Genomic DNA, 111,980 nt, shown 5'->3' with positions numbered 1-111,980 from the left:
AATGGCGGCGTATTCGTACTCGTTGAGGTTGGCCAGCGACGCCCGGCCCGATGGCCTGTCCGAGCCAAAGCCCCGGCCCGGCAGCAGCACAATGCCGGTCTCGTCGGCAATGCGGAATAGCATGTCGCCGGTCGAGGACTGCTGCACGGCCCAGTCGGAAAACGCCTGGCCATAGAGCCGGCAGGTGACGCTCTGCAGGTCGATCAGGGTGTAGTAGTTGACGGAGTTGGGGTTGTGCAGCGGCGGCATGCCCAGCTCGCGGTACAAGGTGGCCTCGCGGCGGCGGATCAGCTGCTTGAGCGCCTGCTTGTAGGCATCGGCTTCATCGATCAGCGCAAACAGCGAGAACAGCACCATCTGCACCTGCTGCGGGGTGGATAGGCCGGCCGTATGGTTCAGCGCCACCACGCGGCTGTCGGCCACCAGGCGGTCGATGAACTTGAGCGAGCGCACATCGGGCAGTAGCGAGCGGTAGCGGTGGTCCAGCTCGACCTTGGCGCTCTCGGGCAGCTGGGCCAGCGCCTTGTCGAAGACGTTTTCCTTGTGCGCGGCAATCACGCCCAGGCGCCAGCCGGTGGCGCCAAAATACTTGGAGAAGGAGTAGACCAGCAAGGTGTTGTGCGGGCATACCGAGAACAGCGACTGGAAGTCATCGGCAAAGGTGCCGTAGACATCGTCGGTCAGTACCATCAGATCGGGCCGGTGGTCGGCAATGATGGCCTTGATGCGCTCCAGGCTGCGCTGGTCCATCTTGACCGACGGCGGGTTGCTGGGGTTGACGCAGAAGAAGATCTTGACGGCCGGGTCGCGCAGCTTGTCCAGCTCGGCGTCAGAGTACTGCCAGCCATTGTCCGGGTCGGCATGGATGGGCACCTCTTCCAGTGCGTACTGGGCCAGCTCGGGGATCTCGATATAGGGCGTGAACACCGGCATGCCGATGGCAACCTTGTCACCGGCCTTGAGCAGGCCGCTGATGCGCAGGCTCTCGAAGATATAGGCCATGGCAGCGGTGCCGCCTTCGACGGCAAACAGGTCGACCGACTCCACCGGCACGGCGCCGCCGGCCATCTCGCGCACGATGTACTGGCGCACAATCTTCTCGCTCACGGTCAGCATGCGCGGGGGCACCGGGTAGTTGCAGCCCAGGATGCCGTCCACCATCTCATGCAGAAAGGCAGCCGGGTCCAGGCCCAATTGGTCGCGCACATAGCTGAGCGCCTTGGCCAGAAAGCGCACGCCTTCCTGGTCGCGGTGCTCGGCGGTGTAACGCTCAAAGCGGCTCTCAATGCCTTCAATCTTGGCCAGGCCGCCAACCCCTACCGTCATGTACGAGTACGACAGCTCCGACTCGGCCGCCGCAAACAGCCCCAGGCGAAAGAACGCGCGGCGCGGCGTGGTCGCCAGAAAGTTCGGGTTGCCGCGACCGGCATTGAGCATTAGCCGATTGGCCTTGCCCGATGCCACCTTGATCAATTCATCCTTGAGCTCGAACGGGCTCAAATGGGCCAGACGCTGGTAGTCCTGAGACATGGTGCAACTCCTTGCAGTCGTTGATAAACGGGATAAACGGGATAAACGGGATAAACGGGATAAACGGGATAAACGGGATAAACGGGATAAACGGAAAGAGGGGAGGCGGTGCAGCGCCGCCTGGAAATCCCTGAAAAAGAGAGCGCAGCAGCGCCCCTCATGCAAACGCGATGACCAGCGGGCCCAGCAATGTCAGAAACACATTGGCCAGCGCATAGGTGATCGCAAACGGCACCGTGGGGATGGCGTTGCCCGCCTTGTCCAGCACCTCGCCAAAGGCGGGGTTGGCGCTGCGCGCGCCCGACAGCGCCCCAGCAAAGATGGCCACGTTCTCATAGCGCAGCACATACTTGCCAAACAGCATCGCAATCAGCAGCGGCACAATGGTCACCACCATGCCCATCAGAAAGAGGCTCAGGCCTTGCTCCATCACCGTGCTCACCGCCTGCTGGCCCGACTGCAGGCCGACCATGGCCACAAAGCCGGCCAGGCCCAGGTCGCGCAGCAGGGCAGAGGCGGCAGTGGGCATATTGCCCAGGGTGTGCTTGCGGCTGCGCCACCAGCCAAACAGCAGACCCGCCAGCAAGGCGCCACCGCCGCTGCCCAGGGTGATGGGGATGGAGCCGATGCGCAGCACCAGCAGCCCAATCAGCAGCCCGACAGTGATGCCCAGGCCGTGGAAGACAAAGTCCGTCTTGTCGCTGGGAATGAGGATGGGGCCCACCGACTGCGCGGCGTTCTGCACATCCTGGGGCGTACCAAACAGGGTCACCACATCGCCGGGCACGATCAGCGTGGCGGGCGTGATCGGCAGCGGTGAGCCCGAGCGCGTCAGCGCCACCGCATAGACGCCATGCTTGAACTCGGGCGTGAGGCTGTCCAGAATGTCCTTGACGCTGCGGTTGAGGTACTGGCTGTTGGTGATGGAGACATCGCGGCGCACCATGACCACGTCCATGTCTTCGGCGCTTTGCAGCTCGTCGCCGATGCTGGCACCCAGCGCCACCACCGCCGCGCGCCGGCCCACCAGCAGCACAATGTCGCCCGCCTCCAGCACCAGCTGCGGGTCCACGCCGACCAGCGCATTCTTGCGGCGGATACGCTCGATGGTGACTGAGCCTTGCGGGGTGCTGGCCTCCAGCTCAGTCACCGTGCGGCCTGACTGCTTGACCTTGAAAATGCGGCCCACCAGATCGGGTGCCGCAGGCGATTCGCCCGCGCCATAGACATGCACGCCCTTGAGCATTTCCTGCTCGGCCTGGATGGCGTCGTCATGGATCTTGCGGCCGGTGAGCCACTGCAGCACATTCACGCACAGCAAGATGGCGCCGAACGAGCCAAAGATATAGGTCACCGCATAGCCAATCGCCACATTGGCCTGCATGCGCTGCACCTCATCGGCGGCCAGGCCCAGCTTCTCGATGGCCGAGCCTGCCGTGCCGATGATGGCCGACTGCGTCATGCCGCCGGCAGCCAGCCCTGCGGCCAGCCCCTTGTCCAGGTGGAAGACCCGCGCCAGCACCACGACGGTGACGAGGCCCGAGATGGCGACCACGGCCGCCATCAGGATCTCCTTGATCGACTGCCGCCCCAGCGAGCGAAAGAACTGGGGCCCACTCTCAAAACCCACGGCATAGATGAACAGCGCAAACAGCACCGCCTTGATGCCCGAGTCGATCTGTACCCCCACCTGGCTGATCAACACAGCCGCCAGCAGCGAGCCCGCCACGCCCCCCAGCTGGAACGAGCCAAACCGCAGCTTGCCGACGCCATAGCCAAGTGCCAGCGATGCAAACAGCGCGATCTCGGGCGCCTGGTGCAAGATACCTCTGAGCCAATCCATAAGAGCCTTTCAGGTCAAAAGAAGGGCTGCTCTACCGGCTATATCCAAAGTCGCCCGGTGTACAGCTTGTTAGGAATTGTTTGCAATGGGGTGCTGCCACGTTAACCGAGTCCACGAAAATCTGTATGTAGGAGAGGGCTGACAAAGTCGTTGAATGCGCTGCGCTTGTCATAGATCAGAAATTGAACTTTTTCAAGGATTTAGCATGGCATACTGCATGCGCTGATCCGGTTTTCGGTGCTTGCTCTGTGCTGGCGCATCAGTGAGTGAACACCCGCATTGGGGCGATCCAGACCCCGTTTAAGCGTCGCAAGCGGGCTGGTCATTGCTGATTTTTACGCGCGTGGAAGCCGGCCGTGCTGATGTGTTCTTGCCACAGTACAGCCCATGTTTATAGATCTGATCGATGAGTGCAAGCAAGATTGGCTTGAATGACGAAAGCCGAATTTTGGTGTGCATGTTGCTGCGCTGGGGCTGCACCGCGCCGGTTCTCCATGCCCCGGATCAGCCAGCCGCTGCACGGTGCCTCCCTCGCCTGTGCCTGCTGGCGAGCTGAAGGGCGCGCTACCGGTTCTAAAAAGCGGTAGCGCGGACCGGCCAGGAGAGGCTTGGCCGGTCTTGGAGGGTGAGGGCCGCTTAGGCCGCCACCGCCGCCTGCTTGCCCGCACCACGGTAGCGCTCCAGCCAGTGGGCGTAAGGCGCAGGCAGCACCCAGTCCGGGCGGGCTGCCTTGAGCTGCTGGGCCAGCGTGTAGGGGTAGTGCGGGTTGGCCAGCATCGAGCGGCCCATCATCACCAGCGCCATCTGGCCTTCGGCTACGACGCGCTCGGCCAGCTCGGGGTCGTCAATGCCCCAGCTCGATGCGACAGGCAGGCCCGCTTCGCGGCTGACGCGCTGGGCAATCGGGGCCAGGAAGGCGGGCTCGCTCCAGGGGATTTGCACGCCGGGGATGACAAAGTTCACGCTGACATTGAGCAGATCCAGGCCGCCTTCGCGCATGCGGCGCACCAGCTCGATCGATTCGGCCAGGGTTTCTTCATCGCGGCCATCGTATTCAATGACACCAAAGCGGGCGGTCAGCGGCAGGTTTTCGGGCCAGACTTCGCGCACGGCGGCCAGCGTTTCCAGCGCAAAGCGGGCGCGGTTGTCAAAGCTGCCGCCATAGGCGTCCTGGCGCTGGTTGGCGTGGGCCGAGAAAAAGCTCTGGGCCAGGTAGCCATGGGCAAAATGCAGCTCCAGCCACTTGAAGCCGGCGGCCAGCGCGCGGCGGGCGGCGGCTACAAAGTCGGCTTTGACGCGTTCGATATCGGCCAGGGTCATCTCCCGGGGCACGCGGCCCAGGTCTCCACCAAAGGCGATGGCCGACGGCGCAATGGTTTGCCAGGCGCGCGGGTCGCTCTCGGGAATATGGTCGTCGCCTTCCCAAGGGCTGTTGGCGCTGGCCTTGCGGCCGGCATGCGCGATCTGGATGCCGGGCACGGCGCCTGCCGCCTCAATGCCGGCGGCAATGCGCGCCAGGCCGGGCACATGGGCGTCATCCCACAGGCCCAGGCACGCAGGGCTGATGCGGCCATCGGCCGACACGCCAGTGGCTTCAACAATCACCAGGCCCGCCCCGCCCCGGGCGATCGAGGGGTAGTGCACCTGGTGCCATTCGTTGCTGAAGCCATCGGTGGCGCTGTACTGGCACATCGGTGGCACGGCAATGCGGTTGCGCAGGGTGACGTCTTTGAGGGTAAAGGGGGTAAACAGGGCTGACATGGCAATGCTTGGGGTGGAAAAATAAGGGATGGAACGGCCGCCGAAGCTGCCGCCCGCAGATCGCTTTCACATCTGCAAGGCGGGGGGGCGCCAGCCCAAACAGGGGCTGCTCCGGCCGTCCATCGCCTGCAATTGAGGTGCTACAGCCATAAATCAAATGCTGGTTTTTTATGGCGGCCATATGCCTGGCTGATATCAGACGTGCCCCTTGCTGCGGCTTTCAAAATGCGCAGCGCCACGCCTGGCATTGAAATTTTCCCCGGCGTCACCAACACCGCCATGGGCCAGCTCACACCCAGCACAAGCCCCTTGAAGACAAAGGACTGGAACGACACGCTGGAGAAAGAAATTTGGCGCAGCGACGCCAAGAAATCCGGCGACTACCGCAACGGCGGTAAAGCCTGGTATGCCGTAGGCTGGGGTAGCTGCCAAGGCGCTCCAGCGCAGCAGCCTGCATGCTGGGACCACTACATCCAGTCGCCGCCCTGGGCAGCGCCATAAGCGCCGCAACCCTGGTGCTAGGCGCTCATGCGGCGATCCAGAGGAGCTGCTGCATGCGGCCCCCAACCGGGGCCGCTATACCTGGGTCGCGGAAAACAGCAGCTCGCGCAGCCAGCGCTGCGCCGGGTTGTGGTGGCTGCGCTCATGCCAGACGGCCAGCTTGCTAAAACCTGGCACCTCCACGGGCGGCTTGCAGACCGACAGCCCCTCCATGCCAGCGACCAGGCGGCTGGGCAGCACGGCGACCAGGTCGCTGGAGCGCAGGATATCGGGCAGCACCACAAAGCATTTGAGCGACAAGGTCACATCGCGGCGCTGGCCCAGCTTCTCCAGCGCTTCGTCCACCACGCCGTGGAAGCCGCCGCCCTCGTACGACACCAGCGCATGGTCCAGCGCGCAGAACTGCTTGACGCTGAGCTTGCGGCCCGCAGCGGGGTGGCCTTCGCGCATCACGCAGACATAGTGCTCCTGGAACAGCTGGCGCGCATGCATGTCCTGGGGGGTGTTGTCACCAGTCAAAAACGCCAGGTCGATATCGCCGCGCTCGAGCTGGCCCTGCACCAGGCGCGGCTCCAGCGGGATCAGCGAGACGCGAATGCTGGGCGCCTGGCGCTTCAAGGCCGCCAAAAAGGGCACGGCAATGGCGCGCAGCGCATAGTCGGTGGCGGCGATGCGGAAGGTGAGCCGGGCGGTGCTGGGGTCAAATACTGGCGGCTGCAGCAGCGCATCGATCTCGCACAGCATCTGCTTGATTGGCAGGGCCAGATCCAGCGCGCGCTGCGTGGGCACCATACCGCGCTGGACGCGCGCAAACAAGGGGTCGGCAAAGCTCTCGCGCAGGCGCTGCAGCATGCCGCTCATCGCCGGCTGGGTCAGCCCCAGCCTGCCGGCGGCGCGCGTCACGCTGCGCTCATCGAGCAGTGCGTCCAGCGCCTTGAGCAGGTTCAGGTCCATCTTCTTGATATCTCGCATGCTTATCGAAGTTTACATATGGCTAAATTTGGCTGATATTGTCGCGACCCAACCATGCCAGTGGGCGCTAAAGGATTTGCCAGATCGGAAGGTGTTTTCATAGGGAGATTACTTTTTTCTGCTGTGGATATTGAGAATGATTCTCTTTACATGGCTTATGATCCAGCCCCATGGAATTGTCTGCCTCCTTCACCCGCGCGTTATGGAGCGGTTTGCGCTGGCCCTGTGCCGACCTGCTGTGGGTGGCCTGGCCAGGACGGGCAGAGCATGCCCCAGTCTGTAGACATGTTGACGAGCTTGGTGACCAGCCCCTCATGAGCGACAGGGACTGATGGGCACCTACCTGGCCTGCCGGACGGTGTGGGCGAGCCGGGGAGTGCTGGACAGCCGCTTACAAACCATTTGGCCCTTTTTTGCATCTCGCGTGTCAAGTAAGAGGAGAAGCTTTGGCGCTTCGCTGGCGCACCAAGCGCAGCTGTTTCTTATCCCACCACCACGATGCCCTTATCCATGTACCCCCTTCCTAACGTACCCAGCGCCCACCCGGGCCTGTCCGTCCTGAGCCGCTTGCTGGCCGCCTTCTTTGGCGGCTATGCATTGGCGAGCGCCTTGGCCGTCTTTTTAGCGGCTGTGCTGCCCGCTGCCCGCGCCGAGGCCGTGCTGGCTGGCATGCAGTGGAGCTTTGCGCTGCATGCGCTGGCGGCAGTGTGGGCGTTCTCGCCGGTCTCGCCGGGCAAGGTCTGGCTGGGGATTGCACTGCCCGCGCTGCTGCTGGCAGCGGGCGCTTTGGTGTTGGGGCGCTGACATGGGCAAGACCGTGATTGACAGGCGGCCGGGCAGCGGCGCAGGGCGGGGCGGGTTTCGCCAGGCGCAGGCCTGGCTGCACACCTGGTGCGGGCTGTGGTTCTCCTGGCTGCTGTATGCGGTGTTTCTGACCGGCACCCTGGCGGTGTTCCAGGAAGCGATTGGCCACTGGATGACGCCCGAGCACCATGCCGAAGAAGCGGCGCATGAGGCCGAGCAGGCGGCTGCCGAGGCCGCCGGCCTGGCCTCCAGCCGGGGCCAGCGCCTGGCCTGGGGCGCGGCCTTTATGGAAAAGCACCACCAAGGCGCCGAGATGTGGGAGATCTGGCCGACTGATGCCAAGGGCGGCGGCGAGCTGAAGGTGTACTGGTTTGACCAGCAGCGCCAATACGCCGATGCCGAGCTGGACACCCGCACGGGCGAGCCTTTGGACGAGCACCACCATGGCGCGATGCGGGCCACGATGGGCGGCGAGCATTTTGTGCATTTCCACTACGAGCTGCATGCCGGCCAGGCCGGGCTGTGGGTGGTGGGTGTGGCCGGCATGGCGATGCTGGTGGCGCTCATCAGTGGCGTGGTCACGCACAAGCGGATTTTTCAGGACTTCTTCACCTTCCGCGGCCGCAAGGGCCAGCGCAGCTGGCTCGATGCGCACAATGCCGTGGCGGTATTGACCCTGCCGTTTCAGCTGATGATTGCCTACACCGGCATTGCAATATCGGCCCTGACCTTTATGCCCGCTGGCATCTGGAGCCAGTACGGTACCGCGCCCGGCGCCGTCCAGACCTTTGCGGCCGAGCTGGGCGAGCCGGGCAAGCCGCCGCGCTCGGGCGAAGCCATGGCGGTGCCCGATCTGGAGAGCTTTGCCGCACGTGGCCAGGCGCTGATCGGCCAGCCCGTGCGCGCCGTGGTGGTCAACCACCCCGGCGATGCGGCGGCGCGCGTGGGCATCTATGGCTGGAACAGCGATGCCAACGCCGACAAGCGCCTGAGCCCCAACACCGGCATGGCCATGTTCTCGGCCGCCAGCGGCGAGCTGCTGCAGCTGCGCATGCCCGGCCAGGCCGAGGGCGGCGGCGCGTCGCTCGCGCAATCGGTGATGGGCGGGCTGCACATGGTCAAGTTTGGTGGCTGGCCGATGAAGTGGCTGTACTTTGTCTGCGGCCTGGCGGGCACCGCGATGATGGCCACCGGCGCCATCCTGTTTGTCGTCAAGCGCCGCAGCAAGCACATGGGCGAGTTTGGCAGCGCAACGGCTGCTGTCTACCGCCTGATCGAGGGGCTGAATGTGGCGGCCGTTGCCGGCCTGGGCGTCGCCTGTATCGGCTACCTCTGGGCCAACCGCTTGCTGCCGCTGGAGCTGCCGCAGCGCGCGCAGTGGGAGCTGGGCGTGTTCTTTGGCCTGTGGTTGGCCGCGCTGCTGCATGGCCTGCTGCGCGCGCCGGCCAAGGCCTGGCTGGAACAGATGGCGCTGCTCGCTGCGCTGTGCCTGCTGCTGCCGGTGCTCAACGCCGTGACCGTGGGTGACCACTGGCCCGCCCAGCTGCTGCGCGGCGACTGGGAAAGCGCCGGCGTGGAACTGGGCGCCTGGGCCTTTGGCCTGGCCGCCGTCTGGGCCTGCCGGGTGCTGTGGCGGCGCCGGGCGCTGGTCGCGGGCAAGGCGGCGTCTTCCGCCGCCAACAACGTACAGGTGGGCGCATGAGCAGTTGGCAAGCATCGGCGTATGCACTGGCGCTGACCTTTGCCGGCATGACGGCCCTGGCCTTTGCGATGGAACGCCACCATGAGCAGCTGACGGGCGAGCGAGAAATACCACGGCGGCGCGGCCAGCTGCTGCGACTGCTGGGCAGCTTGCTGCTGGCGGCCGCCGCGCTGCCCAGTGTGGGCGGCTGGGGCGCCACCGTGGGGGTGGTGGCCTGGCTGGGTTGGCTATCGGCCGGGGCGCTGGTGGCCGTGCTTTGGATTGCGGCTGCGCCGCGCTGGGCAGCGCGTGCAGCGGTTGCGCTGGCGCCGCTGGCCTTGTGGGGTTGGTGGTGGGCCTGAGGGTCTGCTGAGAAATAGGTGGGGGAGCTATGGTGGGGGAAGCAATGGCGGTTATGCAGAAGAAGTGGCTGGGCGTGGCTGAGGGAGACATCTCATGAAGGCCTCGCGTGTGGGAGTGGCAGCGGTTGCTGTGGCGGCGGTGGTGGCAGGCGCGCTGCTGTGGTGGTCGGGCCGCCCGGCCATGGCCTACCAGAGCGAGCCGGTGGCGCGCCAGGATATCGAGGCCACGGTGACGGCGATTGGCACCTTGCAGCCGCGCAGCTATGTGGATGTCGGCGCCCAGGTCTCGGGCCAGATCCTGAAGCTGCGCGTGCAGCCCGGTGCCGAGGTGGCCAAGGGCGATCTGCTGGTGGAGATTGACCCCAGCGTGCAGCGGGCCACCGTGGATGCGGGCCGTGCATCGCTGGCGGGCCTGCGTGCCCAGCTGGCCGAGCAGCAGGCCCAGCACCGGCTGGCGGGCCAGCAGCTGCAGCGCCAGCAGCAGCTGAGCGCGCACGAGGCCACGCGCGAGGAAGACCTGCAGACTGCGCAAGCCAACCTGGCGATGGCCGTGGCACGCATGGACCATTTGAAGGCCCAGATCAGCCAGACCCAGGCATCGCTCAAGGCCGACGAGGCGCGCCTGGGCTACACCCGCATCTATGCGCCGATGGCGGGCACCGTGGTCTCGGTTGAGGCGCGCGAGGGCCAGACGCTGAACGCCACCTACCAAACGCCCAATATCCTGCGCATTGCCGATCTGTCGGCGATGACGGTCTGGACCGAGGTGTCCGAGGCCGATGTGCGCCGCGTCAAGGAAGGCATGCCGGTCTACTTCACCACCTTGGGCGGAGCCGGTCAGACCAGGCCCCGGCGCTGGAAGGGCCAGGTGCGCCAGGTGCTGCCCGCGCCTGCGGCCAACCAGGCCCAGCCCGCCGGCAATGCGCAAACGCCGGCGCCAGCGACCAAGGCCGTGGCCTATACCGTGCTGTTTGATGTGGACAACGATGACGCCGAGCTGATGCCGCAGATGACGGCGCAGGTGGTGTTTGTCAGCGCCAGTGCCAGCCAGGCGCTGGCGGTGGCGCTGACGGCGGTGGAAGAAGACAAGGCCCACGAAGGCGCCCATGTGGCCCGGGTGCTGGGTGCCGATGGCCAGCCCCAGACCCGCAGCGTGAAGCTGGGCATACGCAGCCGCCACCAGGTGGAGGTGCTCGACGGGCTGGCCGAAGGTGAGAAGGTCGTCGTCGGCGAGACCCCGCTCGAGCGTGGCCCCAGGTGGCTGCAATGGTGAGCGACGCGGCTGACCCCCAGCAGCCACTGATCGCACTGCGCGGCATTCGCAAACACTATGGCGACCCCGCCAGCGGCCAGCCGCTGGTGACGGTGCTGCATGGCATCGACCTGGACATTGACGCGGGCGAGTTTGTCGCCATCGTGGGCAGCTCGGGCTCGGGCAAGTCCACGTTGATGAACATCCTGGGCTGCCTGGACCGGCCCAGCGGCGGCAGCTACCACTTCCAGGGCCAGGATGTGGCGCAGTTCGACTCGGACGCGCTGGCCTGGCTGCGGCGCGAGGCCTTTGGCTTTGTCTTCCAGGGCTACCACCTGATTGCCAGCGAAAGCGCCAGTGAGAACGTGGAGATGCCGGCCATTTACTCTGGCCTGCCCAAGGGGGAGCGGGTGCAGCGCGCGCAGGCGCTGCTGCAGCGCCTGGGCCTGGGCGAGCGCCTGGGCAACCGGCCCAACCAGCTCTCGGGCGGGCAGCAGCAGCGCGTGTCGATTGCGCGGGCGCTGATGAATGGCGGCCATATCATCCTGGCCGACGAGCCCACCGGTGCGCTCGATTCGCACAGCGGTGCCGAGGTGATGGCGCTGCTGCGTGAGCTGGCCGCTGCCGGCCACACCATCATCCTGATCACGCACGACCGCGATGTGGCGGCGCAGGCGCAGCGCGTCATCGAGATCAGCGATGGGCGTATCGTGGGTGACAGTGCCAGCCAGGCCGAGGCAGCGCCTGCCGCTGCCGGCGCTGCCGCAAGCGCCGACACAAGCACCACGTCAAGCACAGTTGCCAGCGACAGCACCCGCATGCAGCTGGCGCCGGTGCCCCAGGGCGGCAGTGCCTCGGCCGCGCCGCTGGTCGCCGAGCTGCTGGAGGCCGCGCGTTCGGCCTGGCGCGGCATGCGCATGAACCGCGTGCGCACCAGCCTGACCCTGCTGGGCATTGTGATCGGCGTGGTCTCGGTGATCGTGATGCTGGCCATTGGCGAGGGCGCGCGGCGCAAGGTGGTCGAGCAGATGGGCACCATGGGCACGGCGATTCTCTACATGGGCAGCAAGCCGCCAGCGACCGGCGGGCCGGCCGGCCAGATCACCGAAGAAGACCTGGCCGCTGTGCGCGAGCTGCCCGAGATACGGCGCGTGATGCCGGTGATTGGCGACCCCATCACCGTGCGCTATGGCAATGCCGACAAGCAGGTCTATGTGTTTGCCTCCAGCCAAGAGATGCCGCTGGTGCACCACTGGAAGCCCAAGCTGGGCCGCTACTACACGGACACCGAGGACCGCGATCTGGCGCCGCTGGTAGTGCTGGGCCACAAGGCGCACCAGCATTTCTTCCCCGACACGCCCAATCCGCTGGGGCGGCAGCTGATCATCGGCACCTCGGCCTTTGAGGTGATTGGCGTGATGAGCGAGCGTGGTGCCGATTCGGGTGCGCAGAATTACGACGACATGGTTTTTATCCCCTACCAATCGGGCCGGGCACGCGTCTACCAGGCGCAGACCCAGCCGGACTATGTGGTGGTGGAGGCGATGTCGTCTGACGTGGTCAACGAGGCCGAGGCGGCCATGCACCGCGTGCTATTGGCGCGCCATGGCGGCCGCGAGGACTTTGGCATTGGCAATGCCGCCGCTCGCATCCAGGCCGAGGCGGCCACGCGCCAGAGCATGGCGGTGATGCTGGGGCTGATTGCTGCCGTGTCGCTGGTGGTGGGCGGCATTGGCGTGATGAATGTGATGCTGATGACGGTGCGCGAGCGCACGCGGGAGATCGGTATCCGCATGGCGGTGGGCGCACGCCAGAGCGATATCCTGCGCCAGTTCTTGACCGAGGCCAGCCTAGTGACCTTGTCCGGTGGCACCGTGGGCCTGGTGGTGGGCGCGCTGGTAGGCGCCGTGCTGGTGCTGGCCGGTGTGCCGGTGGTGTTTTCCATCCGGGCCATGGCCGGTGCCTTTGCCTGCGCGGTGGTCACCGGTCTGGTGTTTGGTTATATGCCGGCCAAGACGGCTGCGCGCCTGGACCCGGTACGGGCCCTGGCAGGAGAGTGAGTATGCAGATCTTCCCAATCGCCAGCGCGCTGGCAGCGGCCCTGGTGCTGGCCGGCTGTGTGTCGGCGCCCACGCAGGTGCAGCAGGCGCAGTTGCAAGCCTTGGATGTGCCGGCCCAGTGGCAGCGCAGTGATGCAGCCCAAGGCGATGCCGTCAGCCAGGGCTGGTGGCGCAGCTTTGGCAGCGCGGAGCTCGATGCGCTGGTGGACGATGCGCAGCAGCGCAGCCTGGATGTGGCCGCCGCCATGGCCAGGGTGCAGCAGGCGCAGGCCAGCGCCCGCTATGCAGGGGCTGAGCTGTTGCCTACGGTCAATGCCTCTGCCCTGGCTGGGCACCAGGGCCGGCTGGGGGGCCACGCCGAGACGACGGGCCGCAACCTGTCGGTCGGCCTGGCCGCCAGCTATGAGCTGGACCTCTGGGGCCGATTGCAGTCGCAGCGTGATGCGGCAGGCGCTGCGCTGCGCGCCAGCAGCTTTGACCATGACACGGTGCGCCTGTCGGTCACCGCCGCAGTGGCAGATGCCTGGCTGCTGAACGTGGGCCTGCGTGAGCGCGGTGAGATTGCCCAGCGCAATCTGCAAATCGCCGAGCGCCTGCTGGCGCTGGTTGAATCCAAGGCCAGTTTTGGCGCGGCCACATCGCTGGAGCTGGCGCAGCAGCGCGGCCTGGTGGCGGCGCAGCGCCGGGCGCTGGCGGCGCTGGACCAGCAGCAGGACGATGCCCAGCGCAGCCTGGCCTTGCTGCTAGGCCAGGCGCAAGGCCCTGCTGTCAGCCAAAGCAGTGTGCTGGCCTTGCAGGTGCCCCGCATCGACCAGGGCCAGCCTATCGCGCTGGTCACCCGCCGGCCCGACATTGCCCGTGCCGAGGCCCGTTTGCAGGCGGCCGATGCGGACCTGGAAGCCGCACGCGCCGCCATGCTGCCCCGCCTGACCTTGACGGCCGAGCTGGGTGCGCAAGGCCGGCAGCTGCAGCGTGTGCTGGACAACCCGCTGTACGCGCTGGCCGCAGGCCTGGCTGCCCCCATCTTTGATGCCGGCCGCCTGGCCGCCAACCGCGACCTGGTGATGGCCCAGCGCGAGGAGCTGCTGCTGGCCTACCGCCAGAGCATCGTCCAGGCCTTCAGCGATGTACAGACCGCGTTGAACGCCGTGGCCGGTGTGCAGCAGCAGGCGCTGGCGCAGGAGGAAGAACTGCGCCAGGCCCGCAGAGCGATGGCGCTGGCCGAGGCCCGCTACCGCGCGGGGGCCGAGACCCAGCTGGTGCTGCTCGACACGCAGCGCTCGCTGTACCAGGCGCAGGACCTGGCGGTGCAGCTGCAGCAGGAGCGCCTGCGCGCCAGCGTGGCCTTGTACAAGGCGCTGGGCGGTGGCTGGGGCCAGGTGCAGGGCGAGGCCAGCAAGGGCTAGCGCTTTAACGCGTCTGGCCAGTCAACGCCGCCAAGGTGTTGGCCAGTGCCGTGCGGGCGCGCTGGCCATGGGCGCCGCCCACGCGGCTGTCCAGCAGCTGCACCGCCTGCTGCAGCTGGGCGGCGCTCAGCCCGGCGTTCAGGCTGATGCGCATATGCGATTGCAGCTGTGATTCAGCTCCCGGCAGTGCCGACAGCATGCCGACGGTGGCGAGCTCGCGGCTGTGCCAGTCGAGGTTGTCGCGCTCAAAGATGGCGCCAAACAGGTGCGACTGCAGGTACTCACCCATCGCAGGCGCAAAGTCAAACAAGGGCCCTTGCACGGGCGCGCCCGCCAACTGGGTCTGGTTGGCGCGGCCGGCAGCGCGCAGCGCATCGCCTTGCGCAATGGCGCGGCTGGGTGGGCAGCCGGGTGCATCGACAATGCCGCTTTTTTCGCGCTGCTGCAGCAGCTGCATGAACGCGCTCAGCGCATTGAGGCTGCGCGGAAAGCCGGCATAGGCATAGAGCTGCACCAGCACTTCGCGGATATCGCTGATAGTCAGGCCGGCTTCCAACCCCGCCTGCAGGCTGGAGGTCAGCCGCTCCATGTCGCCTGCGGCCGCAAACGCTGCGATAGGCAAGATAGCCTGCTGCTGGGCGCTCAGCACCTGCGAGGGCGATGGGCTTTGGCCGTTGGCAGCGCAGGCCTGTGCGCTCGCGGCTGCCGGGCGGGTGGCCGTGCTCTGTGCTGATGAGTCACCGGCCATCACCACCAACCCGGTGGCGCACAGCAGCTGCTGCAGGTATTTAGCGGGGGTTGTATTGCGCATCGCTGACAAGCTCCTTCCAGTCGGCGTTCTTGCCGTTCTTGAGATAGGTCACCGCCATATGGCGCATGCCGGTGGTGGTGGCGGCCCCATGCCAGTGGCGCACATCGGCATCGATCCAGACGACATCACCGGCCTGGATGTTTTGCCGGGGCTGGCCGTCCTGCTGTATCCAGCCTTTTCCATCGGTCACCACCAGCAGCTGCCCGACAGGGTGGGTGTGCCAGGCCGTGCGGGCCCCCGGCGCAAAGTCGACCATGCCCACGCTGCCATGCTGCGCGCTGTCGCCCGCGGCCTTGATGTCAACGGCCACATGGCCGCTGAAGTTCTGCGCCGCGCCGATCATCGTGGCTGGTGTGCCGGCGGGGCTGATATGGATGCCCTGGGCTTGGGCGATGCTGCTGCTGATCAGCATGGAGGCGCCTGCTGCGATCAGGTGTTTGCTCATGCGGCCTCCTGTGGCGCACAGTGCAGGCGGATGTCAGGGATTCGGGTGGGCACGTGCGTGCCTGTGTTGCTGTCAGTGTGCATAGTCAACTCCAGGGAAGGGCCGCTGGCGCGGCTGGGTGGTCCATGGCTTGCATGCTAGAGGTGGAACGACTTTTGATTGAGCCCTTTGGGGCGCATGCCGCCATGAGCGGGGCTCATGAATGGGGCCTCTACGAGGGTGAGTTGTGATCAAGCCCAGTCATCTGTTGAGCTGCAAAGCGTTGAGCAGCAGCTAGCAAGCCCTACGCAAGCGGCAACAACATCCATCGTTTGGTGTAAGGTGCAGCGGTTCTACTACTTTGAGCGATTGCATGAACGGACCGCTGATAGATACCGTCATTTTTGACCTCGGCAATGTGCTGATCCAATGGGACCCGAGACACTTGTACCGAAAGATTTTTGGCCTGGACGTTGCAGGTATGGAAGCGTTCTTGGCAGAAGTGTGCAGTCCTGATTGGAACGAACGTCAGGACCAAGGCAGGCCATGGAGTGATGCCATTGCAGAAGCTATTGAAAGGCATCCGTCCCAGGAGGCGAACATTCGCGCCTACTACGATCGATGGGAGGAAATGATGCCTGGTGCGAACAACGATGTGGTGGACATTTTGAGGGAGCTCGGGCAGCGGCATCTGCGCTTGCTGGCACTGACCAACTGGTCTACCGAGACCTTTCCTATCGCGCAAGCGCGGTTTGACTTTCTCAACTGGTTCGAGGGCATCGTTGTCTCGGGTCACGAGCGACTTGTAAAGCCTCAAGGCGAGATTTTTGAGCTCACCATCCAACGATTCGGTTTGAGCCCCAGATCCACCCTCTTCATTGATGACAGCCTGCGTAATGTGGAAGCGGCCAGGCGTGTGGGGCTCAATGCCATCCACTTTGTGGGAATTGATGATCTGCGTGCTCGGCTCAGAGAGGCTGGGCTGGATCTTTCTTAAACGTCTGCCACGCGACGCTTGTTGGTGAGGCTATTGGTTGCACCGCTGCCTGAAACAACGTTCTCGCCAAACCCAAGAAAGCCCGCTGATACCCGCAGCGGGCCTCGCAACGACCACCGCCATCCTGCCCATCAGAAAGCAAAGAATTCCCGCATCTCCTCCAGCAACTGTGCCGGCTGCTCTTCAGCAATGTAGTGGCCGCAGTCGAGCGCTTTGCCAGTGACCTCGGTGGCCGCTTCGCGCCACAGGTCCAACACCGGAAAGCAGCGCCCCACGGCGCCTTCCGCGCCCCAGAGCACGCGCAGCGGGGCCGTCACTTGGTGGCAGTTGGCACGGTCTGCCCGATCGTGCTCCAGATCGATGCCGGCGGATGCGCGGTAGTCCTCGCAGATGGCGGTGGCGGTGCCTGGGATGGTAATGCAGCGCAGGTACTCTTGCAGCGCCTCGGGCGCGAAGGCAGCCAGGCCGGCGTGGCGGCGCCCCATGACATCGCGGATATAGGCGGCGGGGTCGGCGTCAATCAGCCGCTCTGGCAGCGGTGCTGGCTGGATGAGGAAGAACCAGTGCCAGTAGGCCTTGGCGAAGGCTTCTGTGGTTTGCTCGTACATGGCCAGGGTCGGTGCAATATCGAGCAGCATGGCGCGCGTCACCCGGCCCGGGTGGTCCAGCAGCAGCCGGTGGGCCACGCGGGCGCCCCGGTCATGGGCGGCAAGGCGAAACTGCGCAAAGCCCAGGCGGGTCATCATATCGGCCATGTCCTGGGCCATCGTGCGCTTGCTGTACGCCGCATTGTGCGGGCTGGCCCCGGGGCGGGCTGAGTCGCCATAGCCGCGCAGGTCGGCGCAGACGACGGTGAATGTTTCGGCCAGCGCCGGCGCCACGCGGTGCCACATCACATGGCTCTGCGGATGGCCATGCAGCAGCAACAGGGCTGGGCCGGTGCCTGCTACGCGGCAACGAATCACGGTGCCGTTGACGGGCACATCGCGGGTGTCAAAACGCTCGAACATCAGGCTTTTCCTCCAAGGCTGGCCGGTGGCTGTGCGCGTGGCGTAGCGCCCAGTTGCTGGCGGGTGCGTAGGGCCACATCTTGGAGCCAAGGATAGGCCGCCCAGTGGCGTTGCGCAAAATGCGTGATCTCCGCCTGGTACATCAGCGACATGCCGATGAGGTCTCTGCGTTCGAGCTGCATGCGGTGGTGGCGCTCCGACAGGCTAAAACGCGCGTCCACGCTCGGGCTCTTGACCCGGAGGGTCTGCAGGTCGATATGGACCTGTGAGGTCTCCAGGCTGCCTGCATCGGCCATGAGCTGGGCGATGTCTGCCTCAGGCAGCATGACCAGCAGCAGCTGGTTGTTCATCGCATTGGAGTAGAAGATTTCTCCGAAGCTGGGCGCGATGATGGCCTGGATGCCGTACTGCTGCAGCCCCCAGACGGCGTGCTCTCGGCTGGAGCCGCAGCCAAAATTGGCGCCAGCCACCAGCACCTCGACATCGGCGCGCTCGTGCTGGTTCAGCACAAAGCCTGGGCGCCGGTGGCCTGCGGCATCAAAGCGCAGGTCGTACAGCAGGCCCTTGTCCAGCCCGGCCTTGTCGATGCCGTGCAGAAACTGCTTGGGCATGATCTGGTCGGTGTCCAGGTTCTCGATGGCCAAGGCGGCCATCTTGCCGCTCAGGATATGTTGCTCACGCATGGCGGGTCTCCAGGCGGCGAACGTCAGTAATGGTGCCGGTGATGGCAGCGGCGGCTGCCATCGCAGGGCTCATCAGGTGGGTGATGGCACCGCGTCCCTGGCGCCCCTCGAAATTGCGGTTGGTGGTGGAGGCACAGCGCACACCGTCTGCCAGGATGTCCCCGTTCATCGCCAGGCACATGGAGCAGCCCGGCTCCCGCCATTCAAAGCCAGCCTCCAGCAACAGGCTGGCAATGCCTTCTGCTTCTGCCAGCCGCTTGACCGCGCCGGAGCCCGGCACCACCATGGCGCGGACCCCTTGGGCGACCTGGCGCCCACGCACCACCTCGGCCACGGCCCGCAGGTCTTCAATGCGGGCATTGGTGCAGGAGCCGATAAAGACATGCTGGATGGCGATGCCCTCCAGCGGTGTGCCTGCGGCGAGCCCGGTGTAGCGCAGCGCCTGCTCGGTACTGCGGCGCATTGGCCCAGGGGGCTGCATCGCCGGGTCGGGCACCGCGCCACCAATGGGCGCGACCTGGTCCGGGCTGGTGCCCCAGGTCACATGCGGGGGTACATCGCTGGCGTCAAAACGGTGCTCCACATCGAACGCCGCGCCTTCATCGCTGCGCAAGCTGGCCCAGTGCTGCAGGGCGGCCTGCCGGAGGGGGCCGTTCAGGTCTGCGGAGCGCGCAAGCACATAGTCTGCGGCCTTCTGGTCGGGCGCAATCAAGGCGCCACGGGCGCCTGCCTCGACGGCCATGTTGCACACGGTAAAGCGGGCTTCGATCGACATGGCGTCAAATGCCGTGCCGCAGAACTCGATGACATGGCCTCGGGCACCCTGGGCGCCGATATGGCCGATGACCATCAGGATCAGGTCCTTGGCGCTGGTGCCCAGCGGCAGCACGCCATCGACCTGGATGCGCATGTCCTTGGCGAGCCGGTACACCAAGGTCTGCGTGGCCAGCACATGCTCGACCTCCGAGGTGCCGATGCCAAAGCCCAGCGCGCCCAGCGCACCGTAGGTGGTCGTGTGCGAATCGCCGCAAATGACCACCATCCCCGGCCGGACCATGCCGTGCTCAGGCGCCACCACATGCTCGATGCCTTGCAGCGCATCCTGGGTGTCGAACAAGGGGATGCCGTGCTGCTCACAGTTCTTGCGCAGTTTGCTGGCCTGCAGCGCGGGTGCGGCATCGCGGATGACCCGGATGGCGCCCGGCTCGGTCGGAATCACGTGGCTGACGACGGCCATGTTCTGGCCGGGCATCAGCACATTGCGCCCTTGCGCGTCCAGGCCAGCAAAGGCCTGGGGGCTGGTGTACTCGTTCATCAAGTGCAGGTCGCAGAACAGCAAGACGTTGTGCGCGTCGAGCTGGGCGACGGTATGGGTGTCGACCAGCTTGCGGTAAAGAGTGCGGTGCATGGGGGTGATCTATTTCGTTAGTTAACTCTAGTCTCACAGGTGAAGTGGAAATATACAATGCGCGGCAGAGAAAGACTTTCGGTCGTTGGAGTTACGAATGGATGGATTTTCTGACATCGCCTTTTTTGCGCTGCTCAGCAAAGAAGGCAGCATGCGCAGCGCGGCCCAGCAGCTGGGGGTCACAGGTCCCGCCGTCAGCAAGCGCCTTGCAGCGCTCGAAGGCCGGTTGGGAGCCAGGCTGATGCAAAGAACCACCCGCCGCATGAGCCTGACGCCTGAGGGTGAGCGCTATCTCGTCGAAGGTGCGCGTCTGCTCTCCGAGTTGGGGACGCTGGAGCGCGCCATTGGTGGGGCAGCCGCTGTGCCGCAGGGCCTGTTGCGGGTCAACGCCACCTTCGGCTTTGGCCGGCGGCATATTGCGCCGGCGCTAGGGGCCTTTGCACGCCGCTTTCCGCAGGTCGAGGTGCAGCTGCAGCTGAGCGACCGGCCTGCCGACCTCCTGGAGGACCGTTTCGACCTGGTCATCCGCATGGGCGATATGCCGGATTCCCGCTGGACGGCCAGGGTGCTGGCACGCAACCGCCGTGTGCTCTGTGCCTCACCGCGCTACCTGCAAGCAATGGGCGCGCCATTGTCACCGCAGGAGCTGACGCGCCATGCCTGCCTCTTTATCCGCGAGGGCGACGAGGCGTTTGGCACCTGGCATCTGCGCAATGGCGCGCAGACAGAAACCGTGAAGGTGAGGGGGCCGCTGAGCGCCAACGATGGAGAGTCGGCCACGGCCTGGGCGATGGCCGGGCACGGCATCTTGATGCGCTCGGCGTGGGAGGTTGGCCCGCTCGTGCGCGCGGGCCAGCTCCAGCAGGTGTTGCCGCAGTGGCGGCTGCCACCGGCCGATATCTATCTGCAGTTCCAGGGTGGCGCCCATCTGCCGGCCAAGACAAAAGCGCTGGTGGACCATCTGGTCGAGGTGTTTGCGCCCCAGCGCCCGCCGGGGAGGGCGGATGCCAGCTGGTGATGGGCGATGCAAGGCGGGCTGTGGACTCGCGGGGAACTTGCCTGGGATGGAGCAAGCCCTGCGACTTCCACAGCCCTGAACCAAGACTACTGCGCCAGCACCCGGAAGGTCAGCGTGTAGTTGTAGCCATAGGTCGGCGCGGCAGCGCCTTCAGGGGCCGGGGCACGGTGGCGCACCAGGGCCATGTAGATGCCTGGCTTGCTCGGGGTCCAGCTGATGTCGCCTTGCGCGTCGGTGCTGAGCTCATCTACGCTGTTCTGGCCTTGCAGGTCCATCGGTGAGCGGTAGATGCTGACCTTTTGGTCTACCAGCGGCTTGCCATCAAAGTGCACCGCAAAGTTGAATTTCTCTGCGGCGAACACGTCGCTGGGGTGCGTGCTGGGCACGATCTCCAGCCCTTTGCCGTAAGGCTTGATGGGGGTGGGCGCACCGGCGGTGACGTAGGCCTCGGAAACCGAGAGTGACTGGTAGTGCACCTTCATTACGCCACCTTCGGGCATGACGGCCTTGGGGTCGCGCACGACGATGGTTTTGCCATTCACTTCCCAACTGCGAAAGATCGCACCCAGGCGCGGGCCGGTAGAGAGGCGGTAGCTGCCTTTTTCGTCGGGCAGTTGTTGCTCCGCCACTGTGCGGGACTTGAACTGGTGCACCTCGCCAAAGGGCAACGTGGTGCCCGAGGGCGTGGTGATACTGAACGGCGTGGGGCCAAATTGGACCTCGGACAGGAACAGTTTTTCTGCAAAGCCCGCATCCACACTGAGGGTGGACTTGGGCTGCACATCAAACACGCTGGGCATCAGAAAGGGCATGTGGGCCTGGGCGGCGTTCAGGCTGAACGTCGCGGCAAGCGCAGCAAACAGGTGGCGCGCTTGCATGGCTTACTGGCCTGCCATGTCGGCTGCGTTGACCACGCCGTCGCCATTGCGGTCGGCGTTCTTGAAGGTCTTGTTGGCGATATCGATTTCCTCTTCGATGCTCAGCTTGCCATCCTTGTTGGTATCGAGGATGTGGAAGCGCACATGGGCCTGCTTGATGCTGCCTTCGTACTGCTGATCGGGCTTCTTGCCTGCGGCGGCATATTGGGCCTTGAGGCGGCCTTCAAACTCGGCCACGTATTCGTCCTCGCTCAGCCAGCCATCCTTGTTGGTGTCGGCGGCGACGAAGCGCTGTTTGCGCAGGGTGTCGTATTCGTCCCGGGTGACGACGCCGTCGCGGTTGGCGTCATAGCCGCCCATGAAGGCATTGTGGCCGTGGCCGCCCACGGGCGTGACCGGGCCCTTGGCTTCGGTCTTGGCGGCAGCGGCGGGCGCTGCGGTCTTGCTGTTGTTGCCGTTGTTGCTGGCGCAGGCGCTGAGCAGCGCGGCGGCTGCGACTGCGGTCATGGCGGCGGAAAAGCGGTTCATGCTGGGGTCCTTTCGTGGTGGGAGAAAAGCTTAGAAATTGACGTTCAACGACACGGCGTAGGTGCGTCCCGGGTTGGTCAGCAGCTGGATGTCGCGCTGGTCCTTGGCGACGGAGGGCTGCAGGCTGCGGCTGCTGGCGTAATCCCAGTAGCGCTTGTCCGTCAGGTTGTAGATGCCGACATTCAGGCGCGCGTTCTTGTTGATCTGCCAGTAGCCCGACAGGTCGAACAGCGCATAGCCGGGCACGCGGAACTGCGCGATGCTGGAGTCGGCAATGTCGGTGCCGGCGTTGGTATAGCTCTCGCGGTTGGTAGCCTGGGCCTGCTTGCCGGCGACAAAGGTGCCGGTCATGTTGATGCCCCAGGCGCGCATGGGCGCGTCATAGCCCACGCCGATGACGGCCTTGCGTGGCTGGACGGTATCCAGCGGCACATCCTTGTCACCCGCGTAGTTGGATTTGGAGGTGCCATGGGCCAGGCCCAGCGCCCAGGTCGAGTACAGGCCTTTGACGGCGGGTGCCCATTGGCCATGGTCCAGGCGGGCGCTCATCTCCAGGCCATAGATCGTTGCCTCGTCGCGGTTCTCGGCCTGGTAGATGGTGCCGATGTGGGCCGGCACATTGCTGAACTTGTCCGGCGCGCTGGCGCGGGTGTAGCGGGTGTAGCCGATGAAGTCCTTGTAGCGCGTGTAGAAGGTCGATGCATTGAACAGCACGCCGTCGGCGGGCGATCCCTTGACGCCCAGCTCAAAGGCGTTGCTGGTCTCTTGCTTGAGGTTGCTGTTGCCGATCAGCGCGTACTGGGCGGAGCCCGCGTAGTTCTGGTCCATGTTCCAGGAGCCGAACACTTCACCGGCCGTAGGTGCACGGCCACTGCGCTTGTACTGGCCGTAGGCCATGAACTTGGGCGTCAGTTCATAGGTCAGGCCCAGGCTCGGGCTCCAGATGGTGCTGCTGAGGTTGCTGTACAGCTTGGAGGCCGCGTCTTCGGTCAAAGCGCCTTCGGCAAAATCGCCCAGGTGCTTGGGTTCGACCTTGACCCGGTCCACGCGCAGCGCCGGGATCACACCCAGGCGCTTGCCTCCCACGTCAAAACCGATGTCATCCTGGATGAAGGCGCCCAGGCGCAGGGTGTCGGTGTCGGGCTGTGGCTTCATGTAGCCAGGCACGTTCCAGGGGCGCTCCTGGCTCTGCGTCTGCGCATTGAAGCCAAAGCTGATGCGGTGGCGGTCGATGCGCTTGTCGCCGGTGGTCGAGAGGCCCCAGGCCTTGGTCTTGTTTTGCGACAGGTTGCGCGTAACGGCGCCGCTCGCCAAGGTGGTGGTGTCGGTCACGTCTTCGGTATCGGTGTTCTGGAAGAACAGGCGCGTGTCCAGCTGATCGACAAAGGCGCTGGCAGGCGTCCACAGGTGCGACAGCTGCAGCGTATTGCGGCTGGTGTCGCTGTCCTGCATATTGTTTTGCGTGATGGCGCTGTTGTCGCTGCTCCAGCCATAGAACTGGCTCTGGTTGCTGCGTCGGTACAGGTCGGCAGACAGCTCCAGGCGGTTCTCGGCATCGATCTGCAGGCCGCCCTTCATCAGCAGCGCGTTGGAGTGCCAGTCTTCCGGCGATGCCTTGATGCCCAGGGCGCTGTTGTTCTGCGTCTCCTTGCCATCGCGGCGCGAGAAGGCAATCAGGCCATCGAGGCTGCCGGATTTGCCGGCCGCAGTGATGCTCTCGTTCCAGGAATGGTCGGCCGAATCAAAGCCGAGCTTGCCGCCGAAATAGCGGGTGTTGCCATTGCGCAAGAAGTCGCTGGCCGACTTGGTCTTGAAGCTGACGGCGCCGCCAATGCCGCCGGCTGCACGCCGGGCCGTGGTAGTGCCCGACTGGATGCCGACCGAGGAGAACATCTCGGGGTCGATAAAGTCGCGGCCAATGCCAAAGGTGTTGTTGCCGGCGCGGCTCACATAGGGGCGGGTGCTGGCGTCGGGCATTTCAATGCCATCCACATCCATGCCGATGCGGTTGCCTTCGATACCGCGAATGTTGTAGCCCGTGGTGCCCGAGCGGTCAAAGCTGCTGCGGTTGCGGCTGGTACCCGATGCCGTGCCGGGGGCCGACACCAGGGGCTGGTAGCGCGAGATGTCCGCCATGCTGTTGGCTTTTTCCAGCTCCTCGCCGGAGATCACGGTCACCGTACCGGGGGCCTTTTCGGCCTTGGCCTGCACCGTGACTTGCGGCATCGTCGATTCTGCTTGCGCCAGTTGCACCAGTTGCATTGGCTGATCCGGGGCAGCCTGCTGCGCAAGCGCACCGGCAGACACCAGCGCGGCGACAGCGGCGGCCAGGTAACGGAGTTGGAGAGTGGAAGTGGCGCGCGCAGAGATACGCTGCGCCTGGGAAGAGGTGCGAGAAGCCATAGGGTCCAGCCAGTTAAAGCAAGGGGGAAGAAAAGACTGCTGGCTACTGACCTGGGCTGCATGCGGATGATGCAGGCTGAGGGGTCTGCTGCGGAACCCCTATAAGGGGTGGTGCAGGAGGCCCTGGTGGCATGGTGTTGTTATTGCTGGCGCCTGTAAAACGCCATTCTACATAAAAATGATTATCATTTGCGTTGAATTTCTTGCATGTGCTTAGTTCGCAACACTGCGGGCAGATCGGCTACGTTGGCCACCTCGCTGTGGCGCAATGCATCCACCACCACGCGCATCGCGGGCGACATGCCGCGCCGGTGCGGGTAGTAGAGGTGGTAGCCGCTGAAGGGCTGGCACCAGTCGTCCAGCACCCGCAGCAGCTCGCCTTGCGCGATATGGGGCGCGGCCATGTCTTCGGGCACATAGGTCAGGCCGTAACCGGCCAGTGCGGCGCGCAGCATGGCTCGGCTGCCGTTGAACACCCATTGGCCTTGCACGCGCACCTGCACGGCAGCGCCGTCTTTTTCCAGCTCCCAGGCCATCAGCCCACCATGGGTGGGCAGGCGCATCGTGATGCACTGGTGGGCGGCCAGGTCCTGCGGCGTCTGGGGCGCGGGCATGCGCTGCAGATAGTCGGGCGTTGCGACAATCGCCATGCGCCAGTCGGGCCCGATGCGCACCGCAATCATGTCCTTGGCGACCTGGTCACCCAGGCGTATGCCCATGTCAAAACGCTGCGCGACGATATCGCCCAGTCCATAGTCGACATTGATCTCGATGGACACATCCGGGTAGCGCTGCATCACCGGCGCGAGCTTGGGCCAGAGCACGGTGTTGGCCGCATGCTCGGCCGTGGTGATGCGGACATGGCCGCGCGGCGTGTCCCGAAAATCGCTGAGCGCGGCGACGCCCGATTCAATCTCGTCAAAGCCCGGGCCGATGCGGGCCAGCAGGTAGGCGCCCGCCTCGGTGGGCGAGACGCTGCGCGTGGTGCGGCTGAGCAGGCGCACGCCCATGCGGGCCTCCAGGCCCCGGATGGTGTGGCTGAGCGCCGACTGCGATACGCCCAGTTGCGCAGCGGCCTTGGTGAAGCTGCCTTCCCGCGCGACCGCGACAAAGGCCAACAAGTCATTGATGTTTTCGCGGGGCATGGCGGGGTCCTGCTGGGGGCTGGGTGGCGTTGCTGAACGTCATCGTCATTTTCATAGGGTGGGTGGATCGGACTATATGGAATATGATCAACACGCTGATAACGCGAGTCCAGATGAAGCGCGCAGGGCCAGCCCGCATGGCAGGCCTGAAGCTTCGCTGCGGATCGCACCGAAAAATTCAATGAGAGGATATGACACCATGAAAAAGCCTGCTGCACGCCAACTGCCCGCCCTGGTGCTGGCCACCGTCCTGGGTAGCCTGGCCTTGGCCGCGTCTGCCGCGCCCCTGTCGTTTCTCAACCAGACCATCACCGCCAGCGTGCCGGCCAAGGATGTGCCCGCGCTGCGCAAGGCCGTGGGCGATGTGCTGAACAATGCCGCTGACAAGAGCACCACGCAGTGGACCAGCAGCCATGGCCCGCGCCACCGCCAGGTGCAAATGGCGCTGACCCCGCTGCAAACCAGCCAGACCCAGAAGGCCGATACCTGCCGCCTGCTGAATGTGGAAGCCAGCCGCCCCAACGGCAAGCTTAAGGAGGAGTGGCAGTTCTGGTTCTGCAAGCAGCCCAATGGAACCTGGAAGGCCAGCGCCCAGTAAATGCAGGAGCCGGGTCGCAGCTGCCTGGTGCGGTAGGCGCGGCCCGCTGCCTTGTCTGACAGCGCCCATCACACCATGGGAGGGAGAGACCAATGACGAACAAGAAGAACCTGCTGCCTGCGCGCAAGCTGGGCACGGCATTGTTGGCGGGCGTGCTGGGCCTCAGCACCATCAGCAGCGCCATCGCCTGCACGCGGGTGGTCTATCTGGGCGCGCATGACCAGGTGATCACCGCCCGCTCGATGGACTGGAAAAATGACATCACCAGCAACCTCTGGGTCTTGCCGCGCGGCATGGAGCGAACCGGCCAGGCAGGGCCCAACTCGCTGCGCTGGACCTCACGCTACGGCAGCCTGGTGACCTCGGGCTACGACGTCTCCACGACTGACGGCGTCAACGAAGCGGGGCTGAGCGCCAACCTGCTGTGGCTGGCTGAGTCGCAGTACCCGGCGTTCGATGACAAGAGCAAACCGGGCCTGACGATTGCCGCCTGGGCCCAGTATGTGCTCGACAACTTTGCGACCGTGGCCGAGGCTGTCCAGGCGCTGGAGCAGCAGCCCTTCACCATCGTCTCGGACAATGTGCCCGGCGAAGACCGGCTCACCACCTTGCACCTGTCCATGTCGGACGCCAGTGGCGACAGCGCCATTGTCGAGTACATCGGCGGCCGCCAGGTCATCCACCACAGCCGCAGCTACCAGGTGATGACCAACTCGCCCACCTTTGACGAGCAGCTGGCGCTCAACAGCTACTGGAAGCAGATTGGCGGCACCGTCATGCTGCCGGGCACCAACCGGGCGGCCGACCGCTTTGCCCGTGCGTCGTTCTATGTGAACGCCGTGCCGCAGGCCCAGGAGCCCAACAAGGCCCTGGCCAGTGTGTTCAGCGTGATCCGCAATGTCTCCGTGCCCTATGGCATCACGACCCCGGACCAGCCCAATATTTCCTCGACGCGCTGGCGCACGGTGTTCGACCACAAACGCAAGCTCTATTTCTTTGAATCGGCCCTGACGCCCAATACCTTTTGGGTGGACCTGAAGGCGCTGAACTTCAGCCGCGCCACCGGCAAGGTGATGAAGCTCGATCTGGGCCCGAACCAGAACCATGCGTTTGCTGGCGATGCCACGGCATCGTTCCAGCCTTCGGAGCCGTTCAAGTTCTTGGGACTGCAGTAAGGCGGTGCTTGACGAGGTCCGCCATCTGGCGGGCCGCGCAGGCTGTTCAGCTCACACCGCCCAACGATGGGGCTCGCCGATAAAGCGCTTTAACTGCTCGGTGAACACGCGCAGTTTGGCACTGGGCTCCACTGGCGCGCGCAGCAGATGGATGTCGGAATGCAAGCAGGTGCTGTCGCTGGGGCCGGCAGTCAATTTCAGCAGATGCCCCGTGGCAATGTCGTTGCCTACTACCCAATCGGGTAACAGCGCAATGCCCACGCCCGCCAGCGCAGCCAAGCGCATGGCTTCAAAATCATCACAACGAAAAACGGCCTGGTCTGGCAAAACGCCATGTCCGAGAAAGTCAGACCAGCCCAGCAAATCTGCGCCATGCAGTTTATCGATGAGCTGGTAGCTTGGTAAATCGTCCAGAGATTTTGGAGCGCCCACTGCGGAGATGTACAAAGGGCTGGCACACAGCGTACGGATTTGCGTGGCGATCTTGGTGGCGACCAGAGAACTGTCCGGAAGTTTGCCTATCCTTATCACCGCATCCAGGCGCTCAGCCACAGGATCTGCAAGCCGCTCTGTCAAATCCAGCTCCACGCGCAATTGGGGGTGGGTCTTGGCCAGCAAGGCCACCACAGGAATCACGTACCGCTTGCCGAAGGTGGGAAAGCAGGCCACGCGCAAAACACCATGGGCTCCACCACTCAGGGCCGCAATTTCCTGTTGCGCATCTGCCAACTCGTCCAGCACGCGCTTGGCTCTGACAAGCAGCGCAGCACCAGCCTCGGTCAAGGTGATGAGGCGGGTAGAGCGCCTGAAAACAGGCGTTCCAAGACGCGCTTCTAGCGTGTCAATGCTGCGCGTGATCGACGAGGGGGCGACCCCCATGCGCCGAGCTGCTGCGGAGAAGCTGCCTTCACGGGTAACGTGGACAAACACTTCCAAAAACTCGGCGATGCGCTCAGCGCCCATATTTGCATTTCCCGCAAAACCGTTAACGAATTCTGGCCAGTTATCAAGCGGGGTCTGGCCCCGTACCATCGAATCCATTGTAGTTGAGCTGATTTCGCTCGAAGAAGGAGTCGCAAGTTGATGAAAGCCGTTGTTCAGAATGTCTTTGGTGGTCCTGAGACGCTCAAGATCGAGGAATTGCCGATTCCAGAGGTACGGCCCCATGACCTGTTGGTGCGAGTCGGTGCTGCTGGCGTCAACCGGGCCGATGCCTTGCAGCGCATGGGCCGCTATGGCCGGGCCAACTTTGGCGACTCCGAGCTGATGGGGCTGGAGGTCGCAGGCGAGGTGGTTGACCTTGGTGCATCCGTTTCGGGTTATCAAATAGGTGATCGGGTGATGGGGATCGTTGGTGGAGGGGCCTACGCCGAATTCGCCCGCATAGACCACAGGATGGCTATGCCAATTCCGCGCGGAATGGACGATGTGCGAGCAGCAGCGATTCCCGAGGTCTTTGTCACTGCCCATGAAGCGCTATTTCACTTGGGCCGTCTCGAAGCGGATCAGTCCGTCCTGGTGCATGCCGCCGCTGGAGGGGTTGGCTCTGCTGCCGTGCAACTCGCCCACCGCGCTGGTGCTCGCATCTTTGCCAGCACTTCCGCTGAGAAGCTGCAGCGCGTGTTGGCCTGGGGTGCAGATCGGGTCATCGACTACCGCGCCGAGAGCTTCCAGCAAGTGATCGACGCCGATACCGATGGCCAAGGCGTCAACCTGGTTGTGGACTTTATTGGTGCGCCGTATCTGGCCGCCAACATCCATTCGCTGGCCGAAGGCGGGCGAATGATCCAGGTGGGCATTCTCGGGGGCGGCAGCGGAGGGGAGTTGCCATTGGACCGTGTTCTCTACCGGCGTCTCTCCATCATGGGGACGGTGATGAAAAGCCGCTCGCTGGAGGAGAAGTGCGCCATGGTGGAACGCTTTTCAGAACGGTGGCTAGCGCTGTTCGACGACGGAAGGCTGCATCCCGTTGTTGACAGTGTCTATGCACTTGAAGATACAGAAGCGGCCCATCGCCGATTGGAATCCGGTCAGGCAGTCGGAAAAATAATCCTGTCAACGGCAGCGCTGGGAAATGACCGGCTGGCTCAAGAGTAGAAGAGGGGAGCCATCATGCCAAAAACCATTCTGCAAAAGGTTGACGCATGCATGCATCGTTACCAGCTGCTTGCAATGACCTGGTGCTGTGCATTTGCAGTATCTGCCATCTACTACCACCAGCCGCTGCTGCCACAAATGGCGGGTACTTTTGGCGTTTCACTCGGCAACGGAAGCTGGATAGCCACCATCACGCAACTCGGTTATGCGCTGGGCCTGCTGCTGTTTGTCCCTCTGGCGGATCGGATCGAGCCGCGCACCTTGGCCGCAAGAACCATCAGCGTCAATGCGCTTGCACTGCTGGCCTGCGCTTTTGCCCCCAGCTTTACCTGGTTGCTGATCGGCTGCGCCGTGGTCGGCATGACCGCGATCACCGCGCAAATCATCATACCGACGATGGTGAGCGCGTCTGCGCCGGCAGCGCAGGGAAAGGTGATTGGTTCGCTGTTGGGTGGACTCTCAGCAGGGCTGTTGTTGGCCAGAATGCTGAGCGGCTATGGAGGCGCAGAGTTTGGCTGGCATGCCATTTTTGCAGTCGCTGCGGCGCTCAATGGTGTCATGCTTTTCATGGTGTGGCGCACGCTGCCGGTGTTACATCCCCAAGCATCGGTGTCTTACGCAGGACTGTTGAAATCCATGGTCACCATGCTGCGAGAAGAACCCCTTATCCGTCTGGCATCTGCCTCGGGTTTTTTGATGTTTGCCGCATTCAGTGCCCTCTGGGCCTCATTGGCCAGCATGCTTTCTCAGCCGCCTTACCATTTCAATCCTGCAGCCATTGGTGCGTTTGGATTTGTCGGCTTGGTGGGTTTGTTTGCTTCCAAGAAAATTGGCATGCTGGTGGACAGGTTCGGCGCCGAAAGAACCATTATTTATGGCTGCAGCCTTATCGCATTGGCCTATGTCTTTGTGGCCCTCTGCGGCTTGAGTCTGGTCTGGTTGGTGGTTGGCATGGCGTTGATGGATGTGGGAAATCGAGCCGGATTGGTGGCCAATCAATCCAGAATCTTTGCGACACATCCCGAGGCCAGGAACAGGACCAATACGATTTTCATGGTGTCCTATTTTCTAGGTGGTGCCGCCGGCGCTGCACTGGGTGGCTACAGCGCCCATGTAGATGGATGGCATGGCCTGGCATTCGTCGGTATAGCGCTTACCGCCATTGCTGGGGTGATGAACTGGGTCGCTCAAGCCTCGTATGGTCTCAAGGTCTTGAAGGGTTGAGCTTGCGTAGTGCCTATCCCGCCCGGTATTGGCGGCTTGACACGCTGATCGCGTTGCCGTCCGGATCCTTGGTATTGGCAAAGGCGTAGCCATTGGCCTGGTGCACCGGGCCAAAATCCAGCCCCTTTGCGGCGGCCTTGGCCACAAACTGGTCGACATCGGCCACGCTGTACGAGAGCTTGAGCACCGCAGAGCCAAATTTCAGGCTCTTGGTGGCCTGGTGGACCAGGATCTCCGCGCCGCCATGCAGGGGTTGGAGCGCAATCAGGCCATCGACCACATCGCAGTCGGAGGTGTAACCAAAGTGCCTCACATAGAACTGCGCCGTGCGCTGCATGTCTTTGGCGTAGATGAGAAGGGTGGTGAGCGCGATGGTCATGGCGGGCCATTATGGCAGCGCTGACCGCGCCTGCGACGGCGCGCGCACGGAGGCTGGCGACCCCACTGGCCGTTGGCCAGCACCCCACGCTCGTTATTTCACAAAACTGTTGCCGAAACGCCACTTATTCATATTGAGTATGAGACTGATTCGTATTTGAATAGGTATCATGGGGGCCGTTTTGGCCAGCAGCTGTGCCCGCGTTTACCGGGCCAGCGCTGCCAGGCATTCACGGATTTCAGGCGGTGTACAGCCCACGCCATCCACGCAGGAATCCATCTGACGGTGGCAGCGCTCAGTGTGCTGTGCGCTTTGGCAGCCTGCACTCCAAGCTTCGCACGCGCTTTGCAGCGCTGTCTCGTCCCGTCGTCGCTTTTTTATCGGACGAGAGCACTCTTTCATGTCTTCTTTCACTTTCAAGCCACGCCGCACCGTGCTGGCGCATGCGGCGGTCTGCCTGGGCCTGGCCCTGCACATGCAGGCGACGATGGCGCAAACTGCCAGCTTCGATATTCCGGCACAACCGCTCGCTAGCGCGCTGGCCCAATTTGCCCGCCAGGCGAACCTGGGCTTTACCGCCGCACCAGCCGCAGCGCAGGGCCGCCAAGCGCCCGCCCTGCATGGTGCGCAGGATGTGTCGCAGGCTTTGCAGGCCTTGCTGCAGGGATCGGGCCTGCAGGGCCGGGTGGAAGGGGGCGTATTGATGGTGCAGGCAGCCGCGCCTGCGCCCGCTACCGCAGCATCGGCTGCCTCTCCATCTGCAGCGGGAGGCGAAGTCACGCTGTCGGAGGTGACGGTGCGCAGCAACCAGCTCGGTGAGATCACCGAGGGCTCGGACTCTTACACGCCTGGCGCTGTGGCGACGGCGACCCGCCTGGTGCTGACGCCGCGTCAGACGCCGCAGTCCGTCAGCGTGGTGACGCGCCAGGTGATGGATGACTTCCAGCTCCACTCGATTGACGATGTCATCAACCACACGCCAGGCGTGAGCATCGTGACCTACGACAGCGAGCGCACCGAGTACTACGCGCGCGGCTTTGCGATCCAGAACTTCCAGTACGACGGCATTCCGATGTCGCGCAACTCGGCCTATTCCGCGGGCAATACGCTGACCGATATGGCGATCTACGACCGGGTGGAAGTGCTCAAGGGTGCCACCGGGCTGCTGACTGGCAGTGGCGATCCGGGCGCCACCATCAACCTGTTGCGCAAGAAGCCGACCAAGGAGTTCAGTGGCCATGCCAGCATCAGCGCCGGCAGCTACCAGAACTACCGGGGGGAGCTGGACGTCAGCGGCGCGCTCAACGACAGCGGCAGCATCCGCGCGCGCGGCGTTGCCACCTACCAGGACAAGCACTCGCAGCTCGATCGCTACGAGCGCAAGACGGGCGTGCTCTACGGCATTGTCGAGGTGGACCTGACGCCCCAAACCCTGCTGACGGTGGGCGCCGACCGCCAGGACAACAAACCCACGGCATCGACCTGGGGCGGTATTCCCTTGCTCGATGCGAGCGGCCATTTCAACGCCATGCCGCGCTCGTTCAACAACGGCGCCGACTGGAGCCACTGGGACCAGTACACCCGCACCGCCTTTGCTACCTTGGAGCACTACTTAGACAATGGCTGGGTCACCAAGCTGCAACTCAACCACCAGATCAACGGCTACAACGCCAACCTGGGCGCCGCAGCCGGTGGCAACCCCGATCCAGTGACCGGTGCCGGCGTGCGCATGTGGAAGGGCCAGTACATAGGCCGCACCACCAGCGATGCGGCCGACCTGTATGCCAGCGGCCCCTTCTCGCTGCTGGGGCGCAGCCATGAGCTGGTGGTGGGCGGCAGCCTGGCCAAGCGCCGTTGGAAAAACGATGGCTACTACAACGACAACAGCGGCTTTGACGGCGTGGTGGACAACTACTACCAGTGGAATGGCAAGGTGCCTGCCCCGGTGTGGAACAGCGCGCCTGACTACAGCGATGACGAGAGCACCTATGAGAACGGCCTCTACACGACCGCCCGCTGGAACCTGCGCGATGACTTGAAGCTCATCACCGGCGGGCGCCTGTCCAACTACAGAAACCGGGTGCAGGAGCAAAAGGAAAAGAATGTCTTTACGCCCTACCTGGGCGCCGTGTATGACCTGAACCAGAACTACTCGGTCTATGCCAGCTACAGCGGCATCTTCAAGCCGCAGTCCTACCAGACCGAGCAGGGCCGCACCTTGGATCCGCTCGAGGGCAAGAACTATGAGCTCGGCGCCAAGGCCTCGTTCTTTGGCGGCCGGCTCAATGCCAGCGCTGCTGTCTTCCAGACCTTGCAGGACAACTATGCCGTGGAGAGTGGCGGCATCACCCCCAGCGGCAACCCCGCATACCGGGCAATCCAAGGCGTCAAGACCCGGGGCTGGGAAGCGGAGGTGTCCGGCCAGATCACGCCCGCCTGGCAGATCCAGGCCGGTTACTCGCACAGCATTGCGCGCAAGGACGGTGAGCGTGTCTCCACCCTCACGCCGTCCAACCAGTTCAACCTCTACACCAGCTACAAGCTCGCTGGCAGCCTGAGCGGTTTGACCCTGGGTGGTGGCGCGCGCTGGCAGGACAAGACCTGGGGCAGCATCAACGTGCCGACCGGTGGCAATGCCGTGCACACCGTGCAGAACTACTGGGTCTGGGATGTCATGGCACGCTACGACTTCAACAAGCAGCTGTCCGCCTCGCTCAACATCAAGAACCTGTTCGACAAGAAGTACTACACCATCTTCAGCTGGTACAGCACCTACACCTGGGGCGAGCCGCGCACGGTCAACGTGAGCCTGAACTACAAGTTCTAAGCGCCGCTGTAGTCAACGCATGCACCACCGGTCTGCAAAGGCTGGTGGTGCATTTTTCTGGGGGCAAGGCGGCCCTTGCTCAATGCTGGCGACGCGCAGAGGTCTGCCGATACATCAATGGCAGCCACGGGATACATATAGACCAGTGAATTGGAAACAAATAAATACATTTACACTGGGCGGTGTATGAGGTCTGCGCCACAGACCGCGACAAACCGGATGAAACGGTCATTGATTCACGTTATTTGACCTTCATCATGTGTTTCCCCAAGATTTGCTAAATAGACTTCGTCTTTTGCTTTATCGGCACGATCAAATGTATTGATGGTGCCTAACATGATTGCCAAGGAAGTGTTATGACTCGTCAGCGGAACGCCCGGAACATCGTTGTTTCCTCGGCCATGTTGCTGGCCACCTCCAGCCTCTTTGCCCAGGGGCTGATCACGGTGTACCAGAACGATTTTGAAACGCCCAACGCAGCGCAGTACGCGGCAGAGATTTGCAAAGATGGCGGTGGCACCCCGGCGGGGAGTAACAACTACGGGACTTTCTCTCAAAATTACAGCGATCCGGCCAACGGCTTTTCGTTCGTTCAAGTCAAAACGGCCGATCGCCTGTGTACCAAGGCGGTCAACAATCCTACCGCCAATGCCAGCCACTCGCCGGCTTGGCAAGGCACCGGCTATGCCGATGATTCGCGGCCTTTGAACCGATTCACGGGTGGTATTGTTCGTCAGTCCGGTGACTATCGGCACCGAGAGGCCGTGGGCCTGGTTTTTCCGACACAAGGCCAGCAGTTCATGGATCTGTCGATGGATTGGTCTGGGCTTGCCGTGCAGCTCGATGGCGCCAACCCCGCCAACCCTGGCGACTTCTACAACAAGCTGTGGATCAACAGACCGAACAAAGACTACAGCGTCAAATTCCGTTTCTACCGGCTTGAAGCTGGTGACAGCTTTGTCTTGGTGGATAACGCGGCTGCGGAGTCTTCGGTGAATATCAATGCGGTGCCTGCCAGCCCTGTGCGCACAGAGGTGTTTTCTTTCTCCAGCGCTTCGCCGGATGGCCTGTCGTTTGACTGGCATGCGATGCACTATGCCTTGGATATGGCGAACATGGGCTTTAACAGTTCAACCCAGCGCCTGGGCGTGGTCTGGGAGCTGGAGACTGACCAGTCTTATGCGGCCTTTGACAATATTCTGGTAACTGCCTCACAGGTTCCAGCCGCCGAGGTGGTCAAGGGCGTTGATGATGAGCACAGCTTGCCCAATATCTCGGATGCCTTTGCGATTCCCGATGTCACCGCCAACGACTATGTGGAAGGCGGCGGCAGCGCCATCAACAAGGCATCGGTTCAGTTGTTGAGCGCGCCGCAGTATGGCGCGCTGAGCATCCCCGATCCCAGCCACCCCGAGCTGATTCTCTACACACCCGACGGCGTGTACTTTGGCGATGTGACTTTCCAGTACAGGGTCTGTGATACGTCGACCCCTACGCCTGCCTGTACGACCGATCCTGTCACCGTGACCTTGCACATTCCTGCCAAGGTCACGCCACCCGAGCCGGCTGCGCCAACGCCTGTACCCGGGCTGGCTGGTTGGGGCATCGGCTTGCTGTCGATGCTGACGCTGGGCCTGGCCGGGTTCTTCAGCAGAAAGCGCCACACTGCCTAGTGGCCAAGCCCTCTTCTGAACTGACCCCAAGAAGTTGGACAGTTGGAAGCTAGGGACTGAAGGCCTGAATCCGGTATTGCACCGGACTCAGGCCTTTTAGTTTTAGCTTGATGCGTTGGTGATTGTAGTAATGGATGTAGTGGTGAAGACCTTCTTGAAGCTGCGCCACACTGCTGAACTTGTTGAGGTGGAAGAACTCGGACTTCAAGGTTCCGAAGAAGCTCTCCATCGCTGCGTTATCCAAGCAATTGCCCCGACGTGACATGCTTTGCACCAGGCCATGATCGGCCAGCAAGCGGCGATAGGCACGACTTTGGTACTGCCAGCCCTGGTCGGAATGCAGCAATGGTTTTTCCTCCCTGCCCAGCTTGCCTAGCGCCTTGCGCAACATGTCACCCACCATCTTCAAGCGCGGTTGCGTATTCATCTGATAGCTCACCACCTCGCCGTTGAATAGATCCATGACAGGCGACAGGTATAGCTTTTTACCCAAGACGTTGAACTCTGTCACGTCCGTCACCCATTTCTGGTTAGGCTGCTCGGCCATGAACTGGCGCTGCAACACATTGGCCACGCCCGCGTGCTGCCCGGCGCGATAGGAGCGATATTTCTTGGGCCGAACCAGGGACTTCATCCCCATTACCTGCATCAGGCGCTGCACGCTCTTGTGGTTCACATGACAGCCATTGCGCTTGAGTTCAAGCGCAATGCGCCGATAGCCATAGCGTCCTTTGTGAAGCTCGTAGACAGATCGGATCTGAGCCTTGAGCTCAGCGTATTTGTCGCCTCTCCTGTGCACTTGAGCCTGGTAATAGAAGGTGCTGCGCGCCAGCTTACCTGCCCGCAGCAAGTCCTTGAGGTCGTGATCTGGCCTTAGCTCAAGCACTATCCGCGCTTTTTCTGCGCAGCTTGTTTTTTCGCCTGAACCAAGGCCTCCAATTTTTTTAGGTACGCCACCTCCGCGCGCAGGTACTTCACCTCTTTGAGCAAATCTGCGTGCGAACGCGTGTCGTCCGCAGACATAACTGCTTGTGCCTGTGCGGGCTTGGCTGTGGGTGGGTTTGGCATCTTCTTGGAGCGTCCTCTTGGCCGGGGTGCAAGTGCTTGCGGCCCACCGTCATGATATTGCAGCTCCCAGGCGCTGATGACACCCGTGCCACCCCGGATATCAAACAAGGTAATCGTCTCTCGTGCAGACAGATCATCTCGCCACATCCGCTGCAACACTGCCAGTTTGAAGTCAGCGCTGTAGCGACTGAACTTCTTGCGCAACCCTGATAGGCCATGCTGCTGGTAGCTCTTTACCCAACGTCGCACTGTCGCTTGGTCGAGACCGTGAGCATGGGCCAGTGCTCTGAACCCATGCTGCCCCTGCACGTAGCCCTGGACAACTTCCAGCTTGTAACTCTCGTCGTACTTCGCCATGAAAAACACCCCAAAGGTTGGATGGATGTCCAACTTTTGGGGTGCAGTTCATTCGGAGGGTTTTTTTCATGCTGACTAACGCACTGATCCCAGTTGAGGCCGCAATGTGAAGTTAAGCCTGGCCTAGCCTGTGCGCCGTTGCCCCAGGTGCTTGCTGAGAAAGTCGATAAAGGCGCGGGTCTTGTGCGGCAGGTGGGGGCTGTTGGGAAAAACAGCGCTGATCGACTGGCGTGGCAGGCTGTAGCCGGGCAGCAGCTGCTGCAATGCGCCGCTGTGCAGGTCCTGCTCGACCAGCCAGGCCGGCAGCACCGCGATGCCCAGCGATGACAGCGCCATCAGGCGGATAGCGGCGGAGGTGTTGGCATGGTGGGCGGCGCTGCCTTTGACCTCGGTCTCCTTGTCCTGGGGGCCGCGCAGGATCCAGTGCGTGGGGCTGTGAAGATTGCTGTTGGCAATCCAGGGGAGCGGGGCCAGATCAGCGGGCTGCCGCACCGGATGCCTTTTGAGCAACGCAGGCGAGGCGACGAGCACGATGTCGTAATCGTCCAGTTTGCGGCTCTTGAAATCCGAATCGGCCAGGCTGCCCAGGCGCACCACCAGGTCGAGCTTTTCTGCAATCAGGTCGCTCAGCGAGGAGTTGGTGTCGTAGCGGATGGAGATGGCCGGGTACTGCTGCACGAACCTGGCCACCAGCGGCAGGATGTAGCGCTCGCCATATTCGCCCGTGGTGCTCAGGCGCAAGGTGCCCGAGATGCGCTTGCGGCCCTGCATGGCCATGTCAAACTTGCTCTCCAGCTGGCCGACCAGCTCCTTGAACTCATCGTAGAAGTTCTGGCCCGCTTCGGTCAGCGCAATGCTGCGTGTGCTGCGCAGCAGCAGCGTGACGGCCAGGGCCTCTTCCAGGGCTTTGACATGCAGGCTGGCCATGGCCTTGCTGATGGACAGGTAATCGGCCGCCTTGGTGTACGAGCCCAGCTCGACAACGGCCAGAAAGGTCTGCACGCGGTGCAGCTGGGTGGAGAGAGCGATGCGGTTCATTGTTCAATCTGGCCAAACAAAGTTTCAAGCATAGCGGTATCGACGGGCCGCGCAGCCCTGCCTACCATCCTGGGCCAAAGGGATCCAAGATGACGTACCGCTACCGCATTGCCACCGTGTTCTTGCTGGGATTTTTTATTGACTGCATCAACATCTTCATGCCCGCCGTGGCCTTGCCACGCATGGCCGCCGCGTTCCAGATCGGCAGCGCGGCCAGCGCCTGGGTCGCGAATGCCTACATCCTCGGGCTGACCCTTGTCATTCCGCTCAGTCCCTGGCTGGCCAGCCGCTGGGGCGCTCGGCGCATGCTGGCAGCATCGATGCTGGTGGTTGCGGGGGCTGTTTGGGCATGCGGCGAGGCCAGCAGTTTTGGCCAGATGGTGGGCTGGCGCTTTGTGCAAGGCATGGCTGGGGGCTTGCTGATCCCTGTGGGCCAGGCGATGACCTTCAACCGTTTCCAAGGCGCCGAGCGGGCCCGCATCTCGACCCTGGTCATGGCAGTGGCCCTGCTGGCGCCCGCGCTGTCTCCCAGCCTGGGCGGCTGGATCGTGGATCAGGCCTCCTGGCGCTGGGTGTTCCACGCCAATATTCCGCTGGCCCTGGCGGCCGCTGCGTTGTCATGGCTGTGGCTGCGCGAGGAGCCCAGGCCAGCGCAGACGCGGCCCGACCTGCTCGGCCTGCTGCTGATCAGCGCCGCGCTGGCCAGTGCCTTGCTCGGCATGTCGCTCTACGGTGCGGGCCAAGCGGGCGTGGTGGCATTGGCTTGTTTGGGGGCTGCGCTGCTGTTGGCCCGCCTTTATGCCAGCCATTCCCGCAAGGTGGCCGATGCCATTGTGGATGTGCGTTTGCTCCAAAGCCCGCGGCTCGCGCTGTCGATCTGGGTGTACTACGCCATCCCGGCATTTTTACCGGCGTGAACCTGCTCAATATCTTTTATCTGCAAGACCTGCTCCATATGGGAGCGGCGCAGACGGGGCGCTTCATGGTGGTGTATGCCGCAGGGGCGCTGGTGGCCATGGTGCTGTGCGGGCGCCTGTACAACCGGGTGGGGGCTGGGCGGCTGTTTGTGCTTTCGATGCTGCTGCACAGCCTGGGCATTGCGGCGCTGGCGGCGGTGGATTCCACACAGGATCTGCTGATCCTCATCCTGGCCTATGCGCTGATGGGCACAGGCGGCGGGATGGGCGCCAACACCGCGCAGACCACGGCGCTGATGGATTTTGACGGCGCCCAAACCCACAAGGCCAGTGTGCTGTGGAACATCAACCGCCAAATGGCCTTCAGCGTGGGCGCGGCGCTGCTGCTGATGCTTTTCAATCTGCTTGCCCAGCGCTGGTCTGCGCCCCAGGCCTATCACCTCACATTTGCGATCGCCGCCTTGCTGGGATTGCTTCCCCTTCTTCCACTACGCAGCTTGCCTGCAGAAAAAACCCACCATGAATAATCCCTACACCCAGGCTGCCGAGCGCAGTGTCTACGACGTGCACGAACTGATCCAAACCATTTTTGCCGGCGCGCCGGGCATGGCGCGGGCTGCCATTGACCAGCTGATGCCCGTATTTGCGGAAGGCTTCAGCATGGTGACCACCGCAGGTGCCGTGGTGCAGCTGCCGCAGGTGGCTGCCATGTTCCAGCAGGCCGCTGCTGGTCGGCCCGGGCTGCGCATTGAGATCAGGGAGGTGGCCACCGTCTGGCAAGCCGCTAGCAGCGTGGCGCTGCGCTACCAGGAGACCCACCATCTGAACGGTACAGCCATGGCGCGCTGGGCCACGGCGATTGTTGATTGCGCCGATGGGGCCGTGCGCTGGCAGTACCTGCATGAGACGGCCTTGGGCCGCTGATGCCAAGCGGGCAGCAGCGGAGTTCTGCGATGACGAGCGCCCGTGTTCACTTCATCCGCTGCAGCCGCATCGGCACCTGATATCGCTCGGCATGGATTGACGTGGTGCTACCAATCCGTGAATCGCCCAGGCTTTGCTAGACACTCTTGTGCTGTTGGTTGGACTGCCCCTGGTTAGGTTGACGAAATCAGCCTATCTTTGGACTGCCCTTGGTCAGGGCCAGTCCCCCTCACCGAAAATCCCGGCTCCGAATCCGCAGGCTGTCATACCAGTCCGAGACATCCCGCAACTGGTGCGCGATCAGGTTGCCGACCTCGCCGCTGCGCTGCCAGCGGCCTTGCACGGCCAGGAACTGGGCGTGCAGCAGGGCATCGCGCTGGGCGCTGCGCAGATGGGGCCAGCAGATGACTTGCAGGTTGCCGGTTTCGTCCTCCAGGGTGATAAAGACGACGCCCTTGGCAGTGGGTGGTTGCTGTCGCAGGGTGACGATGCCGCAGGCGCGCACCCAGCTGCCGTCGCGCGCTTCGCGCAGCTCGGCCTGGGTTTGGAAGCGGTGGCGCTGCAGGCGTTCGCGCAGCAAGGCCATGGGGTGGCGGCGCAGGCTCAGGCCCAGCGCGGCATAGTCCCAGTGGATGTCTTCCTGCTCACTGGCGGCGGGCAGTTGCAGCTCTTCCTCGTCGATGGGGGCTGCGCGCAGCAGGCGGCTGTGGTGCAGCGGTGCGGAGGCGTGCCAGAGCTGGTTGCGGCGGTGGCCTTCAAGGCTGGCCAGGGCATCGGCGGCGGCCAGGTACTTCATCGCCGGGGCGTCCAGCTGGGCGCGGCGGGCCAGGTCCTGGGCGCTGTCGAAGGGGGCGGCGCTGCGGGCCTGCAGCAGGCGCTCGACTTGTGTCTGCTGCAGCTGCTTGACCAGGCGCAGGCCCAGGCGCACGGCGGGGTGGGGGCCGCTGGCCGCTTCGGTAGTGCAATCCATGCCGCTGTGCATCACATCGACGGGCAGCACCTGCACGCCATGGCGCTTGGCATCCTGGATCAGCTGGCTGTTGCTGTAAAAGCCCAGCGGTTGGCTGTTGATCATGGCTACTAAAAACTCAGCCGGGTAGTGGCATTTGATCCAGGCACTGAAGTACACCAGGATCGCAAAGCTGGCGGCATGGCTCTCCGGAAAACCGTATTCCGAAAAGCCCTGGATCTGTTGAAAGATCGACTCGGCAAAGGCCTGCGAGTAGCCATTGCCGGTCATGCCGTTGATGATCTTGTCGTAGTACTTTTGCAGGTTGCCGGTGCGGCGCCAGGCCGCCATCGAGCGGCGCAGCTGGTCGGCCTCGCCGGCGCTGAAGCCGGCCGCATCGATGGCGATCTGCATCACCTGCTCCTGGAAGATGGGCACGCCCAGGGTGCGCTCCAGCGCCGGGCGCAACAGCTCGCTTTCGTACTGGATTTCTTCCAGCCCCTGGCGGCGGCGCAGATAGGGGTGGACCATGCCGCCCTGGATGGGGCCGGGCCGCACCAGCGCGACCTCGATCACCAGGTCGTAGAACTCCCTGGGCCGCAGGCGCGGCAACATGCTCATCTGGGCGCGGCTTTCGATCTGGAAGACGCCGATCGTGTCGGCCGCGCAGATCATGTCGTAGGTGGGTTTGTCGTCGTGCGGGATATCACCCAGCGCAAAGCTGCGGCCCTGGCGTGCGCCCACCAGGCGCAGCATTTTTTGCAGCGCGGTGAGCATGCCCAGCGCCAGCACATCGACCTTGAGCAGGCCGACGGCATCGAGGTCGTCCTTGTCCCACTGGATGACGGTGCGGTTCTCCATGCTGGCGCGCTCGATCGGCACGATGCGCGAGAGCGGGCCCCGGGTGAGCACAAAGCCGCCCACATGCTGGGACAGGTGGCGCGGAAAATCGCGCAGGGTCTCGACCAGCTCCTGCAGCTGGCGCACGGCCAGGTCACCCGCCTGCAGGCCGCACTGGGCCAGCGCTTCGGCCCGCAGCAACTCGTCGTCCCAGCGCGAATGGTCACGTGCCAGCAGATCGATGCTGGGCGGCGCAAAGCCCAGCGCCTTGGCCACATCGCGGATCGCGGATTTGCGCCGGTAGCGGATGACGACGGCAGTGAGGCCTGCGCGGTGCAGGCCGTATTTCTTGTACAGGTACTGGATGACCTCTTCGCGCCGGGCATGCTCAAAGTCGACATCGATATCGGGCGGCTCGTTGCGCTCCTTGCTGATAAAGCGCTCGAACAGCACCCGGGTCTTGTCCGGATCGACCTCGGTGATGCCCAGGCAAAAGCAGACCGCCGAGTTGGCGGCCGAGCCCCGGCCCTGGCAGAGGATGTCCTTGCTGCGGGCAAAGCGCACGATGTCGTAGACGGTCAAAAAGTAGTGCTCGTACTGCAGCTCGGAGATAAGGGCCAGCTCTTTTTCCAAGGTGGCCTGCACCTGCGGCGGCGTGCCTTGCGGCCAGCGGCGGGCCGCCCCTTCGTAGCTGAGCTGGCGCAGATAGGCCGCTGGTGTGAGCTGGGGCGGCACCACCTCGTCGGGGTACTGGTAGCGCAGCTCGGTCAGCGAGAACTGGCAACGCGCGGCAATGTCCAGGGTGGCGCCTAGCAGATCGGGCGGGTACATCTGCGCCAGCCGCAGCCGGCTGCGCAGGTGCTGCTCGGCATTGGGCTGCAGCGCGTAGCCGCAGTCGGTCAGCGGGCGGCGCAGGCGGATGGCGGTCAGCACATCCTGCATGGGCTTGCGCGAGCGCACATGCATGTGCACATTGCCAGCGGCCACCAGCGGTACGCCACTGCTGCTGCCCGCCGCGCGCATCTGCGCCAGCCAGGCCTCGTCGCCCAGGCTGCGATCGAGCTGCACGGCCAGCCAGCAGCGGCCGGCAAAGTGCTGCTGCAGCCAGGCGGCCTGGGCCTGGGTTTGCGCCGGGCTGGCCTGGCGGCTGGGGGCCAGCAGCAGCAGGCAGTCTTGCAGCGCGCGTGGGTGGATGGCCGATTGCGCCAGCGCATAGCTGCCCTTGGGCGATTTGCGCCGCAGTTGGGTGATGAGGGCGCAGAGGTTGCCATAGCCATGCAGGTTGCAGGCCAGTGCCACCAGGGTGAAGGCGGGCGCGGCCGCATCGCTGGGCTGCACCTCAAACTGCGCGCCCACGATCAGCGGCAGCCCGCAGTCACGCGCTGCGACATGGGCGCGCACGATGCCGGCGAGCGAGCATTCATCGGTCAGGGCCAGCGCGCGGTAGCCTTGGGTATGGGCGCGGTCGACCAGCTCATGCGGGTGGCTGGCGCCGCGCAGAAAGCTGAAATTGCTCAGGCACCACAGCTCGGCGTAGTGGGGGATGGAGAGTTTGGGACGCGTGGCCATGGCTCTAGACGGGTGCGGCGCTGCTCAGGCAAAGCGGCCATGCAGAAACCAGGCGCCGCTGTTGGCGGACAAGCGGGTGTGGAAGATCCACAGCAAGCCGGCATGCGGGCTGTGGGCGACCCAGTAATCACGCAGCGCGGTGTGGGCGGTTTGGGTGATGGGGGCGGGTTGGGGCGGATCTTTGCGGTGATCGCTGTGATCGCTGCCGGGGGCCGCCTCATCGATGTGGGTGTCGCCATCCGAGTCGGCCGCCGGCAAAAAACCAGGGCTGCGGTGCCACCAGCCGCCTTCGATGCGCTGCGGGCCCAGCAGCAGCTGCAAGGGGCCGTGGTAGAGCGGCCGGCTCTGGCTGTCCTGCAGCAGTTGCAGGGGGGTGGGCAGCAAGAAGCTGGGCTGCGCAAGGGGCGGCACATGCAGCGGTGCATGCAGCCGTGAATGGGGCTGTGCAGCGGGCGGGGCGGCCTTGGCCTTGCCGGCTGGCTGCGCGGGCAGCCACTGCACCTGCCACTCGGGGCGGTGGTCGGGCCGCAGCAGCGGGCGCTGCACCTGGTCTTCGCCCAGGCGGGCGGTGATGCGTTCGAGCACCTGCTCCAGGCTTTCGCCATCGGCGGTTTTGTCGGGCAGCAGGCTGGCACTGCGCTCTTGCAACGCTTCGGGGGCATCGGCATGCAGGCGCAGCTCGCCGACAGGGGCTTGCAGCTGCACATGGGCCAGGTGCTCTTGCAGCAGGCGGCACAGGTGCTGCAGATCGCGCGTGGTGCTGGCGGTGTGGATGGTCAGCTCACCGCCATCGCCTACATGGCGGGAGCGCATCGCATCATGGCACCAGCACAGCCGAAAGCTGCGTACGCCCGCCCGCTGCGCCGCCAGCCAGCCGCACAGCTGCAGCAGCAGCTGGCGCGCGCCGTGCATCAGCGCATCGGCCTGGTCGATGCGCATGGGCAGCTCCAGCCGGGCATCAAAGCGGGCGGGCAACTGGATCCAGGGGTAGCGGTCGGGCAGCAGGCCATGGGCCTGGTCAAGGGCTTTCAGGATGTCCGTATCCATGCGCCGGGCCAGCGCGCCCCGGGGCAGCGCATGCACGGCGCCCAGGCTCTGGCAGCCCAGCTGGCTCAGCAGCTCGGCATGGCGGGCCACTGCATCGATGGCCTGCAAGGGCAGGGGCGCCAGCATCTGGGGCAGCGGCTGGCCCATGCCGTGGCGGATGCCGCAGCGCGCCAGCGCAATGGCCGCCAGGCTGGTGGGGGCCCAGCTGATGGCCTGCACGCCCAGCTGCCGGCTCTCGCGCAACAGGCGCCGGGCCAGTTGCTGGCGGCCGCCAAACAGGCGTTCGCTGGCCGAGAGCTCCAGCACCAGGGCATCGCCAAACACACTGTCCGAGGGCACGCAGGCCAGGCGCGGCGTGAACTGCTGCGCCCACAGTGCCAGGCCTTGCATCTGGGCCGTGGGCGTGGCGGGCGCGGCTGGGGTGGCCTCAGTGCTGCAGGCTGGACTGGGGCGCGCGCTGGCGGCGGGGTGGGGGAGTTGGGGCAGCAGGGCGGCCCAGATCGCTGTCATGGTCTGGCAAGAGGATGGCTCGGGTCGAGTTGGTGGAAGGAAGGGTGGCTGGCTGCGGCACGGTGCCGGGCCACAGGCGCGCGGGCAGCACGGCTTGCAGGCTGGGCGGCACGGCGGGCAGCTCCAGCGTGCCCTCGTGCACAGGGCCCCGGCGTTTGAGCAGCTCCAGCTGCAGCGACCAGGGCTGGCTGCTGCGCACCAAGAGGCGCAGTGGCGCCGCCGAGGCCTGGTGCCGGCTGCTCTCGGGCCGGAACACAAACACCAGGCCTTCAAACTGCTGGGCGCTGATCTGCAGGCGGCGTATCTGCTCGGGCTGCACCTGGGGCAGCCAGGCCAGCAGGGCGGCTGCGGCATTGGCCCGGAGCAGCTGCTCCAGCGCCCAGAGCTGGTCTTGCGGGCGGCTGCCGTGGATCCAGACCAGCTGCCCAGGCGCCAGGCCGCTTTGCGCCAGCCCGCTGGCATGGGGCGGCAGCGGCGGGCCCAGTGCGATGACAGGTTTGTGCGCTGGGCACTGCTGCAGGGCCATGCCGGTCAGGCGCCATTCCAAGGTGCCAGCCTGGGGCTGCAGCACCTCCGTCAGGCCCTGGCTGGGCCAGCCTTTGCCAGGCAGCTCGGCATCCAGCGCATCCCACCCAGTGGGGATGCCCGCCATCGGCGCGCGCACCAGGTGGTCGCCGCGCCAGAGCTGGGCGGCCACCGTGGGCGGCAGGGACAGGGCATCGAGTTTAGGCATGGCAAATAACTGTATATATGTACAGTATAAGAGCTTGCGCGGCTGCGATGTGTAACAAGCGACGGGCAAGCAGCGGGCGACTGGGCTGGAAAGTGAGTGTCTGCCTTTCAAAACAACCCATTGCAGCTTTGTTTTGAAGCGGGCAGCCAGCCGGGTAAGATCGCGGTACATGCAAATACCAGAACCCCACGACTCTGCCGACCGCCCCGCGCCGCCGTCTTCTGCCGCCTCTGCGCGGCGTATGGCCGTGGTCGATGGTGTGGCGGTAGACGGCCTGGCGCCGGTGCCGCACCTGGAGCGCAAGGCCGGGGCATTGCTGCTGTTTACCTTGCTGCTGATCCTGGGCTCGGCCTTCTACCTGATGTATGCGCGCGGCGTGTTTGAGCCCAAGCAGTCGCTGATCCTGACGGCCGATGACTCCGAAGGCGTCTCCATTGGGCTGGACATGACCTTCTCCGGCTTTGCGATCGGCAAGGTCAGCAAGATCGAGCTGGCGCCCGATGGCACGGTGCGCATCCATGTGGATGTGCCCGAGAAAGATGCACACTGGCTGCGTAGCAGCAGCGTGTTCACCTTGGTCAAGGGCCTGGTGGGCGGCACGACGATCAAGGCCTACTCGGGCATTCTGGACGACCCGCAGCTGGAGGACGGCGCTGTGCGCGCGGTGCTGTCGGGCGATGCGACGGCCGAGCTACCCCAGCTGATGAGCAATGCCCGCCAGCTGCTGGAGAACCTGAACATGATGACCTCCGCTGGCTCGGCCTTGGGCGGCACCCTGGAGCAGCTGCGTGACCTGAGCACCAAGCTCAACGGCCCCAGCGGCGCGCTGGGCGTGGTCATGGGCGGCGACGCCGAGGCGCGCAAGATATCGCAGACCCTGGACCGCACCAACCAGCTGCTGGCGCGGCTGGACGGCCTGGCCAAGAATGCCGACAAGCAGGTGTTTGGGGCCGATGGCGTGATGCCCGAAGTGCGCGCCACGGTGCAGCAGCTCAATGCCGTGCTGGGCGATGTGCGCGGCAGCCTGAAGAAGGTGGATGCGGTGCTGGTGGAGGCCCAGGCCGTGGGCGCCAATGCAAAGGATGCCACCCACCAGCTGGGTGATTTGCGTGCCGATGTGGAAGCCAACTTGCGCAAGGTGGAAGGCATGCTGACCGAGCTGAACCGCAAATGGCCGTTTGCCAAAAAGGATGCCGAGGTGCGACTGCCATGAGCGCCATGATTGCCATCACCACCCGCCTGGCCGCCGCACTGCTGGCTGCCGCTGTGCTGGGCGGCTGCGCCAGCGGCAAGAAGGCGCCCGACTGGGCGATCAACGAACAAGGCGCTGCCGAGCGCGCGACCGATGCCTACCTGTCGGGCAACAGCCGGGTGGCCGATGCCGAATGGCGGCGTGCACGCGATGAGGTAAGCCGCACCGCACGGCCCGATCTGCTGGCCCGGCTGGAGCTGGCGCGCTGCGCTGCGCAGGTGGCTGCCTTGGATGCCGCCCCTTGCACAGGCTTTGAGGCCGTGGCCCAGGATGCCGCCGATGCCGAACAGGCCTATGCGCGCTATCTGCAGGGCCAGCTGGCTGCCGGGGATGTGGCGCTGCTGCCCAAGGCCCAGCAGGCGGTGGCGCCGCTGGCGCCTGCGCAGGCAGCCGCTGCGCTGGCGGCGATAGAGGACCCGCTCTCGCGCCTGGTCGCTGCCGGGGTGTTGGCGGCGCGCGGGCCGGTGCCGATGGCGGTCGTCACCCAGGCGGTGGACACCGCTTCGGCCCAGGGCTGGCGCCGTGCCGTGATGGCCTGGCTGATCAACCAGCAGCGCCTAGCGCGGGAGCTGGGCGATACGGCGCTTGCCGAGCAGGTGCAGCGCCGGCTGGATCTCCTGCAGGCAACGCAGAAATAAGACCGCAGGCGCTCAAGCGCTGCATTCACTCACATTGACTGGCTCGTCGTCGTATCGGGCGCTGGCTCTGGCTGCGTGCCGGGGTAGGGGTGCTCGGGGTTGCCTGGGTAGGGGTGCACCGGCTCGCTTGGGTAGGGATGCTGCGGGTTGCCCGGGTAGGGATGCAAAGGGCTGGGCTCATACGTGCCCGGCTCACCAGGCGCCGGCTGGGGCTGGCCCGGGATAGGGGGCTGGGTATGCGATTGGCTGGGGTCGTAGGGCTGGGGCATGGTCGTTCTCCTGCTGCGGCATAGACAGCGCATGCAAAAGCCCAGTGTTGCAAGCGCTATGGCTGCGCTGTGTAGGCCTGGGGAGCGCGCAAAGGTACGCGCATCGCCGTTACGCCCTGTGTAAAGCGGAACAAGCGGCAGCAAAGCGTTTTTCTGACAGGCAGCGCCTTGCGCCAGGGCTAGGCTGAAAGCATTGACTCAGCCCTCGGAGAACCCCCATGCGCCATCTGCCCCCTGCAAACCTTGCGCTGGCTACACCACAAGCGCAAAAGCCAGTCCCCACCACCCCCAAGAAGCCCCAGCCCGGTGGTGGAGGCCCGCCTGCCGATGGTGATCCATCGCAGTAACCCCCATCCACCCTGAGCCACCCCGCCTCAACGCAGCACCCAAGGAGATTTGTGATGCCCCAAGGAGATAAATCCGCTTATACCGATAAGCAAAAACGCATGGCCCGCCATATCGAGAAAAGCTACGAGAAAAAAGGCGTGTCGGAAGACGAAGCCGCTGCACGCGCCTGGGCCACGGTGAACAAGGCTACCGGCGGCGGCAAGCGCTCCGGATCGGGCCGGGGCAAGGCCACAGGGCCGGGGTCGCAGCTCGCAGCCGCGCGCTCGGCAGCGGCCAGAAAAGCCGCAGCCAGCCGCAGCCCCGAAGCGCGCTCCGCATCGGCCAAAAAGGCGGCGGCTACCCGCAAGCGCAATGCCGCTGCCAAGAAAAACTGAGGATGTAAAACAGGCCAGCCACCGGGTGGTGTACTGGCCTGTTGCGTTGCCCGTTTAGACGGGTTCCGGATCTTTCACCGGTGGTTCATGCCCAGGTTCCTCGATCGGCAAGGTGCTGTCCGGCGGATCAATGGGCTCGGGCTTGGGCAGATCCGGCGGCGGTGGCGCCACCGGCGGTTGAGGGGGCGTAGTAGGGGTTGGCATGGCGGCCTCCTTTCTGCCTTGTTTGTACTGCGCGCTGCGACGGCCGTATGTCGGACAAGCTTGTCAGCGGGTAAGCGCATGTAGGGCGGTCGAGGTTGATGTAGCAGCGGTGTGCCGCTGCGGTATGTCGTTTCATTTTTTTAGAGTTCAAGATCCAAGGAGTTTCAGCATGAGCCCATCCACCAGCAAGTCCAAAAAGAGCGCCAGCAAGAAGCCTGCGGCAGAAAAGCGCTCGGTCGAGGAAGTGGTGGCTGCACAGCAGCGCATCCAGCATGCGCAAAGCCAAAATGACGCCCGGGCCAAGGCGTCCAAAAAAGCCAAGAGCAGCAAGGACGATAAAACCCGTAAAAAGACCGCACCCGGCCCCGGCCACGAGGTACCCACACCGCCGATGCCTGGCAAAAAGCTGGCCAAGCCCGGGCATGAGAAAGCGCTCGATCTGCAACCGCTCTACCTGGCAGACAACTACCGGGGCAGCGGCAAGCTCGAGGGCAAGACGGCGGTCATCACCGGCGGCGACTCGGGCATTGGCCGGGCGGTGGCCGTGCTGTTTGCCCGCGAGGGCGCGAATGTGGCGATCCTCTACCTCAATGAGCACGATGATGCGAAAGAAACCTGCCGCCTGATCGAGGACGAGGGCCAGCAGAGCCTGGCAATCTCCGGCAATGTGCAGGACCCGCAGTTTTGCGACAAGGCCGTCAAGCAGGTGCTGAAAAAATTTGGCGCGCTCAATGTGCTGGTCAACAATGCTGCGTTCCAGCAGCATGCGGCCGACATTGAGGACCTGAACACCGAGCGCCTCGACGAGACCTTTCGCACCAATATCTTTGGCTACTTCCACATGGTCAAGGCCGCCATTCCGTACCTGCAGCGGGGCGATGCGATTGTGAACACCGGCTCCGTTACCGGCCTGCGCGGCAGCAAGCAGCTGCTGGACTACTCTGCGACCAAGGGCGCCATCCATGCGTTTACTAAAGCGCTGGCGCAGAACCTGATGGAGCGGGGCATACGGGTGAATGCGGTGGCCCCGGGCCCGGTGTGGACACCGCTGAACCCGGCCGACAAAAACCCAGAGGACCTGCGCAAGTTTGGCGCTGACACGCAGATGGGCCGGCCCGCCCAGCCCGAGGAGCTGGCGCCCGCCTATGTGTTTTTGGCCTCCCAGGCCTGCTCCAGCTATATCTCCGGCATTGTGTTGCCGGTGACGGGGAGCGTCGGCGAATCCTGAGCGAAGGCTTGCGGATGCAGCGCTTTACATCGATCCCAAGGAACGGGGTTGAAATGATAATGAGAATGCATTATCATTTTTGCTCTGTTGCTGTTTTGGAGAAGCTCTGCCATGCAAGTCCTGTCCTCGCTCAAAGAAGCTAAGAAGCGCCACCGTGATTGCCAGGTGGTCAAGCGCCGTGGCCGCATCTATGTGATCTGCAAGTCCAACCCGCGCTTCAAGGCGCGCCAGGGCGGGGCCAAGAACAAGCACAAGCGCTGACACCACCGGGGTGTCTGCACGTGGCTGGGCAGGCTGGGTGGGTGCTCAGCGGGTGGTGTTGCCGTCCTCGGCCTGGCGGGCCTTGTCGGCCAGAATGTCGAACTCCTTGCGCAGCGCATCCAGCTCGTCTTCGTCCAGCTCTTCCAGTGAAAGCATGCGGTTGCGGGCGGGCTCGATCGCGCGAATGAGCTCATCGAGCTTGATCTGCATGGCCTCAGTATCGCTGTTCTGGGTGGACTGGATCAGGAACACCATCAGGAAGGTAACGATGGTGGTGCCGGTGTTGATCACCAGCTGCCAGGTGTCGTTGAAACCAAAGAACGGGCCGCTGAGGGCCCAGAGCACGATGACCGCCAGGGCACCGACGAAGCAGACGGGGTGGCCGCTGAACTTGGCAACCGAGCGGGCAATTTTGTTGAAAGGGGAATGGTGGGTCTTCACAGGAACTCCTTCGCTCAGGGCTGATGTCCAGCATAGAAGCAAAGGAGGCGGCCAGGTTGCCGCTGCAGATCAAGTGGCTGTAGGAGGGTGGCGGCATTCCTGCTGCAACCATTCGCCAAAGCGCTGGTAGCTTTCCATGTCGCTGCGCCAGGTGGGGGCACAGAGGTAGTAGCCCAGCGGGCTTTCAAAGCGCTGGCCAAAGGGCTCTACCAGCTTGTGCGATGCCAGCGACTCCTGCAGCAGGCAACTGGGCACCAGCGCCACGCCCAAGCCGCCAATAGCGGCCTGGATGATGAGGGTAAAGAGGTTGAAGCCCGGGCCGATGCGTGCGCCTTCATAGGGGCCGGCATAGGCGGTGAACCAGTCGTCCCAGGAGGTGGGCAGCTCGATATGCTGCAGCAGGCTGCACTGCTTGAGGTCGTTGAAGTGCGCAATCGGGTGCTGCTGCAGGTAACTGGGCGAACACACGATGCTGGTCTCGCGCCCGATCAGGTACTGGGCATCGGCAATCGGCCAGTCGCCGTAGCCGTATTGGATGGAGGCATCGAAGCCATCGCCGGTCTCGGCGCTGTCGGTGGTGCTGTAGCGCACAAAGTGGATGGCGATGTGCGGATTGCTGGCGCGAAAGCTCTCCAGCCGGGGAAACAGCCAGTTGGCGGCAAAGGTGGGCGCGACCGACAGGCTGAGCAGGTGGGCGTTCTGCGCGGTGGAGATGACCTGGGTGGTGGCGCGTTCGAGCGACTCCATCGCCGGGCGCACGAGTTTGAGGTAGTTCTCGCCGATATGGGTCAGCGCCAAGCCATGGCTGCGGCGCATGAACAAGGGGTGGCCCAGGTAGGCCTCCAGGCCCGCGATGTGGCGGCTGATGGCGCTTTGCGTGACAAACAGCTCCTTGGCGGCCTTGGAAAACGACAGGTGCTGCGCCGACAGCAAAAAGGCATTCAGCTCTGAAATCGTGGGGCAGCGTCGGCGCATGGGGTATGAGCTCCACTCATGATGGTAGGAAGAATTGGCAGATGCATGACGTCATGTCATTGCCACATATTGTTGCAGCTTGGCTAGAGTTCGGGGCATTAGAGGCAACCATGGCGCTGTGAACGCCACAACCGATTATGCAATCCACCCTGATCCGCAATGCCAAGATTCTGGACACCCGGAATCTCGTATTGACTTCTACTCATACCATTTTGGTGCGCAACGGTCTGATCGAAAAGATCAGTGCCGAAGACTTCGAGGTGGCGGACGCCACCGTCATCGATGCCAAGGGGATGACCTTGATGCCCGGCCTGATCGACTGCCATGTGCACGTGATGGCCTCGGGCTTCAACCTGGGTGCGGTTGCCAATCTGCCCAATGCGCTGGCGCTGCTGCGCGCGCTGCCCATCATGAAGGGCATGATCGACCGGGGCTTTACCTCGGTGCGCGATGCCGGCGGTGCCGACTGGGCGCTGGCCGAAGGGGTGCGTACGCGCCAGGTGGCTGGCCCGCGCTTGTTCTGCGCTGGCAAGGCGCTGTCGCAAACTGGCGGCCATGGCGATTTCCGAGCGCGCAATGACACGCTCGACCCCTGCTCCTGCGCCTACAAGATCGGCAATATCGGCAAGGTGGTCGATGGCGTCGATGCCTGCCGCCTGGCGGTGCGCGAAGAGATTCTGAAGGGCGCCACCCAGATCAAGGTGATGGCCTCGGGCGGCGTGGCCTCGCCCAACGATCCGATCAACAACCTAGGCTTTTCGGTCTCGGAGCTGACCGCCATTGTGGAAGAGGCCCACAATGCGAACACCTATGTGATGGCCCATGCGTATACGCCCCAGGCCATTACCCGTGCCATCGAGTGCGGCGTGCGCACCATCGAGCACGGCAATCTGGTCGATGCACCCACCGCCAAGCTGATGCAGGAAAAGGGTGCCTACATGGTGCCGACCCTGATCACCTACGAAGGCCTGGCCAACGACGGCGCCAAGTACGGTCTGCCCGACGAATCGGTGCAAAAGATTGCCAAGGTGCGCACCAACGGCCTCAAGGCGCTGGAAGTGCTGGATGCCGCCGGCGTGAAGATGGGTTTTGGCAGCGACTTGCTGGGCGAGACGCACTACATGCAATCGGACGAGCTGGTGCTGCGCGCCAAGGTGCTGGGCCACGCCAAGGTGGTGCAACAAGCCACCCTGATCGGCGCCGAGATCCTGAACCACGAAGGCCTGCTGGGCGAAGTGGTGGAGAGTGCCTATGCGGACTTGCTGCTGGTCGACGGCAACCCGCTGGAAGATGTCTCGGTGCTGACCCAGCATGACGCGGCGATCAAGCTGATCATGCGCGACGGCTTCATCCACAAGAACGCCTGCTGATGGGCTTTGAGCGAGAACAACTATATGTATAACGCTTCCGAACGTCTGGAGCGGCTGCCTTTCAGCCGCTTCCATTTCACCTTGCTCATCATTGGCGGCCTGGGCTTGGCCTTTGAGGCGCTGGATGCGGGCATCATCGCCTTCATCCTGCCTTCGCTGCGCGAACAATGGGGTTTGACCGGCATTCAGACAGGCTGGATTGCCAGCAGCACCTATGTCGGCTTCCTGGTGGGCGCGCTGCTGTCGGGCATGCTGGGCGACCGCTTTGGCCGCAAGGTCGTGATGATGTGGGCGCTGGTGCTGTTTTGCGTGGCCACCTTCATCAATGCCTTTGCCACCAACTTCCATGAGTTCTACATCCTGCGCATGATTGCCGGTGTGGGCATGGGCGCGGAGGGGGCGATCGTCGCGCCTTACCTGGCCGAGTTTGTCAGCAGCCGCTACCGGGGCCGCTTCACCGGTGCGCTGGCGGGCTTTTTTTCCTTTGGTTTTGTGATGTCGGCGCTGCTGGGGTATTTCATCGTGCCGATGAGCGACGACGGCTGGCGCTGGATCATGGTCATCGCCTCGGTGCCGGTGGTGTTCCTGCTGTGGATGCGCCGCGCGCTGTTCGAGTCGCCCCGCTGGCTCGAAGAGATGGGCCGCCATGACGAGGCCAGCCGCATCTGTACCGCCATTGAAGAGCAGGTCAAGCGCAGCAGCGGCAAGCCGCTGCCCGAGCCGGTGAAGATGAGCCTGGCTGCCAAGGCTGCCGATTCCGCCGTGCAAGGCGCCTGGGCCAAGCTGGCTACCCTGGTCAAGCCCCAGTACCTGCAAACCACCTTGGTGGTCTGGGTGTTCTGGATCACGGTGATGTTCTGCTACTACGCCTTCCTGGTCTGGATTCCGAGCCTGTTGGTGGCGCGTGGCTTTGCGGTGACCAAGAGCTTCTCCTTCACTATCCTGATCTATCTGGCGCAGATCCCCGGCTACTACTCCGCTGCCTACCTGAACGACAAGATCGGCCGCAAGTACACCATCCTGGCTTACATGCTGGTGTCCTGCCTGGCAGCGCTGGGCCTGGCCTTTGCCGGTGCGGACCAGGAGATCATCCTGCTGAGCATGCTGCTGTCCTTTGGCATGAATGGCGTGATTGCCGGCCAGTACACCTACACCTCGGAAATCTACCCGACCTCGATCCGTGCCACCGGCATGGGAACGGCCTCGGCGCTGGCTCGTATCGGCTCGATCGCCTCGCCCACCATCGTGGGGGCAGCCTACCCGGTGCTGGGCTTTGGTGGCGTGTTTGCGTTGATGACGGGTGTGCTGTTTGTCGGCGGCATGGGCATCTTGCTGTTCGGCAAGAACACGCATGGCGTGTCCCTGGAAGGGATTCAGCAATGAGCACCACCCATGTCCTGGGCCGCCTGGCCCACACCCTGGGCCAGAGCAGCGATGCCGAGCGCCACTGGGCCGCGATTGCCGAGGCCTGCCAGCAGCTGTTTGGCTATGGCCTGCTGACCGGCCTGGTCTACCTGCAGCAGGAAAAGCTGATGCGCCGCATCTACTCGTCCAACGAGGACATCAGCCCGCTGGGCGGCTTCAAGGCCACCGGCAAGGGCCCCTGGTCGGGCCGGGTGCTGGACCAGGGCCTGCCCTATATCGGGCGGGATGAGGGCGACATCCGCACCGTGTTCTCCGAAGCCGAGGACCTGGTTGCCCGAGGCCTGCATGCGGTGCTGAATATTCCCGTCTGGTATGGCGGGGAGGTGCTGGGCTCCATCAATATCCTGGGCCCGCGCGGCGCCTACAACGCCGTGCCCGAGACGCTGATCCACCTGGTGGCCGGTGTCTGCGTGCCGGCGCTGGCCTCGGCCCGCGAGACCGCGCGGGAAGCTGCGCGCGGCATTGACAGCGCCAGTCTGCAAAGCGTCTGAGCGTCTGGCTTGGTGTCACCAAAGCCCGCAAGGCCCCTGGTCCTGCGGGCTTTTTTGCGCCCAAGCAGCCCCTGGCGCCCCAAAGACATGCAGCGGCCTGCGCCCAGGTGCAACACCCTCTACAATCGCCGCCCATGGCTTCTAACAGTTCAGGGCTCTGGTCCTCGCCCGCCGTGCGCATGGGCGTGTCGATCAGCATTGCCACCGGTTTGTACGGCATCTCTTTTGGCGCGCTGGGCGTGGCAGCAGGCCTGACGGTCTGGCAGACCTGCGCCTTGAGCTTGCTGATGTTTACCGGCGGCTCGCAGTTTGCGTTTGTCGGCGTGGTCGCGGGCGGCGGTGCCGGTGCGGCGGCCCTGGGCGCAGCCAGCCTGCTGGGCGTGCGCAATGCGGTCTACGGCGTGCAGATGGCGGCCTTGCTCGGCCCGCGCGGCCTGGCACGCCTGCTGTCGGCGCAGTTGACCATTGATGAATCGGCCGCCACCGCGCTGGGGCAGGCGGACAAGGACGAGCAAAAACGGGGCTTTTGGACCGCAGGGGTGGGCGTCTACCTGCTGTGGAACCTGTTCACCGCTGCGGGCGCCTTGCTGGGCAATGCCCTGGGCGACCCGGGGCGCTGGGGCCTGGACGGCGCAGCGGTGGCCGCCTTTATGGGCCTGCTGTGGCCGCGCCTGACGCACAAGGAGCCCATCGCGCTGGCGGTGGTCGCTGCCAGCATTGCGATGCTGGCGGTGCCCTGGGTGGCGCCGGGCGTGCCTATCTTGATTGCGGCGGTGGTGGGGGGCGCCTGGGGTTACGGCTCGCGCAGCAGCGGCCCGGCCGGGCAGGGCGCGAGCGCGCAGGAGGCCGCACGATGAATGCGATGGCAGACGTGGGCAACCACTGGTGGATCTGGTTGCTGCTGGCCAGCGCCGTGACCTATGGCACCAAGCTGCTGGGCTACGGCGTGCCCGCGCACTGGCTGCGCCACCCGCGCATGGCCCGGGTGGCTGGTGCGCTGACGATTGCGCTGCTGGCGGCGCTGACCGCCATGAACACCCTTGTCAGCGGCCAGCAGCTGGTGCTCGATGCGCGCCTGGCGGCGATGGCCGTGGCCATCATCGCGCTGGCGCTGCGCGCGCCGTTTTTGCTGGTGGTGGTGCTGGGCGCGGCGGCATCGGCTTTGGTGCGGTTTTGGGCCTGAAAACTGAAAACTAGTTATTGGGTATAATTGCAGGGTTTTGCATGGTGCAAGACGCACGTCGCAAGCTTTTCCGGCTGCGGCGCAAGTAACCAGAATGCCAGCGCAAGCCGGTGTTCCTTATAAGGAAAACACATGATCGCCGCATCTATCAAGGCCGAAGTTGTAAAGGCCAACGCACGTTCCGCTACCGATACGGGCAGCCCAGAAGTCCAAGTGGCTCTGCTGACCGCCCGCATCAACGAACTGACCCCTCACTTCAAGACGCACGCCAAGGACCACCACGGTCGTCGCGGCCTGCTGCGCATGGTGAGCCGTCGTCGTAAGCTGTTGGACTACCTCAAGTCCAAGGACGCTGACCGTTACACTGCACTGATCGCTAAGCTGGGCCTGCGTAAGTAAGCCCAGGGTGAGATGGAGACGCCTGAGTTAGTCCGCTAGCTCAGGCGTTTTTTACTTCAACGCCGCGCAAACAGAGCGAAGCTGTGTCATTCCAAGGGGGCTGAACCCCGGGTTCCAGGCCTTCAACCTCCCTGGAATGGCATCGTGTTCTGAATGCCGGCTCCTGCCGAGAACCGACAGGTTTTTGGCTGTTTAACCAGGAGCAATCTATGTCCATATTCAACAAAGTCACCAAGACTTTCCAGTGGGGCCAACACACGGTCACGATGGAAACCGGTGAAATCGCCCGCCAGGCTTCCGGCGCGGTGCTGGTCAACATCGACGACACCGTGGTGCTGGCGACGGTCGTGGGCTCCAAGATCGCCAAGGCCGGTCAGGACTTTTTCCCGCTGACCGTTGACTACATCGAGAAGACCTACGCTGCGGGCAAGATCCCCGGCAGCTTCTTCAAGCGCGAAGCCAAGCCGAGCGAGCTCGAGACGCTGACCAGCCGCCTGATCGACCGCCCGATCCGTCCGCTGTTCCCCGAAGGTTTCTACAACGACGTGCATGTGGTCATCCACACCATCTCGCTGAACCCTGAAGTGGATGCCGACATCGCTGCGATGATCGCTGTCTCCGCTGCACTGTCCATCTCGGGCATTCCTTTCAACGGCCCTATCGGTGCTGCCCGCGTGGGTTACATCAACGGCGAATACGTGCTCAACCCCGGCCAGACCCAGCGCAAGGATTCGCTGATGGATCTGGTGGTGGCGGGCACCGAAGCTGCTGTGCTGATGGTTGAATCCGAAGCCCAACAACTGCCTGAAGAAGTGATGCTGGGTGCTGTGGTCTATGGCCACGAGCAAGGCCAGGTCGCGATCAACGCCATCCACGAGCTGGTGCGCGAAGCGGGCAAGCCCGCATGGGACTGGGCCGCGCCTGCCAAGGACGAAGCACTGATCGCCAAGGTCGGCGAGCTGGGCGATGCCGCCCTGCGCGATGCATACCAACTGCGCAACAAGCAAGCCCGTACGCTGGCCTGCCGCCAGGCATACGCTGCTGTGAAGGCCGGTCTTGCCGAGCAAGGCGTGGCCTTTGACGGCGTCAAGGTCGATGGCATGCTGTTCGACATCGAAGCGCGCATCGTGCGCTCGCAGATTCTGGCCGGTGAGCCCCGTATCGACGGCCGCGACACCCGTACCGTGCGTCCTATCGAGATCCGTTCGTCCGTGCTGCCCCGCACCCACGGCTCGGCCCTGTTCACCCGTGGTGAAACCCAGGCGCTGGTGATCTCCACCCTGGGCACCGAGCGTGATGCACAGCGCATCGACGCGCTGGCTGGCGAGTTTGAAGACCGCTTCCTGTTCCACTACAACATGCCTCCCTTTGCCACCGGCGAAGTGGGCCGCATGGGCTCGACCAAGCGCCGCGAAATCGGCCACGGCCGTCTGGCCAAGCGCGCTCTGGCCGCTTGCCTGCCTTCGAAGGAAGAGTTCCCCTACACCATCCGTGTGGTGTCGGAGATCACCGAATCGAACGGTTCCTCGTCGATGGCTTCGGTCTGCGGCGGCTGCCTGTCGATGATGGATGCCGGCGTGCCGATGAAGGCCCACGTGGCCGGTATCGCCATGGGTCTGATCAAGGAAGACAACAAGTTTGCCGTGCTGACCGACATCCTGGGTGACGAAGATCATCTGGGTGACATGGACTTCAAGGTAGCCGGTACCACCAACGGTATCACCGCGCTGCAGATGGACATCAAGATCCAGGGCATCACCAAGGAAATCATGCAAGTGGCACTGGCGCAAGCCAAGGAAGCGCGCATGCACATCCTGGGCAAGATGCAAGAAGCGATGGGCGAAGCCAAGGCCGAAGTCTCGTCGTTCGCGCCCAAGCTCTACACGATGAAGATCAATCCCGAGAAGATCCGTGACGTGATCGGCAAGGGCGGCGCCACCATCCGTGCGCTGACCGAAGAGACCGGCACCCAGATCAACATCGAGGAAGATGGCACCATCACCATCGCCGCCACCGATGGCGCCAAGGCGGACGAAGCCAAGCGCCGCATCGAAGAGATCACCGCCGAAGTCGAAATCGGCAAGATTTACGAAGGCCCGATCGTCAAGATCCTGGAATTCGGTGCCCTGGTGAACCTGCTGCCCGGCAAGGACGGTCTGTTGCACATCAGCCAGATCGCCCACGAGCGCGTGGAAAAGGTGACCGACTACCTGAGCGAAGGCCAGGTCGTCAAGGTCAAGGTGCTGGAGACGGACGAAAAGGGCCGTGTCAAGCTGTCGATGAAGGCGCTGCTGGACCGTCCAGCCGGCATGGCCGAGCGTGAGCCACGCGAATCGCGTGAACCACGCGGCGATCGTGGTGACCGCGGCGACCGTGGTGATCGCGCTCCCCGCCAGCACCGCGAACCACGCGAGCCGCGCGTGGACGGTGATGCTGACCAGCAGCAGCAACAACAACAGCAATAATTTGCTGTGTGACGCACCCATGCGCCTGGCGCTGGGTGCGTTTTTCTGTTGAAAAGCGTGTGCCGATTGTGATTGGCTGAGGAAACAAGCGTGGACAAGATGCGTGCAGTCGAGATCACCGCCTTTGGTGATCCGCAGGTATTGAAGCTGGGAGAGCGTCCTGTGCCGCAGGCGGGGCAGGGCGAGTTGTGCATTCGCGTAGTCGCCAGTGGTGTAAACCGCCCCGATGTGGTCCAGCGCAAGGGCCATTACGCGCCGCCCCCGGGTGCTTCGGACCTGCCGGGTCTGGAAGTGGCCGGTGTGGTGGTGGCGGGAGACACGGCGGCCATGGCCGAGCAAGGTCTCAAGCTGGGTGACCGCGTGTGCGCGCTGGTGGCCGGTGGTGGCTATGCCGAGTACTGCGTGGCTCCCGTGGCCCAGTGCCTGCCGGTGCCCGAGGGCTTGTCGGATGTCGAGGCCGCTTGCCTGCCCGAGACCTTCTTCACGGTCTGGAGCAATGTGTTTGACCGGGGTGCGTTGCAAGCCGGTGAGACCTTGTTGATCCAGGGCGGCAGCAGCGGCATTGGTGTGACGGCGATCCAGCTGGCCAAGGCCTTTGGTGCCAAGGTGATCGTGACCGCAGGCTCCGATGAAAAATGCCAGGCCTGCCTGGCGCTCGGCGCCGACGAGGCCATCAACTACCGCAGCCAGGATTTTGTCGCCGAGGTGGCGCGCATCACCGCTGGCAAGGGTGTGGATGTGATTTTGGACATGGTGGCGGGCGACTATGTGGCCCGCGAGGTCGAGGCGCTGGCCGAAGATGGCCGCCTGGTCATCATTGCCGTGCAAGGGGGTATCAAGGCCGAGTTCAATGCCGGACTGGTGCTGCGCCGCCGTCTGCAGATCACCGGCTCGACCCTGCGTCCACGCCCGGTGGCCTTCAAGGCAGCAATTGCCCAGGCTTTGCAGGCCAAGGTCTGGCCACTGCTGGCGGCGGGCAAGGTGCGTCCCATCATCCACAGCCAATTCCCGGCCGCACACGCCAGTCAGGCCCATGCGCTGATGGAATCCAACCAACATATCGGCAAGATCGTGCTGACCTGGGATCAATTGTGAAAAAACTGATTGCTGGAAACTGGAAGATGAACGGCAGCCTGGCTGCCAATGAAGCCTTGCTGGCCGAGTTGCTGCAAGGCTTGGGTCAACCGGGCTGCGATGTGGCGGTGGCCGTGCCTGCCGTTTATGTGGGCCAGGTGCAGGCTTTGCTGCAAGGCTCGGCGATTGCGCTGGCCGCGCAGGATGTGTCGGCGCACGATGGCGGTGCCTACACTGGTGAAGTCTCGGCCCCGATGCTGCGTGACTTTGCGGTGCGCTACGCGCTGGTCGGCCACTCCGAGCGCCGCCAGTACCACGGCGAAACCGATGCGCTGGTGGCGACCAAGGCGCAAAAGGCCTTGGCCGCTGGCATCACGCCGATTGTCTGCGTGGGCGAGACGCTCGCTGAGCGCGAAGCTGGCCAGACCGAAGCGGTGGTCAAGCGCCAACTGGCGGCGGTGATCCATGCGGTGGGTGCTTGTGTGACGGAAATCGTCGTGGCCTATGAGCCGGTCTGGGCCATTGGCACGGGCAAGACGGCCAGCCCCGAGCAGGCGCAAGCCGTGCATGCTGTGTTGCGCGCGCAACTCGCAGCGGCCAGCACGCAGGCTGCCAAGGTGCCGGTGCTGTATGGTGGCAGCATGAATGCGGGCAACGCCGAGCAACTGCTCGCCCAGCCCGATATTGATGGTGGGCTGATCGGTGGCGCTTCGCTGAAGGCCCAGGACTTTCTGAAAATTATTGCTGCAGCTGCTTGAGGGCAAGCGGCTGCTGGCGACGACCAAGTTTGATAAAAGGGTAGATGATGGTAACGATTCTGTTGACGATTCAAATGCTGGCAGCACTGGTCATGATTGGCTTGGTGCTGGTGCAGCATGGCAAGGGTGCCGATGCGGGTGCTGCCTTTGGCAGCGGCAGCAGCGCGGGCAGCCTGTTCGGTGCTTCCGGTAGCGCCAACTTCCTCTCGCGCAGCACCGGTGTGCTGGCGGCGGTGTTCTTTGCCGCGACCTTGGCGCTGGCCTACCTGGGCAATGCACGCCCGACCTCGGCCGGTAGCGTGCTCGAAGGCCCTGCTGCGACGATCCCGCAGTCGAGCACTCCGGTGGATGCGACCATTCCTCCTGCGTCGACCCCTGCACCTGCCCCAGCCCCTGCGGCTCCCGCCGCTGGTGCGGATGCCTCGGTGCCTGCCGCTGGCGCTGCTGCGCCCGCTGCTGCACCGGCCGCACCTGCTGAGCCAGCACAGCCTGCAGGCAAATAACTCAACTATTTGAAAAGAATCCCTGAACTCAGGGTTTTTACAGAGTAGAATCTGAGTCTGTCTGGTGAGCAGATTGTTTCAAAAGCAATCGGTGCTTGCCAGGCAAGTCAAATCAGCCGTCGTGGTGAAATTGGTAGACACGCTATCTTGAGGGGGTAGTGGCGAAAGCTGTGCGAGTTCGAGTCTCGCCGACGGCACCAACACAATAAAAGGCCTGCCTGGGTCGCGTCTTGTGCTTACCTGGGTTGGCTCCTGCGGTGAGTAGACATCAAGATGAGCCTCGAACAATACCTCCCGGTCCTTTTGTTTATCCTGGTGGGAGCAGGCGTTGGCCTTGGCCCACTGGTCATAGGCTACATCCTCGGACCCAATCGCCCGAACGCGGCGAAAAACTCCCCTTACGAATGCGGCTTTGAGGCCTTTGAAGACGCGCGCATGAAATTCGATGTGCGCTACTACCTCGTCGCCATTCTTTTCATTCTCTTCGACTTGGAAATTGCGTTCCTCTTCCCATGGGCGGTTTCGCTGCATGAAGTGGGAATGCCTGGTTTTATCGCGGTTCTCGTGTTCTTGGCCATTCTGGTGGTGGGTTTCGCCTATGAATGGAAAAAGGGCGCGCTGACCTGGGAATAACCGGAAATCAAAAAGGTACACGATGATTGAAGGTGTGTTGGAGAAAGGCTTTGTCACCACGAGCTACGACTCGGTGGTGAACTGGGCCAAGACTGGGTCGATCTGGCCCATGACGTTTGGTTTGGCATGCTGCGCCGTCGAGATGATGCACGCGGCCGCTGCGCGTTATGACATTGGCCGCTTTGGCGCCGAAGTCTTCCGCGCCAGCCCGCGCCAGGCTGACTTGATGATTGTGGCTGGCACCCTGTGCAACAAGATGGCTCCGGCCATGCGCAAGGTGTACGACCAGATGGCCGAGCCGCGTTGGGTGATCTCGATGGGATCGTGCGCCAACGGTGGTGGTTACTACCACTACAGCTACTCGGTGGTGCGCGGTTGCGACCGCATTGTGCCGGTGGATGTGTATGTGCCAGGCTGCCCGCCCACGGCAGAAGCGCTGATCTACGGCATCATCCAGCTGCAGCAAAAAATCCGCCGCACCCACACGATCGCGCGCGCCTAGGAGTTGGAATGAGTGTAGAACTGATACAGCCTAGCGTGCTGCAAGAGACCATCGCCCGCGTGCTGGGCGACAAGGCGCGCTCGGTGACCCTGGCGCTGGGTGAAGTGACCGTGGAAGTCTCGGCCTCGAACTACCTGCAAGCCATGCAGCTGCTGCGCGATGCGCCCGAATGCAAGTTCGAGATGCTGATGGACCTGTGCGGCGTGGATTACTCCGCATACAAGGACGTGGGCACCGATGGCCCACGTTTTGCTGTGGTCTCGCACCTGTTGTCGATCAGCTTGAACCAGCGCCTGCGCGTGCGTGTGTTCTGCCAGGACGACGATTTCCCGGTGCTCGACACCCTCAGCCAGCTGTGGGCCTCGGCCAACTGGCTCGAGCGCGAAGCTTTTGACCTGTTCGGCATTGTCTTCGAAGGCCATGACGACCTGCGCCGCATCCTGACCGATTACGGCTTTATCGGTCACCCCTTCCGCAAGGATTTCCCGCTGACGGGCCATGTGGAGATGCGCTACGACGCCGAGCAGGCACGCGTGATCTACGAACCGGTGACGATCGAGCCGCGCGAGATCACGCCCCGCATTATTCGTGAAGACCATTACGGAGGCCTGCACTGAGGCGCTCTGACCTCACGATGAAGAACCATGGCTGAAATCAAAAACTACACACTCAACTTCGGTCCCCAGCATCCTGCAGCACACGGCGTGCTGCGTTTGGTGCTGGAGCTCGATGGTGAAGTGGTGCAACGCGCAGACCCGCATATCGGCCTGCTGCACCGCGCCACCGAGAAACTGGCGGAGAGCAAGACCTTCATCCAGTCGCTGCCCTATATGGACCGCCTGGATTATTGCTCGATGATGAGCAACGAGCACGCCTACTGCCTGGCTATCGAAAAGCTGCTGGGCCTGGAAGTGCCGATCCGCGCGCAATACATCCGCGTGATGTATTCCGAGATCACCCGCATCATGAACCACCTGATGTGGCTGGGCTCCTCGGGCAATGACGGCGGCAGCTCGACCATTCTGATCTACAGCTTCCGCGAACGTGAAGACCTGATGGACATGTACGAAGCCGTCTCCGGCGCGCGCATGCACGCGGCGTACTTCCGTCCGGGTGGCGTGTACCGCGACCTGCCAGAGAGCATGCCGCAGTACAAGGCCAGCAAGGTGCGCAATGCCAAGGCCATCGAGCAGATGAACCGCAACCGCCAGGGTTCGCTCATCGATTTCATCGATGACTTCACCGCGCGCTTCCCCAAGTGCGTGGACGAATACGAAACCCTGCTGACGGACAACCGCATCTGGAAGCAGCGCAATGTGGGCATCGGCGTGGTTGACATCGACCGCGCGATGAACCTGGGCCTGACCGGCCCGATGCTGCGGGGCTCGGGCCTGGCCTGGGACATGCGCAAGTCGCAGCCCTACGAAGTCTATGACCGCATGGATTTCGACATTCCTGTGGGCAAGACCGGCGACTGCTATGACCGCTACCTGGTGCGCATCGCCGAGATGCGCGAGTCCAACCGCATCATCAAGCAGTGCGTGGACTGGCTGCGTGCCAACCCCGGTCCGGTCATCACCGACAACCACAAGGTGGCGCCTCCCGATCGCGAAGCCATGAAGTCCAACATGGAAGAGCTGATCCACCACTTCAAGCTGTTCACCGAAGGCTTCAAAGTGCCCGAGGGTGAGGCTTATGCATCAGTGGAGCACCCCAAGGGCGAGTTTGGCATCTACCTGATCAGCGACGGTGCCAACAAGCCTTACCGCCTGAAGATTCGTCCACCAGGATTTGTGCATCTCTCGGCGCTCGACGAAATGAGCCGTGGCCACATGCTGGCCGATGCCGTGATGGTGTTGAGCACCTTGGACATCGTGTTTGGAGACGTTGACCGATGATTACCGAAGCAACAAAAGCACGCTTTGCCCGCGAAGTTGCCAAGTATCCGGCAGAGCAGAAGCAGTCGGCCGTGATGGCTTGCCTGTCTATCGTGCAGCAGGAGCAGGGCTGGGTGAGCCAGGAGAGCGAGGCGGTGATCGCCGAGTACCTGGAGATGCCCGAGATCGCCGTGCATGAAGTGACCACCTTCTACAACATGTACAACCAGCACCCGGTGGGCAAGTACAAATTGAGCGTGTGCACCAACCTGCCTTGCCAGCTGCGTCGCGGCCGCGAGGCGCTCAAGCACCTGGAAGACAAGCTGGGCATCAAGATGGGGGATACCACCGCCGATGGCGTGTTCACCATCGAGCAATCGGAATGCCTGGGCGCCTGCGCCGATGCACCGGTGCTGCTGGTCAATGACCGCCACATGTGCAGCTTCATGGACAACGAAAAGCTGGACCAGCTGATGACCGGCTTGCGCGCAGCGGAGGACACCAAGTGACGACAGCCGCTCAAATTCTGTCGCAGTTCCAGGCCACCGGCGTGGAAACCTGCTTCCACGACCGCCATATCGAGCCCCAGATCTATGCAGGTCTGGATGGCACGAACTGGTCGATCAAGGACTACGAGGCGCGCGGCGGCTACCAGGCCCTGCGCAAGCTGCTGGGCAAGGACGGTGGCGAGGGCCTGACCCAGGACCAGGTCATTGCCACGATGAAAGAGTCGGGCCTGCGCGGCCGCGGCGGCGCTGGCTTCCCCACCGGTCTGAAGTGGAGCTTCATGCCCCGCAACTTCCCCGGCCAAAAGCACCTGGTGTGCAATTCGGACGAGGGCGAGCCTGGCACCTGCAAGGACCGCGACATCCTGATGTTCAACCCGCACATCGTGATCGAAGGCATGGCCATCGCCGCGTATGCGATGGGCATCTCGCTGGGCTACAACTACATCCACGGCGAAATCTTCCAGGTCTACGAACGCTTTGAAGCGGCGCTGGAAGAGGCGCGTGCGGCAGGCTACCTGGGTGACAACATCCTGGGCAGCAGCTTCAGCTTCGAGCTGCATGCGCACCATGGTTTTGGCGCCTACATCTGCGGCGAAGAAACCGCTTTGCTCGAATCGCTCGAAGGCAAGAAGGGCCAGCCCCGCTTCAAGCCGCCATTCCCGGCCAGCTTTGGTCTGTATGGCAAGCCCACGACGATCAACAACACCGAAACCTTTGCGGCCGTTCCCTGGATCATCCGCAACGGTGGCCAGGCCTACCTGGAATGCGGCAAGCCCAACAACGGCGGCACCAAGATCTTCTCGGTCAGCGGTGACGTGAACAAGCCCGGCAACTACGAAGTGCCAATGGGTACGCCGTTCTCCACCTTGCTCGAGCTCGCCGGCGGTGTGCGCACCGGCCGCAAGCTCAAGGCCGTGATCCCTGGCGGATCGTCGGCCCCTGTGCTGCCAGCGGACATCATGATGGCCTGCACGATGGACTATGACTCCATCTCCAAGGCCGGCTCGATGCTGGGCTCGGGCGCCGTCATCGTGATGGACGACTCGCGCGACATGGTCGAGAGCCTGCTGCGCCTGTCCTACTTCTACCAGCACGAGTCCTGCGGACAGTGCACCCCTTGCCGCGAAGGCACGGGCTGGCTGTGGCGCATGGTCGACCGCATCCAGCACGGCCACGGCCGCGCCGAGGATCTGGACAAGCTGGACTCGGTAGCCGGCAACATCATGGGGCGCACGATTTGCGCATTGGGCGATGCGGCAGCGATGCCGGTGCGCGCAATGATCAAGCATTTCCGCCATGAATTCGAAGCAAAGATCAACGCTGCTGAAAAGCAGACCGCTGCTTCTTCCTGATCGCGAGTGAGCATATGGTTGAAATTGAAATAGACGGTCAGAAGGTCGAGGTCGCGGAAGGCAGCATGGTCATGCACGCGGCCGATGCGGCGGGCAAGTACATCCCTCACTTCTGCTACCACAAGAAACTGTCGATCGCGGCGAACTGCCGTATGTGCCTGGTGGACGTCGAGAAGGCACCCAAGGCGATGCCTGCCTGCGCCACGCCCGTGACGCAAGGCATGATTGTGCGCACCACCTCGGACAAGGCGGTCAAGGCCCAGCAATCGGTGATGGAGTTCCTGCTCATCAACCACCCGCTGGATTGCCCAATCTGCGACCAGGGCGGTGAATGCCAGTTGCAGGACTTGGCTGTGGGCTATGGTGCCAGCAGCTCGCGCTACGAAGAAGAAAAGCGCGTGGTCTTCCACAAGAATGTGGGCCCGCTGATCTCGATGGAAGAGATGAGCCGTTGCATCCACTGCACCCGCTGCGTGCGCTTCGGTCAAGAAGTCGCAGGCATCATGGAGCTGGGCATGGTCAACCGCGGCGAGCACGCCGAGATCACCACCGTGGTGGGCGATACGGTGGACTCGGAGCTGTCGGGCAACATGATCGACATCTGCCCCGTGGGTGCACTCACGAGCAAGCCTTTCCGCTACAGCGCCCGTACCTGGGAGCTGTCGCGCCGCAAGTCGGTCTCGCCCCATGACTCCACCGGTGCCAACTTGATCGTTCAGGTCAAGAACAACAAGGTGATGCGCGTGGTGCCGTTCGAGAACGACGCCGTCAACGAATGCTGGATTGCCGACCGCGACCGCTTCTCCTACGAAGCGCTCAACGGTGAAGAGCGCCTGACCGCGCCGATGATCAAGCAAGGCGGCCAGTGGCTCGAAGTGAGCTGGCAAGCTGCGCTGGAATACGTGGCCAATGGCATCAAGAGCGTGCAACGCGACCATGGCGCGAGCGCCGTGGGTGCGCTGGTCAGCCCGCACAGCACGCTCGAAGAGCTGTTCCTGGCCGGCGAGCTGGTGCGCTCGCTGGGCAGCCAGAACGTCGACTACCGTCTGCGCAACGCCGATTTTGCCAAGGCAGAAGGCGTGCGCTGGCTGGGCCGCTCGATCGCCTCGCTGTCGGACCTGAACACGGCCTTGATCGTGGGCTCGAACGTGCGCAAGGAGCATCCGCTGTTCGCCCAACGTATCCGCCAGGCCGCCCGTAAGGGCGCGGTGGTGACCGCCATCCAGTCCAAGGCTTTTGATCTGGCGATTCCGCTGGCCCACCAGGTGGTCACACCTGCTGCGCAGTGGGCCTACGCGCTGTCCTCCGTGGCAGCGGCCCTCGCCCAGTCCAAGGGTGTGGAAGCGCCGAACAACGCCGGTACCGTGACGCCCGAGTCCATCGAGATTGCCCGCGCGCTGCAAAACGGCGAGCAAAAGGCCATCCTGCTGGGCAATGCTGTCGCGCACCATGCACAAGCGAGCACCTTGCTTTCGATCGCCAACTGGATTGGCGCGCAGACGGGAGCTACCGTCGGCTTCCTGACCGAAGCGGCCAACACCGTGGGCGCGCAATGGGTGGGTGCTGTGCCCCAGGCCCATGGCATGCACGCTGGCGAGATGCTCGCCGGTGGCGTCAAGGCCGCGATCTTGCTCAACTGCGAACCCGCGTTCGACACGGCCGCTGGCAGCCAGGCGCTGCAAGGCTGCGAGATGGTGGTGAGCCTGAGCCCGTTCAAGGCCAACATGGACATCGCCGATGTGCTGCTGCCGATCGCGCCGTTCACCGAGACCTCGGGCTCGTTCGTGAATGCCGAAGGCCTTGTGCAGAGCTTCCACGCCGTGGTCAAGCCGCTGGGCGATACCCGTCCGGGCTGGAAGGTGCTGCGCGTGCTGGGCAATCTGCTCGACGTCGCAGGCATGGCCTTTGATTCGTCGCAGGACGTGCTGGCCGTGGCCACTGGCTCGCAAGGCCAGGTGCCTGCCGAGCTGCTGTCCAACAGCACCAAGACCAACATGGCCGTGTCGGCGCCTGCAGGCCAGGAGCCGGTGGTGGCCAGCATCTACCAACTCGATGGCATCGTGCGTCGCGCGCCGTCGTTGCAAATGACGGCGGATGCCCGCCAATCCTCGGAGGTGGTGGCAGCATGATCGACGCAATCTACAACGGCGGTCTGACCCTGATCGCGGCAGAGTGGTGGGCGACCCTGGTCTGGCCCGTGATCTGGAACCTGATCAAGATCCTGTGCATCGTCTTGCCTTTGATGGGCGCAGTGGCTTACCTGACCCTGTGGGAGCGCAAGCTCCTGGGCTTCATGCAAGTGCGTTACGGCCCCAACCGGGTCGGCCCTTTTGGTCTGCTCCAGCCTCTGGCCGACGGCCTTAAGCTGATGACTAAGGAAATCATCACGCCGACGGCGGCAAGCTCGGGCCTGTACCGCCTGGGCCCGATCATGGCCATCATGCCTGCGCTGGCAGCCTGGGTGGTCATCCCCTTCGGTCCCGATGTGGCGCTGGCCAATGTGAACGTGGGCCTGCTGCTGGTCATGGCGATTACCTCGATCGAAGTCTATGGCGTGATCATCGCCGGCTGGGCATCGAACTCCAAGTACGCTTTCCTGGGCGCGCTGCGCGCATCGGCCCAGATGGTGAGCTATGAAATCGCGATGGGCTTTTGCTTCCTGGTGGTGATCATGGTCACCGGCAGCATGAACCTGACCGAGATCGTGCTGGCCCAGGGCAAGGGCATGATGGCATCGTCGGGTGCCAGCATCCTGTCGTGGAACTGGCTGCCGCTGCTGCCGATGTTCATCGTCTACCTGATCTCGGCCGTGGCCGAAACCAACCGCCACCCCTTTGACGTCGTCGAAGGCGAAGCGGAAATCGTGGCCGGTCACATGGTGGAATATTCGGGCATGGGCTTTGCCGTGTTCTTCCTGGCCGAGTACGCGAGCATGTGGCTGGTGTCCATCCTGGCCGTGATCATGTTCCTGGGCGGCTGGCTGCCACCATTCGATTTCCTGTCCTTCATCCCGGGCTGGATCTGGCTGGCTGCCAAGACGTTCCTGGTGGTGTCGATGTTCATCTGGATTCGCGCTACTTTCCCACGTTTCCGCTATGACCAGATCATGCGTCTGGGCTGGAAGATTTTCATCCCCGTCACCCTGGTGTACCTGGTCTTTGTCGGCGGCTGGTTGCTGTCGCCATGGAACATCTGGAAATAAGCGGAGGAATACAACATGACTACTGCAGTTTCTCCCCGCTCTTTCTCGGTGAAGGATTTCTTCAAGAGCTTCATGCTCTGGGAATTGATGAAGGGCATGGCCCTGACCGGTCGCTACACGTTTGCGCGCAAGATCACGGTCCAGTTCCCCGAAGAGAAGACGCCGCTGTCGCCCCGTTTCCGTGGCCTGCACGCGCTGCGCCGCTACGAAAACGGCGAAGAGCGTTGCATTGCCTGCAAGCTGTGCGAAGCCGTCTGCCCTGCGATGGCGATCACGATCGAGTCCGATGTGCGTGATGACGGCTCGCGCCGCACCACCCGCTACGACATCGATCTGACCAAGTGCATTTTCTGTGGCTTCTGTGAAGAAAGCTGCCCCGTTGACTCCATCGTGGAAACCCAGATTCTGGAATACCACGGAGAAAAGCGCGGCGACCTGTACTTCACCAAGGAAATGCTGCTGGCCGTGGGCGACCGTTACGAACCTGAAATTGCTGCAGCCAAGGCTGCGGACGCAAAGTACCGCTGACGCGGCACTTGGAGACTGATCGAAAAGAGCCCCACATGGATGTCACAACTGGTTTTTTCTATCTGTTCTCGGTAGTGCTGCTGTACGCGGCATTCCGAGTAGTTACTGCCCCAAATCCGGTGCACGCTGTGCTGCACCTGATGTTGGCGTTTTCTCAGGCAGCCGGTATCTGGTTGCTGCTCAAGGCTGAGTTCCTGGCCATCGTGCTGGTGATGGTCTACCTGGGCGCCGTGATGGTGCTGTTCCTCTTCGTGGTGATGATGCTGGATATCCGCATCGACCAGCTGCGCAAGAGTTTCTGGAAGAACTTCCCGCTCGCTGCAGTGATCTTTGCCATCGTCGCGTTCGAGATGGGCGTGGTGCTGATCGGCGGCTTCAGTGCCATCGACGCGCCCAAGGCCATCCCTGCTGTGGTGGATGCGGCCGGCAAGGTCGTGCCCTACAGCAACGTCAAGGCGCTGGGCACCATGCTCTACACCGAGTATCTGTTCCCTGTGCAAGTGGCTGCGGTCATCTTGCTGGTGGCGATGATTGCCGCGATTGCCCTGACCCTGCGCCATCGCAAGGATTCCAAGGCTATCGATGCATCGCTGCAAGTGCGCGTGCGTGCTTCGGATCGCCTGCAATTGGTCAAAGTCCAGGCGAGCAAGCCTGCAGCCCCCGTGGTGCAGCCTGCCGCTGAGGTCGAGGAGAAGAAGGTATGACGCTCACTCTGGGTCATTTTCTGACGTTGGGCGCGATGCTGTTCGCGCTGTCCGTGGTCGGTATCTTCTTGAACCGTCGCAACCTGATTGTGCTGCTGATGGCCATCGAGTTGATGCTGCTGGCCGTGAACACGAACTTTGTCGCCTTCTCCCACTACCTGGGAGACATGCACGGCCAGATTTTCGTGTTCTTCATCCTGACCGTTGCGGCGGCAGAGTCGGCAATTGGTTTGGCAATCTTGGTGTTGCTGTTCCGTAACAAGTCCACCATCGATGCGGAAGATCTCAACTCCCTGAAGGGTTGAGGCACCAATACTTGCAAGGTTAAGAAGAATGAGTCAAACCCTTTCTGCTTCAACACTGTTGGCGGTGCCTCTGGCGCCCCTGGCAGGATCTTTGCTGGCAGGCATTTTCGGTACCGCCCTGGGCGGCAACCGCATCGGCCGCGTTGGCAGCCGCACGCTCACCATCCTGGGTGTGTTCATTGCCTTCGTCATCTCTGCGATGACGTTCCAGAGCGTGGTGTTTGAAGGCGCGACCTTCAACCAGACGCTCTACACCTGGATGACCGTCGGGTCGCTGAAGATGGAGATCGGTTTCATGATCGACTCCATCACCGCGATGATGATGTGCGTGGTGACCTTTGTGTCGCTGATGGTGCACATCTACACGATGGGCTACATGGCGGAAGACGACGGCTACGACCGTTTCTTCTCGTACATCTCGCTGTTCACCTTCTCCATGCTGATGCTGGTGATGAGCAACAACCTGCTGCAGCTGTTCTTCGGCTGGGAAGCGGTGGGCCTGGTGTCGTACCTGCTGATCGGTTTCTACTTCAAGAAGGAAACCGCGATCTTCGCCAACATGAAGGCCTTCGTGGTCAACCGTGTCGGTGACTTCGGCTTCATCCTGGGTATCGGCCTGATTGCTGCCTACACCGGCACCTTGAACTACACCGAAATCTTCGCCAAGACCAATGAGCTGAGCGGCATGACGCTGCCCGGCTCCACCTGGTCGCTGATGACGGTGATCTGCATCTGCCTGTTCATCGGTGCGATGGGCAAATCGGCACAGTTCCCCCTGCACGCCTGGCTGCCCGATTCGATGGAAGGTCCTACCCCCATCTCGGCACTGATCCACGCGGCCACCATGGTGACCGCCGGCATCTTCATGGTCTCGCGCATGTCGCCCCTCTATGAGCTGTCTGACGCAGCCCTGAACTTCATCCTCGTGATTGGCTCGATCACCGCGCTGTTCATGGGTATCCTGGGCATCATCCAGAACGACATCAAGCGCGTGATCGCGTACTCCACGCTGTCGCAGCTCGGTTACATGACCATCGCGCTGGGCGTGTCGGCCTACTCGGTGTCGGTGTTCCACCTGATGACGCACGCGTTCTTCAAGGCACTGCTGTTCCTTGGCGCAGGCTCGGTCATCATGGGCATGCACCACAACCAGGACATCCGCTGGATGGGTGGCGTGCGCAAGTACATGCCCATCACCTGGATCACCTTCCTGCTGGGTAACCTGGCGCTGATCGGTACGCCGTTCTTCTCGGGCTTTTACTCGAAGGACGCGATCATCGAAGCGGTGCACGCCTCCAACCTGCCTGCCGCCGGCTTTGCCAACTTTGCGGTGCTCGCTGGCGTGTTCATCACTGCGTTCTACTCGTTCCGTCTGTACTTCATCGTATTCCACGGTAAAGAGCGCTACGACCAGAACCCCGATGCCCACCATGATGACCACCACGCGCACGACGACCACCACGGCCATGGCCACGATGCCAAGCCGCATGAGTCGCCATGGGTGGTGACCCTGCCGCTGGTGCTGCTGGCGATTCCTTCGGTGGTGATCGGTGCGATTGCGCTGATGCCGATGCTGTTCGGTGACTTCTTCAAGGGCGTCATCTATGTTGATGGCAGCAAGCACGGCGCGATGGCCGAGCTGGCCGAGAAGATCCACGGCTGGATTCCGATGGCGCTGCATGGCTTCACCGCTGCGCCGTTCTGGCTGGCGCTGGCCGGTGTGGTGACCTCCTATGTGTTCTACATGGTCAAGCCCGAGATTCCTGCTGCCATCAAGCGCATGAGCGAGAAGGTCGGTCTGTACCAGGCACTGGAAGGCAAGTACGGTGTGGACTGGGTCTACGAAAACATCTTCGCCCGCGGCTCGCGCGTGCTGGGCAGTGTGTTCTGGAAGGTGGGCGACCAAGGCCTGATCGACGGCCTGATCGTCAACGGTTCCTGGAAGCTGGTGGGCCGCATCTCCGCCCTGGTGCGCTGGCTGCAGACGGGTTATGTGTACCACTACGCATTGGTCATGATTCTGGGTATCTTCCTGGCCATGACGTACTTCGTGCTGCTCAACAAGTAAGGAAGAAGAAAAATGGGATTGTTGAGTCTTGCAATTTGGACGCCCATCGTCTTTGGTACGGTCCTGCTGGCCTTTGGCAAGCAGGAGCAGGCCAAGATGGTGCGCTGGATCGCACTGGTCGGTGCGCTGATAGGCCTTTTGGTCACCTTGCCTCTGTACACCGGCTTCCAGCTGGGTACGTCGGCGATGCAGTTCGTCGAGAAGGCGTCTTGGATTCCACGCTTTGGTATCAACTACTACCTGGGCGTTGATGGCATCTCCTTCTGGTTTGTGCCGCTGACCGCCTTCATCACGGTGATCGTGGTGCTGGCTTCCTGGGAGTCGATCACCGAGCGCGTGAACCAGTACATGGGCGCGTTCCTGATCCTGTCGGGTCTGATGATCGGTGTGTTCTCGGCACTGGACGGTCTGCTGTTCTACGTGTTCTTTGAAGCAACCCTGATCCCGATGTACCTGATCATCGGTATCTGGGGTGGCCCGAACCGCATCTACGCAGCGTTCAAGTTCTTCCTGTACACGCTGATGGGTTCGCTGCTGACCTTGATCGCGCTGCTGTACCTCTACACCAAGGCAGGCAGCTTCGAGATTCTGGCCTGGCACCAGCTGCCGCTGACGATGACCGAGCAGACCTTGATCTTCTTTGCCTTCTTCGCCGCGTTTGCCGTGAAGGTGCCGATGTTCCCGGTGCACACCTGGCTGCCCGACGTTCACGTCGAAGCGCCTACCGGTGGTTCTGCCGTGCTGGCCGCGATCATGCTGAAGCTGGGGGCCTATGGTTTCCTGCGTTTCTCGATGCCCATCGCTCCTGATGCGTCGCACGAATGGGCCTGGCTCATCATCGCGCTGTCGCTGATCGCCGTGATCTATGTGGGTCTGGTGGCAATTGTGCAAAAGGACATGAAAAAGCTCGTGGCTTATTCGTCCGTCGCACACATGGGCTTTGTGACCCTGGGCTTCTTCATCTTCAATGACATCGGTGTCATGGGTGGCCTGATGCAGATGATTGCCCACGGCTTTGTGTCGGGCGCGATGTTCCTGTGTATCGGCGTGCTGTACGACCGCGTGCATTCGCGTGATATCGCTGCCTACGGCGGCGTGGTCAACACCATGCCCAAGTTTGCCGCCTTTGCCCTGCTGTTTGCGATGGCCAACTGCGGCCTGCCAGGCACCGCCGGTTTCATCGGCGAGTGGATGGTGATCCTGGGCGCCACCAAGTTCAACTTCTGGATTGGTGTGCTGTCGGCCACCGCGCTGATTCTGGGCGCTGCGTACACGCTGTGGATGTACAAGCGCGTGTACTTCGGCCCAGTGACCAATGACCATGTGCGCGAGCTCAAGGACATCGGTTGCCGCGAATTCCTAATCCTGGGCATCTTGGCTGCTGCCGTGCTGATCATGGGTGTCTACCCTGCGCCGTTCACCGATGTGATGGGTGCCTCGGTGGCCGACCTGCTCAAGCATGTCGCCGCGTCCAAGCTGTGATGGTCGGACAGAATTGAGAGACTTGAGATGATTGATAACATCAGCTGGCTGGCTATCTATCCCGAAATCGTGCTGTTGGTGATGGCATGTGTCATCACCATCGTGGACCTGGGCGTCAAGAGCGCAGGGCGCACGCTCACCTACATTCTGTCGCTGCTGACCCTGGTGGTCGTGGCGGTGATCACCGGTATCTATGCCAGCAATGGCAATACGTTCTACGCCTTTGGCAACATGGTCGTCTCCGACGCCATGGGCAACTGGCTCAAGTGCGCTGCGGCGATCGCGATGGCCGTCACCCTGGTCTATGGCCGTGGTTACTCGCGTGACCGTGGCATGCTCAACGGCGGTGAGTACTTCATCCTGTCGCTGCTCGCGCTGCTGGGCATGAACGTGATGATCTCGGGCAACAACTTCCTGATCATCTACCTGGGGCTGGAGCTGCTGACCCTGTCGAGCTACGCGCTGGTCTGCCTGCGCCGTGACAACACCGCTGCGGTGGAAGCGGGCATGAAGTACTTCGTGCTGGGCGCGATGGCATCGGGTTTCCTGCTGTACGGTCTGTCGATGATCTACGGCGCCACCGGCTCGCTCGATATCGGTGAAGTGTTCAAGGCGGTGAACTCCGGCCTGATCCGCCACCAGGTGCTGGTCTTCGGTCTGGTGTTTGTGGTCGCTGGCCTGGCCTTCAAGCTGGGTGTGGTGCCTTTCCACATGTGGGTGCCTGACGTCTACCAAGGCGCACCCACGGCCATCACGATGATCGTGGGCGGCGCGCCCAAGCTGGCAGCTTTCGCGATTGTCATCCGCCTGCTGGTGGACGGCCTGCTGCCGCTGGCGATTGACTGGCAACAGATGCTGGCCGTGCTGGCCATCCTCTCGCTGCTGATCGGTAACTTGGCCGCTATTGCCCAGACCAACATCAAGCGCATGCTGGCCTACTCGACCATCTCGCAAATGGGCTTTGTGCTGCTGGGTCTGATGTCCGGCGTGGTCAATGGCAATGTCGAAGCGGCTACCGCTGGCAACGCCTACAGCGCCTCGATGTTCTACGTCGTGAGCTATGTGCTGACCACCCTGGCCACGTTCGGTGTGGTGCTGCTGCTGGCCCGTGAAGGCTTTGAGAGCGAAGAGATCGCCGACTTTGCCGGCCTGAACCAGCGCAGCCCGCTGTACGCTGGCGTGATGGCAATCTGCCTGTTCTCGATGGCCGGTATTCCTCCGCTGGTGGGCTTCTACTCGAAGCTGGCCGTGCTGCAGGCGCTGGTGGCTTCGGGCAGTGGCCTCTATATTGCGCTGGCCGTGTTTGCGGTGATCATGTCGCTGATCGGCGCCTTCTACTACCTGCGCGTGGTCAAGGTCATGTACTTCGACAAGCCCATCACCGCCGCCAAGGTGCATGCACCTTTAGACGTGCGTGCTGTGCTGGTGGTCAATGGCGCGCTGGTGCTGATTCTGGGCATCATGCCCGGCGGTCTGATGAAGCTGTGCTCTGACGCCGTGCTGCGCGCACTCGCCAGCTAAGCGGCTCGGCAACCGAGCCTGACAAAGCCCGCATGTCTATCACTGCATCCATCTGGTTGGTGATCGTGGCGGGCTTTGTTGCGGCCAATCTGCCATTTCTGAACCAACGTATTTTGGCCGCGGGGCCCCTGTGCCATGACGGCGGCAGTGCCGGCAAGGCCCTGTGGATCCGCCTGGTCGAGCTGGTCGTGCTGTACTTCCTCATCGGGGCATTTGCGATGCTGCTCGAAGGCCGCGCCGGCCAGCGCAGCAGCCAGGGCTGGGAGTTCTATGCCGTCACCGGCACCTTGTTCCTGACCTTTGCCTTCCCCGGTTTTGCCTACCAGTACCTGCTGCGCAAGGTGAGCCGAGCGGGGTGAGACTGTGAAGGTCTTCAACCTGCGCTGCCCTTTGGGCCATATCTTTGAGGGCTGGTTCGCCTCGGACGCCGCGTTCGAGCAGCAACAAAGCCAGGGCTGGCTCAGCTGCCCGATGTGCAACTCGCATGAGATCGTCAAAGGCCTGAGCGCCCCGCATCTGGCGCGCAAATCCAATTCCCTGGCCCCAGCGGCTCCAGCTGCGCCGGCTTCCGCCGCCGCAGCCCCTGCACGGCCTGGTAGTGCGCCGGCGTCGTCCTCGCCATCCCGGGCCTCCCCAACCCCGCTCAGCGATGCCCAGCGCCTGCAACAGGCCTGGCTGGAGCTGTCGCGCCAGATCGTAGCCAATACCGACGATGTCGGCAGCGGCTTTGCCGACCTGGCCCGCCAGATGCATGAGGGTGAGGTCGCTGCCCGCCCGATCCGGGGCACCGCCACCCCGGAGGAGCAACGCGCTTTGGTCGACGAGGGCATCGATGTGCTGCCCTTGCTGCTGCCCGAAGCGAGCAAGCACCGCCTGCAATAGGCTGGATCTGTCGCCTTGGCAGCAGCCCGACTGGCTGGCATGCTGCAGCGCCGATGATGCACAGTACGTATGAATGGGCCGGGGCAGGGCCTTTGCATTGTCGCCCGTGCTTGATTTTGATGACAAAAAGACGACCGTTTGTCCCTCAGGTGACTATCAAAAAGTGAGCGCATAAAGCCCACGGGTTAACGCGTACGCAGCCTCACCTACAGGCTTTCCCCAGTGTTGCATCGCAGTATTCTTTCCTAGTATTGGCAGCATCGAAGCGGCGTGCATTTCCAACCCGGAATAGGCGCCGCGCTTTTTTCCAGCGAAGCGGTGCGGTGCCCATGAGTGATGTCATTCTTCAAACCCGAGATCTCACCAAGGAGTTTCGGGGATTCACAGCAGTCAGCAATGTCAACCTGTCGGTGCAGCGGGGCTCGATCCATGCGCTGATCGGCCCCAATGGTGCCGGCAAGACGACATGCTTCAACCTGCTGACCAAGTTCTTGACGCCCACCAAGGGCATCATCCATTTCAACGGCACGGACATCACCAGCGAAGAGCCGGCGCAGATTGCCCGCCGGGGGGTGATCCGCTCGTTCCAGATCTCGGCGGTGTTCCCGCACCTGAGCCTGATGGAGAACGTGCGCATCGCCTTGCAGCGCAAGCTGGGCACGTCCTTCCACTTCTGGAGCAGCGAGCGCACCTTGGACAAGCTCAACGGCCGCGCGGTGGCCTTGCTCGAAGAGGTGGGCCTGGCGCACCTGGCCGACGAGATCACCTTGAACCTGCCTTATGGCCAAAAGCGTGCACTCGAGATTGCCACCACGCTTGCGATGGAGCCCGAGCTGATGCTGCTCGACGAACCCACCCAGGGCATGGGCCATGAGGACGTCGAGCGCGTCACCCAGCTGATCAAAAAGGTCTCGGCCGGGCGCACCATCTTGATGGTCGAGCACAACATGAAGGTCATCTCGACGATTGCAGACCGCATCACGGTGCTGCAGCGCGGCGCCATCCTGGCCGAGGGCGACTACCAGACGGTGTCGCAGAACCCCCAGGTGATGGAAGCGTATATGGGAACCACCGACGGCCAGCTGCAGGGAGCGCACTGACATGAATGAGAAAAACGGAGTGCCTGCACTGGAGATCAGCGATCTGCACGCCTGGTATGGCGAATCGCACGTGCTGCATGGCGTGAACATGCGCGTGATGCCGGGCGAGGTGGTGACCTTGCTGGGCCGCAACGGCGCGGGCCGCACATCGACGATGCGTGCGGTGATGGGGCTGACGGGCTCGCGCAAGGGCTCGATCAAAATCCATGGCGTCGAGACCATCCAGATGCCCACGCACAAGATTGCGCACCTGGGCCTGGGTTACTGCCCGGAAGAGCGCGGCATCTTTGCCAGCCTCTCCTGCGAAGAGAACCTGATGCTGCCGCCGGACCTCAAAACCGGCTCGGCCGGCATGTCGGTCGAAGAGATCTACGAGATGTTCCCCAACCTGGCCGAGCGCCGCCAAAGCCAGGGCACGCGCCTGTCGGGCGGTGAGCAGCAGATGCTGGCCGTGGCCCGCATTCTGCGCACCGGCGCCAAGCTGCTGCTGCTCGATGAGATCTCCGAAGGTCTGGCCCCCGTCATCGTGCAGGCGCTGGCCCGCATGATCGTGAGCCTGCGCGCCAAGGGCTACACCGTGGTGATGGTCGAGCAGAACTTCCGCTTTGCCGCGCCACTGGCCGACCGCCTCTATGTGATGGAACATGGCCAGATCGTCGAGCAGTTCAGCGCCGACGAGCTCGAAGGCAAGATGCCTTTGCTCAACACCTTGCTGGGGGTCTAGCCCACTTTTTTGCAACCCTGGCGCAGCGCAGACTGCCGCCATGTATTGAGAACAGATATTTTTTAGGAGACAAGATGAAAGCAAAGCTCAAAGCCATTGCCCAGGTGGCATGTTTGGTCGCCCTGTCCGCAGGCGCTGCCCAGGCACAAGAAAAGGTGAAGATCGGCTTCATCACCGACATGTCCAGCCTCTACGCCGATGTGGAAGGCAAGAACGGCGCAGTCGCGATCCAGATGGCCATCGATGACTTCGGTGGCAAGGTGCTGGGCCAGCCCATCGAGATGGTCTCGGCCGACCACCAGAACAAGGCAGACATCGCAGCCTCCAAGGCGCGCGAGTGGATCGATACCGCCGGCGTGACCATGCTGTTTGGCGGCACCAACTCCGGCACGGCCCTGGCCGCTGCCAAGGTGGCGCAAGAGAAAAAGCGCGTCTACTTCAACAGCGGCGCGGGCTCCTCGGCACTGACCAATGAGCAGTGCAGCCCCTACACCGTGCACTATGCCTATGACACCGTGGCCTTGGCCAAGGGCACCGGCGGAGCCGTGGTGGACCGTGGCGGCAAGTCCTGGTTCTTCCTGACGGCCGACTACGCGTTTGGCCACTCGCTGGAAGCGGACACCACCGCCGTCATCAAGGCCAAGGGCGGCCAGGTGCTCGGCTCGGTGCGCCACCCGCTCAACGCATCTGACTTCTCGTCCTTCCTGCTGCAGGCGCAAAACTCCAAGGCCCAGATCCTGGGCCTGGCCAATGCCGGCGGCGACACCATCAATGCCATCAAGGCTGCGCGTGAGTTCGGCATCAACAAGACCATGAAGACCGCCGGCTTGCTGGTCTTCCTGTCTGACATCCACAGCATGGGCCTGAAGAACACCGAAGGCCTGCTGCACACCACCAGCTGGTACTGGGACCTGAACGACGAGACGCGCAAGTTCGCCGACAAGTTCTTCGCCAAGACCAAGCGCATGCCTACCGATCTGCATGCGGCGGACTACTCGGCGACGATGAACTACCTGAAGGCTGTCGAAGCCGTCAAGACCACCGATGCCGACAAGGTCATGGCCTACCTCAAGAGCACGCCGCTCAACGACTTCTACGGCAAGGGCGTGATCCGCCCCGATGGCCGCTACGCGCACGACATGTACCTGGTCGAAGCGAAGTCGCCTGCCGAATCCAAGAAGCCCTGGGATTACCTGAAGGTTCTGTCCACCTTGCCTGCGGACCAGGTCTGGACGACCAAGGCCGAATCCAAGTGCGCGCTCTGGAAGTAAGCACCGCTCACACCTAACCTGCGTCGATGCTGCCTGCTGCGGCTGCCCGCCATCGCTGATGGCACGGGTCGCAAAAGCAGCGGCATGACGCCAGGCGTGTTGTGTTCATTCACTGACTCGTGAGCTTTTCATGGAAATTTTTGGTATCTCATTACCGGCCTTGATGAGCCAGCTGCTGCTGGGTCTGGTCAACGGCTCGTTCTATGCCATTCTCAGTCTGGGATTGGCCGTGATCTTTGGCCTGCTCAATGTGATCAATTTCGCCCACGGCGCTTTGTTCATGCTGGGGGCCATGTTCACCTGGATGGCGGCGTCCTACTTCCAGGTCAATTACTGGGTGATGCTGCTGCTCTCGCCGATTCTGGTGGGCATCATCGGGGTGTTGATAGAGCGCTTTTTGCTGCGCCATATCTACAAGCTCGACCACCTCTACGGCCTGCTGCTGACCTTGGGGCTGTCGCTGCTGATCGAGGGCGTGTTCCGCTCGATCTACGGCGTCTCGGGCCTGGGCTACGACACGCCCGAGCTGCTCGAAGGCGCCACCAACGTTGGCGTGATGCTGCTGCCCAACTACCGCATGTGGGTGGTGGTAGCCTCGCTGATCGTCTGCTTTGCCACCTGGTATGTGATCGAGAAAACCCGCCTGGGCGCCTACCTGCGGGCCGGCACCGAGAACCCCCGTCTGGTCGAGGCTTTCGGTGTCAACGTGCCGCTGATGATCATGCTGACCTATGCGTTTGGCGTGGGCCTGGCCGCCTTTGCCGGCGTGCTGGCAGCGCCCGTCTACCAGGTCACGCCGCTGATGGGCCAGAACCTGATCATCACCGTGTTCGCGGTGGTGGTGATCGGTGGCATGGGCTCCATCATGGGCGCCATCGTCACCGGTCTGGCACTGGGCGTGATCGAAGGGCTGACCAAGGTCTTCTACCCAGAAGCCTCGGCCACCGTCGTGTTCGTGATCATGGTCATCGTGCTGCTGGTGCGCCCGGCTGGCCTGTTTGGCAAAGCGAAGTGAGGTGAGGGGATGAATTCCAAGAAGTTTGCCAAACTGGGGTATGGGTTGCTGCTGCTCGGCATGATCGCTGCGCCGTTCATGGGGGCCTACCCTGTGTTCGTGATGAAGCTGATGTGCTTTGCACTTTTCGCCTGTGCGTTCAATCTGCTGCTGGGCTACACCGGTCTGCTGTCCTTTGGCCATGCCGCCTTCTTTGGTGGTGCGGCTTATGTCACCGGCCATGCGATCAAGGTCTGGCACCTGACGCCGGAGCTGGGCATTTTGTTCGGCGTGGTGTTCGGTGCCTTGCTGGGTGTGGTGTTTGGCTGGCTGGCCATTCGCCGCCAGGGGATCTATTTCTCGATGATCACCTTGGCGCTCGCCCAGATGCTGTTCTTTGCCTGCCTGCAAATGCCCTTCACCGGTGGTGAGGACGGCCTGCAAGCGGTGCCGCGCGGCAAGCTGTTTGGCGTGCTGAGCCTGGAGAGCGACTGGACCATGTACTACGTGGCCCTGGCCATCGTGGTGCTGGCCTTCCTGCTGATCATGCGCACGGTGCATTCGCCTTTCGGCCAAGTGCTCAAGGCGCTCAAGGAAAACGAGCCGCGTGCCATCTCGCTGGGCTATGACGTCAACCGCTTCAAGCTGCTGGCCTTTGTCATCTCGGCTGCGCTGGCCGGTCTGGCCGGTTCGCTCAAGACCGTGGTGCTGGGCTTTGCAACCTTGACTGACGTGCACTGGACGGCATCGGGCCAGGTCATCCTGATGACCTTGGTGGGCGGCCTGGGCCTGCTGTCGGGGCCGATCGTCGGCTCGGCCGTAATCGTCGCGCTGGAAAACAAGATCGGCGATATCGGCACCTGGCTGTCGCGCCTGACCGGCGTCGAGTGGTTCAACACCTTGGGTGAGTCGGTGACCATTGTGACCGGCCTGATCTTTGTGATCTGCGTGCTGGCGTTCCGCCGCGGCATCATGGGCGAGTTGATCGCCTTCATGGACCGCAAGAAGAAATAGCGGGGGCTTGCAGACCCGTCCAAGTCAAAGACCCGCATTGCGCGGGTCTTTGTTTTTGGAGAGGGCGGGGAGGGCGGCGTTACTTCCAGAGCTTGCAGCTGGATTCGGCCTTGGTGGTCCAGACCTCGTCGGGGCTGAGCGTCTTGAGCACCTTGAAGTAATCCCAGGCGCCTTTGGATTCGGCCGGGGCCTTGACCTGCATCAGGTACATCTCATGGGCGTAGCGGCCATCGGGGCGGACAACGCCCTTGGCGTAGAAGTCGGACAGGGGTTCGGCCTTCAGCGCGGCCATCACCTTGTCCGAATCGGTGGACTTGATGCGGTCGGCCGTCTTCAGGTAGGTCATCATCGCCGAGTAATCGGCCGCCTGCAGCGAGGTGGGCATCTTCTTGAACTTCTCGAAGAACCGGTCCGAGAACTTGCGGCTTTCCGGGTTCAGGTCCCAATGCCAGCTGTCGGTGAACATCAGGCCTTCGGTCTGCTTGAGCCCCAGGCTGTGGATGTCCGAGCTGAACAGCAGCATGCCGGCGAGCTTCATGGTCTTGGTCACGCCAAACTCGCGCGCAGCCTTGATGGTGTTGATGGTGTCGCCACCGGCATTGGCCATCGCCAGAATCTGGGCCTTGGAGTTCTGCGCCTGCAGCAGGAAGGACGAGAAATCCGAGGCATTGATCGGATGCCGCACGGCGCCCACCACGCGGCCGCCTGCGGCCTTGATCACCTTGGTGGTATCGGCCTCCAGCGCATGGCCAAAGGCGTAGTCGGCCGTCAGAAAGAACCAGTCCTTGTCGCCCAGCGCCACAATGGCGCCGCCGGTGCCCTTGGCCAAGGCCACCGTGTCGTAGGCGTAATGCACCGTGTAGGGGCTGCACTGGTCGTTGGTTAGCGCGGATGTACCCGAGCCGTTGACGATGATGAGGCGCTTTTTCTCCTCGGCCACCTTGGCCATCGCCAGGCCGGTGCTGGAGGTGGTGCCGCCCACCAGCATCTGCATGTCGCGCTGGTCAAACCACTCGCGCGCCTTGGAGGCGGCCAAGTCGGCCTTGTTCTGGTGGTCGGCCACCATCAGCTCCACCGGCTTGCCCAGCAGCTTGCCGCCAAAGTCATCAATCGCCATCTGCAGCGCCAGCGCCCCGCCCTTGCCATCAACGTCCGCATAGACGCTGGACATGTCGGTGATGAAGCCGATCCGCACCTTGTCTTGCGCCAGCGCACCTTGCGCAAACAGGGCCAGCACACAGCCAGCGGCAGCGGCCGCAATTGCGCGTCGCCGGTGTGGCAGCGCAGAACGCAAAGAGGGCATTGCAGGAACATTCATCGGAAGGTCTCCTTGTTCAAATAGACATGCGTGCAGTGCGGCTGCCAGGTGCGGCGCACCCGTGGGCTGCTGCGCCCCGATGGTTGCAGGCTGCTTGGCGCGCGCCTACTGGGGTAAGCACCAGCGCGGCGCAAAAACGCAGCTGTGCGCGCGGCGCGAAGCGGCTATACTGCTCGCAGCTCCGGGGTGTGCGAAAGCGCTGAGATGCGAAAGGCAGTTGCAAGACTGCTGATTAGCGAACCCGACGAACTTGATCCGGTTCATGCCGGCGGAAGAAGAGCGGGACCCTGAAAGCACAGCGGTGGAAGGCAGGCAGCGTTGCATGGCACGCGCCTGTGGCCACCGGCTACGCACACCCCAGGCGCCTCGCGCACTGGGGTTTTGTCTTTTTGGGGACGGCACCTGTCAGCGCGCAACAGGTGCCGCCATGGCCAGCCAACAGCGGCCACGGCGCAACGCACAGCACGGCCGGGCCGGGGTGTAGTCGATGGGCGTGTTGCGGCCAAGCAGCCATGCCTGGCGTGTTGGAACAGAAGAGGGCCGGCACGTCTCGGAGCGTTCGATGAAATCAACCGCTTTGAGGAGACTGCCATGAACGCCCCTGAGTCCCTGTTCATCCCCGCCACCGGTGATGCCCCCGATGCCGCCCGCTTTGGCGAACTGCTGGCCCAATCACGCCAGCCTTTTCCTGCGTCGACCAAGTCTTACCTGGCCGGTGCCATCCACCCGCAGCTACAGGTGCCGGTGCGCGATATTGCGCTGACCAACGGAGAGCAGGTCAGCGTCTACGACACCTCGGGCCCCTACACCGACCCGGCCGTGGCCATCGATGTGCGTCAGGGCCTGCCCGCGCTGCGCGCCGAATGGATCGCCGCGCGCGGCGACAGCCACTACTATGTGGGGCGCCAGCGTGTGGCGCTTGATGACGGCAGCAAGCGCGGCGAAGAAGACCTGCGCGTGGCCCAGCTGCGGGCCGAGGCCGCCGCGCTGCAGCGCCAGCCGCGCCGCGCCAAGAGCGGTGCCAATGTGACCCAGATGCACTATGCGCGCAAAGGCATCATCACCCCCGAGATGGAGTATGTGGCCCTGCGCGAGAACGGCCGCCGCGAATGGATGGCCGAGTACCAGCGCGATGCTGCGCGCGAGGCGCGCCTGGCGGGCAACAGCCTGGGCGCTGCGATCCCCAAGATCATCACGCCCGAATTTGTACGCGACGAGGTGGCGCGGGGCCGGGCCATCATTCCGGCCAATATCAACCACCCCGAGATCGAGCCGATGGCCATTGGCCGCAACTTCAAGGTCAAGATCAATGCCAATATCGGCAACTCGGCCGTGACCTCGAGCATCGAGGAAGAGGTCGAGAAGCTGGTCTGGGCGATCCGCTGGGGCGCGGACAATGTGATGGACCTGTCCACCGGCAAGAACATCCACACCACGCGCGACTGGATCGTGCGCAACTCGCCGGTGCCCATTGGCACGGTGCCGATCTACCAGGCGCTGGAGAAAGTGGGCGGTGTGGCCGAGGACCTGACCTGGGACATCTTCCGCGACACCCTGGTGGAGCAGGCCGAGCAGGGCGTGGACTATTTCACGATCCATGCCGGCGTGCGCCTGGCCTATATCCACCTGACGGCCCAGCGCCGCACCGGCATCGTCTCGCGCGGAGGCTCCATCATGGCCAAGTGGTGCATGGCCCACCACCGCGAGAGCTTCCTCTACGAACATTTCGAAGATATCTGCGACATCATGAAGCAGTACGACGTGAGCTTCTCGCTGGGCGATGGCCTGCGCCCGGGCTGCGCCTCGGACGCGAATGACGAGGCCCAGTTTGCCGAGCTGGCCACCTTGGGTGAGCTGACCCAGCTGGCCTGGAAGCACGATGTGCAGACCATGATCGAAGGCCCGGGCCATGTGCCCATGCACATGATCCAGGCGAACATGACCGAGCAGCTCAAGCACTGCCACGAGGCGCCGTTCTACACCCTGGGCCCGCTGACCATCGACATCGCGCCGGGCTATGACCATATCGCCAGCGCCATCGGTGCGGCGATGATCGGCTGGTTTGGCACCGCCATGCTCTGCTATGTGACGCCCAAGGAGCACCTGGGCCTGCCCGACCGCGATGACGTCAAGCAGGGCATCATTGCCTACAAGATTGCCGCGCACGCAGCCGATGTGGCCAAGGGCCACCCGGGGGCCCGGGCGCGTGACGATGCACTCAGCCAGGCGCGCTTTGACTTCCGCTGGGAGGACCAGTTCAACCTGGGGCTGGATCCGGACACGGCCCGCGCCTTCCATGACGAAACCCTGCCCAAGGACAGTGCCAAGGTGGCGCATTTCTGCTCGATGTGCGGGCCCAAGTTCTGCTCGATGAAGATCACCCAGGAGGTGCGCGAGTTTGCCAAGAACCAGGGCGTGGCCGAAGAGCAGGGCATTGCCGTGGGCATGCAGGCCAAGGCGGCGGAGTTCAACCGGGCGGGGGGCGATTTCTACATCCCGATCGCCAGCGACACGACGGCCAGGTAAGTACGCGGCGGGCGTTGACCCCATGCGGCCACCACCCGGTGGCCGCATTGGCGCCTCGGTGTCAGCAACATTTGCTGCGCTGCACTAAACTGCGGACTGCCATCTGCCAGCCTCTTTCAACGCCAGAAAGCCCTTTGCCATGAACGTCACGCAAGCCATGCAAGAGCGCCGCTCGGTGCGCGCCTTTTTGCCCAAAGCTCCCTCTGCCCAAGCCGTGCATAGCCTGATCGCCGATGCGGCCCAGGCGGCATCGGGCGGCAACCTGCAGCCCTGGCGGGTGGTGGCGCTGGCGGGCCATGCGCTGCATGAACTGACCGATGCCATTGCAGATGCGCAGCCGCTGCCCGAAGGCGGCAACAACTACACCTACCCGCCCAATCTCTGGGAGCCGTATCGCACGCGCCGCTTCAAGAACGGTGAGGACCTGTACAAGACCATCGACATTCCGCGCGAGGACAAGGCCGCGCGCCTGGAGCAGCTGGCCAAAAACGGCCGCTTCTTTGGCGCCCCGGTGGGCCTGCTGGTATTTGCCGACGAGCGCATGGGTTATGCGCAGTGGGTGGACCTGGGCATTTACCTGCAGTCCCTCATGCTGCTGGCCACCGAGCGCGGCCTGGCCACCTGTGCCCAGGGCTACTGGCGCCGCTATGGCGACACAGTGGAGCGGGTGCTCAAGGCGCCAGAGCCTTACCGCGTGGCCTATGGCATTGCGCTGGGCTATGAAGACCTGACGGCGCCGATCAACAGCCTGCGTGCCGACCGCGCACCCTTTGGCGACTGGGCGCAGATGCGCGGGTTTGACTAAAGCGGCTCAACGGCCGAATCAGACCGCGATATAGCGGTCCTTGCGGTGGTTCATCGCGACGATCAGGTTCAGGATCACGGCGCCTGCAATCGACCAGGCGACCGACACGGCCGGAACCAGCCACAGCGCGAACGCCACGATGAGGCAGTCCAGGCCCATCTGCACCTTGCCGGCCGACCAGCCATGGCGCTCCTGCAGGTAGAGCACCAGAATGCCAAAGCCGCCCAGGCTGACCCGGTGGCGGAACAGAATCAAAAAGCCTGTGCCCAGCAGCACACCGCCAAGGATGCCAGCCAGCGGCTGGGACACATAGGAGATGGCCAATAGCGCTGGCAGCAGCTCGGTGAGCCAGGACGTGGCCACTACCGCGATAAAGGTCTTGACCACAAAGGCAGTGCCCATGCGCTTGGCAGCCAGCCAGTAGAACGGCAAATTCAGGCAGAAGAACAGCAGGCCCAGATCGGTGCCGGTGGCGTAGTGCCCCAGCAGCGCAATGCCGGCAATGCCGCCGGTCAGCAGCCCCGCGCTCTTGTACAGCACCAAGGCGGTGGAGATCAGCAAGATGCCGACCGCCATCGCAATGCCATCCTCCAGCCAGGAATGGCCGGATGAGCCGGTCTTGAGCGCCCAGCGGAATTTGTCGGAGGTCAGTTGGCTCACGCGCGCAAAGCCTGCGCTGGCAAAGAGGCGGTATCGGGTCATGGGAAAAGGGCAAGCAAGAGTCCTGCCAGCTTGGGGCGCAGCGCATGCCCCCATTCTGACCAGGCGCAAGCAAAGGGTGAGATAGCCCTCAAATATAGGGTTAACCCTTATCCCTCAAACCCTGCCAAGGATTGGCGCAGCCCGCCTGCAGGCTGCTTTCCCAGTTCAGTCGCTTACTTCCAGATCGGGCACTGGGCCTCTTGCTTGCTGGCAAACAGCGTCTCGCCCGGCAGCGCCTTGATCAGCTTGAACGAATCATGCTTGCCCTTGGACTCCTCAGGCGTCTTGACCTGCAGCAGGTACATGTCGTGCACATAGCGGCCATTGGGCTCGATCTTGCCCTTGCCGAACATGTCGTTGAGCGGCATCGATTTGAGCGTCTGCATCACCTTGTCCGCGTCCAGGCTCTGCGCCTTTTCCACGGCCTTGAAGTAGCTCATCGCCGAGGAGTAGTCGGAGGCCTGCAGCGAGGTGGGCATTTTCTTGGTGCGGGCGTAGTAGCGGTCGGTCCAGGCGCGGGCCTCGGGCGAGCGGTCCCAGTACCAGCTGTCGGTGAACATCAGACCACCGGCGAGCTTGAGGCCCAGGCTCTCGACCTCGTTGGCAAACACCATCAGCGCCACGGGCTTCATCTTGGGGGTGATGCCAAACTCGCGCGCGGCCTTGAGCGCGTTCATGAAGTCTCCACCGGCATTGGCAAAGCCCAGGATCTCGGCCTTGCTGGCCTGCACCTGCACCAGGTAGGACGAAAAATCGTTCGCATGAAAAGGCGCGCGCACCGATTTGACGATCTGGCCGCCCTGGGCCTGCACCACCTGCGTCACATCGGCTTCCAGGGTGTGGCCAAAGGTGTAGTCGGCTACCAAGAGCGCCCAGGTCTTGGCGCCTTGCTCGGACACTGCACGGCCCGTGCCGCGCGCAATGGCCGTGGTGTCGCTGTTGTAGTGCACCCAGTACGGCGAGCACTGGCTGCCCGTCAGGTTGGAGGAGTAGGCGCCATTGATCAGCAGCACGCGTTTTTTCTCATTGGCCACCTGGCCCATCGCCAGCGCCGTCGCCGTATTGGTGCCGGCAATCAGCAGCTGGACATCCTGGGTGTCGACCCATTCGCGCGATTTGGTCGAGGCGATATCAGCCTTGTTCTGGTGGTCGGCCGACAAGAGCTCAATCGGGCGGCCCAGCAGCTTGCCGCCAAAGTCTTCAATGGCCATCTGGATGGCGGTTGCGCCGCCTTTGCCATCGCCGTCCGAATACTGGCTGGACATATCCGTCAGGAAACCCAGGCGCACCGGCGCTGGGGCCTGTGCCTGGGCCGTTCCGGTGATCGCGCAGCAGGCGAGGGCACAGGCGCTGAGCGTGGGCCGAAAGCGCAGGGAGGTTGGGGTGGGCATATGAGACTCCTTTGTTATGGGTTGCTTTGGTTTTGCAACACCCATGCTAAGAGCAGATGCCAGATGGCGACAGGGTGAAAACGGGCGCAGCCCAGCGCGTTTGTCACCCACGTTACCGGCCCGCCCGACCAGGTAGATATTTGAGAGTTAGATAAATACAAATGCATACCAAATAACACATAGATATTTTTGTCCGCAGGGCATGCTGGCTTGAGAGTGGGGTGTCAAATTTTTTTCATCAGGATGTCACCCGCCGTTGCAACACTTCCGCCTTTCTTTTGGGATCCCTATGCGACGCTTACCCCTTGTGGCCGCCATGGCCTCTTTGCTCATCCTCACCACACAAACCACGACAGCGGCAGACCTGGCCTTGCAGACCCCCGCTGGCCAGGCGCTGGAGGCCAAGCTGGCCTCTGCTGACCCGCAAGGCCAGGTCTATGCCTCGCATGTGTTCAACGACCCGGCAGCGACCAAGCTGCCTGATGGCTGGCGCACCGCAAGCTGGAACAAGGGCACGGTGACTATCGATGCCAGCACCGGCCATCTTCTGATCAACGGCAAGGCCGATAGCACCGCGATGACGGCCGTGCTCTTGCCAGTAGCGCTGGAAAATCTATCCAACTACCGCGTGGATGTGGAGTTCAGCTTCGAGCAGCCCAACAATACCGCTCGCTGGGGTAGCGTGATGTACCGCACCTCGCCCGCTGCCAATACCCCAGCCCACGAGCCTTACTACCAGTTCGCGATTCGCCAGGCGGCTACGGCCAATAACGGCACCGAGTTTGCATTCCGCAAGGCCGGCGCCTGGTCGGTGCAGGGCACCAAGCCGTTCACCGAGGCGATCAGCGCCGCGAAGACCTACACCGCCAGCGTGGTGGTCCATGGCAACCGGGTGCGCCAGTACCTCGATGGCGCCTTGCAGCACGACACCATGCTGAGCGCCGACCTGGCCAAGGGCGGCATCGGCATGCAGACGGCCGGCCTCATCATGCGTGTCAAAAGCATCAAGGTGACCGAGCAGATCACGCCGCTGCCTGAGTTCGATATGCCCGTGGCCGTGCAGGACGCCGGCAGCGCAGCGGCAATGGCACCCACCCTGGTACAGGCAGCCCAAGGCGTGCAATCGCTGGCTGGCACCGGCGCCAGCCATGCGCTGTGGACGCTGGACAGCAGCCTCAATCTGCTTGATGCCAGCGGTGCCAACGTCGGCACGCTGGCGGCCTACTTTGCCCAGTCCAACCGCAACACCATTGCGCTGTTGCGCATCCAGGATGCAGCGACCCTGAACGCGCTGGTGACCTTCTCCGACCAGGTGCACAATCTCGCCGACCTGACCTTGCTGTCCAGCGATGTGGCATTGCTCAAGCAGGCCCGTGTGGCGCTGCCCAAACTGCGCACGGCGGTGGATTTCAGCGAGCACAAGCTGACCACGTCCAAGGCCGATCTGTTGACCATCGTGGGCGAGACCAACCGGGCGGGCGCCAAGATCGCGATCCTGCCCGAGGGCCTGACAACCCGCGCGTTTGTCGCCCATCTGCAGCGCCTGCTGATCACGGTGTGGAGCAATGCCGAGGCCGCAACCCCCGAGCAAGCAGCGAAGGTGCTGGTCAGCGGTGTCAACGGCGTCGTCTCTGCCAACAGCGCCGCCTACGCCGATGTGCTGCGCAAGCTGCCCACCAACACCTTGCTGCGCAAGCCGCTGGTCATCGGCCACCGTGGCATGCCTAGCCGCGAGGACGAAAACACGCTGGAAAGCGCCAAGGCGGCAGTGGCTGCCGGTGCCGATGCCGTGGAAAACGACATCTACATCACCACCGACGACCACCTGGTCATCATGCATGACGACACCGTCAATCGCACCACCAATGGCACGGGCAATGTGGAGGACATGAGCCTCGCGCAGGTCAAGGCGCTGGCCACCAAGACCAAGGGCTACCAGGTGCCCACGATGCGTGAGTACTTCCAGGCGTTCAAGGACAAGCCCATCACCCATGTGATCGAGCTCAAGAGCAGCAACCCGCGCATCATTGCCCAGCTCAAGAAGGAAATGGCCGAAGAGGGGGTGGCCGACCAGTCGGTTGCGATCTCCTTCATTGCCGACCAGCTCAAGCGCAGCGGCGAGCAAATGCCCGAGCTGACCGGCGGCTTCCTCAACAGCATTGCCGACAGCGCAGATGTCCCCGCCAGCGTGCGCAATGTGCTTGAGGCCACCCAGGCCAACTCCTCGACCTTCAACCCCAGCTACACCGCCATTCGTCAAAGCACGATGGAAGCGGCCAAGCACCGGGGCGTGACCTTCTGGCCATGGACCGTGAATACGGCCACTGACTTCTACAAGTACTACAGCTGGGGCACCAACGGCATCACCACCGACCACGCCTACCTGGCCAGCAACTTCCCGGTCGAGATCGCTGCCAAGCCGCAAACGGCCGCACTGGCCTTGAACGAGCCGCTGAGCCTGGGTGTGACACTGACCACCCAACTGCGTGCGCAAAGCGATGCTACCGCCACCGAGCTGGTGTACCTGGGTGGTACCGCTACGGCAGTGCCCGATGGCAAAGGAGGCCTCAGCTTCAGCAGCGCAGGCACGGCCATCGTCATGCCCGGCTATCGCTACCAGATGGATGCCACCTACAGCTATGTGATCATGGGCCAGCCGCTGAGCCTGGTGGTGGGCGATGGCAGCGATGGCGTGGTGGGCACACCCAATGCACCTGCTGCCGGTAATGTGAGCTGCAGCAGCGCAGTGCCCGGCCAGACCAGCACCTGCGCCGTGGTGCCCCAACCGGGCTACCAGCTGGTGGGCCTGGCGGCAGACAGCACCTGCCCGGCTGGCCAATGGAATGCCGACCAAACGGCCTACACCACCGGCACGATTGCAGCGCAGTGCCAAGTGCGTTTTGACTTTGCGGCCAAGCCCGCCAGCGCATCCCTGACCCCCATCGGCAAGGACGGCGAGATGCAAGCCACCGTGCAAGGCGGCGGCACGGGCCTGTGGGCTTTTGATGCCGCGCAAGCGGTTGCCGTAAGCCCGGCAGCGGCCGCGCCCAGTGGCCTGAGCTTTCCGTTTGGCGTCGTAAGCCTACAGCTGACCGGCGGCCAGCCAGGCCAGAGCGCCACGGTGGAGATGACCTACCCGCAGGCGCTGCCGGCCAAAGCCAAGTACTACAAGTTTGGCAAGACCGCCGACAACAACCAGGACCACTGGTATGCCTACCCCAACGCCACGATCAGCGGCAACAAGGTCGTCCTGACTCTCACCGACGGCCAGACCGGCGATGACGACCTGCTGGCCAATGGCGTCATCCGCGATCCGGGTGGTGTGGCCGTGCTCGCCGATGACCCAGGCAACCCTGGCACCCCTGGCGCTACCGCCACCCCCGTGCCTACCCTGGGCCATGCAGCGCTGGCGCTGCTGTCAGGTGGCATGGGCTTGCTGGCCTGGCGCCGCAAGCGCAAGGCGCGGCTCTGATAGCGAGTCTTTGATGGGTAGTTGACCGCCAGTGGCGCCTTCGGGTGCCCTGGCGGTTTTTTTTCTATTTCTGGCTGCGGATGGCGCACCATGGGCGCAGTCAGGTGTTTCGAGGACATTAGATTTTGGCTAGCTATATACATGCGCTTGCGCTGATGCTGCCATTCCTTCACAGCGATGTGAAGCGGATGTTTTGGCCTACAGAAGACTAAATTCAGATAATCCTTCCGTTCCTCTTAAAAGGCGGAACTTGGCTATCTCTGCGGGACACTCAGCTGATCAAAACGTCAGTTGTAAGGGGCAGGGTGCACAGCGTCCTCAAGCCCTCAAGCCCTCAAGCCCTCAAGCCCTCAAGCCCTCAAGCCCTCAAGCCCTCAAGCCACCTGCCCCAGCCCCCGTGCATCCGGCATGCGCGATGCCCAGGCAAACACCGCCATCCCCAGCAGCACCGTCACCGCCAGGCCCAGCGCCAGCAACAGGCCGCTGTGAAAGAGCTGCGGCGCCACCAGGCCCGAGATGATGGTGAAGACCATCATCTGGCTAAAGCCCTGCAAGGACGAGGCCAGGCCGCGCATCTGGGGGAAATGGCCCATGGCTTCCAAGGTCAGGATGGGCATCAGCTGCGAGATGCCAAAGGTGTAGAGCGTGATCGGCAGGACGGCCCAGGGGACGCTGGGCTGTTGCGTCAGGCTGTTGTAGAGCAGGTTGCTGGCGCAGGCGATGAGCAGGCAGGCATAGCCGATGCGCTTTTGCACGGCAGCTGGGATGCGGCGGGCAAAGAGGCTGGAGACGGCCGAGCCCAGCATGGTGCCGGCGATCAGCGGGATGAACAGCCAGCCCAGCGCAGTTTCGTCCTTGCCCAGGATGGTCATCACAAACTCGGCAGCGGAGCTGATGTAGATGGAGTTGGCGCCGGCCATCAGCGCCAGGCCAATGAGCATGGTGCGGAATTTGCGGTTGCGCAGCGCCTGCAGGTAGTTGCCGGCGATAACGCGCAGCTTCAAAGGCGTGCGGCGCTCGGGCGGCAGCGTCTCGGGCAGCTGGCGCCAGATCAGCAGTGCCAGCAGCGCGCCAAAGCCCGAGAGGAAATAGAAGCTGTAGCGCCAGCCACCATGGCTTTGCAGCCAGCCGCCCAGCACGGGCGCCAGCGCAGGGGCCAGGCCAAACACCATCATCACCAGCGCCATCATGCGCTGCGCCTCTGCTCCCTGGTGCTGGTCCTGCACCATGGCGCGCACGATGACCATGCCCGAGCCGGCGCACAGGCCCTGCACCAGGCGCATCAGCACCAGCGATTCGATCGAGCCGGCAAAGGCCGCTGCCAGCGAGGTGATGCAATAGCCGATAGCGGAGACCATCAGCACGCGGCGGCGGCCAAAGGTGTCGCTGAGCGTGCCGTAGAACAGCATGGTGCTGGCCATCGCAAAGACGTAGACGCTCAGCGTCTGCTGCACCGCTATCGGCGTGGCGCCAAATTCCTGCCCGATGGCATGGAAAGAGGGCAGGTAGGTATCGATGCCCAGCGGACCAATCATGGTGCACAAGGCAAACAGCAAGGTGAGCGTAACGGGTGACTTTTGCATGGGGCGCTGGGCGCTGCCCTGGGCCGCAATCACAGCAAGCGCTGCCTGGCCGCGTGGGCCAAAGGCTTGGATGGAGGAAGAAGCGGGTGGAGGCTAAGGCGCCGAAATGAAGAACCACCGCCTCTCAGAAGAGGGGAGCGGCAAAGTGGCAAGCAAGCATTTAACCAAAAAATGCCGCTGCCTGTGCCAGCTGGCGGCGCCGCCGCAAAGAGCTGGGACATTGGCCGGCTGCAATGCAAAGAGCGCGAAACTGTGTACACATTTCGCGCTCTGGGCGGGTATCGGCGTTGTAGAGCGTTTAGCCCGCGCTGGGGCGCTCGGCGCCCTTGGGGCGAAATGCCTTGCAGACCGCTTCATCGGTCTGCAGATAGGGGCCGCCAATCAGGTCCACGCAGTAGGGCACGGCGGCAAAGATGCCGGGCACCTGCTGCTGGCCATCGGCGTCCTTGAGCCCCTCCAAGGTCTGGGCAATCGCCTTGGGCTGGCCGGGCAGGTTGATGACCAGGCTGCTGCCCCGGATGACGGCCACCTGGCGCGACAAAATCGCGGTGGGCACAAACTGCAGGCTGATCTGGCGCATTTGCTCGCCAAAGCCGGGCATCACCTTGTCGGCCACGGCCAGGGTCGCTTCGGGCGTCACATCGCGCGGCGCGGGGCCGGTGCCGCCGGTGGTCAGCACCAGCGCGCAGCCCGCGTCCACCAGCTCGATGAGGGTCTGGCTGATCAGTGCCTCTTCGTCGGCAATCAGGCGGGTCTCGTACTGCAGCGGGTTGCGCAGCGCGCGGCCCAGCCAGTCCTGCAGCGCAGGAAGGCCCTTGTCTTCGTAAACGCCGGTGCTGGCGCGGTCGCTGATGGAGACCAGGCCAATCTTGACGCTGTCGTAGGTGTTGCTCATGGCCTTATCCCTTGCGCTGCCATCAGGCCTGGTCATCGTCGTCATCGCCGTCTTCGGGCGCATCGGCGCTGCTGCGGCTGGCGCTGTGGGCGGCCATCACATGGTCGCGCACCAGCTGGAACAGCTCACGGTAGGCGCGGCCCTTGCGGGGCGCCTGGCCGGTCGATTCCTGCACATTGGCCTCATGGGCGCCGGGCATGTCCTTGCGGGCCTGGCGCACCAGCGAGCGCAGCTGCTGAATGTCGGTATCGGGAGCCTCGTTGATCCACTGGGCGACGGCATCGTCGCTGACGATCATGCGGTCGCGCCACTGCTCGGCCGCATGCAGCAGAGCCTTTTCCAGGCTGGAGCCTTCCTTTTGCTCGGACAGTGCGGCATTGATGGCGGCAACTTCGCTGTCTTCGAGCTTGCGCATCAGCTTGCCGATGTACTGCATCTGGCGGCGCTTGCCCTCGAAATTGGTGATGCGCTTGGCTTCGGCCAACGCGTTGGCCAGAATCTCGGGCAAATCCAGGCGCTTGAAGAGATCGCTGCGCAAGGTCAGCAGCTCTTTGCCCAGGTCTTGCAGCTCATCCATCTCCTTTTTCAGGTCGGATTTGCTCGACTCGGTCGTGCCTTTGAGCTCGGCCTTGAGTTCGATATCGAGCTCGCTGCCTTCGGCCACGAACTTGCCGCGAACGAAATAGCCTTTTTTGGGTTTGCGTGACATGGTTAAATGCTTTTGTTCAAAAGGCCATCGCCCGGCGCAGTGCCTGGGCGATGGCGGTTATCAGTATCATAGCGGGCAGTATGAATAAATCCGTATCCAGCTCTAACAGCCAAGGCGATGCCAAGGCTGAGTCCGGCTTCAGCTACAGCCGCGCATTTTTCAAAGATCTCGTCGAGCAGGCGCTCTCGCATGCCAAAAAACTGGGGGCCAGCGACGCCGGGGCCGACGCCTCCGAAGGCTCCGGTCTGTCGGTGAGTGTGCGCAAAGGCGAGCTGGAGACGGTGGAGCGCAACCGGGACAAATCACTGGGGGTGACGGTCTATCTGGGCAAACGCCGTGGCAACGCCAGCACGTCTGATTTCTCTGCCCAAGCAGTGCAGCGCACCGTGCAGGCGGCCTATGACATTGCACGCTTCACCGCCGAGGACCCTATCGCAGGTCTGCCCGACGCAGCCGACATTGTGCCAGCAGCCGAGCACCGTGCGCTCGAGCTATTCCATCCTTGGGCCATTGACAGCGAAGCGGCGGCCCAATTGGCGCTGCAGTGCGAGGCCGCAGCCTTTGCCACCGACAAGCGCATCACCAACAGCGAAGGCGCCGGTGTCTCGGCCCAGCAAAGTCATTTCTACAGCGCCCACACCAATGGTTTTGCCGGCGGCTATGCCAGCTCGCGCCACAGCCTGTCGGTCGCGCCGATTGCCGGCAAGGGTGCCGACATGCAGCGCGATGCCTGGTACAGCAGCATGCGCCGTGCGGGCGACCTGGCCGATCCGGCCGTCGTGGGCCGCTACGCTGCCGAACGGGCGCTGTCGCGCCTGGGCGCACGCAAGATTGCCACCACCGAATGCCCGGTGCTGTTCGATGCACCGCTGGCTGCCGGCCTCGTGGGCTCGCTGGTGCAGGCCATCAGCGGCGGCGCGCTCTACCGGCGCAGCTCCTTCTTGCTGCATTCGCTGGGCAAGAAGGTGTTCCCCAAGCACATCCAGCTGATCGAAGACCCGTTCATCATCGGCGGCAAGGGCAGCGCGCCTTATGACGACGAAGGCGTGCGCGTGGCCAAGCGCTCGGTGATCGAGGACGGCAAGGTGGCCGGTTATTTCCTGTCCACCTATTCGGCCCGCAAGCTGAGCATGCGCACCACCGGCAATGCCGGCGGTGCCCACAACCTGCATTTCTACTCGACCAAGACGCGCCCTTCGGACGACCTCAATGCCATGCTGCAAAAGCTGGGCACGGGCCTGTTTGTGATCGAGCTGATGGGCCAGGGCGTGAACCCGGTCACCGGCGACTACTCGCGCGGCGCCAGCGGCTTCTGGGTCGAAAACGGCCAGATCGCCTTCCCGGTCGAGGAGATCACGATTGCCGGCAACCTCAAGGACATGTTCAAGGGCATCGAGGCCGTGGGTGCCGACGAGTACAACGCCGGCTCCAAGACCTTGGGCAGCATCTTGGTCAACCGCATGAAGGTGGCAGGGTCCTGATCCCGCGCCTTTCAATAGCTTCCAGCCCGCTCAGAGCCATCCAATCCAGGGGCGGCGGGCGGGTTTTGTTTTTTTGAGTGAGCAGCTGGCCAAGGCTGGCCAGCGCCGTAAGGAGTGGGCTGTGTTTACCGGCATTATTCAGGCAGTGGCGCGCATCAGCGCGATCGACGACCAACCGGGGCTGCGGAGCTTTACCGTGGCCTTTCCCGAGGGCTTTTGTGAAGACCTGGCGATAGGAGCGAGTGTCTCGCACGACGGCGTGTGCCTCACGGTGACCGAGCTGCTGGACGCCAGCCATGCCCGCTTTGATGTGATGCAGCAAAGCCTGAACATCACCACCTTGGGCGCGCTGGAACTGGGCTCGCCGGTGAATGTGGAGCGCGCGGCCAAGGATGGCGCCGAGATTGGCGGCCACCCGCTGTCGGGCCATGTGGACTTTACCGGCACCTTGGTGCAGGTGCGCCAGTTCGACAACAACCATGTGATGCGGGTCGCAGTGCCCGAGGCCTTTCGCCGCTATGTATTCGCCAAGGGCTATATCGCCATCAATGGCGCCAGCCTGACTGTTGCCGAGGTCAACCGCCAGGAAGGCTGGTTCGAGGTCTGGCTCATCCCCGAGACCTTGCGCATGACCGTGTTTGGTGACAAGCGCGCCGGTGACCGCCTGAACATCGAGATCGAGCGCAGTACCCAGGTGGTGGTGGACACCGTGCGCGAGGCAGTGGACGAGAGCCTGGGCCAACTCAAGCCCCTGCTCGAAGCGCTGCTGCGCGAGAAAGGCCTGAGCCTGGAAGACCTGGTCACACCGCCGCAACTGCCCAAGGCTTGATGGCCAAGACGTGGACAGGGGTCCTCTGCATGACCCTCGCCCAATGGGATGGACGTGGATCGGGATGAGACGCAAGGCGTCTTTTGCAGTCGAGCCGTAGCTATTGACAAGGAAGACAACGCAGCGGATCGCCCGAGACCGCGTTCAGGCCACGGCAGGGAGTTGTGTGCAGAGGATCCCTAGCGGGTGGCGACGATAAAGATCCGGGGGAAGGGCAGCAGCACCGTGCCGCTGGGCAGCGCCGGGTAGGCCTGGCGGATGGCGGCCAGGTAGTCGGCCAGGTACTGCGTCTTCTCCTGTGCATCGAGCTGCGCCAAGAACGGCCGCAGCGCCGAGCCTTTGAACCATTCGACCACCGCCTCGTGGTTGGCCAGTGGGTGCATATAGGTGGTGCGCCAGGCATCGACCCGGCTGCACAGCGGCTGCAGCAGCGCGTAGTACCAGTCAAGGTTATGCCGATCAGGGTGACGCACCGCGCCGATGCGCGAAGCCCAGGGGCCTTGCGCGGCTACCTCCCGCGCCAGCACATGGGCGGGCTCTTGCAGATTGTCGGGTGTCTGCACCGCCAGGCTGCCGCCAGCGCGCAGTTGCTGCAGCAATTGCGGGTAGAGGCGATCATGGTCGGGCAGCCACTGCAGGCTGGCGTTGGCCAGAATCACATCCACGGCCGGTGCGGCCTGCCAGTTACCAATATCGGCCAGCGCAAACGGCGTCTGCGGCAGGCGCTCGCGTGCAGCGCGCAGCATGTCTTAGTCATTGTCCAGCCCCGTCACTGCCGCATCGGGGTAGCGCGCCTGCAGCACTTCGGTGGAGTTGCCAGGGCCGCAGCCCAGGTCGATGGCAGTCTGCACCTCGGTGTTCGGAATGGCGGCTACCAGATCGCGCACGGGGCGGGTGCGTTCGGCTTCAAACTGGCTGTACTGCTGGGCGGACCAGGTCATGGGGTTTCTCCTTGTGTGGTGCTGGGCACTGTAGTGCGCTTTACCCATGCTGACAAATACGCTATAAAAACCTTATCCATACTTTTGAGGTATTGCTGAATGGAGCTGAGACATTTGAAGGCCCTGGTCTGCATTGCCGAGTGTGGCAACCTGACCCGCGCTGCCCAGCAACTGGGTATGCAGCAGCCACCGCTGACGCGCCTGTTGCAGCACTTGGAGGCCGAGATGGGTACACCCTTGATGGAGCGGCTGCCCAGAGGCATGCGGCCCACCGCCGCCGGTCTGGCGCTGGTGCAGGAGGCGCGCATGGTGCTGGCCAGGGTGGAGGCCATGGCCGGCCTGGTGCAGGATGCCGCCCAGGGCGGGCGTGGCCATGTGGCCATTGGCTTTACCAGCTCGGCGGCGTTGCACCCCTTGGTGGCACAGGCGCTGCGGGCTTTCAGGGCGCAGTGGCCGCGCGTGAAGGTCACGTTGGAAGAGGCGGGATCGGGCGAGCTGCTGGACGGCCTGCTGGCACAACGCCTGCATGCGGCACTGGTGCGCTCGGCCTGGGAGGCGCAGCCCAGCCTCAGCAGCCGGCATCTGCTGAGCGAACCCATGGTGGTGGCCGGGCCCCTGGGACATGCGCTGATGCAGTCGCGCCGCCCCTTGCCGCTGGCGCAGCTGCGGGGCCAACCGCTGGTGCTGTACAAGCGGCCAGCGGGCCCGGGCCTGCACGATGGCATCGTCGCTGCCTGCGTGGGCGCGGGCTTTCATCCGCAGGTGGTGCAAGAGGCCCCGCGCCTGACTGCCACGTTGAGCCTGGTAGCCGCCGGCCTGGGCCTGAGCATCGTGCCAGCCTCCCTGCAGCACCTGCGCAGCGATGGGCTGGCCTACCGGCGGCTGAGTGCTGCGCCCGGCCTGGTGGCGCCGCTGATCCTGGTCAGCCAGCGCCGTCCCGAGGCGCAGGCCCGCGTGCTGCTGCAGCACCTGGGCGGCATTCTGGACCAGCAGCTGACGCTGCAGCGGCCGCGCAAGGGGGGCGCCTGACATGCAAAAACGCATCATGCCGTCGATGACGGCCCTGCAGTGCTTTGAGGCCGTGGCGCGCCACATGAGCTTTACCCTGGCGGCCCAGGATTTGTTCTTGACCCAGAGCGCCATCAGCAAGCAGATTGCGCAGCTGGAAGCCACCGTCTGCCAGGCGCTGTTCCACCGCTCGGCGCGCGGGCTGTCGCTCACCCCGGCCGGGCGCATGTACCTGGGCGAAGTGCGCAGCATCCTGAACCAGGTCGATGCCTCGGCCCGCTATGTGATGGGCTACGGCGAGGCGGACGAAACCCTGACGATTGCCGTGCAGCCCACCTTTGGCATCACCTGGCTGGTGCCGCGCCTGCGGCTGTTTCTGCAGGCCTACCCGCACATCCAGGTCGTCACCAAGGGCGATGCCCGGCCTTTTGACCTGATGCAGTCGCGCATCGACATCTCGCTGTTCTATGGCGAAGGCAGCCTGCCGGGCGCGGACTGCCACAGCCTGTTCGAGGCCGATGTGGCAGTGGTGTGCGCGCCGGAGATCCTGCCTGCCCAGGGCCTGGCCTCGCTCGCTGAGCTGGAGCAGTTACCCATGGTCCAGTGCTCGTTTCGGCCCGAGATCTGGCGCGACTGGTTTGCCTGCCAGGGCTTTGTGCCGGCCGATGCCTACCGGGGCCCGCGTTTTGACACCTTCTCGATGTGCCTGCAGGCCGCACAAGAGGGCATTGGCATGGCCATCATGCCGCGCATGTTTGCCGAGCAGGCGCTGGCCCAGGGCCGCCTGGTGCAGCCCTGGCCCTTTGTGCAGCCCAGCGATGGCGCCTACTATGTGGCGCACGCCAGCCACTGCGCGGCTTTGCCCAAGATCCGCCATTTTGTCGATTGGGTGCTGGCGCAGGCGCATGCCAGCGCGCCCTCTGCATGAAATTTTGGAATAGCCCGATCATTTAATTTCGTTTGCCCAGCAGCCCGGCCTTGCGAACAATGCGTGGTTCAACAAGAACAACGACGGAGACTGCGCACATGGCCGCGCTGCACCACTACCTCTCGATTGCCGACCTGGAGCGCGCTGCCCGCAAGCGCTTGCCCGCCTGTGTGCGCGGCTATGTCTGCGGCGGCACGGAAGACGGCGTCTCGCTGCAGCAAAGCCTGCAGGCTTTCTCGCGCCTGGGCTTTGTGCCGCGCGGCCTGCGCCATGTGGCCCAGCGCAGCACGGCCACCACCTTGTGGGGCCAGACTTATGCGATGCCGATGGGCTTTGCGCCCACCGGCTTTGCCGCCATCGTGATGAAGGACTGCGACGCGGCGCTGGCCAAGGTGGCGCAGGCGCAGGCGCTGCCCTTCATCATCAGCGGCGCATCAACCGTGCCCTTGGAGCAGCTGCAAAGTGCGCATGACCAGCGCTGCTGGTACCAGGCCTACCTGCCGGGCAATATGGCGCGCATCCTGCCGCTGCTGCAGCGCCTGGAACGTGCCCAAATCCCCGTCCTGGTGGTCACCATCGACACCTGCGTGGGCGCCAACCGCGAGAACTTGCAGCGCCTGCGCTTTACCGTGCCGTTTCGCCCCAGCTGGACCTTGTTGCTCGACGGACTGCGCCACCCGCGCTGGAGCTGCGATGTGTTCCTGCGCACGGTCCTGAGCCAGGGCGTGCCCCGCTTTGCCAACCTGGCCCATGAGGCAGGGCCGGCCATCACCGCCGACCCGCCCCATGGCTTTCGGGGCGAGCGCGACCAGCTCGACTGGGACTGCATAGACCAGATACGCGCAGCCTGGAAGGGCAAGCTGGTGCTCAAGGGTGTCATGCACCCGGAGGACGCCAGGCTCGCCGTGGCCCATGGCGCCGATGCGGTCATCGTCTCGACCCATGGCGGGCGCCAGCTCGATGCCTGCATCTCCCCCTTGCAGGCGCTGCCCGAGATTCGGCAGGCCGTGCCTGCCGGCTACCCGGTGTTCATCGACGGCGGCTTTCGCCGGGGCAGCGATGTGCTCAAGGCCATCGCGCTGGGCGCTGACCTGGTCTTTACCGGCCGGCCGCAGCTGTTTGGTGCGGCCGTGGCCGGCGAGGCGGGCATTGCGCACGCGGTGCAGCTGTTCCGCCAGGAGCTGATGACCAACCTGGCGCTGCTGGGTGTCAACCGCCCGCAGGAGCTGACAGCGGACTATTTGCGCATTCAGGGCGATTTTTCGCTGCCCCCCAGTCAGCGTTAAACGCGCTGCACCCATTTGCCATCAAGGAGACAAAAATGATGAAACCAAGCAAGGCCGTACTGGCCCTGGCCGCTGCATGGGCCGTGATGCCTGCAGCACATGCACAAACTGCTGGCTACCCCAGCAAGCCCGTCAAACTGGTCGTGGGCTATGCGCCCGGCGGCGCCACCGACATTGGCGCGCGGCTGATCGCCGATGCGCTGGGCAAGGACCTGGGCCAGTCCTTTATCGTCGAAAACCGCCCAGGCGCCAACAGCAATATCGGTGCCGAGTACGTGGTGCGCGCGCCAGCCGATGGCTATACCTTGTTTGTGGGATCCATCTCCACGGCGATCAACCAGGGCCTCTACACCAAGCTGGCCTTTGATGCCGGCAAGGACCTGGTACCGGTGGCCCAGCTCAATGTGGTGCCCAATATTCTGGCCGTGAGCGCCAAGCTGCCGGTCAACTCGGTGGCCGAGTACATCGCCTATGGCAAGCAGCACCCGGACAAGCTGACCTGCGCGTCGCCCGGCAGTGGCTCCTCGGCCCATCTGGGCTGCGAGCTGTTCAAGCTCAAGACGGGGACCAGCATCCTGCATGTGCCCTACCGGGGCAGCGGCCCGGCGGTGTCGGACCTGCTGGGCGGGCAGGTGGATTCGATGATGGACAACCTGCCACCGCTGCTCGCGCAGATCCGCGCCGGCAAGCTCAAGGGCCTGGCGGTGACGACTGCAGAGCGCGTGGGTTTCGCCTCGGATATCCCGACCGTCGCCGAGTCCGGCGTGCCCGGCTTTGAGGTCGCCGCCTGGTTTGGCGTGTTTGCGCCCGCCGGTACACCGGCCCAGGTGGTGGAGACCGTCAACAAGGCCATCAACCGCGCGCTGAATGCCAACCCCGATGTGCGGGCCAAGTACCAGAGCAATGGCTTTATGCTGCCGCCGGCGCCCAATTCCCCCGCCAGCTTTCAGCGCTTCTTTAACAGCGAGATCAAGCGCTGGGGCGATGTGGCGCAGGCCACCAAGCTGAAGATCGACTGAGGCCGATACAGCCTTAACGCGCGTTGGCTGCCAACCGCGTGGGCAGCAGCAGCGATACGCCAGCGGCCAGCACCAGCAGCATGGCTGCTGCGCCAAAGGCAATCCAGTGGGTGCCAAACTGCTCGTAGGCCCAGCCGCCCAGCCAGCTGCTGATCATCGCGCCAATCTGGTGGCCCAGGTAGGCGCAGCCGTAGAGCATGCCCACCAGCTTGATGCCGTAGAGGTCGCCCAAAATGGCCGAAGACGCGGCAATCGAGCCGGCCCAGACAATGCCGCCCAGGGCGGCCACGGCATAGAGCTGCCAGTGGTGGATGACGGCGACCAGCCCGACAAAGCCCAGGCCCCGCACCAGGTAGATGACGGCCAGGATGTAGCGGCGCGGCACCATATCCGACAGCTTGCCCAGACCCAAGGTGCTGAAGATGGCGACCAGGCCAATGAGGCCAATGCCGCCGGCGCTGCTCCCGGCATCAAAGCCATGGTCCATCAGCATGGGCACGCCATGCGTGCCCAGCAGGTTCATGCTGAAGCCGCAGGCAAACAGGCCCAGAAAGATCTGCCAGAAAGGCGCGGTGGCCACGGCCTGCGCAAAACCCAAGGTGGGCGCGGCGGGCTGGCCGGCCATCGCGCGCAGGCGCTCCTGGCGGGCAGCTTGTTCGGCCGGGGTCAGGTCGGTGTGCTCGGGCGCGTCATCGCGCACCACCCACAGCGCCATGGCGCTGACGATCAGCGCAAACACCAGCGCAAAGCCCAGCAGGGTGTGCTGCCAGCCCCAGCGCGCAATCGTGAAAGTGAAGACCGGCGTCATCACCGCAATACCGGCCATCGAGCCGGTGGACAGAAAGAACAGCGCCATGCCGCGCTGGCGCGTGAACCAGCTGCTGATCATTGGCGTGACCGCTACCGGGCTGGTGAAGGCCAGGCCCAGCGACAGCGCCACGCCATAGGACCAGAAAAACAGCCAGGCCGTGCGGGCGTTGACCGCCCAGATGCAGGACAGCACCACGATGACGGTGCCCAGCAGCAGCACCCGCCGCGTGCCCTGGCGCGCCACCAGCCAGCCTGCCAGCGGCATGCCCAGGCCATAGCACAGCATGCCAAAGGCAACGATGGATGACAGCAGGCTGCGGCTGAACCCCAGGTCCTGCGACAGCGGCACGATAAAGGGCCCGATCCCCATGCGCATGCCCACGGTGAGCAAGGTGAGCACCGTGGACGCGGCGACGATCACCCAGCCGAAATACAGGCCGGACGGTGGGGTGGGGCCTGGAGGCAGGGAGGTATTGAGCGCTGTCATGTCGCGGGGGCCGCGAGGCGCCCGTCAAGGGGCCTGCGCAACAAGGATGTAGTAGGGCCGATGATAGGCCGGGGCGCAACAGAGGCAAGCGGGGCGCGCGGCTGGATGTCGCGCTGGCGGCAGGCGGGCCAGCGCGCGGGTCAGCGCTGTGCGGCGGGGGCGCCTGCCGTATCGGGCAGCAGCATCAACAAAGTGCGGTTGTAGTCTTCCACCACCATCAGCTGGCCGGCATGGTTCAGTGCCAGGCCCGTGGGGCGGCCCAGGGGCCGGGTCTTGCCGTCGGCCGTCCAGTGGCCCAGCCATTCGATGGGCTTGCCGCCGGGTTTGCCGTCTTTCTGGCGCGCAAAGCCCACGACGCGGTGGCCTTGGGGCCCATGCCAGGCGGCCAGCAACTGGCCTTGGAAGGGGCTGGCCTGCGTGGTGGCCAGCAGGTGCAGCGGGGCGGTATGGGCGGGCCAGCGCATATGCGGCGCCTGGGTGGCGGCGCAGCGCGCGCGTTGCTCGTAGCCGCGCGCCGGGCGCTGAGCGCCTATGCAGTAAGGCCAGCCATAGTCGGCGCCTTCCAGCAGCTCGTTGAGCTCTTCGGGCGGCTCGTTCTTGTCGCGGTAGTCGATGTTGTTTTCGGCCTGCCACAGGCTGCCAGCAGCGGGGCCGTCGGGCAGGGTGGCCAGGGCCACGGAATTGCGCAGGCCCAGCGCAAAGGGTGCGAACTGCTGCACCGGCGCTTGTCCTTGCAGCGCAGGGCTGCGCAGAACCGCACGCCATACGGCGCCCCGAAACTGCATCGCCCCGCGCTCGGGGCAGGGATGGGGCAGGGCGCCTTGCGCGTCCTGGCAGCGGTCTGTGAGCGAGCCGATGTTGACGTAAAGGCTGCCATCAGGCCCGAACGTGATTTCCTTGAGCGGGTGGGCGCCGTCGTCGGGCAGCTGGTCCAGCACCTTTTGCGCCTGGATCGGTTGGCCGGCGGCCGGCACCGGCGTGCGCCAGATGCGGCCGGCCTCGCCGATGTAGATCTGGGCATCGGGCCCGCGTACCAGGGCGAGGGGCCGGTCGAGCTTGTCGGCGAGGACCTGGACCTGGGGGCGCTGTGTGGCGGCGGCCGAGGGCGCAGGCAGGCGCAGCTCCAGCAGCCGGCCCTGGCGCGGCATCCAGCTGCCCATGTCGATGATCTACAGGCGCCCGGGGCTGATCTCCAGCACCCGGCGCGGGGCGCGCAGGCCGTCGCGTTCATCAGCTACTAAGAACGTGTTGACGATCTCCTCGCGCCGCGACAGTGTCTTTGCGGGATGGGATGCTAGGCGCAACACCGCAGCAATAGCTCAGCTATTGCGAGGATTTGCAACAACGCAGACCGCCCGCAAAGCCACTGTCCCTACGGGTTGGAGTGAAATCGGGCGATTTCTGCGCGCTGGCCCTTGCTTGCACCCCGGTGCAAGCTGCGGACCATCGCTTCGAACTCATCCCGATTGCACTCCAACGCGGCTGCGTAGAGATCGTCAACACGTTCTAAGGCTACGCAGGTGCCGGCCGGGCTGCCGATGCTGACTCTGTCATAGCCGCCGCAGCGGCCCTGGGGCGTATAGCCCCGGGCATGCGCCAGCGGCGCCCAGGCCAGCAGGGCGCTGGCCAGCGCAGCGAGCGCCGCCTGGGCTGGCAGGCGTTCAGGCCAGCACTTGTGCAATCGCCTTGCCCACGTCCGGGGTCTTGGCCTGGCCGCCCAGGTCGGGCGTGCGCGGGCCGCTCAGAATGGTCTGGCTGATCGCATCGACGATGGCGTCATGCGCGCTGCGCCAGGCGCCCTGGCCGTTGCCCAGGAAGTCGAGCATCAGCGCCACCGACCAGATCATCGCAATGGGGTTGGCAATGTTCTGGCCGTAGATGTCGGGCGCCGAGCCATGCACCGGCTCGAACAGCGAGGGGAAGTTGCGCTCAGGATTCAGGTTGGCAGAGGGCGCGAGGCCGATGGTGCCGGTGGTGGCCGGGCCCAGGTCGCTCAGGATGTCGCCAAACAGGTTGGTGGCAGCGACCACATCGAAGCGGCCGGGCTGCAGCACAAAGCGGGCGGTCAGGATGTCGATGTGCTGCTTGTCCAGCACCACGTCCGGGTAGTTCTGGGCCATGGCTTCGGCACATTTGTCCCACCAGGGCATGCTGATCGCAATGCCGTTGGACTTGGTGGCCAGCGTCACATGCTTTTTGCTGCGGCTTTGGGCCAGGTCAAAGGCGAACTTGAGCAGGCGGTCAGCGCCCTTGCGGGTGAAGACGGCCTCTTGCAGCACCATCTCGCGGTCGGTGCCTTCGAACATGATGCCGCCCAGCGCGGTGTACTCGCCCTCGGTGTTCTCGCGCACCACGTAGTAGTCGATATCGCCGGGCTTGCGGCCAGCCAGCGGGCAGGGCACGCCGTCAAACAGGCGCACCGGGCGCAGGTTGATGTACTGGTCGAACTCGCGGCGGAATTTGAGCAGCGAGCCCCAGAGCGAGACATGGTCGGGCACGGTCGCTGGCCAGCCGACGGCGCCGAACAGGATCGCGTCAAAGCCTTGCAGCTGCGCTTTCCAGTCGTCGGGCATCATCTGGCCGTGGGCGGCAAAGTAGTCGCAATGCGCCCAGTCAAAGTGCTGCATCTCCAGCGGCAGGTCAAAGCGCTTGGCGGCGGCTTCCAGCACGCGGATGCCTTCGGGCATCACTTCCTTGCCAATGCCGTCGCCCGCCAATACCGCGATACGTAGTTTCTTGCTCATGCTGGTCCTGAAATCCTGGTGAATAGGGATGTTGGCCGCCCGGGCGACTGGCCGCGCTCGCAAAGGCCATCGCTGGGCTCTACAATCGCTCGTCCTTGCACCTGGGTGCCGGGGCTGGGGTGTCTGGATGGGCATCCTAGCGCTGTTGGAGCAGCTGCGCAGCATGGTGCGAGACAGCTTGCACCGCCGGCGCCCCATTTTGCCGCCTGCCGTGTCGCCTTTGCCTTTTCCCCCTGAATCCCTGGCCGTCCTGGCCGCCGCCTGCTGGGCGCTGGCCGCGCTGTTCTCTGCCCCCGTAGCACGCAAGATGGGCGCCTTTGCCTTTACCCGCTGGCGCATGGTGTTCGCCACCGTGATGCTGGGCGGCTGGGCCAGCTTGGCGGGCACCTGGGGAAGCCTGAATTTGGCGCTGGTGGGCGTGCTGGTGCTGTCGGGCTTTATCGGTATCTTCATTGGCGACACGGTGCTGTTTGCCTGCATGAACCGGCTGGGCCCGCGCCGCTCGGGCATTTTGTTTGCCACCCATTCGATGATGTCGGCCGTGTTGGCGGCGCTCTTTTTGGGCGAGCGCATGGGCGCGGTGGCCATGCTGGGCTGCGCGCTGGTGCTGAGTGGCGTGATGTGCGCCATTGCCTTTGGCAAGCGCGCCGGTAGCGCATCGAGCCTGGAGGCCACGCGCGGCCGGCTGGCGGTGGGCGTGGGCCTGGGGCTGATCGCAGCCCTGGGCCAGGCGCTGGGCACCTTGGTGGTCAAGCCGGTGATGGGCCCCGATGTGGACCCGGTGGCCGCATCGGCCGTGCGCATGGCGGCCGGCTTTGGCTTTCATGCGCTGCTGCTGCTCGTGGGTTGGAAGCCGGCGCGCCTGACTGCCGTGATGGCGCCGCGCGACTGGCAATTGCTGGCGGGCAGCGCCTTTTTGTCGATGGCCATGGGCATGACCTTGATCCTCGCCGCCCTCAAGTACGGCAGCGCCGGGCTGGTGGGCATGCTGTCCTCTGTCTCGCCCATCCTGCTGCTGCCGCTGTTGTGGTGGAAGACCAAGGTGCCGCCCACCTTGGGGGCCATGGCCGGCGCGCTGCTGACCGTGGCCGGCGTGGTGCTGATCCTGGCGCGGCTGCACTGACCGAAGCGCCCCGCGCGCCTGCGCTAGAAGGACGTACCCAGACCCAACTTCATGCCCCGGCGGTCCATCGTGCGCAGCGCCAGCAAGGAGTTTTTCTGCGTGCTGCTGTCATCGGGCAGCACATCGCTGCGCGCCAGCTCACCGGCCTGCAAGGCCTTGCCCGATCCCGTATCGGCCTGCAGCACAAAGCGGTAGTCCTTGAGGTAGACACTGCCCCGGCCGGAGATCGTGAAGGTCTCCACGCAGCGCACCTGGCCGGTCGAGGGGTTCAGAAAACTGCAGCGCACGCCGCCGCCGGCCGTGGTGGCGGCAGTGCCATCGACCTGGGTCAGCGCCACATGGGCGGTTTCCTTGTTCGTCGTGTCGTGGAAGGTCCAGTGGCCCAGCAGGCTGGCCGGGTCTGGCGCGACGGGCGCAAACTGGAAGCGCTCGATGGCGACGGCTCCTTCACCCGGAAAGCGGATATGGCCGCGTGTGGGCGAGCTGAAATCCAGGAACACCTCGCCGGCCGTGGAGGCCTCAGTGCCACTGAGCGGGCCGCTGCCAAAGTAGCGGCCGCCCTGGTAACTCTTGAGTGGGGCGCTGGCCTGGCCACTGGCAAAGGCGCCGACACCCAGGTGGAAGGTGGCATTGCCATCGGCCTGGTAGTTGTAGACCTGCATGACCAGCGTGCCGGTCTGCACATCGATGGCCATGCCGCGCCCGGGCTGGCCATTTTTCTCGCCTGTCACGATCCAGGTGCCGCTGGCGGGGACCGGCGTGGTGTCGCTGAACACCAGCGAGTCATAGCCATCCGGGCTAAGCATGCGCTGGCCCACCAACTGGTAGCTGCTGCCGTCCAACTGCGCCGAGCCGCTCAACTGGTGCAGCGCCGTCTGGAACTGCAGCCTGACGGCGGGCGTGGCACTGCCATTGCTGCAGTTAAAGCCTTGCAAGGTGGCGCTGTAGCTGCAGGAGACCTGGATCTGGGTGCCATTGGGCAGCGCCATGGCCATCGCGGGGCCGGTGCTGGTGTCCAGCCCGCTGAGCGCAATGGCCGAGTACACCGCCTTGCCGCTGCTGTCTTGCATGGACATGAGCCAGTAAGCGGAGGGCAGCGCAGAGGCCGGGGTGTTCTCAAACCGAAAGCGCTGGATCGCTACCGTGGGCTCGCCGGGGAAGCGCAGCTGGGCTTGCGTGGCGCTGGTGAACTCGATACGCACCTCGCCCGCATCGCCATCCTCCACACCTGACAGCGGCCCGCTGCCGAAATAGCGCCCGCCCCGGTAGCTTTTGAGTGGGGCCGCCACCTGGTTGCCGTCTATGTTGCCGACGGCCAGGTGGAAGGTGGCCGTGCCATTGGCCCGGTAGTTGTAGACCTGCATGACCAGCACGCCATCTTGCACATCGATGGCCATGCCCCGGCCAGGCTTGCCATCTTGCTCGGCGCTGACGATCCAGGTGCCGGGTAGCGGCGTGAAATCGCTGGCGGCCTGCGCCGCTGGGATGGACGCCAAGGCGATCGTGCCGGCCAGCACCGCAGAGCGAAACAGGGGGCTGCGCTGCAGCCAAGTGCGAACCGTAGAGGACATGCTTCACTCCTGCTAGCCGGGATGGCTACGGTGCTCATATTGCTACAAATTTTTACGCCGTGTGGGAGTGGTTGATGGTGGTAAGTGGTTAATCACTTTTTGTGAAGGGATACAAAAAAGCCAGGTAATGCGCGGCATTACCTGGCTCTGCGGCGGGCTAAGCGCTGATGGGCGGGCCCACCAAGCTCAGCAAGCGCGGCTTACTTGATCAAACGCACGGCGCCCGACATGCTGACCGACACCGTGGTGTAGCCCGGCTCCAGGCCCACGGGGGCGCTGCTGTCTTCCATCTTGCTCATCATGGCCACGCCCCGGCCCATGCGTGGCATCGGCTGGCTGGTACCACTTTGGTTCAGGTGGATGGTGTCGTACTCGTACTGCGCATAGCCCATGGCATTGGCGGTGACCTTGGCCTTGGCGTTGAAGTTCTTGACAGCTTCGGCGATCAGCTGGTCCTGCGCCTTGTTGCGAGCGGCATCGGACAGGCGAAAGCCCGAGCCGGTCAGGCGGGCCTTGTCCATCAACGCGGTCATCGTCTGGCCGAGTACGGCCGTGTCCGTCGACTCCAGCTGCACATTGAACTGGGTGCGCCAGCTGGTGACCTTGCCATCCTTGTTGTAGACGGGGCTGGTGAACAGGTTCTCGGTCGTGACCTGCAGGGTCTGGGACTTCTTGGCGGTGGCCAGCACATCGGCCAGCGCGGTCTTGCCCAGCTGCTGGGCCTGGGCCTGGTCCTTGGATTCCTTCTCGACGCTGAACTGGGCCCAGGCGGTGTCTTCCGGCACGCGGGTGGTCGCTTCGGCATCCAGGTTCAGGCTGGGGCGTTTGTCGATGTTGGAAGCGGCAGGAGCAGGGTTTTGGGCCATGGCAGTGGAAGCTACAAAAGGGGTGGCGGCGATCAGGGCGGCGGTTGCCAGCATGCGCATTTTTTTCATCAGATTCTCCTGGTTCAAAACAGTCGCGAAGGGCATGCCGCCAAAAGAGCGGGGCCCAGGTCACCGGGCTTGGAGTGCCAGGCGGGCTGCAAGTTTCAGCAGCCCCCACATGCCGTATCGGAGACCAAGCTTATCCCCAAGTGCCGCGACAAAGAGCCACAGCGTAGGCGGCGGCAGGCCGGAGCCTTGTAGGACGGGCTGCCGCAATCGCCCTGGTTCATCGATATTCACATTTGGCTTGCCGCACCTGCGTCTAACCGGCAATCGCCTGGCTGTCCCGCAACGCGGCAATGCTGTCATCGCCATAGCCCAGACTGCGCAGCAACTCCTGCGTATGCTGGCCCAACTGCGGCGGGTCCATGCGCACGCCCAGGCGCTCACCGGCCATGCGCAGCGGCAGCAAGGTGGTGGGGGCCGTCTGCCCCGCGCGTTCGCCATCGCTCAGGCGAACGGGGGCGAGGCCGCCGCTGGCCAGCAGGTGTGGGTCGTCCAGCAGCTCTTCGGGCTTGCTGATCGGGGCATAGGGCAGGCCGTTGGCCTCAAAGACCTGGCCAATGTGCGCGGCGCTCATTGTGGCAAAGCGCTGGCGCAGCTCAGGCAGCAACTGGGGGCGCAGGCGCACCCGGTCGTTGTTGCTGGTGTAGCTGGGGTTGGCCAACAGATCGCCCCAGCCAAACGCGCTGCACATGGTGGCCCACTGCGCATCACTGACTGCAGCCAGAAAGATCTGGGCGCCATCCTGCACGGTGAACACGTCATACACCGACCAGGCCGAGATGCGGTTGGGCATGGGCTCGGCCGCCTCACCGGTCACGGCGAACTGCATCATGTGCTGGCCCACCAGGAACACATTGTTTTCGAACAGCGCTGAGTCGATCTCCTGGCCACGTCGCGTTTGCGCCCGCTGCATCAGCGCGGCCATCGCGCCGATGGCCCCGAACATGCCGCCCATGATGTCGTTGACGCTGGTGCCCGCGCGCAGGGGGTCGCCGGGACGGCCGGTCATATAGGCCAGGCCGCCCATCATCTGCACCACCTCGTCGAGCGCGGTGCGGTGCTCGTAGGGCCCGGGCAGAAAGCCGCTGTGGTTCACATAGATGAGGCGCGGGTTGAGCTGCGACAGCGCGCGGTAATCGAGTCCGTACTTGCGCATCACGCCGGGCTTGAAGTTCTGCACCACGATATCGGCCGTGCTGGCCAGGCGGATCGCCGCCTCCAGCCCCTGGGCCTGGCGCAGGTCGATGGCCACGCTTTTCTTGTTGCGGTTGAACATCGGGAAAAAGCCCGCTCCCGCGCCCAGCAGGTGGCGGGTGCGGTCACCCTCGACCGGCTCCACCTTGATGACCTCGGCTCCCAGATCGGCGAGCACCAGTCCACAGGTCGGGCCCATCACCATGTGGCTGAATTCGACCACGCGAAGGCCCGCCAGCGGCAGGGGAAAGGGGGTGGAGACTGTGTTGACGGGCGTGCTAAGAGGTATGGAAGTGTCGGTATGGTGCATGACTGAGGAAAGCGAAAGCGTCGGCAGGCTGGGGGCTGAGGGCGGCATTGGGCGTATCTCTTCGCAGTCGCAGCAGCAGCTGGAAAGCCCCGTAGATACAGGGGTGTATGCGGTGTGTAACACATCCGCGCTAGGACAGGTGCTGGGGGCTGTCCCGGTTGCGAAGACGCCAGGCAAAAAAAAGCCTT

102 protein-coding genes, 1 tRNA gene, 1 pseudogene and 1 riboswitch (1 of these 105 running past the window's edge) are annotated in these 111,980 nt (G+C 63.6%); of the genes and pseudogenes, 65 read left to right on the top strand and 39 right to left on the bottom strand.

All coding sequences use genetic code 11. The features are described from left to right. The 5 genes from N4T19_RS09250 to N4T19_RS09230 form a co-directional block, all read right to left on the bottom strand. Positions 1-1,530 carry the 5' portion of a bifunctional aspartate transaminase/aspartate 4-decarboxylase gene (locus N4T19_RS09250; RefSeq protein ID WP_116925861.1) on the bottom strand. The gene continues 72 nt to the left of window position 1, outside the view, so 1,530 of the gene's 1,602 nt are visible here — the first part of the coding sequence; the start codon lies at positions 1,528-1,530; its stop codon lies beyond the left edge, outside the window. 157 nt (positions 1,531-1,687) lie between these two features. Continuing rightward, positions 1,688-3,373, bottom strand: a complete 1,686-nt coding sequence (gene aspT / locus N4T19_RS09245; protein WP_260719991.1) for an aspartate-alanine antiporter — start codon at positions 3,371-3,373, stop codon at positions 1,688-1,690. 636 nt (positions 3,374-4,009) lie between these two features. Further along, entirely contained in the window at positions 4,010-5,134 is a 1,125-nt protein-coding gene (locus tag N4T19_RS09240; RefSeq protein WP_116925863.1) for an NADH:flavin oxidoreductase/NADH oxidase, read from the bottom strand. A 140-nt stretch (positions 5,135-5,274) separates the two neighbouring features. Continuing rightward, positions 5,275-5,502: a hypothetical protein gene (locus N4T19_RS09235; protein WP_260719990.1), complete on the bottom strand. Its 228-nt coding sequence runs from the start codon at positions 5,500-5,502 to the stop codon at positions 5,275-5,277. Between the two features lie 208 nt (positions 5,503-5,710). Next, positions 5,711-6,607 carry a LysR family transcriptional regulator gene (locus N4T19_RS09230; protein WP_116925865.1) on the bottom strand — a complete coding sequence of 299 codons (897 nt, stop codon included), beginning with the start codon at positions 6,605-6,607 and terminating at the stop codon, positions 5,711-5,713. A gap of 510 nt (positions 6,608-7,117) precedes the next feature. Here N4T19_RS09230 and N4T19_RS09225 point away from each other — a divergent pair. The 6 genes from N4T19_RS09225 to N4T19_RS09200 all read left to right on the top strand — a co-directional run bounded on the left by N4T19_RS09225 (position 7,118) and on the right by N4T19_RS09200 (position 14,172). Further along, the gene (locus N4T19_RS09225; RefSeq protein ID WP_260719988.1) at positions 7,118-7,411 is read left to right on the top strand and encodes a DUF3649 domain-containing protein; all 294 of its coding nucleotides are present in this window, start codon (positions 7,118-7,120) and stop codon (positions 7,409-7,411) included. A gap of 1 nt (position 7,412) precedes the next feature. Next, positions 7,413-9,113, top strand: coding sequence for a PepSY-associated TM helix domain-containing protein (locus N4T19_RS09220; protein WP_260719987.1), 1,701 nt, complete (start codon positions 7,413-7,415; stop codon positions 9,111-9,113). Beyond that, positions 9,110-9,454 carry a DUF3325 domain-containing protein gene (locus tag N4T19_RS09215; RefSeq protein WP_260719985.1) on the top strand — a complete coding sequence of 115 codons (345 nt, stop codon included), beginning with the start codon at positions 9,110-9,112 and terminating at the stop codon, positions 9,452-9,454. Before N4T19_RS09220 ends, N4T19_RS09215 begins: the two co-directional genes overlap by 4 nt. 94 nt (positions 9,455-9,548) lie before the next feature. After that, positions 9,549-10,727 (top strand): efflux RND transporter periplasmic adaptor subunit, encoded by a 1,179-nt coding sequence (locus N4T19_RS09210; RefSeq protein ID WP_260719984.1) that lies wholly within the window; start codon positions 9,549-9,551, stop codon positions 10,725-10,727. Beyond that, complete coding sequence (locus tag N4T19_RS09205; protein WP_409935169.1) at positions 10,724-12,766, top strand: ABC transporter permease; 2,043 nt, start codon at positions 10,724-10,726, stop codon at positions 12,764-12,766. The genes N4T19_RS09210 and N4T19_RS09205 overlap by 4 nt, the downstream gene beginning before the upstream one ends. Before the next feature lie 2 nt (positions 12,767-12,768). Then, a complete protein-coding gene (locus N4T19_RS09200) occupies positions 12,769-14,172 on the top strand; it encodes an efflux transporter outer membrane subunit (protein WP_260719981.1) in 1,404 nt (467 codons plus the stop codon). Between the two features lie 4 nt (positions 14,173-14,176). Here the strand turns inward: N4T19_RS09200 and N4T19_RS09195 are convergent, their stop codons facing one another. Both N4T19_RS09195 and N4T19_RS09190 read right to left on the bottom strand, forming a co-directional pair. Next, on the bottom strand, positions 14,177-14,983 hold the full coding sequence (locus N4T19_RS09195; RefSeq protein WP_260719980.1) for a carboxymuconolactone decarboxylase family protein: 807 nt from the start codon (positions 14,981-14,983) through the stop codon (positions 14,177-14,179). After that, on the bottom strand, positions 14,961-15,428 hold the full coding sequence (locus N4T19_RS09190) for a (R)-mandelonitrile lyase (RefSeq protein WP_116925872.1): 468 nt from the start codon (positions 15,426-15,428) through the stop codon (positions 14,961-14,963). The genes N4T19_RS09195 and N4T19_RS09190 overlap by 23 nt, the downstream gene beginning before the upstream one ends. Positions 15,429-15,780: 352 nt before the next feature. On the opposite strand from N4T19_RS09190, the gene N4T19_RS09185 reads away from it, so the two are divergent. Next, on the top strand, positions 15,781-16,404 hold the full coding sequence (locus N4T19_RS09185; RefSeq protein WP_116925873.1) for an HAD family hydrolase: 624 nt from the start codon (positions 15,781-15,783) through the stop codon (positions 16,402-16,404). A gap of 131 nt (positions 16,405-16,535) precedes the next feature. On the opposite strand, the gene N4T19_RS09180 is transcribed toward N4T19_RS09185, so the two are convergent. From N4T19_RS09180 to leuC, 3 genes are read right to left on the bottom strand one after another with little or no spacing between them, the layout of a single operon-like run. Then, positions 16,536-17,414 carry an alpha/beta fold hydrolase gene (locus tag N4T19_RS09180; protein WP_116925874.1) on the bottom strand — a complete coding sequence of 293 codons (879 nt, stop codon included), beginning with the start codon at positions 17,412-17,414 and terminating at the stop codon, positions 16,536-16,538. Beyond that, a complete protein-coding gene (gene leuD / locus N4T19_RS09175) occupies positions 17,414-18,097 on the bottom strand; it encodes a 3-isopropylmalate dehydratase small subunit (protein ID WP_182342910.1) in 684 nt (227 codons plus the stop codon). Before leuD ends, N4T19_RS09180 begins: the two co-directional genes overlap by 1 nt. Beyond that, positions 18,090-19,505 (bottom strand): 3-isopropylmalate dehydratase large subunit, encoded by a 1,416-nt coding sequence (gene leuC / locus N4T19_RS09170; protein ID WP_182342908.1) that lies wholly within the window; start codon positions 19,503-19,505, stop codon positions 18,090-18,092. Before leuC ends, leuD begins: the two co-directional genes overlap by 8 nt. A gap of 97 nt (positions 19,506-19,602) precedes the next feature. Between leuC and N4T19_RS09165 the strand changes: the two genes are divergently transcribed. Then, positions 19,603-20,523 (top strand): LysR family transcriptional regulator, encoded by a 921-nt coding sequence (locus N4T19_RS09165; protein WP_260719977.1) that lies wholly within the window; start codon positions 19,603-19,605, stop codon positions 20,521-20,523. A gap of 86 nt (positions 20,524-20,609) precedes the next feature. On the opposite strand, the gene N4T19_RS09160 is transcribed toward N4T19_RS09165, so the two are convergent. The 4 genes from N4T19_RS09160 to N4T19_RS09145 all read right to left on the bottom strand — a co-directional run bounded on the left by N4T19_RS09160 (position 20,610) and on the right by N4T19_RS09145 (position 25,477). Beyond that, positions 20,610-21,401 (bottom strand): DUF4198 domain-containing protein, encoded by a 792-nt coding sequence (locus tag N4T19_RS09160; RefSeq protein ID WP_260719975.1) that lies wholly within the window; start codon positions 21,399-21,401, stop codon positions 20,610-20,612. Positions 21,402-21,404: 3 nt separating this feature from the next. Then, complete coding sequence (locus N4T19_RS09155) at positions 21,405-21,929, bottom strand: EF-hand domain-containing protein (RefSeq protein WP_232539403.1); 525 nt, start codon at positions 21,927-21,929, stop codon at positions 21,405-21,407. 30 nt (positions 21,930-21,959) lie between these two features. Beyond that, positions 21,960-24,332 carry a TonB-dependent hemoglobin/transferrin/lactoferrin family receptor gene (locus tag N4T19_RS09150; RefSeq protein WP_260719973.1) on the bottom strand — a complete coding sequence of 791 codons (2,373 nt, stop codon included), beginning with the start codon at positions 24,330-24,332 and terminating at the stop codon, positions 21,960-21,962. Positions 24,333-24,517: 185 nt separating this feature from the next. After that, on the bottom strand, positions 24,518-25,477 hold the full coding sequence (locus tag N4T19_RS09145) for a LysR family transcriptional regulator (RefSeq protein ID WP_116925881.1): 960 nt from the start codon (positions 25,475-25,477) through the stop codon (positions 24,518-24,520). A gap of 199 nt (positions 25,478-25,676) precedes the next feature. On the opposite strand from N4T19_RS09145, the gene N4T19_RS09140 reads away from it, so the two are divergent. Both N4T19_RS09140 and N4T19_RS09135 read left to right on the top strand, forming a co-directional pair. After that, on the top strand, positions 25,677-26,075 hold the full coding sequence (locus tag N4T19_RS09140) for a hypothetical protein (RefSeq protein WP_116925882.1): 399 nt from the start codon (positions 25,677-25,679) through the stop codon (positions 26,073-26,075). Between the two features lie 92 nt (positions 26,076-26,167). Continuing rightward, positions 26,168-27,250: a linear amide C-N hydrolase gene (locus tag N4T19_RS09135; protein ID WP_182342901.1), complete on the top strand. Its 1,083-nt coding sequence runs from the start codon at positions 26,168-26,170 to the stop codon at positions 27,248-27,250. A 51-nt stretch (positions 27,251-27,301) separates the two neighbouring features. Here the strand turns inward: N4T19_RS09135 and N4T19_RS09130 are convergent, their stop codons facing one another. Then, on the bottom strand, positions 27,302-28,291 hold the full coding sequence (locus N4T19_RS09130) for a LysR family transcriptional regulator (RefSeq protein WP_232539402.1): 990 nt from the start codon (positions 28,289-28,291) through the stop codon (positions 27,302-27,304). A gap of 42 nt (positions 28,292-28,333) precedes the next feature. Between N4T19_RS09130 and N4T19_RS09125 the strand changes: the two genes are divergently transcribed. Together N4T19_RS09125 and N4T19_RS09120 are read left to right on the top strand one after the other, a co-directional pair. Next, entirely contained in the window at positions 28,334-29,347 is a 1,014-nt protein-coding gene (locus N4T19_RS09125; protein ID WP_260720279.1) for an NAD(P)H-quinone oxidoreductase, read from the top strand. Positions 29,348-29,362: 15 nt separating this feature from the next. After that, positions 29,363-30,571 carry an MFS transporter gene (locus tag N4T19_RS09120; RefSeq protein WP_198424333.1) on the top strand — a complete coding sequence of 403 codons (1,209 nt, stop codon included), beginning with the start codon at positions 29,363-29,365 and terminating at the stop codon, positions 30,569-30,571. A gap of 13 nt (positions 30,572-30,584) precedes the next feature. Here N4T19_RS09120 and N4T19_RS09115 read toward each other — a convergent pair whose 3' ends face one another. After that, positions 30,585-30,950: a VOC family protein gene (locus N4T19_RS09115; protein WP_182342898.1), complete on the bottom strand. Its 366-nt coding sequence runs from the start codon at positions 30,948-30,950 to the stop codon at positions 30,585-30,587. A 400-nt stretch (positions 30,951-31,350) separates the two neighbouring features. On the opposite strand from N4T19_RS09115, the gene N4T19_RS09110 reads away from it, so the two are divergent. Both N4T19_RS09110 and N4T19_RS09105 read left to right on the top strand, forming a co-directional pair. Then, positions 31,351-33,777 (top strand): TonB-dependent siderophore receptor, encoded by a 2,427-nt coding sequence (locus N4T19_RS09110; protein ID WP_260719969.1) that lies wholly within the window; start codon positions 31,351-31,353, stop codon positions 33,775-33,777. 356 nt (positions 33,778-34,133) lie between these two features. Further along, a complete protein-coding gene (locus tag N4T19_RS09105; protein WP_133248135.1) occupies positions 34,134-35,450 on the top strand; it encodes an Ig-like domain-containing protein in 1,317 nt (438 codons plus the stop codon). A gap of 49 nt (positions 35,451-35,499) precedes the next feature. On the opposite strand, the gene N4T19_RS09100 is transcribed toward N4T19_RS09105, so the two are convergent. Both N4T19_RS09100 and N4T19_RS09095 read right to left on the bottom strand, forming a co-directional pair. Beyond that, a protein-coding gene (locus tag N4T19_RS09100; RefSeq protein ID WP_260718296.1) for an IS3 family transposase occupies positions 35,500-36,875 on the bottom strand; the annotation gives its coding sequence in 2 pieces (ribosomal slippage) (positions 35,500-36,386 and positions 36,386-36,875; 1,377 coding nt in all). A gap of 123 nt (positions 36,876-36,998) precedes the next feature. Continuing rightward, positions 36,999-37,913, bottom strand: a complete 915-nt coding sequence (locus N4T19_RS09095) for a LysR family transcriptional regulator (RefSeq protein WP_116925888.1) — start codon at positions 37,911-37,913, stop codon at positions 36,999-37,001. A gap of 89 nt (positions 37,914-38,002) precedes the next feature. On the opposite strand from N4T19_RS09095, the gene N4T19_RS09090 reads away from it, so the two are divergent. Genes N4T19_RS09090 through N4T19_RS09080 form a run of 3 tightly spaced genes read left to right on the top strand, consistent with a single transcriptional unit; the run spans position 38,003 to position 39,754 of the window. Continuing rightward, positions 38,003-38,830: an MFS transporter gene (locus N4T19_RS09090; protein WP_260719966.1), complete on the top strand. Its 828-nt coding sequence runs from the start codon at positions 38,003-38,005 to the stop codon at positions 38,828-38,830. Further along, positions 38,827-39,357: an MFS transporter gene (locus tag N4T19_RS09085; RefSeq protein ID WP_260719964.1), complete on the top strand. Its 531-nt coding sequence runs from the start codon at positions 38,827-38,829 to the stop codon at positions 39,355-39,357. Before N4T19_RS09090 ends, N4T19_RS09085 begins: the two co-directional genes overlap by 4 nt. Next, on the top strand, positions 39,350-39,754 hold the full coding sequence (locus N4T19_RS09080; RefSeq protein ID WP_182342890.1) for a DUF4440 domain-containing protein: 405 nt from the start codon (positions 39,350-39,352) through the stop codon (positions 39,752-39,754). The genes N4T19_RS09085 and N4T19_RS09080 overlap by 8 nt, the downstream gene beginning before the upstream one ends. Positions 39,755-39,983: 229 nt before the next feature. Here the strand turns inward: N4T19_RS09080 and N4T19_RS09075 are convergent, their stop codons facing one another. The 3 genes from N4T19_RS09075 to imuA are packed head-to-tail and all read right to left on the bottom strand — an operon-like array spanning position 39,984 to position 45,402. Continuing rightward, positions 39,984-43,112: an error-prone DNA polymerase gene (locus N4T19_RS09075; RefSeq protein WP_260719962.1), complete on the bottom strand. Its 3,129-nt coding sequence runs from the start codon at positions 43,110-43,112 to the stop codon at positions 39,984-39,986. Between the two features lie 24 nt (positions 43,113-43,136). Continuing rightward, entirely contained in the window at positions 43,137-44,669 is a 1,533-nt protein-coding gene (locus N4T19_RS09070; RefSeq protein WP_232539401.1) for a Y-family DNA polymerase, read from the bottom strand. Next, entirely contained in the window at positions 44,587-45,402 is an 816-nt protein-coding gene (gene imuA / locus N4T19_RS09065) for a translesion DNA synthesis-associated protein ImuA (protein ID WP_182342886.1), read from the bottom strand. The genes N4T19_RS09070 and imuA overlap by 83 nt, the downstream gene beginning before the upstream one ends. Positions 45,403-45,571: 169 nt before the next feature. Here imuA and N4T19_RS09060 point away from each other — a divergent pair, with 169 nt between their 5' ends. Next, entirely contained in the window at positions 45,572-46,615 is a 1,044-nt protein-coding gene (locus tag N4T19_RS09060; protein ID WP_409935168.1) for an MlaD family protein, read from the top strand. Then, positions 46,612-47,292, top strand: a complete 681-nt coding sequence (locus N4T19_RS09055; protein WP_232539400.1) for a hypothetical protein — start codon at positions 46,612-46,614, stop codon at positions 47,290-47,292. Before N4T19_RS09060 ends, N4T19_RS09055 begins: the two co-directional genes overlap by 4 nt. A gap of 29 nt (positions 47,293-47,321) precedes the next feature. On the opposite strand, the gene N4T19_RS09050 is transcribed toward N4T19_RS09055, so the two are convergent. Continuing rightward, a complete protein-coding gene (locus tag N4T19_RS09050) occupies positions 47,322-47,561 on the bottom strand; it encodes a hypothetical protein (RefSeq protein ID WP_182342884.1) in 240 nt (79 codons plus the stop codon). A 218-nt stretch (positions 47,562-47,779) separates the two neighbouring features. On the opposite strand from N4T19_RS09050, the gene N4T19_RS09045 reads away from it, so the two are divergent. Then, positions 47,780-47,908, top strand: a complete 129-nt coding sequence (locus N4T19_RS09045) for a hypothetical protein (RefSeq protein ID WP_260719959.1) — start codon at positions 47,780-47,782, stop codon at positions 47,906-47,908. A 54-nt stretch (positions 47,909-47,962) separates the two neighbouring features. Then, positions 47,963-48,283: a plasmid stabilization protein gene (locus N4T19_RS09040; RefSeq protein ID WP_116925895.1), complete on the top strand. Its 321-nt coding sequence runs from the start codon at positions 47,963-47,965 to the stop codon at positions 48,281-48,283. Positions 48,284-48,337: 54 nt separating this feature from the next. Here the strand turns inward: N4T19_RS09040 and N4T19_RS09035 are convergent, their stop codons facing one another. Continuing rightward, entirely contained in the window at positions 48,338-48,487 is a 150-nt protein-coding gene (locus tag N4T19_RS09035) for a hypothetical protein (RefSeq protein WP_165841178.1), read from the bottom strand. A gap of 169 nt (positions 48,488-48,656) precedes the next feature. On the opposite strand from N4T19_RS09035, the gene N4T19_RS09030 reads away from it, so the two are divergent. Further along, entirely contained in the window at positions 48,657-49,715 is a 1,059-nt protein-coding gene (locus N4T19_RS09030) for an SDR family oxidoreductase (RefSeq protein ID WP_116925896.1), read from the top strand. A gap of 111 nt (positions 49,716-49,826) precedes the next feature. Then, on the top strand, positions 49,827-49,976 hold the full coding sequence (ykgO, locus tag N4T19_RS09025; RefSeq protein ID WP_116925897.1) for a type B 50S ribosomal protein L36: 150 nt from the start codon (positions 49,827-49,829) through the stop codon (positions 49,974-49,976). A gap of 45 nt (positions 49,977-50,021) precedes the next feature. Here ykgO and N4T19_RS09020 read toward each other — a convergent pair whose 3' ends face one another. Beyond that, positions 50,022-50,417: a low affinity iron permease family protein gene (locus N4T19_RS09020; RefSeq protein ID WP_116925898.1), complete on the bottom strand. Its 396-nt coding sequence runs from the start codon at positions 50,415-50,417 to the stop codon at positions 50,022-50,024. 69 nt (positions 50,418-50,486) lie between these two features. After that, a complete protein-coding gene (locus tag N4T19_RS09015; protein ID WP_232539399.1) occupies positions 50,487-51,392 on the bottom strand; it encodes a LysR substrate-binding domain-containing protein in 906 nt (301 codons plus the stop codon). A 137-nt stretch (positions 51,393-51,529) separates the two neighbouring features. Between N4T19_RS09015 and N4T19_RS09010 the strand changes: the two genes are divergently transcribed. The 32 genes from N4T19_RS09010 to N4T19_RS08855 all read left to right on the top strand — a co-directional run bounded on the left by N4T19_RS09010 (position 51,530) and on the right by N4T19_RS08855 (position 81,728). Next, positions 51,530-52,762 carry a metal-dependent hydrolase family protein gene (locus N4T19_RS09010; protein ID WP_116925899.1) on the top strand — a complete coding sequence of 411 codons (1,233 nt, stop codon included), beginning with the start codon at positions 51,530-51,532 and terminating at the stop codon, positions 52,760-52,762. A 24-nt stretch (positions 52,763-52,786) separates the two neighbouring features. Next, entirely contained in the window at positions 52,787-54,145 is a 1,359-nt protein-coding gene (locus tag N4T19_RS09005; protein ID WP_182342882.1) for an MFS transporter, read from the top strand. Beyond that, positions 54,142-54,678, top strand: coding sequence for a GAF domain-containing protein (locus N4T19_RS09000; RefSeq protein WP_260719956.1), 537 nt, complete (start codon positions 54,142-54,144; stop codon positions 54,676-54,678). The genes N4T19_RS09005 and N4T19_RS09000 overlap by 4 nt, the downstream gene beginning before the upstream one ends. Positions 54,679-54,812: 134 nt before the next feature. Continuing rightward, complete coding sequence (locus N4T19_RS08995; protein WP_260719954.1) at positions 54,813-55,535, top strand: AzlC family ABC transporter permease; 723 nt, start codon at positions 54,813-54,815, stop codon at positions 55,533-55,535. Then, a complete protein-coding gene (locus tag N4T19_RS08990) occupies positions 55,532-55,861 on the top strand; it encodes an AzlD domain-containing protein (protein ID WP_232539398.1) in 330 nt (109 codons plus the stop codon). Before N4T19_RS08995 ends, N4T19_RS08990 begins: the two co-directional genes overlap by 4 nt. A gap of 132 nt (positions 55,862-55,993) precedes the next feature. After that, positions 55,994-56,260, top strand: a complete 267-nt coding sequence (gene rpsO / locus N4T19_RS08985) for a 30S ribosomal protein S15 (protein WP_116925902.1) — start codon at positions 55,994-55,996, stop codon at positions 56,258-56,260. Positions 56,261-56,469: 209 nt separating this feature from the next. Beyond that, on the top strand, positions 56,470-58,725 hold the full coding sequence (gene pnp / locus N4T19_RS08980; RefSeq protein WP_116925903.1) for a polyribonucleotide nucleotidyltransferase: 2,256 nt from the start codon (positions 56,470-56,472) through the stop codon (positions 58,723-58,725). A 99-nt stretch (positions 58,726-58,824) separates the two neighbouring features. Beyond that, positions 58,825-59,820 carry an NAD(P)H-quinone oxidoreductase gene (locus N4T19_RS08975; RefSeq protein WP_116926006.1) on the top strand — a complete coding sequence of 332 codons (996 nt, stop codon included), beginning with the start codon at positions 58,825-58,827 and terminating at the stop codon, positions 59,818-59,820. Further along, complete coding sequence (tpiA, locus tag N4T19_RS08970) at positions 59,814-60,557, top strand: triose-phosphate isomerase (RefSeq protein WP_116926007.1); 744 nt, start codon at positions 59,814-59,816, stop codon at positions 60,555-60,557. Before N4T19_RS08975 ends, tpiA begins: the two co-directional genes overlap by 7 nt. 47 nt (positions 60,558-60,604) lie before the next feature. Beyond that, entirely contained in the window at positions 60,605-61,060 is a 456-nt protein-coding gene (gene secG, locus N4T19_RS08965) for a preprotein translocase subunit SecG (protein ID WP_207788071.1), read from the top strand. A gap of 115 nt (positions 61,061-61,175) precedes the next feature. After that, positions 61,176-61,260, top strand: a tRNA-Leu gene (locus N4T19_RS08960). A gap of 73 nt (positions 61,261-61,333) precedes the next feature. Further along, complete coding sequence (locus tag N4T19_RS08955; protein WP_021028557.1) at positions 61,334-61,693, top strand: NADH-quinone oxidoreductase subunit A; 360 nt, start codon at positions 61,334-61,336, stop codon at positions 61,691-61,693. A gap of 22 nt (positions 61,694-61,715) precedes the next feature. Then, positions 61,716-62,195: a NuoB/complex I 20 kDa subunit family protein gene (locus N4T19_RS08950; protein WP_021028558.1), complete on the top strand. Its 480-nt coding sequence runs from the start codon at positions 61,716-61,718 to the stop codon at positions 62,193-62,195. 8 nt (positions 62,196-62,203) lie between these two features. Then, positions 62,204-62,812 carry an NADH-quinone oxidoreductase subunit C gene (locus tag N4T19_RS08945; protein WP_116925905.1) on the top strand — a complete coding sequence of 203 codons (609 nt, stop codon included), beginning with the start codon at positions 62,204-62,206 and terminating at the stop codon, positions 62,810-62,812. Between the two features lie 27 nt (positions 62,813-62,839). Next, complete coding sequence (locus tag N4T19_RS08940) at positions 62,840-64,093, top strand: NADH-quinone oxidoreductase subunit D (protein ID WP_260719951.1); 1,254 nt, start codon at positions 62,840-62,842, stop codon at positions 64,091-64,093. Then, on the top strand, positions 64,090-64,581 hold the full coding sequence (gene nuoE / locus N4T19_RS08935; RefSeq protein WP_116925907.1) for an NADH-quinone oxidoreductase subunit NuoE: 492 nt from the start codon (positions 64,090-64,092) through the stop codon (positions 64,579-64,581). Before N4T19_RS08940 ends, nuoE begins: the two co-directional genes overlap by 4 nt. Beyond that, complete coding sequence (gene nuoF / locus N4T19_RS08930; RefSeq protein ID WP_021028562.1) at positions 64,578-65,933, top strand: NADH-quinone oxidoreductase subunit NuoF; 1,356 nt, start codon at positions 64,578-64,580, stop codon at positions 65,931-65,933. Before nuoE ends, nuoF begins: the two co-directional genes overlap by 4 nt. A gap of 14 nt (positions 65,934-65,947) precedes the next feature. Beyond that, a complete protein-coding gene (gene nuoG / locus N4T19_RS08925) occupies positions 65,948-68,062 on the top strand; it encodes an NADH-quinone oxidoreductase subunit NuoG (protein ID WP_260719950.1) in 2,115 nt (704 codons plus the stop codon). Further along, on the top strand, positions 68,059-69,135 hold the full coding sequence (gene nuoH / locus N4T19_RS08920) for an NADH-quinone oxidoreductase subunit NuoH (RefSeq protein WP_116925909.1): 1,077 nt from the start codon (positions 68,059-68,061) through the stop codon (positions 69,133-69,135). Before nuoG ends, nuoH begins: the two co-directional genes overlap by 4 nt. Positions 69,136-69,150: 15 nt before the next feature. Continuing rightward, on the top strand, positions 69,151-69,663 hold the full coding sequence (gene nuoI / locus N4T19_RS08915) for an NADH-quinone oxidoreductase subunit NuoI (RefSeq protein ID WP_021028565.1): 513 nt from the start codon (positions 69,151-69,153) through the stop codon (positions 69,661-69,663). Positions 69,664-69,698: 35 nt separating this feature from the next. Next, entirely contained in the window at positions 69,699-70,367 is a 669-nt protein-coding gene (locus N4T19_RS08910) for an NADH-quinone oxidoreductase subunit J (protein WP_182342871.1), read from the top strand. Beyond that, on the top strand, positions 70,364-70,672 hold the full coding sequence (gene nuoK, locus N4T19_RS08905; protein WP_021028567.1) for an NADH-quinone oxidoreductase subunit NuoK: 309 nt from the start codon (positions 70,364-70,366) through the stop codon (positions 70,670-70,672). Before N4T19_RS08910 ends, nuoK begins: the two co-directional genes overlap by 4 nt. Positions 70,673-70,700: 28 nt before the next feature. Next, entirely contained in the window at positions 70,701-72,740 is a 2,040-nt protein-coding gene (gene nuoL, locus N4T19_RS08900; RefSeq protein ID WP_116925911.1) for an NADH-quinone oxidoreductase subunit L, read from the top strand. Between the two features lie 12 nt (positions 72,741-72,752). After that, on the top strand, positions 72,753-74,222 hold the full coding sequence (locus N4T19_RS08895) for an NADH-quinone oxidoreductase subunit M (protein WP_021028569.1): 1,470 nt from the start codon (positions 72,753-72,755) through the stop codon (positions 74,220-74,222). A gap of 27 nt (positions 74,223-74,249) precedes the next feature. After that, positions 74,250-75,743 (top strand): NADH-quinone oxidoreductase subunit NuoN, encoded by a 1,494-nt coding sequence (nuoN, locus tag N4T19_RS08890; RefSeq protein ID WP_116925912.1) that lies wholly within the window; start codon positions 74,250-74,252, stop codon positions 75,741-75,743. Between the two features lie 32 nt (positions 75,744-75,775). Continuing rightward, the gene (locus N4T19_RS08885; RefSeq protein WP_116925913.1) at positions 75,776-76,102 is read left to right on the top strand and encodes a DUF2818 family protein; all 327 of its coding nucleotides are present in this window, start codon (positions 75,776-75,778) and stop codon (positions 76,100-76,102) included. 4 nt (positions 76,103-76,106) lie between these two features. Next, complete coding sequence (locus N4T19_RS08880) at positions 76,107-76,625, top strand: DUF1178 family protein (protein ID WP_182342869.1); 519 nt, start codon at positions 76,107-76,109, stop codon at positions 76,623-76,625. Between the two features lie 329 nt (positions 76,626-76,954). After that, a complete protein-coding gene (locus N4T19_RS08875; RefSeq protein WP_021028573.1) occupies positions 76,955-77,725 on the top strand; it encodes an ABC transporter ATP-binding protein in 771 nt (256 codons plus the stop codon). A 1-nt stretch (position 77,726) separates the two neighbouring features. Beyond that, positions 77,727-78,449, top strand: a complete 723-nt coding sequence (locus tag N4T19_RS08870) for an ABC transporter ATP-binding protein (protein WP_116925915.1) — start codon at positions 77,727-77,729, stop codon at positions 78,447-78,449. Positions 78,450-78,523: 74 nt separating this feature from the next. Continuing rightward, a complete protein-coding gene (locus N4T19_RS08865) occupies positions 78,524-79,720 on the top strand; it encodes an ABC transporter substrate-binding protein (RefSeq protein WP_116925916.1) in 1,197 nt (398 codons plus the stop codon). A gap of 130 nt (positions 79,721-79,850) precedes the next feature. Further along, positions 79,851-80,735 (top strand): branched-chain amino acid ABC transporter permease, encoded by an 885-nt coding sequence (locus tag N4T19_RS08860; protein WP_021028576.1) that lies wholly within the window; start codon positions 79,851-79,853, stop codon positions 80,733-80,735. Positions 80,736-80,744: 9 nt separating this feature from the next. Continuing rightward, positions 80,745-81,728: a branched-chain amino acid ABC transporter permease gene (locus N4T19_RS08855; protein WP_116925917.1), complete on the top strand. Its 984-nt coding sequence runs from the start codon at positions 80,745-80,747 to the stop codon at positions 81,726-81,728. A gap of 79 nt (positions 81,729-81,807) precedes the next feature. Here the strand turns inward: N4T19_RS08855 and N4T19_RS08850 are convergent, their stop codons facing one another. After that, the gene (locus N4T19_RS08850; protein ID WP_116925918.1) at positions 81,808-83,031 is read right to left on the bottom strand and encodes an ABC transporter substrate-binding protein; all 1,224 of its coding nucleotides are present in this window, start codon (positions 83,029-83,031) and stop codon (positions 81,808-81,810) included. A 187-nt stretch (positions 83,032-83,218) separates the two neighbouring features. After that, a riboswitch (TPP riboswitch) is annotated at positions 83,219-83,340 on the top strand. Positions 83,341-83,637: 297 nt separating this feature from the next. On the opposite strand from N4T19_RS08850, the gene thiC reads away from it, so the two are divergent. Further along, the gene (gene thiC, locus N4T19_RS08845) at positions 83,638-85,572 is read left to right on the top strand and encodes a phosphomethylpyrimidine synthase ThiC (protein WP_116925919.1); all 1,935 of its coding nucleotides are present in this window, start codon (positions 83,638-83,640) and stop codon (positions 85,570-85,572) included. 139 nt (positions 85,573-85,711) lie between these two features. Then, a complete protein-coding gene (locus N4T19_RS08840) occupies positions 85,712-86,377 on the top strand; it encodes a nitroreductase (protein WP_116925920.1) in 666 nt (221 codons plus the stop codon). Positions 86,378-86,395: 18 nt separating this feature from the next. Here N4T19_RS08840 and N4T19_RS08835 read toward each other — a convergent pair whose 3' ends face one another. Continuing rightward, complete coding sequence (locus N4T19_RS08835) at positions 86,396-87,079, bottom strand: YitT family protein (protein WP_116925921.1); 684 nt, start codon at positions 87,077-87,079, stop codon at positions 86,396-86,398. Positions 87,080-87,252: 173 nt separating this feature from the next. Then, positions 87,253-88,470: an ABC transporter substrate-binding protein gene (locus N4T19_RS08830; protein WP_182342865.1), complete on the bottom strand. Its 1,218-nt coding sequence runs from the start codon at positions 88,468-88,470 to the stop codon at positions 87,253-87,255. A gap of 316 nt (positions 88,471-88,786) precedes the next feature. Here N4T19_RS08830 and N4T19_RS08825 point away from each other — a divergent pair, with 316 nt between their 5' ends. Continuing rightward, positions 88,787-91,942, top strand: coding sequence for an IPTL-CTERM sorting domain-containing protein (locus tag N4T19_RS08825; RefSeq protein ID WP_260719945.1), 3,156 nt, complete (start codon positions 88,787-88,789; stop codon positions 91,940-91,942). 374 nt (positions 91,943-92,316) lie between these two features. Here the strand turns inward: N4T19_RS08825 and N4T19_RS08820 are convergent, their stop codons facing one another. The 3 genes from N4T19_RS08820 to yjgA all read right to left on the bottom strand — a co-directional run bounded on the left by N4T19_RS08820 (position 92,317) and on the right by yjgA (position 95,129). Beyond that, positions 92,317-93,525 (bottom strand): multidrug effflux MFS transporter, encoded by a 1,209-nt coding sequence (locus tag N4T19_RS08820; protein ID WP_260719944.1) that lies wholly within the window; start codon positions 93,523-93,525, stop codon positions 92,317-92,319. A gap of 298 nt (positions 93,526-93,823) precedes the next feature. Next, entirely contained in the window at positions 93,824-94,420 is a 597-nt protein-coding gene (gene mog, locus N4T19_RS08815; protein WP_116925924.1) for a molybdopterin adenylyltransferase, read from the bottom strand. A gap of 22 nt (positions 94,421-94,442) precedes the next feature. Continuing rightward, a complete protein-coding gene (yjgA, locus tag N4T19_RS08810) occupies positions 94,443-95,129 on the bottom strand; it encodes a ribosome biogenesis factor YjgA (protein WP_116925925.1) in 687 nt (228 codons plus the stop codon). 80 nt (positions 95,130-95,209) lie between these two features. Here yjgA and pmbA point away from each other — a divergent pair, with 80 nt between their 5' ends. Further along, a complete protein-coding gene (pmbA, locus tag N4T19_RS08805) occupies positions 95,210-96,610 on the top strand; it encodes a metalloprotease PmbA (RefSeq protein WP_021028588.1) in 1,401 nt (466 codons plus the stop codon). A gap of 121 nt (positions 96,611-96,731) precedes the next feature. Continuing rightward, positions 96,732-97,439, top strand: coding sequence for a riboflavin synthase subunit alpha (locus tag N4T19_RS08800; RefSeq protein WP_260719942.1), 708 nt, complete (start codon positions 96,732-96,734; stop codon positions 97,437-97,439). A 179-nt stretch (positions 97,440-97,618) separates the two neighbouring features. Here N4T19_RS08800 and tam read toward each other — a convergent pair. Next, a pseudogene (tam, locus tag N4T19_RS08795) lies at positions 97,619-98,380 on the bottom strand (trans-aconitate 2-methyltransferase). Between the two features lie 99 nt (positions 98,381-98,479). On the opposite strand from tam, the gene N4T19_RS08790 reads away from it, so the two are divergent. The 4 genes from N4T19_RS08790 to N4T19_RS08775 all read left to right on the top strand — a co-directional run bounded on the left by N4T19_RS08790 (position 98,480) and on the right by N4T19_RS08775 (position 102,621). Next, the gene (locus N4T19_RS08790) at positions 98,480-99,409 is read left to right on the top strand and encodes a LysR family transcriptional regulator (protein ID WP_260719941.1); all 930 of its coding nucleotides are present in this window, start codon (positions 98,480-98,482) and stop codon (positions 99,407-99,409) included. Between the two features lies 1 nt (position 99,410). Further along, a complete protein-coding gene (locus N4T19_RS08785; RefSeq protein ID WP_260719939.1) occupies positions 99,411-100,316 on the top strand; it encodes a LysR substrate-binding domain-containing protein in 906 nt (301 codons plus the stop codon). A gap of 98 nt (positions 100,317-100,414) precedes the next feature. After that, positions 100,415-101,602, top strand: a complete 1,188-nt coding sequence (locus N4T19_RS08780; protein ID WP_260719938.1) for an alpha-hydroxy acid oxidase — start codon at positions 100,415-100,417, stop codon at positions 101,600-101,602. Positions 101,603-101,637: 35 nt separating this feature from the next. After that, a complete protein-coding gene (locus N4T19_RS08775; protein WP_409935167.1) occupies positions 101,638-102,621 on the top strand; it encodes a Bug family tripartite tricarboxylate transporter substrate binding protein in 984 nt (327 codons plus the stop codon). Positions 102,622-102,634: 13 nt separating this feature from the next. Here the strand turns inward: N4T19_RS08775 and N4T19_RS08770 are convergent, their stop codons facing one another. From N4T19_RS08770 to N4T19_RS08755, 4 genes are all read right to left on the bottom strand, one after another. Beyond that, positions 102,635-103,918 (bottom strand): MFS transporter, encoded by a 1,284-nt coding sequence (locus N4T19_RS08770; protein ID WP_116925930.1) that lies wholly within the window; start codon positions 103,916-103,918, stop codon positions 102,635-102,637. Between the two features lie 140 nt (positions 103,919-104,058). Beyond that, entirely contained in the window at positions 104,059-105,078 is a 1,020-nt protein-coding gene (locus tag N4T19_RS08765) for a PQQ-dependent sugar dehydrogenase (protein ID WP_260719936.1), read from the bottom strand. Between the two features lie 212 nt (positions 105,079-105,290). Then, entirely contained in the window at positions 105,291-105,599 is a 309-nt protein-coding gene (locus N4T19_RS08760; RefSeq protein ID WP_260719935.1) for a hypothetical protein, read from the bottom strand. After that, complete coding sequence (locus tag N4T19_RS08755) at positions 105,580-106,662, bottom strand: tartrate dehydrogenase (RefSeq protein WP_116925931.1); 1,083 nt, start codon at positions 106,660-106,662, stop codon at positions 105,580-105,582. Before N4T19_RS08755 ends, N4T19_RS08760 begins: the two co-directional genes overlap by 20 nt. A 211-nt stretch (positions 106,663-106,873) precedes the next feature. Here N4T19_RS08755 and N4T19_RS08750 point away from each other — a divergent pair, with 211 nt between their 5' ends. After that, positions 106,874-107,785, top strand: a complete 912-nt coding sequence (locus N4T19_RS08750) for a DMT family transporter (protein ID WP_260719933.1) — start codon at positions 106,874-106,876, stop codon at positions 107,783-107,785. A 23-nt stretch (positions 107,786-107,808) separates the two neighbouring features. Here N4T19_RS08750 and N4T19_RS08745 read toward each other — a convergent pair whose 3' ends face one another. The 3 genes from N4T19_RS08745 to N4T19_RS08735 form a co-directional block, all read right to left on the bottom strand. Next, a complete protein-coding gene (locus N4T19_RS08745) occupies positions 107,809-109,356 on the bottom strand; it encodes a hypothetical protein (RefSeq protein WP_260719932.1) in 1,548 nt (515 codons plus the stop codon). A gap of 200 nt (positions 109,357-109,556) precedes the next feature. Then, positions 109,557-110,291 (bottom strand): SIMPL domain-containing protein, encoded by a 735-nt coding sequence (locus N4T19_RS08740; RefSeq protein WP_260719930.1) that lies wholly within the window; start codon positions 110,289-110,291, stop codon positions 109,557-109,559. Positions 110,292-110,544: 253 nt separating this feature from the next. After that, the gene (locus N4T19_RS08735) at positions 110,545-111,792 is read right to left on the bottom strand and encodes a CaiB/BaiF CoA transferase family protein (protein WP_260719929.1); all 1,248 of its coding nucleotides are present in this window, start codon (positions 111,790-111,792) and stop codon (positions 110,545-110,547) included. Positions 111,793-111,980: the final 188 nt, after the last annotated feature.

The organism is Comamonas squillarum (genome assembly GCF_025309455.1).
Lineage (GTDB): Bacteria > Pseudomonadota > Gammaproteobacteria > Burkholderiales > Burkholderiaceae_C > Comamonas > Comamonas squillarum.
Note: the sequence above shows the minus strand (reverse complement) of the source record. Positions and strands in the feature narration are given on the sequence as shown.

What these genes read in the sequence shown, in the direction of transcription:
- aspT (WP_260719991.1), bottom strand. Translation starts at nt 3,373, where the DNA reads ATGGATTGGCTCAGAGGTATCTTGCACCAGGCGCCCGAGATCGCGCTG.
- N4T19_RS09240 (WP_116925863.1), bottom strand. Translation starts at nt 5,134, where the DNA reads ATGTCAGCCCTGTTTACCCCCTTTACCCTCAAAGACGTCACCCTGCGC.
- N4T19_RS09230 (WP_116925865.1), bottom strand. Translation starts at nt 6,607, where the DNA reads ATGCGAGATATCAAGAAGATGGACCTGAACCTGCTCAAGGCGCTGGAC.
- N4T19_RS09225 (WP_260719988.1), top strand. Translation starts at nt 7,118, where the DNA reads ATGTACCCCCTTCCTAACGTACCCAGCGCCCACCCGGGCCTGTCCGTC.
- N4T19_RS09220 (WP_260719987.1), top strand. Translation starts at nt 7,413, where the DNA reads ATGGGCAAGACCGTGATTGACAGGCGGCCGGGCAGCGGCGCAGGGCGG.
- N4T19_RS09215 (WP_260719985.1), top strand. Translation starts at nt 9,110, where the DNA reads ATGAGCAGTTGGCAAGCATCGGCGTATGCACTGGCGCTGACCTTTGCC.
- N4T19_RS09210 (WP_260719984.1), top strand. Translation starts at nt 9,549, where the DNA reads ATGAAGGCCTCGCGTGTGGGAGTGGCAGCGGTTGCTGTGGCGGCGGTG.
- N4T19_RS09200 (WP_260719981.1), top strand. Translation starts at nt 12,769, where the DNA reads ATGCAGATCTTCCCAATCGCCAGCGCGCTGGCAGCGGCCCTGGTGCTG.
- N4T19_RS09195 (WP_260719980.1), bottom strand. Translation starts at nt 14,983, where the DNA reads ATGCGCAATACAACCCCCGCTAAATACCTGCAGCAGCTGCTGTGCGCC.
- N4T19_RS09190 (WP_116925872.1), bottom strand. Translation starts at nt 15,428, where the DNA reads ATGAGCAAACACCTGATCGCAGCAGGCGCCTCCATGCTGATCAGCAGC.
- N4T19_RS09185 (WP_116925873.1), top strand. Translation starts at nt 15,781, where the DNA reads ATGAACGGACCGCTGATAGATACCGTCATTTTTGACCTCGGCAATGTG.
- N4T19_RS09180 (WP_116925874.1), bottom strand. Translation starts at nt 17,414, where the DNA reads ATGTTCGAGCGTTTTGACACCCGCGATGTGCCCGTCAACGGCACCGTG.
- leuD (WP_182342910.1), bottom strand. Translation starts at nt 18,097, where the DNA reads ATGCGTGAGCAACATATCCTGAGCGGCAAGATGGCCGCCTTGGCCATC.
- leuC (WP_182342908.1), bottom strand. Translation starts at nt 19,505, where the DNA reads ATGCACCGCACTCTTTACCGCAAGCTGGTCGACACCCATACCGTCGCC.
- N4T19_RS09165 (WP_260719977.1), top strand. Translation starts at nt 19,603, where the DNA reads ATGGATGGATTTTCTGACATCGCCTTTTTTGCGCTGCTCAGCAAAGAA.
- N4T19_RS09160 (WP_260719975.1), bottom strand. Translation starts at nt 21,401, where the DNA reads ATGCAAGCGCGCCACCTGTTTGCTGCGCTTGCCGCGACGTTCAGCCTG.
- N4T19_RS09155 (WP_232539403.1), bottom strand. Translation starts at nt 21,929, where the DNA reads ATGAACCGCTTTTCCGCCGCCATGACCGCAGTCGCAGCCGCCGCGCTG.
- N4T19_RS09150 (WP_260719973.1), bottom strand. Translation starts at nt 24,332, where the DNA reads ATGGCTTCTCGCACCTCTTCCCAGGCGCAGCGTATCTCTGCGCGCGCC.
- N4T19_RS09145 (WP_116925881.1), bottom strand. Translation starts at nt 25,477, where the DNA reads ATGCCCCGCGAAAACATCAATGACTTGTTGGCCTTTGTCGCGGTCGCG.
- N4T19_RS09140 (WP_116925882.1), top strand. Translation starts at nt 25,677, where the DNA reads ATGAAAAAGCCTGCTGCACGCCAACTGCCCGCCCTGGTGCTGGCCACC.
- N4T19_RS09135 (WP_182342901.1), top strand. Translation starts at nt 26,168, where the DNA reads ATGACGAACAAGAAGAACCTGCTGCCTGCGCGCAAGCTGGGCACGGCA.
- N4T19_RS09130 (WP_232539402.1), bottom strand. Translation starts at nt 28,291, where the DNA reads ATGGATTCGATGGTACGGGGCCAGACCCCGCTTGATAACTGGCCAGAA.
- N4T19_RS09125 (WP_260720279.1), top strand. Translation starts at nt 28,334, where the DNA reads ATGAAAGCCGTTGTTCAGAATGTCTTTGGTGGTCCTGAGACGCTCAAG.
- N4T19_RS09120 (WP_198424333.1), top strand. Translation starts at nt 29,363, where the DNA reads ATGCCAAAAACCATTCTGCAAAAGGTTGACGCATGCATGCATCGTTAC.
- N4T19_RS09115 (WP_182342898.1), bottom strand. Translation starts at nt 30,950, where the DNA reads ATGACCATCGCGCTCACCACCCTTCTCATCTACGCCAAAGACATGCAG.
- N4T19_RS09110 (WP_260719969.1), top strand. Translation starts at nt 31,351, where the DNA reads ATGTCTTCTTTCACTTTCAAGCCACGCCGCACCGTGCTGGCGCATGCG.
- N4T19_RS09105 (WP_133248135.1), top strand. Translation starts at nt 34,134, where the DNA reads ATGACTCGTCAGCGGAACGCCCGGAACATCGTTGTTTCCTCGGCCATG.
- N4T19_RS09095 (WP_116925888.1), bottom strand. Translation starts at nt 37,913, where the DNA reads ATGAACCGCATCGCTCTCTCCACCCAGCTGCACCGCGTGCAGACCTTT.
- N4T19_RS09090 (WP_260719966.1), top strand. Translation starts at nt 38,003, where the DNA reads ATGACGTACCGCTACCGCATTGCCACCGTGTTCTTGCTGGGATTTTTT.
- N4T19_RS09080 (WP_182342890.1), top strand. Translation starts at nt 39,350, where the DNA reads ATGAATAATCCCTACACCCAGGCTGCCGAGCGCAGTGTCTACGACGTG.
- N4T19_RS09075 (WP_260719962.1), bottom strand. Translation starts at nt 43,112, where the DNA reads ATGGCCACGCGTCCCAAACTCTCCATCCCCCACTACGCCGAGCTGTGG.
- N4T19_RS09070 (WP_232539401.1), bottom strand. Translation starts at nt 44,669, where the DNA reads ATGACAGCGATCTGGGCCGCCCTGCTGCCCCAACTCCCCCACCCCGCC.
- imuA (WP_182342886.1), bottom strand. Translation starts at nt 45,402, where the DNA reads ATGCCTAAACTCGATGCCCTGTCCCTGCCGCCCACGGTGGCCGCCCAG.
- N4T19_RS09060 (WP_409935168.1), top strand. Translation starts at nt 45,572, where the DNA reads ATGCAAATACCAGAACCCCACGACTCTGCCGACCGCCCCGCGCCGCCG.
- N4T19_RS09055 (WP_232539400.1), top strand. Translation starts at nt 46,612, where the DNA reads ATGAGCGCCATGATTGCCATCACCACCCGCCTGGCCGCCGCACTGCTG.
- N4T19_RS09050 (WP_182342884.1), bottom strand. Translation starts at nt 47,561, where the DNA reads ATGCCCCAGCCCTACGACCCCAGCCAATCGCATACCCAGCCCCCTATC.
- N4T19_RS09045 (WP_260719959.1), top strand. Translation starts at nt 47,780, where the DNA reads ATGCGCCATCTGCCCCCTGCAAACCTTGCGCTGGCTACACCACAAGCG.
- N4T19_RS09040 (WP_116925895.1), top strand. Translation starts at nt 47,963, where the DNA reads ATGCCCCAAGGAGATAAATCCGCTTATACCGATAAGCAAAAACGCATG.
- N4T19_RS09035 (WP_165841178.1), bottom strand. Translation starts at nt 48,487, where the DNA reads ATGCCAACCCCTACTACGCCCCCTCAACCGCCGGTGGCGCCACCGCCG.
- N4T19_RS09030 (WP_116925896.1), top strand. Translation starts at nt 48,657, where the DNA reads ATGAGCCCATCCACCAGCAAGTCCAAAAAGAGCGCCAGCAAGAAGCCT.
- ykgO (WP_116925897.1), top strand. Translation starts at nt 49,827, where the DNA reads ATGCAAGTCCTGTCCTCGCTCAAAGAAGCTAAGAAGCGCCACCGTGAT.
- N4T19_RS09015 (WP_232539399.1), bottom strand. Translation starts at nt 51,392, where the DNA reads ATGCGCCGACGCTGCCCCACGATTTCAGAGCTGAATGCCTTTTTGCTG.
- N4T19_RS09010 (WP_116925899.1), top strand. Translation starts at nt 51,530, where the DNA reads ATGCAATCCACCCTGATCCGCAATGCCAAGATTCTGGACACCCGGAAT.
- N4T19_RS09005 (WP_182342882.1), top strand. Translation starts at nt 52,787, where the DNA reads ATGTATAACGCTTCCGAACGTCTGGAGCGGCTGCCTTTCAGCCGCTTC.
- N4T19_RS09000 (WP_260719956.1), top strand. Translation starts at nt 54,142, where the DNA reads ATGAGCACCACCCATGTCCTGGGCCGCCTGGCCCACACCCTGGGCCAG.
- N4T19_RS08995 (WP_260719954.1), top strand. Translation starts at nt 54,813, where the DNA reads ATGGCTTCTAACAGTTCAGGGCTCTGGTCCTCGCCCGCCGTGCGCATG.
- N4T19_RS08990 (WP_232539398.1), top strand. Translation starts at nt 55,532, where the DNA reads ATGAATGCGATGGCAGACGTGGGCAACCACTGGTGGATCTGGTTGCTG.
- rpsO (WP_116925902.1), top strand. Translation starts at nt 55,994, where the DNA reads ATGATCGCCGCATCTATCAAGGCCGAAGTTGTAAAGGCCAACGCACGT.
- pnp (WP_116925903.1), top strand. Translation starts at nt 56,470, where the DNA reads ATGTCCATATTCAACAAAGTCACCAAGACTTTCCAGTGGGGCCAACAC.
- N4T19_RS08975 (WP_116926006.1), top strand. Translation starts at nt 58,825, where the DNA reads ATGCGTGCAGTCGAGATCACCGCCTTTGGTGATCCGCAGGTATTGAAG.
- secG (WP_207788071.1), top strand. Translation starts at nt 60,605, where the DNA reads ATGGTAACGATTCTGTTGACGATTCAAATGCTGGCAGCACTGGTCATG.
- N4T19_RS08955 (WP_021028557.1), top strand. Translation starts at nt 61,334, where the DNA reads ATGAGCCTCGAACAATACCTCCCGGTCCTTTTGTTTATCCTGGTGGGA.
- N4T19_RS08950 (WP_021028558.1), top strand. Translation starts at nt 61,716, where the DNA reads ATGATTGAAGGTGTGTTGGAGAAAGGCTTTGTCACCACGAGCTACGAC.
- N4T19_RS08945 (WP_116925905.1), top strand. Translation starts at nt 62,204, where the DNA reads ATGAGTGTAGAACTGATACAGCCTAGCGTGCTGCAAGAGACCATCGCC.
- N4T19_RS08940 (WP_260719951.1), top strand. Translation starts at nt 62,840, where the DNA reads ATGGCTGAAATCAAAAACTACACACTCAACTTCGGTCCCCAGCATCCT.
- nuoE (WP_116925907.1), top strand. Translation starts at nt 64,090, where the DNA reads ATGATTACCGAAGCAACAAAAGCACGCTTTGCCCGCGAAGTTGCCAAG.
- nuoG (WP_260719950.1), top strand. Translation starts at nt 65,948, where the DNA reads ATGGTTGAAATTGAAATAGACGGTCAGAAGGTCGAGGTCGCGGAAGGC.
- nuoH (WP_116925909.1), top strand. Translation starts at nt 68,059, where the DNA reads ATGATCGACGCAATCTACAACGGCGGTCTGACCCTGATCGCGGCAGAG.
- nuoI (WP_021028565.1), top strand. Translation starts at nt 69,151, where the DNA reads ATGACTACTGCAGTTTCTCCCCGCTCTTTCTCGGTGAAGGATTTCTTC.
- N4T19_RS08910 (WP_182342871.1), top strand. Translation starts at nt 69,699, where the DNA reads ATGGATGTCACAACTGGTTTTTTCTATCTGTTCTCGGTAGTGCTGCTG.
- nuoK (WP_021028567.1), top strand. Translation starts at nt 70,364, where the DNA reads ATGACGCTCACTCTGGGTCATTTTCTGACGTTGGGCGCGATGCTGTTC.
- nuoL (WP_116925911.1), top strand. Translation starts at nt 70,701, where the DNA reads ATGAGTCAAACCCTTTCTGCTTCAACACTGTTGGCGGTGCCTCTGGCG.
- N4T19_RS08895 (WP_021028569.1), top strand. Translation starts at nt 72,753, where the DNA reads ATGGGATTGTTGAGTCTTGCAATTTGGACGCCCATCGTCTTTGGTACG.
- nuoN (WP_116925912.1), top strand. Translation starts at nt 74,250, where the DNA reads ATGATTGATAACATCAGCTGGCTGGCTATCTATCCCGAAATCGTGCTG.
- N4T19_RS08885 (WP_116925913.1), top strand. Translation starts at nt 75,776, where the DNA reads ATGTCTATCACTGCATCCATCTGGTTGGTGATCGTGGCGGGCTTTGTT.
- N4T19_RS08875 (WP_021028573.1), top strand. Translation starts at nt 76,955, where the DNA reads ATGAGTGATGTCATTCTTCAAACCCGAGATCTCACCAAGGAGTTTCGG.
- N4T19_RS08870 (WP_116925915.1), top strand. Translation starts at nt 77,727, where the DNA reads ATGAATGAGAAAAACGGAGTGCCTGCACTGGAGATCAGCGATCTGCAC.
- N4T19_RS08865 (WP_116925916.1), top strand. Translation starts at nt 78,524, where the DNA reads ATGAAAGCAAAGCTCAAAGCCATTGCCCAGGTGGCATGTTTGGTCGCC.
- N4T19_RS08860 (WP_021028576.1), top strand. Translation starts at nt 79,851, where the DNA reads ATGGAAATTTTTGGTATCTCATTACCGGCCTTGATGAGCCAGCTGCTG.
- N4T19_RS08855 (WP_116925917.1), top strand. Translation starts at nt 80,745, where the DNA reads ATGAATTCCAAGAAGTTTGCCAAACTGGGGTATGGGTTGCTGCTGCTC.
- N4T19_RS08850 (WP_116925918.1), bottom strand. Translation starts at nt 83,031, where the DNA reads ATGCCCTCTTTGCGTTCTGCGCTGCCACACCGGCGACGCGCAATTGCG.
- thiC (WP_116925919.1), top strand. Translation starts at nt 83,638, where the DNA reads ATGAACGCCCCTGAGTCCCTGTTCATCCCCGCCACCGGTGATGCCCCC.
- N4T19_RS08840 (WP_116925920.1), top strand. Translation starts at nt 85,712, where the DNA reads ATGAACGTCACGCAAGCCATGCAAGAGCGCCGCTCGGTGCGCGCCTTT.
- N4T19_RS08835 (WP_116925921.1), bottom strand. Translation starts at nt 87,079, where the DNA reads ATGACCCGATACCGCCTCTTTGCCAGCGCAGGCTTTGCGCGCGTGAGC.
- N4T19_RS08830 (WP_182342865.1), bottom strand. Translation starts at nt 88,470, where the DNA reads ATGCCCACCCCAACCTCCCTGCGCTTTCGGCCCACGCTCAGCGCCTGT.
- N4T19_RS08825 (WP_260719945.1), top strand. Translation starts at nt 88,787, where the DNA reads ATGGCCTCTTTGCTCATCCTCACCACACAAACCACGACAGCGGCAGAC.
- N4T19_RS08820 (WP_260719944.1), bottom strand. Translation starts at nt 93,525, where the DNA reads ATGCAAAAGTCACCCGTTACGCTCACCTTGCTGTTTGCCTTGTGCACC.
- mog (WP_116925924.1), bottom strand. Translation starts at nt 94,420, where the DNA reads ATGAGCAACACCTACGACAGCGTCAAGATTGGCCTGGTCTCCATCAGC.
- yjgA (WP_116925925.1), bottom strand. Translation starts at nt 95,129, where the DNA reads ATGTCACGCAAACCCAAAAAAGGCTATTTCGTTCGCGGCAAGTTCGTG.
- pmbA (WP_021028588.1), top strand. Translation starts at nt 95,210, where the DNA reads ATGAATAAATCCGTATCCAGCTCTAACAGCCAAGGCGATGCCAAGGCT.
- N4T19_RS08790 (WP_260719941.1), top strand. Translation starts at nt 98,480, where the DNA reads ATGGAGCTGAGACATTTGAAGGCCCTGGTCTGCATTGCCGAGTGTGGC.
- N4T19_RS08785 (WP_260719939.1), top strand. Translation starts at nt 99,411, where the DNA reads ATGCAAAAACGCATCATGCCGTCGATGACGGCCCTGCAGTGCTTTGAG.
- N4T19_RS08780 (WP_260719938.1), top strand. Translation starts at nt 100,415, where the DNA reads ATGGCCGCGCTGCACCACTACCTCTCGATTGCCGACCTGGAGCGCGCT.
- N4T19_RS08775 (WP_409935167.1), top strand. Translation starts at nt 101,638, where the DNA reads ATGATGAAACCAAGCAAGGCCGTACTGGCCCTGGCCGCTGCATGGGCC.
- N4T19_RS08770 (WP_116925930.1), bottom strand. Translation starts at nt 103,918, where the DNA reads ATGACAGCGCTCAATACCTCCCTGCCTCCAGGCCCCACCCCACCGTCC.
- N4T19_RS08765 (WP_260719936.1), bottom strand. Translation starts at nt 105,078, where the DNA reads ATGGGCAGCTGGATGCCGCGCCAGGGCCGGCTGCTGGAGCTGCGCCTG.
- N4T19_RS08755 (WP_116925931.1), bottom strand. Translation starts at nt 106,662, where the DNA reads ATGAGCAAGAAACTACGTATCGCGGTATTGGCGGGCGACGGCATTGGC.
- N4T19_RS08745 (WP_260719932.1), bottom strand. Translation starts at nt 109,356, where the DNA reads ATGTCCTCTACGGTTCGCACTTGGCTGCAGCGCAGCCCCCTGTTTCGC.
- N4T19_RS08740 (WP_260719930.1), bottom strand. Translation starts at nt 110,291, where the DNA reads ATGAAAAAAATGCGCATGCTGGCAACCGCCGCCCTGATCGCCGCCACC.
- N4T19_RS08735 (WP_260719929.1), bottom strand. Translation starts at nt 111,792, where the DNA reads ATGCACCATACCGACACTTCCATACCTCTTAGCACGCCCGTCAACACA.